Here is a 113,443-nt window from a genome sequence, read left to right as displayed (position 1 = left end):
AACTGAGCAAAGCCAGCGCGATGGCCACTGAGGTCGGCAATGGCCAGCTGGGCACGTTGCGCCTGAGTCATTCCAGCACCGTGTCGATCAGCGGGCATTTATTAAGTCGGATCAGCACTTATCTCGATCAGCAGCAGGGCGTGTCGCTGGACATCGGCAAGTCGTCCTCCGAGGCGCAGCTTGAGGAACTCGCGGAAGGACGCCTGGACATTGGCCTGTTGCGCCTGCCGGTGCTGCGTCAGCGTGAAGGTATTCAGGTGGTGCCATTGTTCACCGAGCGCCTGCTGTTGGCGGTGCCGAGCGATCATCGCCTGGCCGATTCAGCCGCTGTCGAATTGGCGCAACTGAAGGACGAGCTGTTTATCTCGATCCCGCATCCGCAGCGTGGCGGGCTCAGCTATTTGTGTGCCGACCTGTGTATGCGTCAGGGCTTTTTTCCCAAAGCGGCGCGGGTGATGTCGCGCAAAACTACACAGTTGCAGTTGATCCAGGCTGGATTCGGCATCGCCCTGCTGCCCGAATCAATGCAGGACATCGCCCCCGGCGGTGTACGATTTCTGCCGCTGAGCGATCCCGATTGCCAAAGCACCGTGGCCCTCGCCTATCGCCAGAACCCCACGTCACTGGTGCAACACTTCATCAATATGTTCACAAAACCCTGTGGGAGCGGGCTTGCTCGCGAAAGCGGCGTGTCAGTCGAAACTTGATTTGCCTGCCACACCGCTTTCGCGAGCAAGCCCGCTCCCACAATTGGTTTTGTGTTGGGTCATGGTGATCGACAGGCAAATGCCCTTAAACTGCGCCCCATGATTAAAGATCCCTTTGCAAGACTTGGCCTGGACCGTGAAGTCCTGACCGTCAGCCAGCTCAACGGCCGCGCGCGGGTGTTGCTCGAAGACGTGTTCAGCAACATCTGGGTCGAAGGCGAAATCTCCAACCTCGCGCGCCCGGCGTCCGGTCACGTGTATTTCACCCTCAAGGACAGAGGTGCGCAGGTGCGTTGCGCGCTGTTCCGCAATAATGCGGCGCGGGTGCGTCAGGCGCTGAAGGACGGTCTGGCCGTGAAGGTACGCGGCAAGGTCTCGCTGTTCGAAGGACGTGGCGACTACCAACTGATTCTCGACACCGTGGAGCCGGCCGGTGACGGCGCGCTACGCCTGGCCTTCGATGCACTGAAGGAAAAGCTCAGCGCCGAAGGTCTGTTCAGTGCCGAACGCAAAGTGCCGTTGCCGGCGCATCCGCAACGCATCGGCATCATCAGCTCGCCGACCGGCGCGGTGATTCGCGACATCATCAGCGTGTTCCGCCGGCGGGCGCCGCAGGTGCAACTGACGCTGATCCCGACTGCGGTGCAGGGCCGTGAAGCCACGGCGCAAATCGTCCGCGCGCTGAAAATGGCCGACGCCCGTGGTTTCGACGCGCTGATCCTCGCCCGTGGCGGTGGTTCGCTGGAAGACCTCTGGTGCTTCAACGAAGAAGCCGTGGCCCGCGCGGTCGATGCCTGCGTGACGCCGATTGTCAGCGCCGTCGGGCATGAAACCGACGTGTCGATCAGTGATTTCGTGGCTGACGTGCGCGCACCAACGCCCTCTGCTGCCGCTGAGCTGTTGGCCCCGGATTCGAGCCACCTGATCCGTCAGGTCGAAAGCCTGCACCGGCGTCTGGTGATGCGCATGCGCGACCGGCTGATGCGCGATCGTCTGCGCCTGGAAGGCATGGCCCGCCGTCTGCGCCACCCCGGCGAACGCCTGCGCCAGCAAGCGCAACGCCTGGATGACCTGGACATGCGCATGCGCCGGGCGTTCGAACGCCAACTGAATACCCGCCGCGAGCGCCTGATCCGCCTGGAAACCCGCCTCGCCGGGCAACATCCGGGACGCCAATTGGCGATGCTCCGTCAGCGCCTCGACAGCCTCGCCGAACGCCTGCCGCGAGCCATGCGCGAAGGTCTGAAAAGCCGTCGCCTGCAACTGCACAGCCAGATGCAGACGCTGCATGTGGTCAGTCCGCTGGCGACCCTCGGCAGGGGTTACAGCATTCTGCTCGATGAGCGCGGGCACGCCATTCGCAACGCCGCGCAGACCCACACCGGCCAACGCCTGAAAGCCAAGCTGGGCGAAGGCGAACTGCAAGTGCGCGTCGAGGACAACCACCTGACGCCTGTCACCCTTTCTTTACTGGACTGATCCATGCCGCGTTTTTTTGCTCCGTTATTGTTGCTGTGCCTGACCTCCTTCAACGCCCACGCCGACAGCTACATCACCCGTTTGCTGAACAAACCGGTGCCGGGCGGCGTCGCGGTGGTCGATCTGGGCAGCGCCGCGCAGGCACCAAAAGCCACCTATCAGGGCAAACCGGTGCTGGTGGTGAAAGAACAGAACAACTGGCTGGCGATTGTCGGTGTGCCGCTGACGGTCAAACCCGGCAGCCAGCAGATCAGCAGCGGTGAGCGCAATCTGCCGTTCACGGTTGGCAACAAGAAATACCCGGAACAGCACATCACCCTGAAGAACACTCAACAGGTCAACCCGAACCCGGCCAACCTCAAGCGCATCGAGGGTGAACTGGCCGAGCAGATCAAGGCCTACCGCAGCTTCAGTCCGAACACCCCGAGCAACCTGCTGCTGGACAAACCGGTCAACGGACCATTGTCGAGCAAGTTCGGTGTGCGCCGTTTCTTCAATGGCGAAGAGCGCAACCCCCATGCCGGCCTCGACTTTGCAGTGCCCGCCGGCACGCCGATCAAGACCCCGGCGGCGGGCAAAGTGATTCTGACCGGCAACTACTTCTTCAACGGCAACACGGTGTTTGTCGATCACGGACAGGGCTTTATCAGCATGTTCTGCCACATGTCGAAAATCGACGTGAAGGTCGGCGATCAACTGGCCCGTGGCGCGGTGGTGGGCAAGGTCGGCTCGACCGGCCGGGCGACCGGGCCGCACATGCACTGGAACATCAGCTTGAACGATGCGCGGGTGGATCCGGCGATTTTCATTGGTGCGTTCCAACCGTAATTCCTGATTGAGGCTACCGGCCCCTTCGGGAGCAAGCCCCCTCCCACACTGGATTTGTGTGGTGAACACGATCAACTGTGGGAGCGGGCTTGCTCGCGAAGGCGGCCCATCCCACAGCGTAAACCCTGCTGACACCCCACCAGTTTCAATTGCGCCCCAATCAAGCCCCGCGCAAACATCAACACGATCATTCGCCTGAAGCACAATAAAATCGCGCTAATCCCCGCTTTTCGAGTATTCCTCTCAATTTTTTTCGACTGCTTGCCATCCTCTCCCCTCGCGGTTAGGGTTGAAGGCATGAAAACCTCTCACACCCTTATTCAGCTTCGCCAGCACCGCAGTCTGTGCCTCGTCAGCGCACGACTGCCGGGCTGAATCGCTGCGCCTCGTCCCAAGCGTTTTCCCGAACATTCGTTCCACCGGCAGGCCGCCTCTTTTCGGCCCAGACAATAAGGAATTTCCCGATGAGCATGCTCAAAGACCCGTCTTCGAAATACCGCGCGTTCCCCGTCATCAATCTGCCGGATCGCACCTGGCCGTCGAAAACCATCGACGCCGCGCCGATCTGGTGCAGCTCCGACCTGCGGGACGGCAACCAGTCGCTGATCGAGCCGATGGACGCGGTGAAGAAGCTGCGCTTCTGGAAAACCCTCGTTCAGGTGGGTGTGAAGGAAATCGAAGCCTCGTTCCCGGCCGCTTCGCAAACCGACTTCGACTTCGTGCGTACCCTGATCGAAGAAGGCCACATCCCGGACGACACCACCATTCAGGTGCTGACCCAAGGCCGTGAAGACTTGATCGAGCGCACCTTCGAATCCCTGCGCGGGGCGAAGAAAGCCATCGTCCACCTGTACAACGCCACCTCGCCGTCTTTCCGTCGCATCGTCTTCAACCAGGACAAGGACGGCATCAAGGCCATCGCAGTGAACGCCGCCAAGCTGTTCGTCAAATACGCGGCGTTGCAGCCGGACACCGAGTGGACTTTCGAATACTCCCCGGAAACCTTCAGCGCCACCGAGCTGGAGTTTGCCAAGGAAGTCTGTGACGCGGTGATCGAGGTCTGGAATCCGACGCCTGAGCACAAGATGATCCTCAACCTGCCGGCCACCGTCGAATGCGCAACGCCGAACGTCTACGCCGACCAGATCGAATGGTTCGGCCGCAACATCAACCGTCGTGACAGCGTGATCATCAGCCTGCACACCCACAACGACCGTGGCACCGGCGTCGCCGCTACCGAGCTGGGCCTGATGGCCGGCGCGGATCGCGTCGAAGGCTGCCTGTTCGGCAACGGCGAGCGTACCGGTAACGTTGACCTCGTCACTGTGGCACTGAACATGTACACCCAGGGCGTCGACCCTGAGCTGGATTTCTCCGACATCGACGGCGTGCGCAAAGTCGTCGAAGAGTGCAACCAGATCCAGGTGCACCCGCGTCACCCGTACGTCGGCGACCTGGTCCACACCGCATTCTCCGGCTCGCACCAGGACGCAATCCGCAAGGGCTTCGCCCAGCAGAAACCGGACACCCTGTGGGAAGTCCCGTACTTGCCGATCGACCCGGCCGACATTGGCCGCAGCTACGAGGCGGTGATTCGTGTGAACAGCCAGTCGGGCAAGGGCGGTATCGCCTACTTGCTGGAGCAGGAATACGGCATCAGCCTGCCGCGTCGCATGCAGATCGAGTTCAGCCAGGTCGTGCAGCGGGAAACCGATCGCCTCGGCCTGGAAATGACCGCCAAGCAGATCCACTCGTTGTTGATCAGCGAATACCTGCAAGCCAACACCCCGTACGCGCTGGTCAGCCATCGCCTGCAGGAAGAAAACGGTAACAGCGCCGTCGAAGTGGAAGTGGCAAGCAAGGGTCAGGGCGAAACCAACCTGCACTGGCGCGGCAAGGGCAACGGTGCGCTGGAAGCCCTGGTGGCCGGCCTGCCGATTCCGGTGGAGATCATGGACTACAACGAACACGCGATCGGCGCGGGCACCAACGCCAAGGCAGCGGCCTACATCGAGCTGCGAGTGAACGGTGAGCGTGCGGTGCATGGCGTGGGTATCGATGAAAACATCACTACCGCCAGCTTCAAGGCGCTGTTCAGTGCGCTGAATCGTTCGTTGAGCCAGCCTGAGGCGAAAGCGGCTTAAGCCTTCGCTGACATGCAAAAGGCCCCGGAATGTAAGTTCCGGGGCCTTTTTTATGCCTGCTGGTTTTGTGTTGCCTGATCTGGCCTCTTCGCGAGCAAGCCCGCTCCCACAGGGTATTGCGCTCTACCTGTGGGAGCGGGCTTGCTCGCGAATATCAAGTGAGTTCGAAGGTATCCGCATCCAGATTGGCCGGAAAGCGCTCCCGATACGCCGCCAATGGCGCGGCCTCCAGCACAACCTTGAACACGCCGTCGGCCTCCCCCGCCGCCAGCAATGTCTCGCCCTGGAAATCCAGCACCTGACTGTCGCCGGTATAGGCAAAGCCCTTGCCGTCGGTGCCGATCCGGTTCACTGCCGCCACGTAGCACAGGTTTTCAATCGCCCGCGCCGGCAACAAGCGGTTCCAGTGCAGACGCCGCGCACCCGGCCAGTTGGCGGTGTACAGCAGCAGATCGGTGTCCTGCGCGTCGCGACTCCACACCGGGAAGCGCAAGTCGTAGCAAATCAGCGGCCGGATGCGCCAGCCCTTGAGTTCGAACTGCACTTGGCGCTCTCCGGGGGTGTAGTGGTTGTGCTCACCGGCCATGCGGAACAGGTGGCGCTTGTCGTAATGCCAGACTTCGCCGTCCGGGCGTGCCCACAGCAGGCGATTGCGATGGCTGCCGTCCACCGCCTGAATGATCACGCTGCCGGTGATCACCGCATTCAGTTTCGCGGCCTGCGCCTTCATCCACTTGCTGGTCGGGCCATGCTCGGCTTCGGCGAGGGTTTCCGACGCCATGGAGAAACCGGTGGTGAACATCTCCGGCAGGATGATCAGGTCGGCGCCTCTGGCCTGCTCCAGCAGCACCTCGAAGTGCTCGAGGTTGGCCTGACGGTCATGCCAGGCCAGACTGGTCTGGATCAGCGCCAGATGGAGATCGGGCAATGCACTCAGATCACGCATAGTTTTGCCGCTGCTTCGCGCAGCGTCTCCTCGCGTTTGGCGAAGCACAGGCGCACCAGGCGCTGGCCTTCGGGTGGATTCTGATAGAACACCGAAACTGGAATACTGGCGACGCCGTGTTCACGGGTCATCCAGATCGCCATGTCGACGTCGTTCAAGTCAGGGCGGATCCGCGAGTAGTCGACCAACTGGAAATACGTGCCGGTGACGCGGGTGAAGGTAAAGCGCGACGGCGCCAGCAAATCGCAGAACAGGTCGCGTTTGGCCTGATAGAAACCCGGCAGCTCTTCGACGTGTTCCGGGTGCTCGGCCATGTAATCGGCCAGGGCGTATTGCAGTGGCGTGACCCCGCAGAAACTGACGTACTGGTGCACTTTGCGCAGCTCGGCGGTCAGCGCCGGGGGCGCAACCACGTAACCGGTTTTCCAGCCGGTGACGTGGTAGGTCTTGCCGAACGAGCTGACCACGAAGGCGCGCTGATACAGCTCTTCGTGAGCCAACACGCTGACATGTGGCACACCGTCGAACACCAGGTGTTCGTACACCTCGTCGCTGATCAGATAGATGTCGCGACCACGGATCAACTCCGCCAGTTGATCCAGTTCGGCACGGCTGATCAGTGCACCGCTCGGGTTGTGCGGGGTGTTGATGACGATCATTTTCGTGCGCGGGCTGAGGGCCGCGGCGAGCTTGTCGAAATCGATGGAGAAATCGTGCGGGTTCAGCTGCACATGCACGCAGCGGCCGCCCGCCAACTGCGTCGCCGGGTCATAACTGTCGTAGCACGGGTCGAACACGATGACTTCGTCACCGCTGTGGATAACCGCCTGAATCGCACAGAAGATCGCCTGGGTCGCGCCCGGCGTCACGGTCACTTCGCTGTCGGCATCGACTTTCACGCCATAGCTGCGCGCGATCTTCGCCGCGATCTGCTCGCGCAGCGCCGGCAGGCCGGTCATCGGTGAATACTGGTTATGGCCGCTGGCGATATGCCGACCGACCGCGTCACGCAGGGACTGCGGGCCGTCGAAATCAGGAAAACCCTGGGACAGGTTGATCGCTGCGGTCTGCGCCGCGAGCTGAGACATCTGCGTGAAAATAGTGATGCCGACATTCGGCAGCTTACTGGTGATCATCGAGGGGTTCCCTGCTCTACACCCGGCTCTGACGGCGGCGCGGGAGAGCCCGAGAATAGCCCATCCGGCGCCCATAAAAAAAGGGCGCCCAACTGAGCACCCTTCTTTCATTTATACCGCAGCAACCTTGTGGCGAGGGGATTTATCCCCGATCGGCTGCGAAGCAGTCGCAAACCCTATGACAGGTATTTGGGGTCGCTTCGCAACCCGTCGGGGATAAATCCCCTCACCACAGGATCACTTCTTGTCGCGGCGCTTCTTGCTGGCTTTCTTGTTGTGCGACATCAAGCGACGCTTCTTGTTGACCTGGCGGTCGGTCAGCGTGTTCTTGTTGCCTTCGTACGGGTTCTCGCCACCTTTGAACTCGATGCGGATCGGCGTACCGACCAGCTTCAGCACACGGCGGTAAGTGTTCTCCAGATAGCGCACATACGACTTCGGCACTTTCTCGATCTGGTTACCGTGGATCACGATGATCGGCGGGTTCGCACCACCCAGGTGAGCGTAACGCAGCTTGATCCGGCGGCTGTTGACCATCGGCGGCTGGTGCTCGCTGACCGCGTCTTCGAGAATCTGCGTCAGGCGGCTGGTCGGCCAGCGGGTGACCGCGGACTTGAACGAGTTCTGCACCGAGGCGTAGAGGTTGCCCACGCCAGTACCGTGCAGCGCCGAGATGAAGTGAATGTCGGCGAAGTCGACGAAGAACAGCCGACGCTGCAGCTCGACCTTGACGAAGTCACGCTCGCTCGGGGTCATGCCGTCCCATTTGTTGATTGCGATCACCAGCGCACGGCCGGCTTCGAGGGCAAAGCCCAGCAGGTTGAGGTCGTGATCGACCACACCTTCGCGGGCGTCCATCACGAAGATCACCACGTTGGCGTCTTTGATCGCCTGCAGGGTTTTGACCACGGAGAATTTCTCGACTTCTTCGTGAATCTTGCCGCGCTTGCGCACACCGGCGGTGTCGATCAGCGTGTACTTCTCGTCGTTACGCTCGAACGGGATGTAGATACTGTCGCGGGTGGTGCCGGGCTGGTCGTAGACGATTACCCGGTCTTCACCGAGCATGCGGTTGACCAGGGTCGACTTGCCGACGTTCGGACGGCCGATGATGGCGATCTTGATCCCGTCTTTTTCGCTCGGGCCAGGAATGCGCTTGGCTTCCTCACCCTCGGCGACGATCTCTTCCTCTTCGCCTTCCTGCGGCTCGTCTTCGTCACGCGGGAAATCGCTCAGTGCCGCTTCCAGCAGTTGAGTGATACCACGGCCATGAGCACCGGCGATCGGGATCGCGTGGCCCATGCCCAGCGGGGCGAATTCAGCGCGGGCCATTTCCGGGTCGATGTTGTCGACCTTGTTGGCCACCACGTGGGAACGCTTGTTACGCTTGCGCAAGTGTTCGGCGATCATCTGGTCGGCGGCGGTGAAACCGGCCTTGGCATCTACCAGGAACAGCACAACATCCGCTTCTTCAATGGCCAGCAGCGACTGCTCGGCCATTTTTTCGTCCATACCGTGTTCGTCACCGGAGATACCGCCGGTGTCGATCAGAATGTAGGAACGCCCTTGCCACTTGGCCTCACCGTACTGGCGATCACGGGTCAGACCGGACAAGTCGCCGACGATGGCGTCGCGAGTCCTGGTCAGGCGGTTGAACAAGGTGGATTTGCCGACGTTCGGTCGGCCCACCAGGGCGATTACGGGAACCATGCGGCTCTCCACTTCGTTATTTCAGAAAATACAAAAGCCGCTGCGAGGCAGCGGCTGGTGCTCGGGGCAACACTGTGGGAGCGGGCTTGCTCGCGAAAAACCGTAGCAGCACCGCGTTTATTCAGGCTGTACGCGTCTTCGTTGACGCCCTTCGCGAGCAAGCCCGCTCCCACCAATGAAGCTGCCTGGGGGGTTAACCCCAAGCATAGTTGTTACTTGATGGTCAGGGCTTCCAGTTTGCCGCTGTTGCCATACACATAGATCGTGTTGCCCACCACCAGCGGACGGGCACGCAGGCCGTCACTGTCGATACGCTCACGACCCACAAAACGACCGTCCACCTGGCTCAACAGGTGCAGGTAACCTTCCATGTCACCAACGGCTACGTAGCTGGAGAACACTTCCGGCGCCGACAGCTGGCGACGAGCCAGCGAGTCGTTGCTCCACAGTGCAGTGGTCGAACGCTCGTCAACGCCTTCAACGGTGCCCGAAGACAGGCTCACGTATACGTTGCCGAAACCCTGGGCGACACCGGCATAGCTCGATGCATCGCGCTGCCACAATTGGCGACCGCTTTGCAGATCGAGTGCCGCAACGCGACCCTGGTAGCTGGCAACGTACAGCGTTTCGCCGGACAGCAGCAGACCGCCGTCGATGTCGACCACGCGCTCCAGTTCCGAACGACCGGTTGGAATCGCGACCCGTTGTTCCCAGACCGGCACGCCGTTGGAAATGTCCAGGGCGACCACTTTACCGGTCGACAGGCCAGCCACCGCGAGGCGGTTGGTCACGACGGGGGCGCTGGTGCCGCGCAGGGTCAGTACCGCAGGGGTGCTGTCGTAGGTCCAGCGACGGTCGCCGGTAGCAGCGTCCAGACCGATCAGACGATCGTCCTGAGTCTGTACCACTACGACGTCACCGTTGTTGGCCGGTGGCGCGAGGACTTCGCTGGAAACCCGGGCGCGCCACTTCTCTTCGCCGTTGATGGCGTCGAGGGCAACGATTTCACCCTTCAAGGTACCGATCGTGACCAGACCGTAACCTACGCCAACGGCACCGGAGACAGGCAGTTCAAGATCCTTTTTCCACTTCACGTCGCCATTGCTGCGATCCATGGCCATCAACACGCCGGTCACATCGGCCGCGTAGATGGTGTCACCATCGATCGCCGGCACCAGCATGTTGTAGGTTTCGCCCTGACCGTCACCGATCGAACGGCTCCACTGCTTTTGCAGAACCACTTCTTCTTTGAAGTCGGTCAGCTCGGCCGGTGGCAGTTCTTTTTTGCTGTTGCTGCTGCAACCCGCGGCCAGAATGGCCAGAGCCAGCAATGCTGCATGCTTCCAACGGATCACGTCACGCATCCCCTTTGGCCAGGTCGTCGAGCTTGATTTGAAGGCCACCGACTGCCGCTTCATCCGACAGTGCCGCCTTGGCTTTTTGATACGCGGTGTTCGCCTCGTCGGTACGACCCAACTGAACCAGCAGATCACCCTTGAGTTCTTCGCGAGTGGCCAGGAACGCCTTGTCGGCATCGCCGTCGAGCAGCTTCAGGGCTTCATCGGCTTTGTTCTGCGCACCCAGCACCTGCGCCAGACGCTGACGGGCGATTTCGCCCAGCGCCGGGTTGGCCGGTTTGGCAACGATGGCTTTGAGTTCAGTCGCAGCGTCGTCCAGCTTGCCGCTGTCGACCGCTACTTTGGCCACGAACAGGCTGCCGTACTGCGCGTACGCGGTGCCGCCGAATTCGCTGTTGAGCTTGCCGGCCAGATCCGCAACGCGGGCAGCGTCAGGCTTGCCGTCCGGGGTCAGCGTGGTTTCCAGCAGTTGCTGATAGAGCACCGAGGCGCCTTGCGACTGGTTGCTCTGATACTTGTGAAAAGCCTGCCAGCCGAACACGATGACCAGCGCCAACAGGCCGCCAGTGACCAGAGGTTTGCCGTTGCGTGTCCACAAGTCCTTCAAATCCGCCAACTGTTCGTCTTCGGTACTCGACACCCCAATACTCCTTAATCGCTAAATCGGCTGTTTAGACAGCTTCAACCCTGCACGACGCAGGTGGCCAGGTGAGCGGCAAGCGCATCCCAGGCAATGCTTTGTTGTTCGCCCTGGCCACGCAGGGGTTTGAAACCTACCACTTGCTGGGCCATTTCGTCGTCACCCAGAATCAGTGCGTACAGCGCACCGCTCTTGTCGGCTTTCTTGAACTGGCTTTTGAAGCTGCCGGCGCCGGCATTGACTTGCAGACGCAGGTTTGGAAGCTGGTCACGCACACGCTCGGCCAGGGCCAGACCGGCCAGTTCGGCCTCCTCGCCAAAGGCGCAGAGGTAAACGTCGACCTGACGGGAGATTTCTTCCGGGATCTGCTCCAGGGTTTCGAGCATCAACACCAGACGCTCGATGCCCATGGCGAAACCCACGCCTGTAGTCGGCTTGCCGCCCATCTGCTCGACCAGACCGTCGTAACGACCGCCCGCGCAGACAGTGCCCTGGGCGCCGAGCTTGTCGGTGACCCATTCGAATACGGTTTTGCTGTAGTAATCGAGGCCGCGCACCAGTTTCGGGTTGAGCACGTACGGGATGCCAACCGCGTCCAGACGCGCCTTCAGACCTTCGAAGTGCGCACGGGATTCGTCGTCCAGGTAGTCGGCCATCTTCGGCGCATCGACCAGTACGGCTTGAGTGTCGGCATTTTTGGTGTCGAGCACGCGCAGCGGGTTGGTTTTCAGGCGACGCTGGCTGTCTTCGTCGAGCTTGTCGTGGTGCGCCGAGAGGTACTCGACCAGCGCTTCACGATAGCGACCACGGGACTCGCTGGTGCCCAGGCTGTTGAGTTCGAGCTTGACCGCATCACGGATACCCAGCTCGCCCCACAGGCGCCAGGTCATGATGATCAGTTCGGCGTCGATGTCCGGACCGTCGAGGTTGAACACCTCCAGACCGATCTGGTGGAACTGGCGATAACGGCCTTTCTGCGGACGCTCGTGGCGGAACATCGGGCCGATGTACCAGAGTTTCTGCACCTGACCACCGCCGGTGATGCCGTGTTCGAGCACCGCACGCACACACGCCGCTGTGCCTTCCGGACGCAGGGTCAGAGAGTCGCCGTTGCGATCTTCGAAGGTGTACATCTCTTTTTCGACGATGTCGGTCACTTCACCGATCGAGCGTTTGAACAGCTCGGTGAATTCGACGATCGGCATGCGGATCTGCTTGTAACCGTAGTTATCCAGCAGACGCGCGACAGTGCCCTCGAAATAACGCCACAGCGGGGTCTGTTCGGGCAGGATGTCGTTCATGCCACGAATGGCTTGCAGAGACTTGCTCACTTTAAATCCTTAAATTCGTTCGGCTTTCAGTCAGGCTCAGCCGCGCGCGATGACCGCTGCGTCAGCTTCGACCTTCTCGGCCGCTTTCTCGCGGATCAGCTTTTCCAGCTCGTCCACCAGATTGTCATTCGTCAGTTTCTGCGACGGCTTGCCGTCGATGTAAATCAGGTTTGGCGTGCCGCCGGTCAAGCCGATATGGGCTTCCTTGGCTTCGCCGGGGCCGTTGACCACGCAACCGATCACCGCGACATCCAGCGGCACCAGCAGGTCTTCAAGGCGCCCTTCCAGCTCGTTCATGGTCTTGACCACATCGAAGTTCTGCCGCGAGCAGCTCGGGCAGGCGATGAAGTTGATGCCACGGGAACGCAGATGCAAAGACTTGAGAATGTCGTAACCGACCTTCACTTCCTCGACCGGATCGGCCGCCAGCGAGATGCGGATAGTATCGCCAATCCCCTCGGCGAGCAGCATACCTAGGCCCACGGCGGATTTCACTGTGCCCGAACGCAATCCACCGGCTTCGGTGATGCCCAGGTGCAGCGGCTGGACGATTTCTTTCGCCAGCAGACGGTAGGCTTCGACGGCCATGAACACGTCGGAGGCTTTCACGCTGACCTTGAAGTCCTGGAAATTCAGGCGTTCGAGGTGCTCGACGTGACGCAGCGCGGACTCGACCAGTGCAGCCGGGGTCGGTTCGCCGTATTTCTTCTGCAGGTCTTTTTCCAGCGAGCCGGCGTTGACGCCGATACGGATCGGAATCCCGCGGTCACGGGCGGCATCGACCACGGCACGCACCCGGTCTTCACGACCGATGTTGCCCGGGTTGATGCGCAGGCAGTCCACGCCCAGTTCGGCCACGCGCAAGGCGATCTTATAGTCGAAGTGGATGTCGGCAACCAGCGGCACCTTGACCAGTTGTTTGATCCTGCCGAACGCCTCGGCGGCGTCCATGTCCGGTACCGAAACGCGGACGATGTCGACGCCGGCGGCTTCCAGACGATTGATCTGGGCGACGGTGGCAGCCACATCATTGGTGTCGCTGTTGGTCATGCTCTGCACAGCGATGGGCGCATCACCGCCAACAGGTACGTTACCGACCCAGATCTTGCGCGAAACGCGACGTTTGATTGGAGATTCGCCGTGCATGACTTATTGACCCAACTTCAGGCGAGCAGTCTCGCCACTGGTGAACGGAGCGATATCGACCGGTTGGCCGTTGTAGCTGACCTGTGCGGCGCGAGCCACACCCAGACGCACCGCCAGTGGCGGCTTGCCGGAAACTGAAACGCTGTCGCCTTTATGTTTCAGACCGCTGAACAGCACTTTGCCGCGACCATCGGTGACCTGTGCCCAGCAATCGGCGGTGAACTGCAGTTGCACCTGGCCGTCGCCAGCCGCTGGGACAGCTGCTTCTGCGGTCGGCGCAGAGGTAGCCGCTACCACTGGTGCGGTGACCGTCGGCGCTGGTGTGGCCGGGGCATTCGGTGCCGGAGTCGCCGGAGCCGCCACAACCGGGGCCGGTATATGAACCGGTGCGGCTGGCGTGGTTGCAGCCGGGACGGCGGGTGCGGTGGCCGGAGCAACCGGCTCGGCACCGGTCGATTCAGCGGTGGTTTCCGATTGCGGCAGTGCCAGCGCGGTTGCGCCCTCGGCCTGACCTTCGGCAACGGCTTGGTCTTCCGGCTCGTCGATCGGGTGAATCTGTGTGGTGCCGTCGGCGCCTTCGACTTCAACGTGCTCCGGGGCCAGGCTGGTCACGTCCTTGCTGCGCTGCGAGGTCTGATCCTGCCACCAGACGAAACCGCCGCCGATGACCGCGACCAGCAACAGCAGGCTGACAATACGCAAAATAGTGTGTGAAACCCGCACCGGCTCTTCGATACGGCCCAGCGCATGCACATTGCTGCCTTGGGAGTCGGTACCGGTGGACTGGTCGAATTGCTGAACCAGAACGGTCTGGTCCATGCCAAGCAACTTGGCGTAAGCGCGAATGTAACCGCGAGCGAAGGTATGCCCTGGCAGCTTGTCGAAAGCGCCAGCTTCAAGATTGCTCAGGGAAGTCACGGTGAGGTTGAGCTTGAGGGCCACTTCGGCCAGCGACCAGCCATTGCTTTCGCGGGCCTGGCGCAAAGTCTCACCGGGATTAACGCGAGTCGCTGCTACAACTTCGGGATGCGCCGCTTTCATCATTGCTCCGACAGGTATTGCTGATATTCCGGCGTACCGGGATAGAGTCGTTTTAATTGCAGGCCATAACTGGCGGCCTTGTCGCGATCTTCAAACACTTTTGCCAGCCGAACGCCGAGCAATAGACTACGTGCATTTTGCTCGGTTAGCAGGCTGAAACGGTCGTAATAGTCACGCGCGGGCACATAATGCCTGTCTTCGAAGGACAACTCAGCCATTTCCAGCAAAGCGCGCGGTTGTTGACGGTTCAGCCGCAGGGCTTTTTCCAGTTGCTGCTGTGCCAGATCCCGCTGACCGAGTTTCGAGGCGGTCATGCCGAGGTTCTCGAAGACTCGCGAACGCTCAGGATACAGGGTATCGGCGGCTGCCTGCTCAAAACGCTCGTAGGCTTCCTTGTAACGCTGTTCTTCGTAGAGAAAACTGCCGTAGTTATTAAGGATTCGTGCATCGGTGGGACGCGAGGACAGGGCTTTGCGGAAATGTTCGTCGGCCAGCTTCGGCTCCATTTCGGCCTGGAACACCAGGCCGAGGGCAGCGTTGGCATCAGGATCGGAGCCGTCCAGTTCCAGCGCCTTCTTCAGCGGCACCTTGGCGCGCTCGGTCATCCCTTGCTGCAAGTATCCCAGCCCCAGCTGCACGTAGGCGGCACGCGCTTCGTCGCGGCCCTTGCTGGTCTTCATCGGGTTGTAGTCACCCGACAGGACACAACCAGCACACAGGCTGGCCATCAGCAACAGCAGCGCAAAGCGCAGGGACATAGAGATCCTCTCTTAGTTAGTGTTCGCGGCGTTCTGTGCCAGATCGCTGTCGGCGCTCAACTCGCGCACGGCGATGTAACGTTCACTGCGACGGGTGCGATCCAGCACCTGCCCTACCAATTGACCACATGCGGCGTCGATGTCTTCACCGCGGGTGGTGCGGACAGTGACGTTAAAGCCGGCCTGATGCAACTGATCCTGGAACCGACGAATGGCGTTGTTGCTCGGCCGCTCGTAACCGGAATGCGGGAACGGGTTGAACGGAATCAGGTTGATCTTGCACGGAATGTCTTTGAGCAGCTCGATCATTTCCACGGCGTGCTCAAGCTTGTCGTTGACGTCCTTGAGCAAGGTGTACTCGATGGTCAGCACGCGTTTCTCGCCCAGGGCGGACATGTAGCGCTGGCACGACTCGAGCAGCATCTTAAGCGGATATTTCTTGTTGATCGGCACCAATTGGTTACGCAATGCGTCATTCGGTGCGTGCAGGGACAACGCCAGGGAGACGTCGATGTGCTTGGCCAGCTCATCGATCATCGGCACCACGCCCGAAGTGGACAGGGTCACGCGGCGCTTGGAGATCCCGTAACCGAGGTCATCCATCATCAGATGCATGGCGGCCACGACGTTGTCGAAGTTCAGCAGCGGTTCGCCCATGCCCATCATCACCACGTTGGTGATGGCGCGGTCGATGGTGGCGGGAACACTGCCGAAGGATTTGTTGGCAATCCACACCTGACCGATGACTTCGGCGGCGGTGAGGTTGCTGTTGAAGCCTTGCTTGCCGGTGGAGCAGAAACTGCAGTCCAGGGCACAGCCTGCCTGGGACGAAACGCACAGCGTGCCGCGTTTGCCCTGAGGAATGTAGACGGTCTCGACACAGCTGCCGGACGCCACGCGCACCACCCACTTACGGGTGCCGTCGCTGGAAATGTCCTCGCTGACCACTTCGGGACCACGGACCTCAGCAATAGCCTTGAGCTTGTCGCGCAAGGCCTTGCTGACGTTCGTCATGGCGTCGAAATCATCGACGCCAAAGTGGTGAATCCATTTCATTACCTGACCGGCACGGAAACGCTTCTCCCCGATTGAGTCGAAGAATTTTTCCATTTCCGGCTGGGTCAGACCCAGCAGGTTTGTTTTAACAGTCGATGTAGTCATGGATTCACCTTCACTCTTAAAGCAATGCTTAGCGAGTGGTTACTTCAGTAACTGCGAAGAAGTACGAGATTTCGCGAGCAGCAGCGGCTTCGGAGTCCGAACCGTGAACGGCGTTGGCGTCGATCGACTCAGCGAAGTCAGCACGGATGGTGCCGGCAGCAGCTTCTTTAGGGTTGGTAGCGCCCATCAGCTCACGGTTGCGAGCGATAGCGTTTTCGCCTTCCAGAACCTGAACAACCACTGGACCGGAGATCATGAAAGCAACCAGTTCACCGAAGAAACCGCGCTCTTTGTGCTCAGCGTAGAAGCCTTCAGCTTCGGCTTTGGACAGCTGCTTCATTTTCGAAGCAACCACTTTCAGACCAGCCTTTTCGAAACGGGTAACGATTTCGCCGGCAGCGCCTTTTTTAACAGCGTCAGGCTTGATGATGGAGAAAGTACGTTGAACAGCCATGGTGTAACTCCAGAAACGGTAATTTGCGAAAAATTAAACCCGCGAATTATACGCGGGTTCTTGGGTATTGCCTAACCTGCGAGGACGATCAGTCCAATTCTTTGGCCCAGAGCGTCTGAACCGCTTCCAACACCTTCTCGCCAACCCGGCCAGAGGTATTGTCGAAATCAGGAAGCTCTTTGATCCATTGCTGCAAGTCGACGAAATTGACAGAGAACGGGTCTACACCCGGCTTGGCCTCGGCCAGCTCTTCTGCAATACGTTGAACATCATTCCAACCGTAGCTCATGACAGTCTTACCAGTCAGTGCGGCGCTTCGGCCGCATGGTTAAGCGAATATTTCGGAATCTCGACGGTGATGTCTTCTTCACCAACGATAGCCTGACAGGCCAGGCGCGATTGCGCTTCCAGACCCCAGGCGCGATCGAGGAAGTCTTCTTCCAGTTCGTCGGCCTCTTCCAGCGAGTCGAAACCCTCGCGGATGATGCAGTGGCAAGTGGTGCAGGCGCAGACGCCGCCACAGGCACTTTCCATCTCGATGTGGTGCTCGTGAGCCAGCTCGAGAATCGAAGTGCCAGGCTCAGCCTCGACGACCATCCCTTCAGGGCAGAACTTCTCGTGGGGCAGAAAAATGACCTGCGGCATCAGATATCCTCGATTTCATTCAGATTGCGCCCCGACAGAGCGGCTTTCACCGTCAGATCCATGCGGCGGGCAGCAAAAGCATCGGTCACTTGCGACAGACGCTTGGTCTGTTGCTCGATGGCGTAACCATCGGTGCCTTTCATCAGTTCGGCCAGTTCCTGCATCTGCAACTCGATGACCATGCGCTCTTCGGCGTCGAGCAAGCGCTCGCCATCAGCCTCCAGAGCGCCCTGCACCGCCTCGATCAGACGCTGGGCATCGACTTGCTGCTCGCGCAGGACGCGGGCGACCTTGTCGTCGTTGGCGTGCTGGAACGAATCCTTGAGCATCTTGGCGATTTCACCGTCGGTCAGACCGTAGGACGGCTTGACCTGAATGCTCGCCTCAACGCCCGAACCCAGTTCACGGGCAGACACGCTGAGCAGACCGTCGGCATCGACCTGGAAGGTCACGCGAATCTTCGCCGCACCGGCCACCATCGCCGGAATGCCGCGCAGTTCGAAGCGTGCCAGGGAGCGGCAGTCGCTGATCAGCTCGCGCTCACCCTGCAGCACATGGATCGCCATGGCCGACTGGCCGTCTTTATAAGTAGTGAAGTCCTGCGCACGGGCGACCGGGATGGTGGTGTTGCGCGGAATCACCTTCTCCATCAGCCCGCCCATGGTTTCCAGCCCAAGGGACAGTGGAATCACGTCGAGCAGCAGCAGTTCGCCGCCATCGCGCTTGTTGCCAGCCAGCGTATCCGCCTGGATCGCGGCCCCGATGGCCACCACTTGATCCGGGTCGATTTCGGTCAATGGCTGACGACCGAAGGCTTCGGCGACGGCTTCACGAACGCGCGGCACACGAGTCGAACCACCGACCATGACCACGGCATGCACGTCTTCCAGCTCAATACCGGAATCACGCACAGCGCGGCGGCAGGCTTTCAGGCTGCGAGCAACCATCGGCTCGATCAGCGCATCGAAGGCTTCGCGGGTCAGCTGCGCTTTCCGGTCACCGTAGGCGACTTCAACGCTGGCCGCATCGGTCAGGGCTTCTTTGGCCGCACAGGCGGTTTGCAGCAGATTGCGTTGTGCGCCCGGGTCGAGGTCGGCGGACAGGCCGGCGCTCTCAATGATCCAGCCGGCAATCGCATGATCGAAGTCATCGCCGCCCAGCGCGCTGTCGCCGCCAGTGGCCAGCACTTCGAAAACACCGCCAGTCAAACGCAGAATCGAAATATCGAACGTACCGCCGCCCAAGTCGTAGATTGCGACCAGGCCTTCGGCGTGTTGATCCAGACCATACGCCACGGCAGCAGCGGTCGGCTCGTTGAGCAGACGCAGCACATTCAGACCGGCGAGTTTCGCCGCATCCTTGGTGGCTTGGCGCTGCGCATCGTCGAAATACGCCGGAACGGTGATCACCGCACCGACCAGTTCGCCACCCAGGGTCGCTTCAGCACGCTGACGCAGGACCTTGAGGATATCGGCGGAGACTTCGACCGGGCTTTTCGGACCTTGTACGGTGTCGATGAACGGCATGTGCGATTCGCCGCCGACAAAGCGGTATGGCAGTTGCTCGCCCAATTGCTTGACGTCGGACAAACCACGCCCCATCAGGCGCTTGACCGACAGCACAGTATTCAAGGGATCGGAGGACGCGGCCAGTTTGGCCGATTCGCCAACCTCGACGCGGTCGGCGTGATAACGCACGGCGGACGGCAGGATGACCTGCCCGTCAGCGTCGGCCAGTGGCTCGGAAAGACCACTGCGCAACGCAGCGACCAGCGAATTGGTAGTGCCCAAGTCGATTCCCACAGCCAGACGACGCTGGTGCGGTTGAGGACTTTGGCCGGGTTCGGCGATCTGCAGTAGGGCCATCGTGATCAGGACTTATCTGTATATCAGGCGTGCGACCGGAGCGGCACTGGGTTAATCGTCGAGGCGCTCTTCTAACTGGCGCACTTCGTAGGTGAGCTTGTCGAGGAACTGCATGCGCCGCATCAGGCGTTCGGCCTGTTCGCGTTGCGCTGCATCATCCCAACAGGCTGCGAAGCTTTCGTTCAACTGTTCCTGAGCCACCTTCAGGCGCCGCTTGAATACCGCGACACCGTCGAGGTCGGCGCTGTCCTGAAGGTCTTCGAGTTCTTCGCGCCATTGCATCTGCTGCAGAAGAAACTCGGGATCATGGACCGTGACTTCCATCGGCACTTCATGCCCGCCGATGGTCAGCAGGTAGCGTGCACGCTGGGCAGGACTCTTGAGCGTCTGATACGCGTCGTTAAGCCGCGCAGACTGCTCGAGCGCTGAGCGCTGCTCGCGCTCGGAAGCGTCGGCAAAACGGTCAGGATGAACACCGCGCGCCAACTCACGGTAGCGCGTGGCCAACTGCTCGAGATCCAGGCGAAAGCTCGGTTGCAGCTCGAATAAAGCGAAATGACAAGGAATACCCACGACAAGCCTCAGATGTTGAAGCTTTCGCCGCAGCCACATTCACCGCGTACGTTGGGGTTGTTGAACTTGAAGCCTTCGTTCAACCCTTCCTTGACGAAATCGAGCTCGGTGCCGTCCAGGTAAGCCAGGCTTTTCGGGTCGATGATCACTTTCTCGCCGTGACTTTCGAACACCTGATCCTCGGCAACCACCTCGTCGACAAACTCCAGCACGTAGGCAAGGCCGGAACAGCCCGTGGTGCGAACACCCAGACGAATCCCTTCACCTTTGCCGCGCCCGTCGAGGGAGCGTCGCACGTGTCGAGCAGCCGCTTCTGTCATGCTGATAGCCATCGTTGACTCCTTACTCGTCGCGCAATGCTTAGATCAAGCCTTTCTTCTGCTTGTAGTCGCGAACAGCCGCTTTGATAGCGTCTTCAGCGAGTACCGAGCAGTGGATTTTCACTGGCGGCAGAGCCAGTTCTTCGGCCAGCTGAGTGTTCTTGATGGTCTCGGCTTCGTCCAGCGTCTTGCCCTTCATCCACTCGGTGGCCAGGGAGCTGGAAGCGATTGCCGAACCGCAGCCATAGGTCTTGAACTTGGCGTCTTCGATAACGCCTTGATCGTTGACCTTGATCTGCAGACGCATCACGTCGCCGCACGCCGGAGCGCCGACCATGCCGGTGCCGACATCCGGGTCTTCCGCGTTCATCTTGCCGACGTTGCGCGGGTTTTCGTAGTGGTCGATGACCTTTTCGCTGTAAGCCATGGTGCTTAATCCTCACTCATCAGAGAGTCGCTCTTTAAGCCCTGCAACCTGGGGTCGCAGGGCCGGTTCGCGGCGACTTGAAATCAGTGTGCCGCCCACTCGATTTTCGAAATGTCGACACCGTCTTTGTACATGTCCCACAGCGGCGACAGAGCGCGCAGCTTGGTAACGGCCTCGCAGACTTTCTGCGCGGCGTAGTCGATTTCTTCTTCGGTGGTGAAACGGCCGAAGGTGAAACGGATCGAGCTGTGTGCCAGTTCGTCGTTGCGGCCGAGGGCGCGCAGAACGTACGAAGGTTCCAGGGACGCCGAGGTGCAGGCCGAACCGGACGATACCGCCAGATCCTTGAGCGCCATGATCAGCGACTCGCCTTCAACGTAGTTGAAGCTCAGGTTCAGGTTGTGCGGAACGCGGGCGGTCAGGCTGCCGTTGACGTACAGCTCTTCCAGATGCTCGACCTGCTTGTAGAAGCGGTCGCTCAGGGCTTTGATGCGCACGTTTTCGGCAGCCATGTCTTCCTTGGCTACACGGAACGCTTCGCCCATGCCGACGATCTGGTGGGTCGCCAGCGTGCCGGAACGCATGCCACGTTCGTGACCGCCACCGTGCATGGTCGCTTCGATGCGCACACGCGGCTTGCGGCTGACGTACAGCGCGCCGATGCCTTTAGGGCCGTAGGTTTTGTGGGCGGAGAACGACATCATGTCGACTTTCAGCTTCTGCAGGTCAATGTCGACCTTGCCAGTGGACTGAGCCGCGTCAACATGCAGCAGAACGCCCTTGGAGCGGGTCAGTTCGCCGATGGCAGCGATGTCGTTGATGGTGCCGATTTCGTTGTTCACGTGCATCACCGACACCAGAATGGTGTCTTCGCGCAGTGCCGCTTCGATCATCGCCGGGGTGATCAGACCGTCTTCGGTCGGCTCTAGGTAGGTGACCTCGAAGCCTTCACGCTCCAGTTGGCGCATGGTGTCGAGAACGGCCTTGTGTTCGATCTTGCTGGTGATCAGGTGCTTGCCTTTGGAGCCATAGAAATGCGCCGCACCCTTGATCGCCAGGTTGTCGGATTCGGTGGCGCCGGACGTCCAGACGATTTCACGCGGGTCGGCGTTGACCAGGTCGGCCACCTGACGACGGGCGTTTTCGACGGACTCTTCAGCTTTCCAGCCGAACACGTGGGAACGGGACGCCGGGTTACCGAAGTTTCCGTCGACCAGCAGGCATTCACTCATCTTTTGCGCAACGCGCGGATCGACCGGGGTGGTCGCAGAGTAATCAAGGTAAATCGGCAATTTCATGGACTATCTCCTAAATCAGGCTGGCTGGCGTGCCGCTAGCTCTTTGGCTGTCATTCGACGGCGGACGCTTCAATCTTGTCCAGGCGCGGCGCCTTGCCATTGCAACGACGCTGATCCTGACGCTGGGCCACTTCCTGCACCTCACGGCGAGTTACGAGGTCGGCCAAGCTGATACCGCTGAGAAATTCGTGAATCTGCAGGCTCAGGTCGCACCACAGGTGATGAGTCAGGCAGGTGTCGCCGGAATGGCAGTCGCCCTGGCCCTGGCACTTTGTAGCATCGACCGATTCGTTGACCGCATCGATCACCTGAGCCACCTGGATGCCCTGCATGTCGCGCGACAGCTGGTAACCACCGCCTGGACCGCGAACACTGGAAACCAGGTTACTGCGGCGCAGCTTGGCGAAAAGCTGTTCGAGATAGGACAGGGAGATGCCTTGGCGCTCGGAGATATCGGCCAGGGACACCGGCCCGTGCTGCGCGTGCAACGCCAGGTCAAGCATGGCGGTCACGGCGTATCGGCCTTTTGTAGTCAGTCGCATGGACAATTACCACGGAGTTCGGAATGGGCGGGAGTATGCAATTCCCGAGCATTTAAGTCAACTATAAGACCTAGTGCTTTAGTCGGGTTTACCCGCAAAAGAGCGCGCGCATCATAGCAAAGGCTGGCGGCGTACAGCCAGCGCAACCGCGAGATCGTTCTTCGCGAGCAGGCTCGCTCCCACATTGGAAAGCATTCACCAGTGGGAGCGAGCCTGCTCGCGAAACGCAGCGCCGCGGTTTAGCTGGCCTGGCTCTGATCCTTGCCCTTCACGCAGGCAAAGTCTTCTTCGCGCAGCTCAGGCAGATCTTTCGCACAGTAACTACTGCCCAGATCCTTCAGCGCGCCGCACATCCCCTCCAGTCGTCCGTCCACCGCTTGCAGGTGATCGAGCAACTGACCGATGGCGCGAGCCACCGGGTCCGGCATGTCTTCGCTGACGCCATAGGCATCGAAACCGATCTTCTCGGCCATGGCCTTGCGCTTGGCGTCCTGCTCTTCATCGGTTTTGACGATGATCCGCCCCGGAATCCCCACCACTGTGGCACCCGGTGGCACCTCTTTGGTCACGACGGCGTTGGAACCGACTTTCGCGCCAGCCCCTACCGTGAATGGCCCGAGCACTTTGGCGCCGGCACCCACAACAACGCCGTCACCCAATGTCGGGTGGCGCTTGCCTTTGTTCCAGCTGGTGCCCCCCAGGGTCACGCCCTGATAAATGGTCACGTCATCGCCAATCTCGGCGGTTTCACCAATGACGATGCCCATGCCGTGGTCGATGAAGAAGCGCCGACCAACTTTGGCACCCGGATGAATTTCGATCCCGGTCAACCAACGACCGAAGTTCGACACCAGCCGCGCCAGCCATTTCAGCTCGTTGCGCCACAGCATCCCGGCCAGGCGATGAATCCAGATTGCATGCATGCCGGGGTAGCAGGTCAGGACTTCAAAAGCGTTACGCGCCGCCGGGTCTCGATGGAATACGCTCTGGATATCTTCACGCAAACGCTCAAACATCATTCAGTCCTTCCGCTTAAGAAGCTCACCACGGGCCGCTTTTTGGGTTTCCGTGAGGATGCCACGCAAAATATTCATTTCCGCCCGGCTGACCGAGCTGCGTCCGTACAATCGGCGCAGGCGCGCCATCAAGTGCCGCGGCTTTTCCGGATCGAGGAATTCGATGGCAACCAGCGTCTGCTCCAGATGCTCGTAAAAGCGCTCCAGCTCATCCATGGTCGCGAGCTCGGCGCTTTTCACCGAGGCCACTTCTTCTTTCTCGATCTTGGTCGGCTGCCCTTGAGCGGCCAGCCAGGCCATGCGCACTTCGTAGCTCAACACCTGCACCGCCGCCCCGAGGTTCAACGAGCTGAACTCAGGATCGGAGGGGATGTGCACGTGAAAGTGACATCGCTGCAGCTCCTCGTTGGTCAGGCCGGAGTCTTCACGACCGAACACCAACGCGATTTGTGCGCCCTGCCCCGCTTCCTCGACCACTTTGCTCCCGCATTCGCGGGGATCGAGCAGCGGCCAGGGAATGCGCCGGTCACGGGCGCTGGTGCCGAGCACCAGATTGCAGCCGACCAGGGCGTCTTCCAGAGTGGCGACGACTTGCGCGCTTTCAAGGATGTCACCGGCACCGGAAGCACGGGCATCGGCTTCATGATGCGGAAACAGGCGCGGTTCGACCAGCACCAGCCGCGACAGACCCATGTTTTTCATGGCGCGCGCGGCCCCGCCGATGTTGCCGGGGTGGCTGGTATTGACCAGGACGACACGAATGTTCTGCAGCAAGGGAGGCGCTCTCGGACACAGGAAAGGGGTGCAAATCTTACAGAACAGCCTACCGTTAAGCTATGAAAGCGAACAGCGACCTTCACCTGAAGAAAAGTTCTGATAGAATGCGCGGCTTTCTTTAACAACCTTAGGTGACACATCCATGCAGCCCATGCTGAATATCGCGCTGCGCGCCGCCCGCAGCGCCAGTGAACTGATCTTCCGCTCCATCGAGCGCCTGGATACCATCAAGGTCGACGAAAAAGACGCCAAGGATTATGTATCCGAGGTCGATCGCGCCGCCGAACAGAAAATCATCGATGCTCTGCGCAAGGCTTACCCGAATCACTCGATCCAGGGCGAAGAGACCGGCATGCACGTCGGTAACGGCATCGAAGGCGAAGAGTACCTGTGGATCATCGATCCACTGGACGGCACCACCAACTTCCTGCGTGGCATTCCTCACTTTGCTGTCAGCATTGCCTGCAAATACCGTGGTCGCCTGGAGCACGCAGTGGTTCTGGATCCGGTTCGCCAGGAAGAATTCACCGCCAGCCGTGGTCGCGGCGCTCAACTGAACGGTCGTCGTCTGCGCGTCAGCGGTCGCACCAGCCTCGACGGCGCTCTGCTGGGTACTGGCTTCCCGTTCCGTGACGACCAGATGGACAACCTCGACAACTACCTGGGCATGTTCCGCGCCCTGGTTGGCCAGACTGCCGGCATCCGCCGCGCCGGCTCCGCCAGCCTGGACCTGGCCTACGTGGCTGCCGGTCGTTTCGACGCGTTCTGGGAATCGGGTCTGTCCGAGTGGGACATGGCGGCTGGCGCCCTGCTGATCCAGGAAGCAGGCGGCTTGGTGAGCGACTTCACCGGCGGTCACGATTTCCTTGAAAAAGGCCACATCGTTGCCGGCAATACCAAATGCTTCAAGGCAGTACTGACGGCGATCCAGCCGCACCTGCCGGCTTCGCTGAAGCGCTAAGCTTCCTGCGAAAAGCAAAAAGCACCCTTTGGGGTGCTTTTTTTATGCCTGCGATTTCAGCCTCCACTCGAATCCACTGTGGGAGCGGGCTTGCTCGCGAAGGCGGCGCGTCAGCCAACATTAATTCTGGATGGTAGACCGCATTCGCGAGCAAGCCCGCTCCCACAGGGTCTTTGTGGTGAGGCTTGAATCGCAGGCACAAAAAAAGCACCCCGCAGGGTGCTTCTTTTTTAAACAGTCGGACTGTTATTGACCCGGCTGATTTTGCGACAGAATCAACTTGCCTTCCTTGTCGACCGGAATCTGGTTGCCCGGATCGCGATCCATCCGCACTTTGCCTTCCTTGCCATCGAGCGAGTAACGCACGTCGTAACCGACGACCTTGTCACTGATGTCATTCACGGTGTTACAGCGAGTCTGAGTAGTGGTGTAGGTGTCACGGTTCTGCATGCCTTCCTGCACCTTGTTACCGGCATAACCGCCACCGACCGCGCCAGCGACCGTGGCAATCTTCTTGCCGGTACCGCCGCCGATCTGGTTACCCAGCAAACCACCCGCTACCGCACCAATCGCGGTACCGAGGATCTGGTGTTGATCCTTGACCGGCGCCTGGCGGGTTACAGCAACATCCTTGCACACTTCACGTGGAGTCTTGATCTGTGTTTTGACCGGCTCAACGGCCAGCACTTGCGCATACTCAGGGCCGCTTTTAACCAGGCTGTAGGTGGCAACAGCACCCCCGGCAGTCACACCGACAGCACCCAATACCGCACCAACCAGCAACGACTTGTTCACATGAACCTCCTGACCATCACATGCGGGACGCGCCCGCGCTTCTCCCAGCCTTGGAGCATAAAAAAAGGCGCGAGTTCAACTCGCGCCTTTTTCGGGCTGACAGCCGGAGAAACGATGGCCGTTATGGACGGTCGTCGACTTCCTTCTCGGTGTTGGCCGGAGGAATCAGATCCTCAGTGCTCAGGTTCAGCCAGATCAGTACCACGTTCGCGATGTAGATCGACGAGTAGGTACCCGCCAGAACGCCGATGAACAGGGCAATGGAGAAGCCGAACAGGTTGTCGCCACCGAAGAACAGCAGCGCAGCGATCGCCAGCAAGGTGGAGATCGACGTTGCCATGGTCCGCAGCAGGGTCTGAGTGGTCGAGATGTTGATGTTCTCGATCAGCGAAGCCTTGCGTAGCACACGGAAGTTCTCACGAACCCGGTCGAACACGACGATGGTGTCGTTCAGCGAGTAACCGATGATCGCCAGTACTGCCGCCAGCACCGTCAGGTCGAAGGTGATCTGGAAGAACGACAGGATACCGACAGTCACGATCACGTCGTGAATCAGCGAAACGATGGCGCCGACCGCGAATTTCCACTGAAAGCGGAAAGCCAGGTAGATCAGGATGCCGCCGAGCGCCAGCAGCATGCCGAGGCCGCCCTGGTCGCGCAGTTCTTCACCGACCTGCGGGCCGACGAACTCGACACGCTTGACCGTCGCCGGGTTGTCGCCGCCGACTTTCTGCAGCGCGTCTGCTACCTGATGGCCCAGCTGCGGATCTTCACCCGGCATGCGCACCAGCAGGTCGGTGGTCGCACCGAAGTTCTGCACGATGGCTTCGTGGTAACCGGAAGTCGCCAGTTGCTCGCGCACTTTGGTGACGTCAGCCGGACGCTCGTAGGTCAGCTCGATGAGCGTACCGCCGGTGAAGTCCAGACCCCAGTTCATGCCCTTGTGGAAAACGCTGAACAAGGCCAGAACAGTGAGAAACACGGTGACGCCGAACGCAAAGTTGCGAACGCCCATGAAGTTGATTGTACGTAACATGGCAGCCCCTTAAATCCACAACTTCTTGAAGTCACGTCCGCCGAAGATCAGGTTGACCATTGCGCGGGTCACCATGATGGCCGTGAACATCGAGGTAAAGATCCCGAGGGACATGGTCACTGCGAAGCCCTTCACCGGGCCGGTGCCCATGGCGAAGAGGATGCCGCCGACCAGCAGAGTGGTCAGGTTGGCGTCGAGAATCGCGGTGAATGCCCGGCCGAAGCCTTCGTTGATTGCACGCTGCACGGTCATGCCGGCGGCGATCTCTTCACGGATCCGCGAGAAGATCAGCACGTTGGCGTCGACCGCCATACCCATGGTCAGGACGATACCGGCGATACCCGGCAGGGTCAGCGTTGCACCCAGCAGCGACATCAGCGCCAGCAGCAGCACCATGTTCACCGCCAGTGCGACCGTGGCGATCACGCCGAAGAAGCGGTAGATGGCGATAATGAACAGCGAGACGAACAGCATGCCCCACAGCGATGCATCGATACCTTTGGTGATGTTGTCAGCACCCAGGCTCGGACCGATTGTGCGCTCTTCAGCGAAGTACATCGGAGCGGCCAGACCACCGGCACGCAGCAGCAGTGCCAGCTCGGACGATTCGCCCTGGCCGTTCAGGCCGGTGATACGGAACTGCGCACCCAGCGGCGACTGAATGGTCGCCAGACTGATGATCTTCTTCTCTTCCTTGAAGGTCTGAACCGGCACGTCTTTCTCGACGCCGTCGACAACCTGCTTGGTGTAAGTGGTCACCGGACGTTGTTCGATGAAGATCACCGCCATGCTGCGACCGACGTTCGAACGGGTCGCGCGGCTCATCAGCTCGCCACCGTGACCGTCCAGACGGATGTTCACTTCTGGTGTGCCGTGCTCGCCGAAACCAGCCTTGGCGTCGGTTACCTGGTCACCGGTGATGATCAGGCCACGCTCGATCTGCGCAGGAGGACGCTTGCCTTCACGGAACTCGAAGGTTTCGGAAGTGGCTTTCGAAGCACCCGGCTCTGCAGCCAGACGGAACTCAAGGTTGGCCGTCTTGCCGAGAATACGCTTGGCTTCGGCAGTGTCCTGCACGCCCGGCAGCTCAACCACGATGCGGTTGGCGCCCTGACGCTGAACGATCGGTTCGGCAACACCCAGCTCGTTGACGCGGTTACGTACCGTGGTCAAGTTCTGCTTGATGGAGTATTCACGGATTTCCGCCAGCTTGGCCGGGGTCATCGCCAGACGCAGCACCGGTTGACCGTTGAGATCGGCCGGAACAATGTCGAAATCGTTGAAGTTCTTGCGGATCAGCGCACGGGCCTGTTCGCGGGAGTCAGCATCGCTGAAGCCCAACTGAATGGCGCCGCCCAGTTGTGGCAGGCTGCGATAGCGCAGCTTCTCTTTGCGCAGCAGGCTCTTGACGTCGCCTTCGTAGACTTTCAGGCGGGCGTCGAGGGCTTTGTCCATGTCCACTTCCAGCAGGAAGTGCACACCACCGGACAAGTCCAGACCCAGCTTCATCGGGTGCGCGCCCAGGTTGCGCAGCCATTGCGGGGTGGTTTGTGCCAGGTTCAGTGCGACGACGTAGTCATCACCCAATGCCTTGCGCACAACGTCTTTGGCCGGCAGCTGGTCTTCAGCCTTGGCCAGACGGATCAGACCGCCCTTGCCGTTGGCGGCCAGCGAAGCTGCCTTGACGTTGATCCCGGACTCACGCAGCGCGGTGCTGACGCGATCCAGATCGGCCTGATTGACCTGCAGTGCCGTGCTGGCGCCGCTGATCTGAATGGCCGGGTCATCGGGGTATAGATTGGGAGCGGAATAAATCAGACCGACCGCCAGCACCGCCAGGATCAGAATGTATTTCCACAGAGGATATTTGTTCAGCATCACGCCGCCCGTTATGAACGCGGGGCGCCTTGCGCGCCCCGTCGATTGAGTAGAAGTTGGAACCTTAGATCGCTTTCAGCGTGCCTTTTGGCAGCGTGGCGGCGATGGCGCCCTTCTGGAACTTCATTTCCACGGTGTCGGAAACTTCCAGAACCACGAAGTCATCGGCCACTTTGGTGATCTTGCCGGCGATGCCGCCGGTGGTGACCACTTCGTCACCCTTCGCAAGGCTGCTCAGCAGGTTCTTCTGCTCTTTGGCGCGCTTGGCCTGTGGACGCCAGATCATCAGGTAGAAGATGACCAGGAAACCGACCAGGAAAATCCACTCGAAGCCGCCGCCCATTGGGCCTGCAGCAGCCGGTGCAGCTGCGTCAGCCATGGCGTTAGAGATAAAAAAGCTCATTTAGCACTCCAGTTGCAAATGTTGAATCTTGGGGTCAGAAAACTCAGTCCAAAGGCGGAACGGGGAGCCCGCGTTTGGCGTAGAAGGCATCGACAAAGGCGGCCAATGTACCCTGTTGAATAGCCTCGCGCAAACCAGCCATCAGCACCTGATAATGGCGCAAGTTATGGATGGTATTGAGCATGCTGCCGAGCATTTCGCCGCACTTGTCCAGGTGATGCAGATAAGCGCGGGAGAAGTTCTGGCAGGTATAGCAATCGCAGGTCGGATCCAGCGGCGAATCATCATGGCGATGGAACGCGTTACGGATCTTCAGCACGCCTGTATCAATGAACAGATGCCCATTGCGGGCATTACGGGTTGGCATCACGCAATCGAACATGTCCACACCGCGGCGCACACCCTCAACCAGATCTTCCGGTTTGCCAACGCCCATAAGGTAACGAGGTTTGTCAGCCGGCATCATGCCCGGCAGATAATCCAGCACCTTGATCATCTCGTGCTTCGGCTCGCCCACCGACAGACCGCCAATGGCCAGGCCATCGAAGCCGATCTTGTCGAGGCCTTCCAGCGAGCGCATGCGCAGATCCTGGTGCATGCCGCCCTGAACGATACCGAACAGCGCCGCGGTGTTGTCGCCATGCGCGTTTTTCGAGCGCTGGGCCCAACGCAGCGACAGCTCCATGGATACGCGGGCGACGTCTTCGTCAGCCGGGTACGGCGTGCATTCGTCGAAGATCATCACGATGTCGGAACCCAGATCGCGTTGCACCTGCATCGATTCTTCCGGGCCCATGAACACTTTCGAGCCGTCGACCGGGGAGGCGAAGGTCACGCCCTCCTCCTTGATCTTGCGCATCGCGCCCAGGCTGAACACCTGGAAACCGCCGGAGTCGGTGAGGATCGGGCCTTTCCACTGCATGAAGTCGTGCAGGTCGCCGTGCTCCTTGATCACCTCGGTGCCCGGACGCAGCCACAGGTGGAAGGTGTTGCCCAGAATGATTTCCGCGCCAGTGGCGACGATGTCACGCGGCAACATGCCCTTGACCGTGCCATAGGTGCCCACCGGCATGAACGCCGGGGTCTCGACGGTGCCACGCGGGAAGGTCAGCCGACCACGACGAGCCTTGCCATCGGTGGCAAGCAGTTCAAAGGACATGCGACATTCGCGACTCATTCTGTTTCCTCTGGGCCTGTGTGTTCAGGGGCAGTCGGGGCTGGATTACGGGTGATGAACATCGCATCACCGTAGCTGAAAAAGCGGTAGCCGTTGTCGACGGCGGCCTTATAGGCGGCCATGGTTTCGGGATAACCGGCGAACGCCGAAACCAGCATCAACAGCGTGGATTCCGGCAAATGGAAGTTGGTGACCAGGGCGTCGACCACATGGAACGGCCGGCCCGGGTAGATAAAGATGTCGGTGTCGCCACTGAACGGCTTGAGCACGCCATCGCGCGCGGCACTTTCCAGCGAACGCACGCTGGTGGTACCCACGGCAATCACCCGCCCGCCACGCTCACGGCACGCGGCAACGGCGTCGACCACATCCTGGCCGACTTCCAGCCACTCGCTGTGCATGTGATGATCTTCGATCTTGTCGACGCGCACCGGCTGGAACGTCCCCGCACCGACGTGCAGCGTGACGAACGCGGTCTCGACGCCCTTGGCGGCAATCGCCTCCATCAGCGGCTGATCGAAATGCAGCCCCGCCGTCGGCGCCGCCACCGCCCCCAGGCGCTGGGCGTACACGGTCTGATAGCGCTCGCGATCCGAACCTTCGTCCGGGCGGTCTATATAAGGAGGCAACGGCATGTGCCCGACGCGATCGAGCAGCGGCAGCACCTCTTCAGCGAAGCCCAGCTCGAACAGCGCATCGTGACGCGCAAGCATCTCGGCTTCGCCTCCGCCGTCGATGAGGATCTTCGAACCCGGCTTCGGCGACTTGCTGGAGCGCACATGGGCCAGCACGCGGTGCGAATCGAGCACGCGTTCGATGAGAATTTCCAGCTTGCCGCCCGAAGCTTTCTGCCCAAACAGCCGCGCCGGAATCACCCGGGTATTGTTGAATACCATCAAATCGCCCGGGCGCAAATGCTCAAGCAAATCAGTGAATTGACGGTGTGCAAGGGCGCCGCTCGGCCCATCAAGGGTCAGCAGGCGACTACCGCGACGCTCGGCCAGAGGGTGGCGGGCGATCAGCGAATCAGGAAGCTCGAAGGTAAAGTCAGCAACGCGCATGATGGGGTTCGTCTAGCAGGGCCGGAAAGTCTAGCGGAATTATCAAAAATTGACCATGAAACGTGATTGACCAACGGTAATCACCTCTCTATACTTCGCCGCCATTGAGCCCTGATGGCGGAATTGGTAGACGCGGCGGATTCAAAATCCGTTTTCGAAAGGAGTGGGAGTTCGAGTCTCCCTCGGGGCACCAAAATCAAGAAAGGTCTTGCTTGGCAAGGCCTTTTTTTCGTCTGTCGGAAAGTGCCCCCTCTCCACTCAATGGCCACCTGCTCACCCGCGATGAGACCGGTTGCGCGATAAACTTGGCGAAGTATTTATCGCTAAAAGCGAAGAACTTCAGACGCTCGCCACAAGCTCAAAGCCTGCTGGCGATTTCTTGCCACATATGGTCGTAGTTGTATTTCAACCAACGAATCAGCAACTTGTCGAACAACCTGCGAAACCAATTACGCTGCCGCGCCGCAAGCCTTTCCTCTATCTCGCCCCTGAGCCAATCAGGGTCAAAACCTGTCCAGACAGTCGGCAAGACCGCTGCAATGTTCATAAAGCACACCGGCGCTACTTCTGAATAAAAAATCTCGTAGAGCACCGCTGGATCGACGCCTTTTAGCTGGCATGCGATGTAATCGTAATCAGTGGGAAAATGGTTGAACGGTTCGGACAGTGCGGCTCTAACGTTTGTCAGTTGTGGTTCATTCAGAAAATGCTCCAACGGGAAAACCCCTCCATTTGCGTTCCACTGGCGCGGCGCAGTTCAAACGACGAGCCGATACAGGAACTCAGATATCTGGATCAGGCGCACGCGGGGCTTGAACAACTCCCCCAAACAAACGCTCAGCTATCTGACGACCTCGTTCCTGGCCCTCCTCCGTCAACCAGATCGATTTGTTCCTGTTTACCGGATTACTGATGAGACCCTGCTCATGCAATCGGTTCATGACTTCAAAATCGAAGCCTTTCCATGCATTGCCGTCGTCGGAACTGAAAGCGGCCAACAGGGCAAGCACAGCCTCTTCAATCAACTTTTCGTCGTATTCCATGATCGTCGCTCCGCTCATGTGTCTGAACTAACGTTGAGTTTGTATGGCACCTCATACTCACTGACCATCCTGAGAAACTCGCTCTGTTGCTTAGATCATTGAATATCCCGGCGCTGTCCGTGCAACCTGTTTTGCCTCGGGACTGCACCTGATGCGTCCGCTCAGTATAATCACGCCCGCCCGGCTGGTCTGCCGCCCCGTTGCGGCTATCGTTGGTCGTACAGAATTTCAAGACTCATGCTTAAGGACCTCCAAGGCCAACCATGGAAACGTCACTGGAAACAGTCGCCCTTTTCTCCCTCAAGCTCGCTTACGAGGAGGAAGGCCTGAGCCCGATTCTGCGGGATGACATGGTCATGGGTGACTATCAGAAAGACGTGTTCGAACTGCTGGTGCGCCGGGGTGATGTCGAGACCATCCAGTTCAAGATGAACGAGTGTCTGGGCTTGGCGATGGATGCGTTGGGCGGTGTCGAGAAACCGTTGGGGCGGGAGCTGCACAAGCTGTCGGCCGATTTCCGTCAGGCGCAGTCGCTGGAGCAGCTTGATCAGCCGCTCCTCGCGCTCAAGGGTTATCTGAAAGACATCCTCTGATCCATCGCGCCGTCCGTACAGTCTTTCAGCGCCGTGCCTTCAACACCCGAATATCCGTCGCAAATCCATCCGCCCCCACAATCTTCTTCCAGCCCACATACTGAAACTCGCCCCGCTCATCGATGTAATCGCCCTTCTCCACCGACCGGCCGCCGACGATCGCCACGCGTTTTTCCTCGCCACAGCCGCCATCCGACGGGCGCACGGTATAGATCACATACGGCTTCACATACTGCGTGGCGCGGAAGTGTTGGCCGCAGATTTCGTCGACGGTGATCAGCATGGTTTTCAGGCGGGCTTCGCCGTCCATGTCTTCGTGGAGTTTGAGGAAGGAGATCTCGCCGACGTCGCTGTAGCCGAGTGACCGGGCGCGTTTGTATTCGGGGGAGTTCTGGTGGGCGATGCGGCCTTGCTCGGCGGCCTGGTTCATTCTGGCGGCGAACTCGGCATTGCCTTGCGCAATGGTTGCCTCGGCCTGGGCGGCGACGTTTTCGCATTGCGCGAATTCGCGGGAGCCGAGGTATTGGGGCGTCAGGTTCGAGCGGCGCTGGTTCATGCTCCGCAGGCTGTTGTCGAGGTCGCCGATCACCTCATAGGCGCTGGGTGCGCGACCGCTCTGGACGTCGGCGATTTTCTCCTGCATTCGCTGGCAGTTGGCGAGGTAATACTGCCAGCTGCTTTCCGGGGGTTCCTTCCACTCGGCGAATGCCGGGGTAATGACAGCGGCGCACGTGATTGCACAGAGCAAGCGCAGAACAGAAGCAGCTTTTGGCATGAGTAGTCCATTACAGGAATCAAGAAAGTGGCGCGACGCTACTATTTTGCTATCGTGCCGTCCACTGTCGGCAAGGTGCCGAGCGTTTGTACCGTGACGGGTTTCGAAGGATGGATACGATGGATGTTGTGTTTTTCTTTATCGCCTGGATAGGCATGTGGGTCTGTGTGGTCAGGCAGCGTGGTGCGTGGAATCTGCTACTCGCCAATGTGTTGGGTGCGGCCAGCGGCATGATTGTCGGCCTGGTGGTTTCGCAGCTTTGTGTCGGTCTGTTCGGCTCTAGCCGGCCACCGGTCCCAGGGGTCATGGGATCGCTTCTGGAAATACTGGCGACTGCCGCGGCGCTGACCGGCGTATGGATGCTGGTGGCCCGTCGCTCGCAGGTCGAACACCCTGTCGCGCGTCAGCTACTGGCCGGCCTTTGCGGCGTTGTGGCCGGCATAACGGCGATCATGTTTTTTGTTCAGATCAATCCGCCCAATCTCGGCATGTGAATGTCTTCGTGGCGTCAGACCTCTATTTTGATATCTTGCCGTCCATCTTCAGCACTCACCGCCAGTGGGTGCTGTTTTGCAGGCTATTGAAGGGTTAAGGAAAGGATCGAATGGAGTTTCTGAGTTTTCTGGCATTTATCGCCGCCTGGGGTTTGATGTGGCGCTGGGTGGTGAAAAACCGCGGCAGCTGGAATCTGTTTTACGGCAACATCGTTGGCGCGGCGGGCGGTTTTATCGTCGGCATGGTGGTGCTGTCGATCTTCCTGTCGTTGTTCCCGTCGGCGCATAAAGCCGAAAAGGCGCCAGTCGAAGACGTGATCGCACAGAACGATGTCACCACCAGTCTGTTGCCCGAAGCCGAGTCGGATTCGACGTCCGCGGTGCTGGAAAACGCGCCGGGCTTTGCCGCGATCGAGCCGGATAACCAACCTTCTCCGCCGGATTCCGCACTGCTGCCGAATTACGCCAGCCGGGCGCCGAAATCGATATCGGAAAAAACCGTCCTGGATCAGAGCGACGCGCAGGGCCGTAAAGCGCTCACCGCGCTGCGCGACAAGCTTGGGCAAAATGCCGACAGCGATAAATCGATGCTCGCGTATGTCATGTGCGGCACGGTGGTCACCAGCACACTGCGCTTCCCAGCGTCGGAGCGCTTCGCCGACAGTTCCGCCATTGTCACCAAGCGCTTCAAGGATCAGGTCTACACCCTCAGCAACAAGGTCACCGCGCGCAACATGAACGGTGATGACGTCACTTATCGCTTCGACTGTTCGGTGCAGGAACAACCCGCGTCCGCCGAATGGCGACTGCTGGCGCTGAAGCTGCAGAAGGCTGACTCTTAAGCCTCGTTTAAGGGTTCAAGGCGCCGGCTGCGCTATCATCGCCAGCCTGTGCGTCTTGAGCTTTGCCCCTGAATGTCCCCGATACCTGCTGACCTGAATCCGCTGCCTCCCGTCTTGGCCGGCCCACTGCTGCGCCGGCTGGAAACCACGCGCGTGGTGCTGTGGCTGGTCGGTACGCGTCAACTGTCGCTGACGTTGCGCCTGCAAGGCGTAGGAGACATCCCTCTCTATGCCGGGAAGTGCACGGTCATTCCTGTAGGCCGTCATGCGTTCGTTCATTTGATTGACGTTGTGCTCGACAGCGCCCTGCCCTGCGACACGCGCATCGACTATGACCTGCTGATCGATGGCCAGACGCCCATCGCCGAATGGGCGCCGCACCTGCTGTACGGCAATGCCCGCTGTCCAAACCTCGTCGTGCGCTCACGGATTGATCAGTTGCTGCATGGCTCCTGCCGCAAACCACATCATCCGGCGGCAGACGGTCTGCTGTGCGTCGATCAACTGCTGTCCGGCGAAACCGATCCGCAACAACGCCCAGCGCTGCTGATGATGAGCGGCGACCAGATCTACGCCGACGATGTTGCCGGCCCGATGCTGCGGGCGACTCATGCGTTGATCGAGCGCCTCGGCCTGTTCGACGAACACCTCGAAGGCGCGGTGGTCAGCGACAGCGCCAAACTCTACGAACACCCGGCCAGCTACTACCACCGTGCGGACTTGTTACCCGCGCTGGAGAGCAACGAGACCTTGCGCGAGCGATTTTTCGGCGGTGCGCGTAAGCCGATTTTCACCAGCAGCAGTGCTGACAATCATCTGGTGACCTTCGCCGAAGTGATGGCGATGTACTTGCTGGTGTGGTCACCAGTTGCCTGGGCGTTGATCAATCCTGCTGCTCCATCGCTGACGCCTGAACGCTTGAAGCGCTACACCCTGGAGCAGACCCGAATCGATGGTTTCAAGGCCGGGTTGGCCAACGTTGCCCGGGCGCTGGCGCACCTGTCGAGCCTGATGATTTTCGACGATCACGACATCACCGATGACTGGAATCTTTCCGCGCAATGGGAGGAAACCGCCTACGGTCATCCGTTCTCCAAACGCATCATCGGCAACGCCTTGATCGCGTACATGTTGTGTCAGGGCTGGGGCAACAATCCGGATGCGTTCAAGGATGTGCTGGAGAACACCCGACGCCTGAGCGCCAGTGGTGACGATCAATATCTCGACAGCCCGGTGCAGGACGCGATGATCGATGATTTGCTGCGCTTTCAGCATTGGCATTTCGTGCTGCCGAGCAGCCCGGCGCTGGTAGTGCTCGACACCCGCACCCGGCGCTGGCGCAGCGAGATGGCACTCAAGCAACCCTCCGGTTTACTGGACTGGGAGGCGCTGAGCGAACTGCAGCAGGAACTGCTCGATCATCCGTCAGCGATCATCGTTTCCCCCGCGCCGATCTTCGGCGTGAAGTTGATCGAAACCGTGCAGAAAGTTTTCAGTTGGTGCGGCTATCCCCTGTTGGTCGACGCCGAAAACTGGATGGCTCATCGCGGCGCCGCGCAGGTGATCCTGAACATTTTCCGACACACCCGCACACCCGGGAACTACGTGGTGCTGTCCGGCGACGTGCATTATTCCTTCGTCTACGAAGTGCTTATCCGACACCGCAAGGCCGGGCCACGGATCTGGCAGATCACCAGCAGCGGGATCAAGAACGAGTTCCCGAAAACCCTGCTGGAATGGTTTGACCGCCTCAACCGCTGGCTCTATTCACCGCGCTCGCCGTTGAACTGGTTCACCAAACGCCGACGCATGCGCATCGTGCCGTACACCCCGGAACATGCCGAAGCGGGTGAGCGTCTGTGGAATTCAGCCGGGATCGGGCAGGTGTTTTTCAATGCGCAGGGACAGCCGAGCGAGATCATTCAGCACAATTCGAACGGGGCGCTGAAGACGCGGATGCTGGCGCCGGAGTTGGGGGATTATCCTGATTGATATGGTTTCCTTTTGCCCATAGTGAGATTGCAATGACGATACCTTCGCGATTACTTATCACCCGCGACAGCGTACATGCCGGCGATGATTGCGAGGCTCCCGATGCGCGCTGGATCAACCTGCAAGTGAGTGAAACCCTGGAGGATGCCCTGCGCCTACTACTCCACAATGGTTATCTGCCAAGCATTGCTGGTGGATGTGCGACCTGGATCGTACGCGGCCCTCAGGCCCTAGCTGTAGTTGCCCAACAATGGCGGGAGCCGCGTTTTCTGGTCGACGCCCAGTCGACACTGGTCAATTTGGAAGAGTTGAGATTTGTATATTGGTGCCAGGTAGATCCAGAGATTGTTTTCGACTGCCTGCTAACAGGCGCCGAACTTCCTGACAGATACAGCGGATTTAAGACGTCAAAGTAGTCGGAAGGGGATTACAGTTTTTAAGGAAACATCTCTGGAATCGCTGGTTCATACTCTGCCTCCCTTACACAGGAAGCAGAGCCATGCGAAAAAGAAAGCCAGACCCTTTAGAAATCGATACAACGACTTACCTTTTAAGCTCCCCGGCCAATGCTAGAAGGCTGCTGAGATCTATCGCAGAAATGCACAATGGAATTCGTGCAAATACGGACGCCTCTTCGTTCAATTTCGTGCCTCTCAGTCAGTTGAGACCGCCAGCCCCACACCTCTGATAATCATCCCCACCTCCCGCTCATCAATCGTCAGCGGCGGCAACAGCCGTATCGTCTTGCCACGCGTCACGTTGATCAGCAATCCATGATCCCGCGCAGCAATCAGCGTCAGATCGCGGATCGGCTGCTTCAACTCGATACCAATCATCAAGCCCTGCCCGCGAATCGCCAGCACATTGGGGTTGTCTGCCAGTTCGGCGCGCAGTCGGGTCAACAGGCGTTCGCCCTGCACCCGGACATTTTCCAGCAAGCCCTGTTCTTCGATGATATCCAGCACCGTGCAGCCGACCCGGCAAGCCAGCGGGTTGCCGCCGAACGTACTGCCATGGCTGCCGGGCGTGAACAGGTCCGCAGCTCTGCCCCGCGCCAGACAGGCGCCGATCGGCACACCGTTGCCGAGGCCTTTGGCCAGGGTCATGACGTCCGGCACGATACCTTCATGCTGGAACGCAAACCACTGACCGGTGCGGCCGATGCCGGTCTGGATTTCGTCGAGCATCAGCAGCCAGGCGCGCCGATTGCACACTTCCCGCAGAGCTTTGAGGTAGCCGGGTGGCGCCAGTTGCACGCCGCTTTCGCCCTGGATCGGCTCGACCAGAATCGCCACGATGCGCGCGCCATGTTTTTGCTGCAGCTGATCCAGCGCCGCCAGATCACCGAAGGGCACTTTGACGAAATCACCCGGCAGATCATTGAAACCCAACCGCACCGCCGGGCCATCGCTGGCCGATAAAGTCCCCAACGTGCGGCCATGAAATGCGTTGGCCATGACCACCACCAGCGGCCGTTCGATACCTTTGCTCCAGCCGTACAAGCGCGCCAATTTCAGTGCAGTTTCATTGGCCTCGGCGCCGGAGTTGTTGAAGAACGCCCGGTCCATTCCCGACAGCTGCGTGAGTTTTTGCGCCAGCTGTTGCTGCCAGTCGATGCTGTACAGATTGGAGGTGTGCAGCAGCATTCCGGCCTGCTCACTGATGGCCGCGACGATCCGTGGGTGCGAGTGCCCGACATTGGTCACCGCAACCCCGGCGACAGCATCCAGGTATTCACGACCGGCCTGATCCCACAGGCGAGTGCCCAGACCTCTGGTGAAACTCAGAGCCAGCGATTGGTAGGTGTTCATCAGGGCGGCGGTCATGACTTCAAACTCCAGTGAAGGTCGGTGTGTTTGCAGTATGGTTAGCCACCAGAACTGGATAAACTCGGCAAAACTTCAATCATTTAAAAGCAGGGCTTGATAATGGACCTGTTGCAGGCAATGAGCGTCTACGTGAAGGTCGTGGAAGCCGGGAGCATGACGGCAGCTGCGTTGCAGTGCGAAATGTCCACGACCATGGTCGGAAATCACCTGCGCGCACTGGAGCAACGGCTCGGCGTACAGTTGCTGCAGCGCACCACCCGCCGGCAGCGACTGACCGAGTTCGGTAGCGTTTACTACCAGCGCTGTCTGGATGTTTTGGGCTTGGTGGCCGACTCCGAACGCCTCGCCGAACAGGCCCTTGATGAACCACGTGGTCTGCTACGCATCACCGCGCCGCTGACTTTTGGCGTCGAACGCCTGGCCCCGGCGCTCAGCGAATTCTCCCTGCAATACCCGCAGGTGAAGATGGACGTGGTGCTGACCAACCGCCGCCCGGATCTGCTGGAAAGCGGCCTCGACGTAGCGTTTCGGCTGGGGCACTTCGAGCAGTCGAACCTGATCGCCCGGCCGCTGATCGACTACACCCTGACCGTGTGCGCTTCGCCGGCTTACGTCGCCCGACGCGGCATGCCGATCACTCCGGAAGACCTGCAACAACACGACTGCCTGTCCTTCGCCTACCCCGCTGGCGACGACTGGCAATCAGTGGAAAAACGCTGGCGCCTCAGCGGCCCGGACGGCGAGATTCTGGTCGACGTCAGCGGCCCGATGCTGATGAACACCTCCGCCGGCCTGCATCAGGCAGCGCGCACCGGCATGGGCATCGTGATGTTGCCGGATGCGCTGGTGGAACAGGATCTGCGCGACGGCAAACTGGTGACGGTGATCCCCGATTACCAGCCACCGAGCCGCCCTTTGCATCTGTTGTATGCCCCGGATCGTTATCGTTTGCCGAAGCTGCGGCGCTTCGTCGAGTTCGCGATGAAAACCTGGGGCAGATCCTGACTTAGTTGCTATCGACTACGCTCCGGTGATTGCCGACAAGGATGCTGCCACGTGATGAAAAACGACCTTACCGTACGCGATCTGTTGCCCGAAGAAGTGGAGCCAGTGCGGCTGTTTCTCGGCCTACATGGCTGGGGACACCGGACAGGCTCCAGCGACTATTTCGCCCAACTCATCGAAAACTCGCAACGCACTGCCGTCGCGCTGAGCGGCGAGCAGATCATCGGTTTCGCCCGAGGCATCACCGATGGTTTGTCCAACGGTTATCTGTCGATGGTCGTGGTTGATGGCCAGCATCGGCGCGCCGGCGTCGGGCGCGCACTGGTCGAGCATGTCATGGGGGACAACCCCGAGATCACTTGGGTCCTGCGCGCCGGGCGCGAAGGTGCGGAGGCGTTTTTTGCCAGTTTGGGGTTTGAAACATCAGTGATTGCCATGGAGCGCCCAAGGCTCAAGTAACACGTGAGAATCAACTCCCGCTTTTCACCAACACCGGTTTCTCCTGATAACGCTGCGCAAACAACTGCTTCAACTGCTCGACCTTGGGCATGTCGTTGATCACGATGTACGGATAGCTCGGGTGTTCGGTGAGGAAATCCTGGTGATAGTCCTCCGCCGGGTAGAAGCCGTTGTAGGTTTCCAGTTGGGTGACGATCGGTTTGCTGTAGGCATGCGCCGCGTCGAGTTGGGCGATGTAGGCCTGGGCCACGCGTTGCTGGTCGGCGTTGACCGGGAACAGCGCCGAGCGGTATTGCGTGCCGCTGTCGGGGCCTTGGCGGTTGAGTTCGGTCGGGTTGTGGGCCACCGAGAAGTAGATCTGCAGCAGGCTGCCGTAACTGACTTGCGTCGGATCGAAGGTGACTTGCACGGACTCGGCATGACCGGTGTCGCCTTCGCTGACCCGCTCATATTGCGCCGTGTTCGCCGCGCCGCCGGCATAACCGGAGACGGCTTTCTGCACGCCTTTGACGTGCTGGAAAACCCCTTGCACACCCCAGAAACAACCACCGGCGAACACTGCGGTTTCACTGTGCGCCTGAGTGGTTTCGTCGAGGGCCGGTGGCGGGATGGCCACCGCGTCCTCTGCACCGAAAGAGAACGCCGAGCACTGACCGATCACACCAGCCATGGCGACGCCGAGCAGTGCACGGCGCCAGTTGTTTTGAGCTTTCATGTTGCGCACTCCCGATCAGCCGAAGGTGAAGGCGTAAGCCGATACGCCCGGGTCAAGAAATTCGATGGTGAAGGTGCGATCCTTCACCTCGTCGGTTTGCCGTACCAGTTGATACAGGCGCTGCTCGGTCACGCGGCCGCTGCCATCCGCGGCGACATCGACACCGTGGGCGTCACCCGGCGCCTGCCCGTCAATCGACACGTTGAAACGCACCGGTTTGCCATCCGCACCCGGGCCCAGCACCAGATGCAGATCGCGGGCGTGGAAGCGGTAGACGATGCGACTGGCCGGCGCGCTGGCGGTGGCCTGCTCGGCACCGACGGCCCACTGGCCGCCAAGGCTCCAGTCATTCAGGGTCAGGTTGGCGGGTGGGTTATAGGTCGCGACCTTGTCAGGCACCAGCCCGGTTTCCGGTACGAAATGTTCCGCACGCTGGTAGCCGACGTAGGTTTCCGGTGACAGCACCTGATTCATGTCCGGCGCCTGTTGCACGCCTTGGGCATCGGCGTTGATCAAGCCGTCGGCGACGGTTTTCGCCCCGGCCTCACGCAGCAACTGCTGTATGACCCGTTCCGATTCGGCGTAATCCCCTTCGCCAAAATGGTGGTAACGAATCCGTCCTTGAGCATCGGCAAAATAATGCGCCGGCCAGTATTCGTTGTTGAAAGCACGCCAGATTTTGTAGCCGTTATCGATGGCGACCGGATAGTTGATACCCAGCTCCTTCATGGCTTTAGTGACATTGCCGACATCGCGCTCGAAAGCGAATTCCGGGGCGTGCACGCCAATCACTACCAGGCCTTGATCGCGGTACTTTTCCGCCCAGGCTTTGACGTATGGCAAGGTGCGCAGGCAGTTGATGCAGGAGTAGGTCCAGAAATCCACCAGCACCACTTTGCCCTTCAATGCCTGGGCGTCCAGCGGTGGCGAATTGAGCCATTGCACGGCGCCATTGAGCGGCGGCAACTGGCCTTCAACCGGTAGTGTTCCCGGTGCCTTGTCGGCAACTTTCATCGCCCCACCGGCAGCAGGAATCTGCGCCATCATGGTTCCGTTGCCCGTCGGCGATTTGCTGGACAGCTTGCCGACCAGCGCCTGTTCAATCCCGCCCGTGGAAGCCGTCGACAGCCGCGCCAACAGCCCGGTGTCGAGGCCCAGCGCAATCGCTGCGACACCCGCCAGCATCGCCGCCCCCAACCCGCGCCGGATCCACTCCCCCGTACCGATCGAGCGCTTCATCAACGCAAAGACCTTACTGCCCAGCAGCAGCGCCGCCGCCAGTGAAGTCGCGGCGCCCGCCGCGTAGGCGAGCAACAACAGCGTGGTGGCGATGCTTGCCCCTTGCAACGCGGCTCCGGTCAGAATCAAACCGAGGATGGGCCCGGCGCACGGTGCCCAGAGCAGACCCGTGGCGACGCCAATCAGAAACGAGGCGCCGGGACGCGGACGATTGTCCTGGCCCGCGGCTTCGGACAGCCGACTGCCGGCCGAGACCAGCGGTCGCGTCAGGCGCTCGGCGAGGCGCGGCAGCAGCAGCGTCAGCCCGAACAGTGCAACGAACAGCAACGCGAGCCAGCGCCCGTACTGATTGACTTGCACCACCCAACCGCCGCCCACCGCCGCCAGCGTGGCGACGAGGGCGAAAGTCAGCGCCATCCCGGCCAAGAGCGGCAAGCCACTCTTGATAAACGGCTGCCCGGTGCGAGCGAAGACAAAAGGCAGAACAGGCAGGATGCACGGACTGACGATCGTCAGTACACCGCCCAGATAAGCGAGAACCAAGAGCCACATGGTGTCGTCCTGTAGAAAGTGAACATCGAAAAATGGCCATGGCTCATGCCGCCACGGGTTTGAACGTCATCACCAGGCCATTCATGCAATAGCGCAGGCCGGTGGGTTTCGGGCCGTCGTCGAACACATGTCCCAAGTGCCCGCCGCAGCGTCGGCAGTGCACTTCATTGCGTGACATGCCGAACGATCGGTCCTGACGCGTGGCCACCGCATGCTCCAACGGTGCCCAGAAACTCGGCCAGCCCGTGCGGCTGTCGAACTTGGTCGCCGATGAAAACAGCGCCAGATCACAACCCGCGCAGGCGAATGTGCCGTTGCGATGTTCGTTGTTGAGCGGGCTGGTATAGGCCCGTTCGGTGCCTTCATCGCGCAGGATGGCGTACTGCTCGTCCGAGAGCAGCAAGTGCCATTCACTGTCGCTGTGGCTCACCTCGAAAACCTCATCGGCATGGGCTTGCTCGATCAGTCCGGTGCTCGAGGAAAATTTTGGCAATACACCCGCCACCAGAGCTGCAACCCCCAGCCCGCCGCTCGCTACGAGAATCTGTCGCCGTGAAAACATGGCCGTCTCCAAAAATTCCAGGTGCCTGTCATGGAACACAGCCTAGGCTTGGGTTGATCGCCAAATCCTCTCGGGAAGTTAACGAATTCGTGATAACTCGCCCCGAGGAAAACCCGCACAATGCGCTCACTGCGCCGAAGGATTGAGCTTGATGGAATTAACCAGACGCATCCTCGTGGTCGAGGATGACCAGCACATCGCCGATTTGATTTGCCTGCATTTGCGCGATGAACATTACGACGTCGTGCACTGCGCCGATGGCGACGAAGGCATGCGCCTGTTGCAGCAAGGGCAATGGGATGCACTGATCCTCGACCTGATGCTACCGGGGGTCGACGGCCTGGAAATCTGCCGCCGCGCCCGGGCGATGGCGCGCTACACGCCGATCATCATCACCAGCGCCCGTTCCAGCGAATTGCACCGCATTCTGGGTCTGGAACTGGGGGCTGACGATTACCTCGCCAAACCGTTTTCAATGCTGGAACTGGTGGCTCGGGTCAAAGCCTTGCTGCGCCGGGTCGACGCCATGGCGCGCAACCTGAAGATGGACGCCGGCAGCCTCAGTCTCGATGGCCTGAGCATCGACCCGATCACCCGCGACGTCGCCCTCAACGGTGCGCGGCTGGACCTCACTCCGCGAGAGTTCGACTTGCTGTATTTCTTCGCCCGACAGCCGGGCAAGGTGTTCTCACGCATGGACCTGCTCAACGCGGTGTGGGGTTACAGCCACGAGGGTTATGAACACACGGTGAACACGCACATCAATCGCCTGCGGGCGAAAATCGAAAGCGATCCGGCGCAACCGACACGCATCCTCACTGTGTGGGGTCGCGGCTATAAATTCGGCACGGAACAACCATGAGACTGAACCTGTCGCAGCGCCTGTCGCTGGTGTTCGCCGTTTTGCTGCTGGTGTGCTGCGGCACCTCGGCATGGCTGCAGGTGCGCTCCAGCAAGATGCATGAACTGGAAGTGGTGCAAGGCCTGTCGCGGGATCTGGCGCAGCACATCGCCCATGACACGGTGCTGATGGACAGCCATGGCCTGATGCCCGGCGCCGTGCGCGAACTGTTCAGCAAGCTGATGCTGGTCAACCCGAGTGTCGAGGTGTACCTGCTCGACCCCGAGGGGCGGATTGTCGGCAATGCGGCACCGGAAGGACATCTGCGCCGGGAGACCATCGATCTGGCGCCGATCCGCCGGCTGCTCGATGACCAGCCGTTGCCGATCCTCGGCGATGACCCGCGAAGTGCCGACGGGCGCAAGGTCTTCAGTGCCGCGCCTTTACGGGTCAACGGCAAACCCGCCGGTTATCTGTACGTAGTGTTGCTCAGTGAAGAACACGATCGTTTCGCTGAACGGGGCGCGACCAGTGCCGCGCTCAACACTGCATTGCTGTCGATCGGACTGGTCGCATTGCTATGCCTGATCGCCGGTCTCACGGCGTTCAACCTGATCACCCGGCCACTGCGCCGATTGACCGAAACCGTCACCCGCTTCGACATTGATGGCACGCCGCAACCTCTGCCCGCTCCGTCAGCGACTGTGGATAAAAGCGCTGACCCGGATGAAATCGCCGTACTCGATGGCGCCTTCCGGCAGATGCAAAACCGACTGGGTGATCAGTGGCGCTCGTTGACCCGCCAGGATCAGGAGCGCCGCGAACTGGTGGCGAACATTTCTCACGACCTGCGCACACCGCTGGCCTCGTTGCACGGCTATCTGGAAACCCTGTCACTCAAGGACGCCACACTCACCGCCGAAGAACGCCGGCGTTATCTGGGCATTGCCCTCGATCAAAGCCGCAAGGTCGGCGGGTTGGCGCAATCGCTGCTGGAGCTGGTGCGTCTGGAGCACGGTTTCGTGCAACCGGTACTGGAGCGCTTCTCGCTGATCGATCTGCTGCAGGACATCTTCCAGAAATTCGAACTGGCCGCCGAAGCACGGCACGTTGAACTCAAGGCCAGCTTCGGGCCGAACCTGCCGGCGGTGTGTGCCGACCTTGGCTTGATCGAACGGGTGCTGACCAACCTGGTGGACAATGCCTTGCGCCACACGCCTGCGGGCGGTGAAATCGAGCTGGATTTGAAATCCCAGGGCGCACTGGTGGAAGTCACGGTCAGCGACACCGGCCCCGGCATCGCTCCCGAGTTGCGCGAAGGTCTGTTCCTGCGTCCGTTCAATATTGGTGGGGCGCGGCGTGACGGTGGACTGGGCCTGCGGATCGTCCACCGCATCCTGCAACTGCACGGGCGTGAGATTCAGTTGATCGATGTCGCCGGGCGCGGGGCGACTTTCCGCTTCACGCTGCCGACCGATCAGCAAACCGCTGAACAGTGGATGGTGCGCTCGATGAACCTGAACACGCCGGACAAATAATCCGCACCACCGGACTGTTGTTCCGTGACAACGCCGCCCCGCTCCCCTAAATTAACCGGCCTGAAAAAGACCTCGCGCTTTCTCGTTTCCACTCAAGTTAAAAAAGTAGTGAAATTTCAATGTCCGATTTCAACACCGCTGAATCCGTAGTCACCGAATCGTCCAAAGCGGAATACGAAAACTCCATCAATCTTTCACAACACCTTCCACAAGCCAAAATCATCAGCGAGATGGTGCTGGATGCTTTCCAGTCGACCCGCGAAAGCGACCAGATCCGCGAACTGCGCGCCGCGATCCGTCAGGCGCACGACAGCTTCGATGACGACAAGGCCTACGAGCTGATGGGCCAGCTCAAGGCGCTGAAAGACGCCGAGGCCGCCGACCTCGCCGCCCTCGAAGACCTGAGCAGCAAGTTTTCAATCGGCCGCATCCTGTCCTGCTTCAAGGACGATCCGGCGTTCCAGGAAATCGTTTACGGCCTGGCGCTCAAGGTGCTGAACCAGACCCACCAGGCGATCAGCAACCCGAGCGGCGGCAAGAGCAAGGCTGCCAAGAAGAAAGAACTGGAAATCTTCACCATCAGCAAGGACGGCAGCAGCGTGACCCTGCCGCTGCGCACGCCGCGTTCGCGTCTGAACGTTGACCGTGAAGCGCTGGAGTTCCTCGGTTTCACCTTCGTCGGTGAAGGCGAAGAAGCCGAGTTGGAGGGCGAGACCTTCATCGACAACGCCGGCACCGAACACGCGATCAACCGCAAGAACATCATCACCGCCCTGCAACAGCAAACCGCGTTCGATGGTTACAGCATCGCCGCGCAGTAATCCCGGCGCCGACAAAAAAGCCCCGCTCTGAGATTCAGGCGGGGCTTTTTGTTGGGCGGCGCGGCGATCAGACTTCCGACTGCACCGCCGCGATCATGTCGACTTCAATCGCGGCGTTCTTCGGCAACTGATAGACACCGACCGTGGTGCGGGTGTGCCGGCCGGCATCGCCGAGCACATGGCTGAACACGTCCGATGCGCCGTTTGCCACTTCGCTCAGGTCAACGAAGTCCGGGGTCGACTTCACATACACCGTGACCCGCAACAACGCCCGAATCTTGTCCAGCGAACCCACCGCATCGACAATCAGCGCCAGGCAGCGCATGGCACTGATGCTCGCGGCGGCCTGGGCGTCCTTAAGGGTCAACTCCAACCCCACGCGACCGGGATACAGAATCCTGCCATTGACCCGCGGCACCATGCCGCTGATGTACAACTCATCGCGATGACGGATCAGCGGCGCGTAATTGCCGCCGGCGGTGTTCTCGCCGTAGATGTCGTAGTTCAGCTCGTGTGCCAGGGCAATGAAGCGTTCGTCGCAGGTCATCCTCTCAGTCATTTCGCCCAGCCTTTTGATCAGTGCATGAAGAATCGCAGGTTAAGACCGATGATTGCCGGAGATTCGATTTGTGGCAGGTCATCGACATAGTTGGATCCAAATCTAGGTGTTTCACGAAGTGATAGCAACCGGCCGCTGAGGCATCCTTCGCCACATTTTCACGGTGTGCCGCCATCTCTGCGACGCCCTGCATTAACTCAGCAAACAGATCGCGCTTTTTCACCCAAACCTGCCCCATTAGAAAATAGCCTCTGGGATCCTAACTAATGAAAAGTTTTCTGAAGGTAGGAGATCTCTCTATAAGCAGGCAGTCGTTTCCCAAAGACACGCTCAACCTTAAATAGCACCCAACAAAAAACCCCGCACATCTCTCAATGTGCGGGGTTTTTCGTGAAGCCATCCAGCCTTACGGCGCGTACGTCAGCAGCAGCTCGGCGGGCACCTTGAAGTCCAGGGACATCATGACGCTCAGGGCGGTGATGGTGAAGATCGAGAACACGAACAGCTTGCGTGCCCAGACCGTGTCATCCACCGCCTTGTAGCCGGTCCAGGCCATGTACAACCAGTACATGCCCATGGCTGCGGCAACGGCGAGGTAGCTCATGCCAGCGTAACCGCTGAAGGTCAGCATCAAGGTCGCCACGAGGAACGCCAGGATGTAGAGCAGGATGTGCTTCTTGGCCACTTCGATTCCGCGCTTGACGGGCAGCACCGGAATCGATGCGGCCAGGTAGTCGTTGAAACGGAAGATCGCGATGGCGTAGGAATGCGGCATCTGCCACAGGCTGAACATCACCAGCAGGGTCAGTGCGGCCATGTCGAAGCTGTTGGTTACGGCAACGTAACCGATCACTGGCGGCATGGCGCCCGACAGACTGCCCACCAGCGTGCCGTGAACCGACTTGCGCTTGAGGTACAGGCTGTAGAAGCCGACGTAGATGATGAAGCCGATTACCGCGAACAGGGCGGCCAACGGGTTGGCCACCTTGTACAACAAGGCAATGCCGAGAACACCCAGGATGGTCGCGTAGACCAGGGCCAGTTTCAGGGAGATCAAGCCCTGCACCAGCACCCGGTTCTTGGTGCGTTCCATCTTCAGGTCGATGTCGCGGTCGATGCAGTTGTTGAACACGCAACCGGAGGCCACAACCAGGGATGTGCCGATCATGGCGGCCAGGAACACCGCCAGATCTACATGCCCTTTCGAGGCCAGGAAGAACCCGCCTGCCACAGAAAGCACGTTACCGAAAATGATCCCCGGTTTGGTGATTTGGATAAAGTGCTTGAGCGACATCGGGTCTACCTCACTTCGCCATCATGTACGTGTGGATGCTGAACATGATCCACAGCGACAGGCCAACCAGCAGCAGGATCACGATGGCCGTAAAGACAAACGCGATCACGTTGTTACGTTGTGCAATCGAACGGTCCAGGTGCAGGAAGTAGTACAGGTGAACGATCACCTGGATTACCGCGAACAGCAGAACGATTGCCAGCGTGGTCGACTTCGGCAAGGTCGGGAACATCACCAGGCCGAACGGGATGGCAGTCAGGATCACCGACAGGATGAAGCCGATGGCGTACGACTTTACGCTGCCGTGGCCAGCATCATGGCTGTCATGGGAGTGTGCATTAGCCATTACAGAGTCCCCATCAGGTAAACAACGGTGAATACGCAGATCCACACCACGTCCAGGAAGTGCCAGAACAGGCTCAGGCAGCTCAGACGGGTCTTGTTGGTCGCCGTCAGGCCGTGCTTGTTGACCTGGTACATCATGATGCCCATCCAGATCAGACCCGCAGATACGTGCAGACCGTGGGTACCGACCAGGGTGAAGAACGCCGACAGGAAGCCCGAACGGCTAGGACCGAAGCCCTCGGAGATCAGCAGGTGGAACTCGTTGATCTCCATGGCGATGAAGCCTGCGCCGAGCAGGAAGGTCATGAACAACCAGCCCAGAACCTGCTGCTTCTTGCCTTTGTACAACGCCAGCATGGCGAAGCCGTAGGTGATCGAACTGAACAACAGCAGAGCGGTTTCGCCCAGCACGTATGGCAGTTCGAAAATGTCGTGGCCCGACGGGCCACCGGCGACGTTGTTTACCAGTACTGCGTACACCGCGAAGATCGACGCAAACAGAATGCAGTCGGTCATCAGGTAGAGCCAGAAACCGTATACGGTCATCTCGCCCGAGTCGTGGTGATGGTCATCGTGCCCATGGTCACCATGGGCGTGTCCAACATTGGTCACTAAGTTCGACATGGTTTAAGCCTGTTCCAACGAGGTTACACGGGTGGCATTGGCCGGGATTTTCCCTGCCGCGACCAGACGCTTGTGCTGCTCGGCTTCGATGCGCTCGATCGTTTCAACCGGAACCATGTAGCCCTGGTCGTCACGTGCGGCGTGGATCACGAAGTAGATGACAGCGCCGGCCAGGCTGGCGATCGCCAACCACCAGATGTGCCAGATCATCGCGAAACCGAAGACGGTCAGCAGTGCGCCCATCACCACGCCAGTGGCGGTGTTGTTCGGCATGTGGATCGGCTCGTACTTGGCCGGAGCCTGGTACGCAGTACCGTTTTCCTTGGCTTCGGTGAACGGGTCGATGCAGTCAGCCTTAGGCAGCACAGCGAAGTTGTAGAACGGAGGTGGCGACGAGGTCGACCATTCCAGAGTGTGGGCATTCCACGGGTCACCGTGTTCGCACATGTTCTCTGGCTTGTTGCGGTCACGCACACTGACGTACAGCTGGATCAGTTGGCAGGCGATACCGACAGCGATCATCACCGCACCGAACATGGCAACGTACAGGTACGGTACCCACTCAGGGTTGGTGGTGGCGTTCAGACGACGGGTCATGCCCATGAAGCCCAGTGCATAGAGCGGCATGAACGCGACGAAGAAGCCCGAGATCCAGAACCAGAACGCTGCTTTACCCCAGCCTTCGTGCAGCTTGAAGCCGAACGCTTTCGGGAAGTAGAAGCCGAAACCTGCGATATAGCCGAATACCGCGCCGCCGATGATCACGTTGTGGAAGTGCGCGATCACGAACAGGCTGTTGTGCAGAACGAAGTCAGCACCCGGGATGGCCAGCAGTACGCCGGTCATGCCGCCGATGGCGAAGGTCACCATGAAGCCCAGGGTCCACAGAACCTGGCTGGTGAAGCGCAGACGGCCCTGGTAGATGGTGAACAGCCAGTTGAACAGTTTCACACCCGTCGGGATGGAAATCAGCATCGTCGCCAGACCGAAGAAGGCGTTGACACTGGCACCCGAACCCATGGTGAAGAAGTGGTGCAGCCAAACCATGAAGCCCAGTACCGAGATCGCGCCCGAAGCGTAGATCATCGAGTGGTGGCCGAACAGTTTCTTGCCGGTGAACGCCGAGATCACTTCCGAGAAGATGCCGAATGCCGGCAGGATCAGGATGTAAACCTCAGGGTGGCCCCAGGCCCAGAACAGGTTGACGTACATCATTGGATTGCCACCAAGTTCATTGGTGAAAATGTGGAAATCCATGTAACGGTCGAGGGTCAGCAGTGCCAGGGTAGCGGTCAGGATCGGGAACGAAGCCACGATCAGGACGTTGGCCCAGGTGCAGGTCCAGGTGAAGATCGGCATGTCCATCAGTTTCATGCCAGGGGTACGCATTTTCAGCACGGTGGCGAGGAAGTTGACCCCCGTCAGCGTCGTACCTAACCCGGATAGCTGTAGCGCCCAGATGTAGTAGTCCATCCCCACGCCAGGGCTGTATTGCAGACCCGACAGCGGCGGATAGGCAACCCAGCCGGTCTTGGCGAATTCGCCGACGCCCAGGGACAGGTTGATCAGCACCACGCCGGACACCAGCAGCCAGAAGCTCAGGGAGTTCAGGAACGGGAAGGCAACGTCACGCGCGCCGATCTGCAGCGGCACTGCAAGGTTCATCAGGCCGGTGAAGAATGGCATCGCCATGAAGATGATCATGATCACACCGTGAGCGGTGAAGATCTGGTCATAGTGTTCAGGCGGCAGGTAGCCAGGCGAACCCTCGGTGGCCATGGCCAGCTGGGTACGCATCATGATGGCGTCGGCAAAGCCACGCAGCAGCATGACCATGGCAACGATGATGTACATCACACCGATTTTCTTGTGGTCGACCGACGTCAGCCACTCGGTCCACAAGTAGGTCCACTTCTTGAAGTAGGTGATTGCAGCGAACAACGCCAGACCACCGAGCGCGATCATCGAGATGGTGACCATCACGATCGGCTCGTGGAAAGGGATCGCTTCCCAACTTAATTTACCAAACATCGTTTACTCCTCTGCCCCGGCAGCTGAATGCGAATTCGAGTCCATGTCCGTTGCCGCCACTTCTTTCTCTTTCTTCTCGTGCTTCAGCGGCTTGCCCGGTTTCATGCCTTCGTACTTGTCGACGATGGTCTGGAACAGGTTCGGCGTGACCGAGGAGTAGAGCTCGACTGGATTGTTCTGGCTTGGCTTGGCAAGGGCTGCGTATTCAGCTTGTTCAAGCTGTTTAGGTGCCTTTTTGACTTCACTTACCCAGGCGTCGAAATCTTCCTGAGAAGTTGCGATCGCTTTGAATTTCATACCGGTGAAACCAGCGCCGCTGTAGTTGGCGGAGATACCGTCCATTTCAGCGTTGCGGTCAGCGATCAGGTGCAGCTTGGTGGTCATGCCCGCCATCGCGTAGATCTGGCCGCCCAGGCCCGGGATGAAGAACGAGTTCATCACGGCGTCGGAGGTGATCCGGAAGTTGACCGGAGTGTGCGCCGGGAACACGATCTTGTTGACCGTGGCAATGCCTTGTTCCGGGTAGATGAACAGCCACTTCCAGTCCAGCGCAACGACTTCGATGGTCACCGGCTTGACGTCGGATTCAATCGGACGGTACGGGTCCAGTTTGTGGGTCGAAATGTAGGTGATGTAACCCAGGGCGATGATGATCAGAACCGGGATGGTCCAGACCGCCACTTCGATTTTGGTCGAGTGCGACCATTTCGGGGTGTAGACGGCATCCTTGTTGGACGCGCGGTACTTCCAGGCGAACAGGAAGGTCATGACGATAACCGGCACAACGACCAACAGCATCAGCAGCGTGGCGGTGATGATCAGGTTGCGCTGTTCCAGGCCGACCTGGCCCGTTGGATTGAGCAGGGTCATGTTGCAGCCTCCCAGCAACAACGTGCCGAGCAGCGGCACTAGGCCTAGTAATCTGGGGTACCTGTTTTTACTCATCTCACGACCTCTAAAGCAGCTTGCGCAATGCAGTTGGGTTTTGATCGCCAACACTTCACCCTGCCAAGGGTTGGCATTTTCTTTGGATTGAATAAGGGCCGCCCGTCGCGCGTCAGACGCTCGACAAAACCATGGACAGCGGTCAGTTCTTATTCGAATTCGTGGTCAAAGGCCTTGTTACAGACCAATTCCATTTGGTGCGGAAAGTTGGAAGGCACCGACACCTGGGTGTCGCAAAAGCCTTTCGGCCCGCTCGACACCCGACTTCCTGTCCAGTTCCTTAATAAAGGCTGAACAGTGCCGGGAATTCAGTGCGGGCGATTGTAGATAGGTAGCGCCCTATACACCATGTCTTATCCCGAAATAATTTTTATCGCTCAGAGCAACAATCCATCACCGTTTTTGCAAAAGTTCCGCATGTTATCGAAATCGATTCTCAACAAAAACACCAAAAAATGTAGGCCTATACACCTCAGTTCAGACAGCTCCGAAGGGATTTTCCCGGCAGCGAATCGGCGCAAAGCCCGATATTCAAAGGCCTCTGGCCATCTGCCAGAGCCTGTTAAAACTGCCTGATCTGGCACCTGCGTGCAAAACCAGAAAAATGCCGAAACAGACCAATCCTTTTTTGTAACATTACGCCAATCCGGGTCGCCGAAAGGCCCTGCGACAGGGCGCGTGTGACAACATGTCGCACACCTGCCGCACTCTCCATTGCCGTTCGTCACGGTGATTTCACAAACACTCTGAAATGCAAAACGCCCCGAGCGGCTGATCCGCTAATCGGGGCGTTTTCTGTATCGGCCAATCTGCCGAAGAGTTGATTCAGCGCAGTGCTTTTCGGTTACGCGAGGTCAGCAGCGGCACCAGAATCACCACCAGCACGAACGCCACCAGCGCCCATTGCGCCAGCGACAGACCGAGGATCGGCGGGTACGGCGTCGAGCAGAAACCATCGACCTGGAAGCCCAGCGGGAAGATCTTCGCCAGCGGCAGGTCGTCGACAATCGGCTGCAACACATCGATGCCGCAGCTCACCGCCGGATAGAACTGGGTGTACACGTGATGCCCGGCAACACCGGCGCCGGCGATCGCGCAGATCACCACCAGCACTTCGAACACCGTGATGCTGCGGCGGGTGCGCATGGCCGCGCCGATAAACGCGAACAGCGCAATCAGCAGCAATGCATAACGCTGCAGGATGCACAGCGGGCATGGTGCCTCGCCCAGCACGATCTGCATGTAAAGCGCGCCGCCGATCAGTGCCAGACAGATGATGCCCAGCAGCACCAGAAAGCGCCGCTCACGTCCCAGTCGAATCGTTTCCTCGCTCATCGCGTTTCCCTTGTATGTCCATGGTTCAGCTGGCTGGCGGCTGCGCTTGCAGTTGCGCCATCAGACTGATGTTGTCTTCGATATGCCAATTGGCCGCGATGCGACCGTTGTCGATCTGATAGATATCGGTTGCCCGGAAGTCTACACGCTGGCCCTGTCCTTTGAGAGCCTTGAACGCCCCACTGAAGTGTCCACGAAAGTGCAGGTGCACCACCACGCGGTCACCGGCAATGATCATTTGCTCGATCTCGCAGCTCAGGTCCGGCACCGCTGTACGAAAGAACTTCGATGCCAGCAACGGCCCGGTCGGCCCCTGCACCCGACCTTCGGGCGGGGTCTTGTCGACAAACTGCGGCGACAAGGCTGCCGTGGCCAGGGCCTCTTCCCCACTGTTCCAGAAACTGCCGTAACGCCGCGCCGCCAACTCCATTGCATCGCGCTGAGCCTTGGGCAGGCTCTGATCGACGACCAGGGTCTGTGGTGCGATCAACGCCGATTCGGCCGCAGCAAATGGACTGGCGAATAAAACAGCCGACAGGCCAAGTGTTGCCAGGCTCAAACGAGAAGAGAAGATGATGTGCGACATGGGGGCGATCCTGATCAGTTAAACGAACGAGCGCCTATCATCAGCATCGGGGAATAAACGATAAACCGGTTAAGAAACGATTAACCTTTAAACACTTTTTAAGAATCAAAATTGCGTAACGGCCATCGCGAGCAGGCTCACTCCTACAAGAGATCTGCTTCGTACACCATTTTCATGTACGCCACCGCCCCTGTAGGAGTGAGCCTGCTCGCGATGAAGGCGACTCAGTCCTAAGGATTATTCCAAAGCAGCAGCCGGCCCGAAGAACTCATAACGGCTCTGCTGCTCCGGCACACCCAGCGCCTTCAAATGCCGCTTGATCGCTCCCATGAAGCCCTTCGGCCCGAGGAAGTAAGCATCGACGTCACGTTGCGCCGGCAGCCATTCACCCAATTGCTCTTGGCTGAGGATCCCGACCTTGTCCGCCGCCGGGCTCACACCGTCGTCTTCGGCGTAGCAATAGAAGCGCTTGAGCTGCGGATGGCGCGCCGCCAGCCCATCGATCCAGTCGCGGAACGCATGCACGCTGCCGTTGCGCGCGCAGTGGATAAAGTGCACCGGGCGCTCGGTTTGCAGCGCTGCTTCGAGCATCGCCAGAGTCGGGGTAATGCCGACGCCACCACTGATCAGCACCAACGGCTTGTCACTGGCAGTCAGGGTGAACTCGCCCGATGGCGGGAACAGCTGAATGCTCGCGCCGATGTGCAATTGGTCATGCAAGTGGTTGGACGCACGACCGCCCGGTTCGCGCTTGACGCTGATGCGGTACTGACCTTTATTGGCCAGCGCCGACAGCGAGTAATTACGGCGGATTTCTTCGCCGTCGAGGATCAGCTTCATGCCAATGTACTGACCCGGCTCTGCGGCCAGGATCGGGCCTTTGTCCGCCGGCTCGAAGTAGAACGAAATGATTTCCTCGCTCTCCTCGACCTTGTTCACCACGATGAACTCCCGCGCGCCACGCCAGCCGCCGACTGCCTGTTCTTTCTGGTCGTAGATCGCGGCTTCAGCGCCGATCAGAATCTCGGCCAATTGCCCGTACGCCGCGCCCCACGCGCTCATCACTTCCGGCGTGGCGATCTCGTCGCCGAGCACTTCGGAGATGGCCCGCAGCAGGCAGGTGCCGACAATCGGGTAGTGCTCCGGGAGGATTTGCAGGGCGACGTGCTTGTTGATGATCTTCGCCACCAGATCGCCCAACTGGTCGAGCTGATCGATGTGCCGGGCGTACATCAACACACCATTGGCCAGCGCACGGGGCTGGTCGCCACTGGCCTGGTGCGCCTGGTTGAACAGCGGGCGCACCTCAGGGTATTCGGAGAGCATCATGCGGTAGAAGTGGGTGATCAGCGCTTCTCCGCCGCTTTCCAACAGAGGCACAGTGGATTTGACGATGGCACGATCCTGGACGCTAAGCATAAGAATGACTCCTGAGCTTTTTGAGAATTACCTTAGGCTTATCAGTTTTCGTGCCAGATAAATTATCGTTATAAATCAATGGCTTATTTTTTACGTAGTCATTTAGACTCAAAGCGTTTTATAGTCATCGCGACTACATCGAGTCTCTTTGACTACAAGACCATGACCGCCAAATCCCTGCTCACCGCTCTACTGCCACTGGTCTCCGACCTGTCCCGCGAACTGCCCGAGGGCGAGCGCTATCGGCGCCTGCTCGAAGCCATGCGCGCCCTGCTGCCGTGCGATGCCGCCGCGTTGCTGCGCCTGGACGGCGAATGGCTGGTGCCGCTGGCGGTGGATGGTTTAAGTACCGACACCCTCGGCCGGCGCTTCAAGGTCAGCGAACACCCACGTTTTGCCATCCTGCTGGAAGGCGCCGGGCCAACGCGGTTCGCCGCCGACAGCGACTTGCCCGATCCGTACGATGGCCTGGTCGATGGTCTGGGCGACCACCTTGAGGTACATGACTGTCTCGGCTGTCCGCTGTTCGTCGATGAAAAACTCTGGGGCCTGATCACCCTTGATGCGCTCGACCCGGAGCGTTTCGAGCCGATCGAACTCGACGCTTTGCAAGCCTTCGCCAGCCTCGCCTCGGCCACGGTCAACGCCGCCGAACGTATCGAACGCCTGGCGCTGCGTGCCGAAGACGAACACCAACGCGCCGAGGTCTACCGCCAGGCGAGCGGCCAGCAGCAACGCGAAATGATCGGCCAAAGCAAAGCGCACAAACGGCTGGTGGAGGAAATCAATCTGGTCGGCGGCAGCGACCTGACCGTGCTGATCACCGGCGAAACCGGGGTCGGCAAGGAGTTGGTGGCGCAAGCGATCCACGCCGCCTCGCCGCGCGCCGACAAACCGATCATCAGCCTCAACTGCGCCGCTCTACCCGATACGTTGGTCGAAAGCGAACTGTTCGGCCACGTGCGCGGCGCCTTTACCGGCGCCACCAGCGACCGCCGCGGCAAGTTCGAACTGGCCAATGGCGGCACGCTGTTTCTCGATGAAGTCGGCGAACTGTCGCTGACCGTACAGGCCAAATTGCTGCGCGTGCTGCAAAGCGGCCAGTTGCAGCGGCTCGGCTCGGACAAGGAACATCAGGTCGATGTGCGCCTGATCGCCGCGACCAACCGCGATCTGGCCGAAGAAGTGCGCAGCGGCCGCTACCGCGCCGACTTCTATCACCGCTTGAGCGTGTACCCGCTGCGCGTCCCGGCGCTGCGCGATCGCGGCCGCGATGTGTTGCTGCTCAGCGGCTTCTTTCTGGAACAGAACCGTTCGCGCATGGGCCTCAACAGCCTGCGTTTGAGTAGCGATGCCCAGGAGGCGTTGCTCGCCTACACTTGGCCGGGCAACGTGCGTGAACTGGAACACTTGATCGGCCGCAGCGCACTGAAGGCGCTGGGCAATTGCAAGGTAAGGCCGAAGATCCTCAGTTTGAGCGCGGCGGATCTGGATCTGCCGCGGGAGGTTGTGGATAACTCGCCCGCGCCGGTTGCCGAGGTGCCCGCGATGCCGGTGATCGGCGGCGATTTGCGCAGTGCCACCGAGCAATATCAGCGGCAGTTGATCAGTGCTGCGTTGGCGCGAAATCAGGATAACTGGGCAAGTGCGGCGCGAGAGTTGGGGCTGGACCGGGCGAATCTAGGGCGGATGGCTAAACGCCTTGGGATGAGATAGACCTCCATTGTGGCGAGGGAGCTTGCTCCCGCTCGGCTGCGCAGCAGTCGCAAAAGCAGCGGACATGACCCACCTGATACACCGCGATGGATGGTTATGGGAGCGCTTCGCACTCCAGCGGGAGCAAGCTCCCTCGCCACAGAGCATTCGCCGCCGTTCGGCCGAGATTGGGGATTGAGCCTAAAGCCTGCCCCCGACAAGTCGATAACCCGGCATCAATAGTTTCTGGCGATTTGCACCCTCGCCCATCACCTTTTTCCACAGAAGGTTTTTATGTCTTCCAACAAAGCCCGCGCAGATTCACTTTCGCTTCTGCTGTTTACCTTGCGCAGCGGCAAGCTGATGGCGATCAACCTGCTGAAAGTCAGTGAAATCATCCCCTGCCCGCCACTGACCAAAATGCCCGAGTCGCATCCGCACATCAAAGGCATCGCCACCCTGCGCGGCGCGTCGCTGTCGGTGATCGACCTCAGCCGTGCCATCGGCGAGCGACCACTGGAAGACCCGAACGGCGGCTGCCTGATCGTCACCGACGTCAGCCGTTCCAAGCAGGGTCTACATGTGCAGGCGGTGAGCAAAATCGTCCATTGCCTGACCACCGACATCAAGCCACCGCCGTTCGGCTCCGGCGGCTCGCGTGCCTACATCACCGGCGTGACCTCGGTGGACGGCACACTGGTACAAGTGCTCGACATCGAAAAAGTCATTCACAGTATCGCCCCGGCGCAGATCGAAATGGCCCCGACCGACCTGAGCATGGAAGACGCCGAAGTCCTTGGTAACGCACGGATTCTGGTGGTCGACGACAGCCAGGTGGCGTTGCAGCAATCGGTGCACACCCTGCGCAACCTAGGCCTGCAATGTCACACCGCGCGCAGTGCCAAGGAAGCCATCGACTGCCTGCTGGATCTGCAAGGCACCGCGCAGCAGATCAACCTGATCGTCTCCGACATCGAAATGTCCGAAATGGACGGCTATGCCTTCACCCGCACCCTGCGCGAGACGCCGGACTTCGCCCACCTCTACGTGCTGCTGCACACCTCGCTCGACAGCGCGATGAACAGCGAGAAAGCGCGTCTGGCCGGGGCCAACGCGGTGCTGACCAAGTTCTCCTCGCCGGAACTGACCCAGCGCCTGATCGAAGCGGCCAAACACGTCGCCGCCAACGGTCACTGAGTCTTGGGCCAGACATACTGCTTTCTGATGCGGCGCGACCTTCGCCAAGGCGTGCCGCCGATCCACTGGCCGGAAGGCATTGAGCTGAGCACTTATCGCCCGGAACTGGCGGCGGCGGTGCATCAGCTGATGCAACTCGGCTACCGTGAGGGCGGCGGTCGGGTGCCGGCACTGGAGGAATGGCAGAAGCGCTTCGAGAGCGATGCCGAATACGATCCTGAATTGTGCTTTATCGCCCGCGATAACGAAGGCGTGATCGGCGTGGCGCAATGCTGGACCAGTTCGTACATCAAGAATCTGGTGGTGCATCCGCGCGCTCAGGGCCGAGGTTTGGGTCGGGCGTTGCTGTTGAATGCATTCAAGGTGTTTCAGCAAAGGCGCGAAGGATTTGTCGATCTGAAAGTGCTGGAAGATAACCTGCGGGCGCAGCGTTTGTATGAAAGCGCCGGGATGATTGTGGTTCGCCGAGAACTTGTACCGGACTGATCGACCGTTTTCGCGAGCAAGCCCGCTCCCACAGGGGGAACGCATTCCTAATTGTGGGAGCGGGCTTGCTCGCGAAGAGGCCGGCCCAGGCAACTTCTCCCCCTCAGGCATACTCAAACCTTGGCCAAACCAAGGATGCCCAACCATGAAAACCCTCTCCCTGAGCCTGCTCTGCCTCACCGCCCTGGCCTCACAGGCCCACGCCTCCAGCCCCGACGCCTGGGCCGCTTACGATAAAACCGTGCTCGCCAGCTGCACCAAGGCCAGCGGCCTGAAAGACGCCAAACCCGTCGGCACACCCGCGCAATTCGATGACCGCGTCGGCTACACCGCCGTGCTGTTGCAAGGCCAATACCCGCAAAAACACATGAAAGGCCAGCAAGGCACTGAGCTGTGCCTGTACAGCAAAAAGTCGAAAACCGCGTTTGTCACCGAATGGGACTCGATCCGCCCGACCGCCAAGCCTTGAGGGCTGGCGCACAACTTGCTTCGATCAGCCTCAGCCTGGCGACTTTACGTCGCCGTTTCACACTCTGATTGAAGATTGATCGTGCAATGAATACGACGTTTTCCTGCGTCGGTTGCGGCAAATGCTGCACCGACCACCATGTGCCCCTGACCCTCGCCGAAGCCCGCATGTGGGCGGCGGATGGCGGTCAGGTGATCGTGCTGGTGGAGGCCTTTCTCGGCAACGGCCTGGGCCTGCCGGCGCAGCAGCGTGAACACGCCGAACGGCGTTCGCTGGTGGTACGCAGCGGCACGACCGAGGCCCACGTGGCAATCACCTTTGCCGCGTACAACGTCGGGCGCTGCCGGAATCTTGACGAAGAAAACCTGTGCCGTATCTACGAGCGCCGACCGTTGGTGTGCAGGATTTATCCGGCAGAAATCAATCCGCACATCCCGCTCAACCCGGCGGCCAAGGATTGCCCGCCAGAATCGTGGCAACAGGGGCCGCTGCTGATTGTCGGCGGGGAGCTGGTCGATGAGGAACTGCTGGCGTTGATCCAGCGTTCGCGTCAGGCCGATCGCGATGACATCCGGATCAAGGATGCAATCTGCGCGGCGCTGGGGATTCGCACCACGGCGCTCAAGGGCGATGGGTTTACCGCGTATTTGCCGCAGATGGACGCTTTTGCGGCGGTGATCGATCAGGTTTCAGCACAGCCGCTGAATACGGAATCCAGTGAATGGCTGTTTCATTTGTCCGGGGATGATGTGGCCGGGCAGTTGGTGGCGGCCGGGGCGCAGGTAGTGACTGAGCCGGCGCAGACGTATGCGTTTATTTCGCTGCGCGCGGCTTGATCCGGATTTTGTACTGCCTGCAATGGCCGCTTCGGGAGCAAGCCCCCTCCCACAGGGTTTTGAGTTGCACACAGAATAAATGATCAACTCACAAACCTGTGGGAGAGGGCTGCTCCCGAAGAGGCCGGCCCAGATAACCTCAATCCCGAACCTGTCGCCGTCCCCAGAACTCCCGCGCCAGCAACCGCAAATCCCCCGCCAGCCCCGCCACATCTTCAGAATTGCGCTGACTCTGCCGCCCCTCATCCACCGTCAATTCCGACGCCGTGCGAATGCTGACGATGTTGCGATTAATGTCCTCGCTCACCGCACTCTGCTGCTCCACCGCCGCGGCAATCTGCAGGCTCATCTCGGTGATCTGCTCGACCCGCTCACTGATCCCGTCCAGCGCCCGCGCCGCGCGCTGTGCCTGTTCGACGCTGTTATCCACATGCTCGCTGCTCTGCTGCATCACCAGCACTGCATCGCGCGCGCCATTTTGCAGGGTGCTGATCATCCGCTGAATCTCGTTGGTCGATTGCTGCGTGCGTTGCGCCAACCCGCGCACCTCATCGGCCACCACTGCAAAACCGCGCCCGGCATCACCAGCGCGCGCCGCTTCGATCGCCGCGTTAAGCGCCAGCAGATTGGTCTGCTCGGCAATGCTGCGGATCACCTCCAGTACTCCGGAAATCTCGCTGCTGTGGCCTTCGAGCTGATGAATCACCTCGGTCGCCCGCCGCAACTCCTCGGCCAGACGCAACACCGCACTGCGACTCTCGCCGACCAGCCAATGCCCTTCGCGGGTTTCCGTGCCGGCCATGTCCGCCGCCACCGAGGCCTGCTGCGCATGGCTGGCAACTTGCGCGACGCTGGCGGCCATCTGATGAATCGCCGCCACCTGATCGGTTTCCGCCTGTTGCGCCAGCGAACTGTTGTGACTGCTTTGCAGATGATCGACCAATTGCGCCGCATGCCCGGCCAACTGTTGCGACGCATCACCGATGCGCCCGACCACCGCGCCGACCTGGGCTTCGAGCATCTGCAGGGCGAATTCAATCTGGCCGATTTCATCGCGGCGCCCGGTGTAAATGCTCTGACTCAACGGATTGTCCGCGACCTGCCGCGCCCGTTCGCTCAGCCGCTCCAGCGGCCGCAAGATCCAGCGCACGCCGAACGTGCAGAGACTGCTGCCGACAACAAATGCCAGCCCATCGATCCATGCCGACTCCGGACGCAACCAGGCCTCGATCCCCAACACCAGCCCCAGCAACGCACTGGCCAACACCGTGATCCTGCCACGCAGACCTAAAGTGGGCAGCGGCCGCCGTCCCTTCAACTCTCCACGCAACTGCGCGTACACCCGCTCCGCCGCCGCCACCTGCCGTGTATCCGGCCGGGTGCGTACCGACTGATACTCCACCGCCACGCCGCTCTGCGTAACCGGCGTGACATACGCGCTGACCCAATAATGATCGCCATTCTTGCAACGATTCTTCACCAGCCCCATCCACGAGCGTCCGCCCTTCAGCGTCTGCCACATATGCGCAAACGCCTGCGCCGGCATGTCCGGATGGCGCAACAGGTTGTGTGGCGTGCCGAGCAATTCGTCGCGGCTGTAGCCGCTGATCCTGATGAAATCGTCGTTGGCGTAAGTGATCGCGCTGGTCAGATCAGTGGTCGAAAGAATGTTCGCGTCCGGCGCCACATCGACGTTACGGCCGGTTACCGGGAGATTGATCTTCATGGAAAGCGCGCTCGTTTTATGGGAAGAGTCGGCAGGGCTGCTGACTCTAAGCGCACCAATTGGTCAAATATTGATCTGGCTCAGGATCTGAGCACTTAGCCATCACTGCGACCGAAAATCGCAGTCGATGGCTGAAGGCGGGATGAAACTCAGCGCTTGCCCATCGAGCGACGGGTACCCGGCGGCGCCATGCCCGGGGTCTTGGTATGGCCGTTCTTGGCGCCGTTCTTGTACCACGGCTGATTCGAACCCTTGGCCGCCGCCAGTTCACCCGGTTTGAACGGGAACTTGAAAGCCGGAATCTCGGGTTTGGTTTCGCTGGCATCAGTCAGCTCGGCCGGGACATCGCTCACGGCGTCGTCAACCGGCGGTTGGGTCGGGGAAGTCATAAAAGCTCCGCAAAGCAAAAAGTCGGGCCCGAACAGTGAGCCGCGAAGGCGCGCAGTATACCTGCGCGCCTTGCGACAGCACCTGAAGATTTGCAGCGCACGCCGAACGGTTTAGAGGTAGGTGATGGTGCAATGTTTGCCAAATTGGGAATGATCGGTCCCTTTTTGGGACCGGCTGACACCAATAGCCGGCAGAGGTGCGTCGCCCGCACAGGCGTCTTCGCGAGCAGGCTCGCTCCCACAGGTGGACTGCGTTTCAACCTGTGGGAGCGAGCCTGCTCGCGATGAACGATGACGCGGTGCTCGGACGGATCAAGTGCGTGGATCAACCCTATCCAGCGCCCGGTTCACCGCCAGTTCGGCGAGCATGACGATCTGCTGGATCGCCAGCGCCGTGCTGCGTTGCGGGCCGCCGAGTTCATTGGCGAAATTGCTGGCCATGGCACTGGCAGAGGCCAACGATTCGTAAGCGTGGGCGAGCAGGGTTTCGGTGTCGATGCCTGGGTTGACCAGAAACATGGTGCTTGGCTGTCGCGGCTGGACGGGTTGCGGACTGAGGTAAAAGTCGAGCGCGCGTTTGATGGCTTCGCGGTTTTGGGCGAGGTCTTCTGCGCGGATGGCTTCGGCGAGCGGGGTTGTGGTTTCGGGGGGAGGGTCTGGGATCAGTTTATCCATGGTGTAGCTCCTACTTGTATTTGGGAGCCAGCCTTTGTCGTTTCCACACGACAAAAGGTGGCAACTGTGCGCGGGGTGGAAAACCGATAAGTAGGCAACCGGCCAGACCGAAGTCTGCCCACGCACAGCCGCCGCGACGCAGTTTGCAGACGAAAAAAGACGTCGGCAACGATTACGGTGCTGGTGCATTGTTTCTACTTGAATCGGGTTTCCACACCCGATCGCTGAATTTGCAGCGACAACCAAAGACTAGAGACCGCGCTTCCGACGGACAACCTGAAAACCTTGTGGGAAGGTTCTGGTTATTTGGCACAGAATTAAACAGCTCAACGTAATCGGCTGACTGGACAGACCTCTTCGCGAGCAAGCCCGCTCCCACCGTTGAACCGAGTACACCTACCGGAGATTGGTCGGCTACCAGGCCGCCATCGCTGGCAAGCCAGCTCCCACAAAAGAGCAAAAGCGAGATCAAAAGATCGCAGCCTGCGGCAGCTCCTACAGGGAAGATAAGTACAACCCGCACGCGGCGCATGCCGCCCCACTCCAGGATGAGCGCAAGCTCGGCTGCCGCTCTTGATCTTGATCTTGATCCACGGGCGACGTCGGAAGGCTGAGTGGAGGGATTGATCCGGGGTGGGAGCGCAGCGACCGTTTGGCGAAGCCAAACACAGCGAGAGGAGGTGCAGCGAAGCAAACCGTAGGCGCTGCCCCCGGATCAATCCCGGAGCGAAGGAACCCCGAGCCCCAGCGAGCGGGCCGAACGCAGGAGCAAGCCTTTTTGGTTACTTTTTCGGCGTCTGGAAAAAGTGACCCGCCGTAAGGGCGAAACCGTAATCAGCCACACCCGCAGAAACGGATATACACCCCGGCGAAACTGACAGCGCTGACAGCTAGCCGTCACCCTCCTGACCCCCAAACAAGTTTATAAATACCCAACCTGCCCAAACTCCAGCCCTTGGCGCCCCATTTCATGCGAATCAAGAAAAACCAAGCCCTGCTAGCCCTAGTGATCGCCCTGGCCGCCGCAGGCGCATGGTGGGCAATGAAACCCGCCCCGACCAAACTCGCCACCCCCACCGCCATCCCCGTGCGAGTGATAGCGGTCAGCGAAAAAGACGTCCCCCGCTACACCACCGGCATCGGCTCCGTACTCTCATTACACAGCGTCGTAGTACGCCCACAAATAGACGGCATCCTCACCAAAATCCTCGTCAAGGAAGGCCAACTCGTCAAAGCAGGCGACCTGCTCGCTACCATCGACGACCGCTCGATCCGCGCCAGCCTCGACCAGGCCCGCGCACAACTGGGCGAAAGCCAGGCGCAACTGCAAGTCGCCCTGGTCAACCTCAAACGCTACAAACTGCTCAGCGTCGACGACGGCGTCTCCAAGCAGACCTACGACCAGCAACAAGCACTGGTCAACCAACTCAAAGCCACCGCCCAAGGCAACCAGGCCTCGATCGACGCGGCGCAGGTACAACTTTCTTACACGCAGATCCGCTCCCCGGTAACCGGCCGCGTCGGTATTCGTACAGTCGATGAAGGCAACTTCCTGCGCATGACCGACACCGCCGGCCTGTTCACCGTGACCCAGATCGACCCGATCGCCGTGGAATTCTCGCTGCCGCAGCAAATGCTGCCGACCCTGCAGGGCCTGATCAACGATCCGCAGCACGCACAGGTCAAGGCTTACATCGGCGCCGACACCGACGGTGAAACCGGCAACCTGCTCGGCGAAGGTCACCTGACCCTGATCGACAACCAGATCAACGCCAACACCGGCACCATCCGCGCCAAGGCCGAATTCGACAATGCCAGCCAAAAGCTCTGGCCGGGCCTGCTGGTGACGGTAAAAATTCAGACGGCACTGGATAAGAATGCGCTGGTGGTGCCGCCCACTGTCGTACAGCGCGGTCTCGATCAACACTTCGTTTACCGGGTGAGTGGCGACAAAGTCGAAGCCGTACAAGTGCAGATGGTCTATCAGGGTAGTGGCCAGGACATCATCAAAGGCGTGAAGGCCGGTGACGTGCTGGTAACCGACGGCCAGTCGCGGCTCAAACCCGGCTCGACCGTGCAGGTCATGAGCGAGCCGCCACAGGTGGTGCAAGCGGAGCCGAAACCATGAAGGCGCACAAAGGCGTCTCCACCTGGTGCATCGATCACCCGGTCGCGACGATTCTGTTGACCATCGCATTGGTGCTGGTCGGCGTGATTGCCTTCCCGCGCCTGCTGATCGCCCCACTGCCGGAAGCGGAATTTCCGACAATTCAGGTCTCGGCGCAGTTGCCCGGCGCCAGCCCCGACACCATGGCTTCGTCCGTGGCCACGCCGTTGGAGGTGCAATTCAGCGCCATCCCCGGCATGACCCAGATGACCTCCAGCAGCGCGCTCGGCTCCAGCCTGCTGACCCTGCAATTCACCCTCGACAAGAGCATCGATACCGCCGCTCAGGAAGTCCAGGCCGCGATCAATACCGCCGCCGGCAAGCTGCCTAAGGACATGCCGACCCTGCCGACCTGGAAGAAGGTCAACCCGGCCGACAGCCCGGTGCTGATCTTAAGCGTCAGCTCGACGCAAATGCCCGGCACCGAACTCAGCGATCTGGTGGAAACCCTGCTCTCGCGTCAGATCAGTCAGATCGACGGCGTAGGACAAATCAACATCACCGGTCAGCAACGTCCGGCGATCCGCGTGCAAGCCTCGGCCGACAAACTGGCGGCGATCGGCCTGACCCTGGCCGACATTCGTCTGGCGATCCAGCAGACCAGCCTCAATCTCGCCAAAGGTGCGCTGTACGGCGAATCGAGCATCTCGACACTGTCGACCAACGACCAGTTGTTCAAACCCGAGGACTACAGCCAACTCATCGTTTCCTACAAGGACGGCGCCCCGGTTCACCTGCGGGATGTCGCCAAAGTCGTCAACGGTTCGGAAGATGCCTACGTGCAGGCCTGGGCCGGTGATCAACCCGGGGTGAACCTGGTGATCTCGCGCCAGCCCGGCGCCAACATCGTCGAAACCGTCGACCGCATTCAAGCCGCCCTGCCCGGCCTCGAAGCCATGCTCCCGGCCTCGGTGCAGGTGAAAACCCTGATCGACCGCACGCAGACCATCCGCGCCTCGCTGCATGAAGTCGAGATCACCCTGCTGATCGCGATTCTGCTGGTGGTGGCGGTGATGGCGCTGTTCCTGCGGCAGTTGTCGGCGACCATGATTGTGTCGGCGGTACTCGGCGTGTCGCTGACCGCCAGTTTCGCCCTGATGTACCTGCTGGGGTTCAGCCTGAACAACCTGACGCTGGTGGCGATCGTCGTGGCGGTCGGGTTTGTCGTGGACGATGCGATTGTGGTGGTGGAGAACATCCACCGGCATCTGGAGGCCGGCGACAGCATGCGCGAGGCGGCGGTCAAAGGTGCCGGCGAGATCGGCTTTACCGTGGTGTCGATCAGTTTCTCGCTGGTGGCAGCGTTTATTCCGCTGCTGTTCATGGGTGGCGTGGTCGGGCGGTTGTTCAAGGAATTCGCCCTGACCGCGACCTCGACCATTCTGATTTCGGTGGTGGTGTCGTTGACCCTCGCGCCGACGCTGGCAGCGCTGTTCATGCGCAAACCGGTGCACCACGCCCACGACAAACCGGGCTTCAGCGAGCGCTTGCTGGCCTGGTACGAAAAAGGTCTGCGTCGCGCCCTCGCCCACCAGAAGTTGATGATTGGCGTATTCGGCCTGTCGCTGGGACTGGCGATTGCCGGTTACATCTTTATCCCAAAGGGTTTCTTCCCGGTGCAGGACACCGGGTTTGTCCTCGGCACCACCGAAGCCGCTGCGGATATTTCCTACGGCGACATGGTGAAAAAACACTTGGCGATGGCCGAAATCGTCGCCGCCGATCCGGCCGTTCAGGCGTTCTCGCACTCGCTCGGTGTGTCCGGCAGCAACCAGACCATCGCCAACGGCCGCTTCTGGATCGCCCTGAAAAAACGCGGTGACCGCGACGTCTCGGCCAGCCAGTTTATCGACCGCATTCGTCCGCAACTGATGAAAGTCCCGGGCATCGTCCTGTACCTGCGCGCCGGCCAGGACATCAACCTCAGCTCCGGCCCGAGTCGCGCGCAGTACCAATACGTGCTCAAGAGCAACGACGGCGCGACCCTCGCCACCTGGCCCCAGCGCCTGACCGAAAAGCTGCGCAGCATCCCGGCGTTCCGCGACATTTCCAACGATCTGCAACTGGGCGGCAGCATCACCCACATCAGCATCGACCGCAGCGCCGCCGCGCGTTTCGGCCTGACCGCCAGCGATGTCGACGAAGCGCTGTACGACGCCTTCGGGCAGCGCCAGATCAACGAGTTCCAGACCCAGGTCAACCAGTACAACGTGATTCTCGAGCTGGACACCAAGCAACGCGGCAAAGCCGAAAGCCTCAACTATTTCTATCTGCGCTCGCCGCTGAGTGGCGAGATGGTGCCGCTGTCGGCGCTGGCCAAATTCGATGCGCCGACCATCGGCCCGCTGTCGATTGCCCATGACGGCATGTTCCCCGCCGCCAACCTGTCGTTCAACCTGGCGCCCGGCGTGGCGTTGGGCGACGCGGTGATCCTGCTCAATCAGGCCAAGGCCGAGATCGGCATGCCGACCGCGATCAGCGGCAATTTCCAGGGCGCGGCGCAGGCGTTACAGAGTTCGCTGGCCAGTCAGCCGTGGCTGATTCTCGCGGCGCTGGTGGCGGTGTACATCATTCTCGGCGTGCTCTATGAGAGCTTCGTGCATCCGCTGACAATCATCTCGACGCTGCCGGCGGCCGGTCTCGGGGCGGTGATCATGCTGTGGATCTGCGGTCAGGATTTTTCGATCATGGCGTTGATCGGGCTGGTGTTGCTGATCGGTATCGTCAAGAAGAACGGCATCCTGATGATCGACTTTGCCCTGGAAGCCCAGCGCAATAGCGGACTGGCGCCGCAGGATGCGATTTTCGAAGCGTGCCTGACGCGGTTCCGGCCGATCATCATGACCACCCTCGCCGCCCTGCTCGGCGCCCTGCCGCTGATGCTCGGTTACGGCACCGGCGCCGAACTGCGCCAGCCGCTGGGGATCGCGGTGGTGGGCGGCTTGCTGGTCAGCCAGATGCTGACGCTGTTTACCACGCCGGTCATATACTTGTGGCTTGAGCGGCTTTTCCACAGGCCCAAACCAATGCCCACGACGGCACTGGCGACCACAGACTGAGGCAGGGTCATGCGCGTTCTGATTATCGAAGACGAGGAAAAAACCGCGGATTATCTGCACCGCGGTCTGACGGAACAGGGTTACACCGTGGACCTGGCCCGCGACGGCGTCGAAGGCCTGCACCTGGCGCTGGAGAGCGACTATGCGGTGATCGTCCTCGACGTAATGCTGCCGGGCCTGGATGGTTTCGGCGTTTTGCGCGCATTGCGTGCACGCAAGCAGACCCCGGTGATCATGCTCACCGCCCGCGAGCGCGTCGAAGACCGGATCAAGGGCCTGCGTGACGGCGCCGACGATTACCTCGGCAAGCCGTTTTCCTTCCTTGAACTGGTAGCCCGCCTGCAAGCGCTGACCCGGCGTAGCGGTGGCCATGAACCAGTGCAAGTGAGCATCGCCGACCTGTGGATCGATCTGATCAGCCGCAAGGCTACCCGCGCCGGCACCCGCCTGGATCTGACGGCGAAAGAGTTCTCGCTGCTCAGTGTTCTGGCGCGCCGGCAAGGTGAAATCCTCTCGAAAACCGCGATTGCCGAGATGGTCTGGGACATCAATTTCGACAGCGACGCGAATGTCGTCGAAGTCGCGATCAAGCGTCTGCGCGCCAAGCTCGACGGGCCGTTCGACGAAAAACTGCTGCACACGATTCGTGGCATGGGTTATGTGCTGGAGAGCCGTGGTGTCCAGTAATTCGATTGCCCTGCGTTTGAGCGGGATGTTTACGCTGGTGGCGCTGCTGGTGTTTCTGTTGATTGGCGGCGCGCTGTATCAGCAGGTCGACAAAGGCCTGGGTCTGCTGCCGGAAGCCGAGCTGGATGCGCGTTACAGCGTATTGGAGTCGGCGCTCAATCGTTATGGTACGCCTGAGCATTGGGTGAAGATCAACGCCAAGCTCAAGCTGCTCGGCGAGGAAGACAAGCGCATTCGTTTCTGGGTGGTCAGCGGTGATCCCGGTTACGAGTACGGCGCGCCGGACGCGCAAATCCGCGCCTTCGCCAAAGGCCCAACCGGCATGCATGACCTGCAGTTGCCCGAGCATCCTTATCCGCTGAAAGTGCTGCTGACCGAGTTACCCGCCAAGGACCAGCGCCCGCCGCTGCGCTTCATGATCGGCATCGATACCGAGACTTTCCACGAGACTCAGCACAACCTGCTGATCGCCTTGGTCAGCCTGGCCATTGTCGGCGTGCTGCTGGCCTCGGCGCTGGGTTACTGGGTGGCGCGGATCGGCCTCAAGCCGTTGATCAAACTGTCCCACGAAGCCCAGCGCCTGGCGCCGCCACTACGGGCCGGACGCCTGCGCATGTCACCGTTGCCACCGGAGCTGGAGCAGTTTGTCGACTCGTTCAACTCAACCCTGGAGCGGGTCGAACAGGCCTATTCGCGCCTGGAATCGTTCAACGCCGACGTCGCCCATGAACTGCGCTCGCCACTGACCAACCTGATCGGCCAGACCCAGGTCGCGCTGACCCGCGGGCGCTCCGCCGAACACTATTTCGAAGTGCTGCAATCGAACCTCGAAGAGCTGGAACGCCTGCGTTCGATCATCAACGACATGCTGTTTCTGGCCAGCGCCGACCAGGGCAGCAAGGCCACCAAACTGACCGAGACTTCTTTGGCCGATGAAGTCGCGACCACGCTCGAGTACCTGGATTTCATCCTCGAAGACGCGCAAGTGCAGGTGCGCGTGAGTGGCGATGCGCAGGTGCGGATCGAGATCGCGCATCTGCGTCGGGCACTGATCAATCTGCTGAGCAACGCCGTGCAGCACACCGAGCCGGGCCAGGTGATCGAGGTGCGCATCGAAGTTGAAGACCATCAGGTCAGCATCGGCGTGGCCAACCCCGGATCGCCGATTGCCAGCGAGCACTTGCCGCGCTTGTTCGAGCGCTTCTACCGGGTCGATGCCTCGCGCAGCAACAGCGGCAACAACCATGGATTGGGGTTGGCGATCGTCAAGGCGATTGCGCTGATGCACGGTGGCGATGTGTTTGTGCGCAGTGATCGGGGGATGAATACCTTCGGCATCCACCTCCCTGTTTAACTGAAAAGCAAAATCCCTGTGGCGAGGGAGCTTGCTCCCGCTCGGCTGCGCAGCAGTCGTAAATCCTGCACACGCAGTTTGTCTGAATGAACGTGATTGCCGGGTTTAGGGCCGCTTCGCAGCCCAGCGGGAGCAAGCTCCCTCGCCACAAGGAATGGCGTTCACCCGCGGTTGATCTTTGCTTGTGCTGTAACAGTCATTTATGAAAATCACGCTGTTTCTCGGCGCCCGGCAACCTTATCTTTGCCCGCACCAAACAGCACTTGCCAAGCAAGAAGGTTTTCAAGATGTCCAACAGTATGGGTATTGCCAGCGCTTTCGTTTTGTCCTCATTGATCCTGTCGCCGATGGCGATGGCTGAAGAATCGCAAGCGTTCGTAGCGCAGAATGCCGCTCGCGCTCACGCCTTCGAACAGTATCAGGCAGAAGTGATGGCCAAGTCGCAGGACGCCTCGCAAGCCCCTCAAGCCGCCACTTCCCAGGCTCAAGCGGCCGAGAAAGACAGCTGAGTCGCGCACCGCGAAACATTTCCCTCGACGCGGTTGTTTGGCTCTTCCCGTTCAACCGTCGTCCTTCCAGGCCGCTGCCTTTCAGCGGCCTTTTTTCGTTGTGGTCTGAAAGCCGTTTGGTTCGTCTGTAAAAAACAAGAAACATCCCGCACCTCAAGACATTGAAGTGTCAGTTGACCCAAGGAGCTCCATCGCAAGTGCGTTACCCAGTCCGCTTCACCCCGCTGTTCATTGCAATTGCCGCAACGATTGCCCCCGCCGCTCATGCCGACGAAGCCGCCAAACAAGGCTTCATCGAAGGCTCGAGCCTCAACCTCAACGCCCGCAACTACTACATGAATCGCAACCGTCTGCAGCAGACGGACGACAACATCGAGTGGGGCCAAGGTTTTCTCGGGATCTTCCAGTCGGGTTACACCGAAGGCACGGTCGGCTTCGGCATCGACGCCCACGCCATGCTCGGGCTGAAGCTCGACGGCGGTGGCGGTACCGATGGTTCGAGCATCCTGCCGATCAGCGATGGCAACGGCAAAGCGCCGGGCTCGTTCTCGACTGCGGGCGGCACGTTGAAGATGCGCGCGTTCGATACCGAGCTGAAGGCCGGTGACCTGTTCCTCACCAACCCGGTGATTGCCGGCGGTGATTCGCGCATGCTGCCGCAGACCTTTCGTGGCGTGAGCCTGACCAACCACAGCTTCGACGGCTGGATGTTCGAAGGTGGCCAGGCCAGTTTTACCAAGCCGTACAATCAGAGCGGTCGCCAGCGCATCGGCACGTCCTACGGCAAACTCGCCGAGGGCGACGAAAGCCGTCACCTGAACTGGGCCGGCGTGTCCTGGAGCGGCGTCGAAGGCCTGACCAGCAACCTGTACGCCGCCGAGCTGAAGGACATCTGGAACCAGTACTACTACGACCTGGATTACACCTGGCAGTTGAACGATCTGGTCAGCCTCAACCCGGGCCTGCACTTCTATCACACGCAGGACACCGGCGACGCGCTGCTGGGTAACATCGACAACAACACCTACAGCCTGCATTTCACCGTTGGCATCGGCAACCACAGCGTCACCGCTGCGTACCAGCGCGTGAACGGCAACACGCCGTTCGACTACATCAGCCAGGGCGACAGCGTTTACCTCGACAACTCGCAACAGTACTCGGACTTCAACGGCCCGAACGAACGCTCGTGGAAGCTCAAGTACGCCTACGACTTCGCCGGTCTCGGTGTGCCGGGCCTGACTTCGGCGGTTTCCTATTCGCGCGGCACCGTGGACTTGACCAAGGTCGATCCGGGCAGCAAAGGCTATGCCTCGTGGTACAGCGCTGACGGTCGCAACGCCAAGCACTGGGAACGCGACCTCGATCTGAAATACGTGGTGCAGAGCGGTCAGGCGAAAGACCTCGCGGTACGCCTGCAATGGGCGACCAACCGGGGTGGCAACGGTTACGGCGCGATTGATACGGATACCGATGAATACCGGGTGATTGTCGACTACCCGATCAACGTCTTCTAAGATCCCCCCTGCACCACGGTCTTGAATTTAGAGATGTACCCTGTGGGAGCGGGCTTGCTCGCGAATGCGCTGCATCAGTCGACATCAATGTTGAATGACACGGCGTATTCGCGAGCAAGCCCGCTCCCACAATGGAATACCGTCACTGACTTGATGCAACTACGCTAATAAGATCCTCCCAACCGACAGCCCCCATCATGATCGCGAGCCGTACCCCACCTCTGGCGGGCAAGACCGGACGCCCCGAATTGCTGCTGATCTGCGGCAGTTCGCTGACCGTGATCGCGATTCTGTGCATCGTCACTTTTCTGCTGATTCGTGAGCACGCCAACGCTCAGGAGTCGGCCACCCGCAGTGCCACCACCATCGCCCAGTTGATCGACGCCGACGTCCTGCGCACGGTCGAGCTGTACGACCTGACCTTGCAAGGCCTGATCGCCGCCGCCCAGCGCGACGACTTGCGCGACGTCACCCCGCAGATCCGCCATCTGGCACTGTTCGACCGCTCGACCACCGCACGCTTCAAGGGCGACATCCTGCTGCTCGACAAGCACGGCGATGTGGTCGCCGACTCATCACGCATCGAACCCAAACCGGGCAACTTCGCCGACCGCGATTACTTTCTCGCCCATGCCTTCAACCGTGACACTGGCATGTTCATCAGCCGCCCATTCAAGACCCGCTGCGATTGCGACGAAGCCAATCAGTGGCGCATCAGCTTCAGTCGGCGGATTTCTTCGGACACTGGAGAATTCGCCGGCGTGGCGGTGGCGTCGATGAAACTCGACTACTTCGATCAACTGTTCAACAGCCTCGACATCGGCAAGGACAGCACGCTGAACATCATCAACAGCGACGGCGTGCTGCTGGCGCAGAAGCCTTATCTGCAAAGCGACTCCATCGGCAAGAGTTTCGGCAACCGGCCCAACGTGGTGCGGATTCTAGGCGACAAGGACGGCAGTGGCAGTTTCACCAGCACTTCGAGCATGGATCATCAGCAACGGCTCTACACCTACTCGCGGGTCGGCAATCTGCCGTTGACCGTTATGGTCGCGCTGTCCAGTGATGAGGTGTTCGGCACTTGGCGCCGCACCGCGCTGTTGATCAGCGGCGCCACCGGCGTGCTGTGTGCCGGGCTGCTGTGGCTGACCTGGCTACTTGCCCGCGAACTGCGTTTGCGCCAGCGCGCCGAACGTGAACTGGCGCAACTGGCCGCCACCGATGCGCTGACCGGCGTGGCCAACCGGCGGATGCTCGATCAGGCGCTGCGCCACGAATGGTTCCGCGCCCAGCGTTCGGGCAAGCCGCTGTCGGTGATGATGATCGACGCCGATCACTTCAAGGCGTTCAACGACCGGCATGGGCATCAGGCGGGTGATCAGGCGCTGCGCGAACTGGCCAGGGTAATCACCGCGAACGTGCGACGACCGGGTGATCTGGTCGCCCGTTACGGTGGCGAAGAGTTCTCGGTGATCCTCGCTGAAACCGACAGCAGCGGCGCGCGACAGATTGCCGAACATATCCGCCAGGCGGTCGAGCAGATGCCGAGGGTCGACGGGGCCGAACGGCCGATGACGGTGAGTATTGGCATCGCGACGTGGCCGGCGGCGAGCGAGATGACGCTGGAGCAGTTGTTGTTTGCAGCGGACAAGGCGCTGTATCAGGCCAAGGAAGGTGGGCGTAACCGGATAGTAGTGGCTGGCTGATTTTTGCGGCGATTGAACTGGCCTCTTCGCGAGCAAGCCCGCTCCCACAGGGGAATGCATTCCAAAATGTGGGAGCGGGCTTGCTCGCGAAGAGGCCTGAACAGGCAACATCAAATTCAAGGCATAAAAAAAGGCCATCCGAGGATGGCCTTCAAAAAACTAGAGAGGTTTTTTACTTACACTGCCGCAACCGGGCGCATGTAAGAGATCGGTGCAGTGCTGGCGTCTTCGAACGTCACGACTTCCCACGCATCTGTCTGCTCAATCAACTTGCGCAGCAGCTGGTTGTTCAGTGCATGACCGGACTTGAAGCCTTTGAACTCACCAATCAGGCTGTTACCCAGCAGGTACAGGTCGCCAATCGCATCGAGGATCTTGTGCTTCACGAATTCGTCTTCGTAGCGAAGGCCGTCTTCGTTCAGTACACCATCGGAATCAACCACGATCGCGTTTTCAACGCTGCCGCCGAGTGCGAGGTTGTGCTTGCGCAGGTACTCGATGTCACTCATGAAACCGAAAGTACGGGCGCGGCTGACTTCTTTTACGAACGAAGTGCTGGAAAAATCCACGCTTGCACTTTGGGTGCGGTCCCGGAAAACCGGGTGATCGAAATCGATCTCGAAGCTCACCTTGAACCCTTCGAAAGGGACGAAAGTGGCGCGCTTGTCGCCGTCTTCCACTGTCACTTCACGCAGGATGCGGATGAATTTCTTGGCGGCGTCCTGCTCTTCCAGGCCAGCCGATTGAATCAGGAATACGAACGGTCCAGCGCTGCCATCCATGATCGGGACTTCGGACGCGGAGAGCTCGACGTAGGCGTTATCGATGCCCAGGCCAGCCATGGCCGAGAGCAAGTGCTCTACCGTGTCCACTTTGACGTCGCCGTTGATCAGCGTCGTCGACATAGTGGTTTCACCGACGTTTTCCGCGCGGGCAGGGATCTGCACCACAGGGTCGAGGTCAGCGCGACAAAACACAATGCCAGTGTCGACAGGCGCAGGCTTGAGGGTCAGGTAGACCTTCTCCCCGGAATGCAGGCCTACACCTGTGGCACGGATAATATTTTTCAGTGTGCGTTGTTTAATCATGGCTTGGGCCGCTTCAGCGCAAATTGCGAACTGGTATCAACAAAGGCTGGCGATAATAGCAGACCGAGCCTTTGCTGAACACCAATCACCGTCATAGCCCTGATACATTCCATCAATCGGCCTGACGACGCAGGAATGCCGGGATGTCCAGGTAATCCAGATCGTCCTGCGGGTTCATCTTCGCGGCAGTCGCAGCACCGGCCTGAGCCTGGTTGCGCATGACGGTCGGACGGTCCAGGTCACGGTAGTTCACCGCCGGAGCTTCCTGACGCGCAGGAGCCGGTTGTTGAACCTGAGCGGCAGCCATGGAGGTGTGAACGGTATTGTCGATGACCTTCACAGGCTTCTCGATTTTCGCGCCCAGACCGGTCGCAACCACGGTGACGTGCAGTTCGTCGCGCATGTCCGGATCGATAACGGTACCGACCTTGACCATCGCGTGCTCCGAAGCGAAGGCTTCGATGATGCTACCCACGTCGGAGTACTCACCCAGGGACAGGTCAGGACCGGCGGTGATGTTCACCAGGATGCCGCGTGCGCCTTGCAGGTTCACGTCTTCCAGCAGCGGGTTGCGGATGGCCGCTTCGGTCGCTTCACGTGCACGGTTCGGACCGCTGGCGCAGCCAGTGCCCATCATCGCCATGCCCATTTCGCTCATCACGGTACGCACGTCGGCGAAGTCGACGTTGATCATGCCCGGACGTTTGATGATGTCGGAGATACCGCGAACGGCACCGGCCAGTACGTCGTCAGCCTTGGCGAAAGCCGACAAGAGGCTTGCGTCTTTACCGAGGATGGTCAGCAGCTTCTCGTTAGGGATGGTGATCAACGAGTCGACGCTTTCGGAGAGCATGCGGATGCCTTCGTCGGCGATCTGCATACGCTTGCGGCCTTCGAACGGGAACGGACGGGTCACGACCGCAACAGTCAGGATGCCCATTTCCTTGGCCACTTCGGCGATGATCGGCGCAGCACCGGTACCGGTACCGCCGCCCATGCCAGTGGTGATGAACACCATGTTGGTGCCCTGCAGGACTTCGGCAATGCGCTCACGGTCTTCGAGAGCGGCCTGACGACCTACTTCAGGGTTGGCGCCAGCGCCCAGACCTTTGGTCACGCCGGTGCCCAGTTGCAGGATGGTACGCGCGCCGATGTTTTTCAGCGCTTGAGCATCAGTGTTGGCGCAGATGAATTCGACGCCTTCGATGTTGCTCTTGACCATGTGGTTGACAGCGTTGCCGCCGCCACCGCCAACACCGATAACTTTGATTACCGGGCTTGCGGGGATGTTGTCTACGAGTTCGAACATTTTCCCTCTCCTTACATTCTCTAGTTTTTTCGCCTACTGCATTTTTGTAACGGTGTTGCGGTAAAGCTTTAGAAGTTGCCTTGAACCCACTTCTTCAATCGGTCCAGCAACGGCGCCTGTGGCTCATCGTTGCTGTAGCTGTCGCGGCTGCCGATGCCCGAGAACGAGATCCCGTCGGACTGCTTCTGCAGGCCGTACATCAACAAGCCCACGCCAGTGGAATAAATCGGATTGCGCACCACGTCATCCAGGCCCTTCACGCCATGCGGCACGCCCAGGCGCACCGGCATGTGGAAGATTTCTTCGGCCAGTTCGGTGGCACCTTCCATCTTCGACGTACCGCCGGTCAGGACGATGCCCGCCGGGATCAGGTCTTCGTAGCCGCTGCGACGCAGCTCGGCCTGGATCAGGGTGAACAGTTCGTCGTAACGCGGCTCGACCACTTCGGCCAGGGCCTGACGCGACAGTTCGCGCGGTGGACGGTCGCCAACGCTCGGCACCTTGATGGTTTCGCCGGCACCGGCCAGTTTGGCCAGGGCGCAGGCGTAGCGGATCTTGATCTCTTCGGCGTACTGGGTCGGGGTGCGCAACGCCATGGCGATGTCGTTGGTCACCTGATCACCGGCAATCGGGATCACCGCGGTGTGGCGGATCGCGCCTTCGGTGAAGATCGCGATGTCGGTGGTGCCGCCGCCGATGTCGACCAGGCACACGCCCAGTTCTTTTTCGTCGTCGGTCAGTACCGAGTAGGCCGAGGCCAGTTGCTCGAGAATGATGTCGTCGATTTCCAGACCGCAGCGACGCACGCATTTTTCAATGTTCTGGGCAGCATTGACGGCGCAGGTGACCACGTGAACCTTGGCTTCCAGACGGACGCCGGACATGCCCAGAGGCTCGCGGACGCCTTCCTGGTTATCGATCACGTAATCCTGCGGCAGGGTGTGCAGCACGCGCTGGTCAGCCGGGATCGCCACGGCCTGGGCGGCGTCGAGTACGCGCTCCAGGTCAGCCGAGCTCACTTCGCGATCACGAATCGCCACGATGCCGTGGGAGTTCAGGCTGCGGATGTGATTGCCGGCCACGCCGACGAACGCCGAGTGAATGCGGCAGCCCGCCATCAGTTGGGCTTCTTCGATCGCGCGCTGGATCGATTGCACGGTGGACTCGATGTTCACCACCACGCCCTTCTTCAGGCCGCGGGACGGGTGAGTACCGATACCGACGATTTCCAGCGTGCCGTCGTCCGCGACCTCGCCTACCAGCGCCACCACCTTGGAGGTGCCGATATCCAGACCGACGATCATTTTGCCGCTTTGCACGTTTGCCATGGGTCCTGCCTCTTCTTAATTCTTTGCGACAGCGGGTTGGGCTGTCGTCGGCGCTACTGGTTCCCGCCAGCCAACAGCGAGGCCGTTGGCGTAGCGCAGATCGATGCGCGCAATGTTCGTAATCTGGTCTTTAAGCGTCTTGTCATAGATGGCAATGAAGCGGCGCATCTTTTCCACCAGGTTGCCGCGTCCCAGCAGCAACTCGATGCCGGGGCCGGAGCTGCCGGCACCGGTGGTCAGGAACCAGCTGCCACGTTCACGCAGTTCCAGGCGCGCGATCGAGAAGCCCAGCGGCCGGAGCATCTGGCTCAGCACCTGATACTGCTGCATCACTTGCTGCTGGGCCCGTTGTGGGCCGAACAGCTGTGGCAGGTGTTCGTAGTTCGCCAACTCCTTTGGCGTGAAGGCCTGACCCTGGTTGTTGAGCAGCGACTCGTCGCCCCAACGGGCCACCGGCAGTTGCTCTTCGAGGCGGATCACCACCTGATCCGGCCACACCCGGCGTACTTCGGCGTGGGCGATCCAGGGCATCTGCTCGAGCTCGGTACGCATACTGGCCAGATCAATGGTGAAGAAGCTCGACGCCACGTACGGGGCGATTCGCTGCTGCACCGCTTGCTGACTGATGTAGCTCAGGTCGCCCTGCACGGCGATCTTGGTGATTGGCCGGTCGGCATACGGCAGCAAACGCTGCGCGCCTTCGTAGGTACCGAAACCGAGCGCCACCAGCAGCACCGGCCAGAACAGGCTTTTCAGAAAGCCGAAATTGGCTTTCGGCAGGCGCGCGGACATCGGCTCTTTGGCCACCATTCGGCTGGCACCCCGCGGCACCGGCTTGCGGCCGGGTGCGGGTGGCTGATGTCTGAGATGAGCGCCTTGCATGGTCTTAACCTCGCGCCTCTGTGTTACCGGAGCCTTCAACACTGGCGGCCAGAATGGCCAGAACCAGTTGCTGGAAGTCCAGACCGGCAGCACGGGCCGCCATCGGCACCAGACTGTGATCGGTCATGCCCGGTGCGGTGTTCACTTCCAGGAACCAGAACTGTCCGTCGGCGTCCTGCATCACGTCCGCCCTGCCCCAACCGGCAATACCCAGCGCCTCACAGGCCTTGGCCGTGAGATCCATGAGTTCCTGCTCCTTGGCGGCATCCAGCCCGCACGGAATGCGGTACTGGGTATCGTTGGCGATGTACTTGGCGTCGTAGTCGTAGAACGTGTGCGGTGTACCCAGGGCGATAGGAGGCAACACCTGGTCACGCAGGGTGGCGATGGTGAACTCCGGACCTTGAATCCATTGTTCAACCAAGACTTGCGAATCGTAGGTACTGGCCGCTTTCCATGCGTCGATCAACTCGGACGCAGAACTCACTTTGGCCATCCCGATACTTGAACCTTCATGCGCCGGTTTGACGATCAAAGGGAAGCCCAGTTCCGTCGCCGCGGAAATACAATCGGCTTCGCTGCACAGCACGGCGTGACGCGGCGTCGGAATCCCCAGGCTGTGCCAGACCTGCTTGGTGCGCAGTTTGTCCATCGCCAGTGCCGAAGCGAGGATGCCGCTGCCGGTGTAAGGAATACCGGCGCATTCGAGCAGGCCCTGCATCGAGCCGTCTTCACCGCCACGACCGTGGAGAATGATGAACGCGCGGTCGATCTTTTCATTCAGCAGACGCTGCAGAAAATCCTCGCCGACGTCGATCCCGAACGCGTCCACGCCCGCGCTTTGCAGCGCGTCGAGCACAGCGTTACCGGATTTCAGCGAAACCTCACGCTCGGCACTCATGCCACCGAACAGCACGGCGACACGGCCGAAATCTTTCGGCGCGATGGTGGAGAACAGGTTGGCGTAGGCAGCAGTCATTTCAACTTCCCCTCGACCGACGCAGCCACGGCGCCGGCGAACAATTCACTTTTCAACAGCTTCGGCGCGAGACCGCCGATATCCCCGGCGCCCTGGCACAGCAGGATGTCGCCGGCACGCAGCAGCGGCTTGACCAGCGGCGCGAGGTCGACACCGCGCTCGATGTAGATCGGGTCGAGCTGACCGCGCTGACGGATGCTGTTGCACAGCTTGCGGCTGTCCGCGCCCGGGATCGGCTCTTCGCCGGCCGGATAGACTTCCATCAGCAGCAGCACGTTGGCATCGGCCAGTACATTGACGAAATCGTCGTACAGGTCGCGGGTGCGGCTGTAACGGTGCGGCTGGTAGACCATCACCAGACGGCGCTCCGGCCAGCCACCGCGCACGGCTTTGATCACGGCGGCGACTTCGGTCGGGTGGTGACCGTAGTCGTCGACCAGCATCACGTTACCGCCGTCCACCGGCAATTCGCCGTAGACCTGGAAGCGTCGGCCAACGCCCTGGAACCCGGACAGGCCCTGAACGATGGCTTCGTCACTGACGCCTTCGTCGGTGGCGATGCAGATGGTCGCCAGCGAGTTGAGCACGTTGTGGTTGCCCGGCATGTTCACGGACACGTCCAGCGGCTCGCGATCCGGGCGCAGCACGGTGAAGAAGGTCTGCATGCCCTGCTGACGCACATTGATGGCACGCACGTCGGCGTCTTCGCTGAAGCCGTAGGTCACGGTCGGACGCTTGACCAGCGGCAGGATTTCACGCACCACCGGATCGTCCAGGCACATCACCGCCAAACCGTAGAACGGCAGGTTGTGCAGGAACTCGACGAAGGTTTTCTTCAGTTTGTTGAAGTCACCGTCGTAGGTCGCCATGTGGTCGGCGTCGATGTTGGTCACCACCGCTACCAGCGGTTGCAGGTGCAGGAAACTGGCGTCGCTTTCGTCGGCTTCGGCGATCAGGTAGCGGCTGGTGCCGAGTTGGGCATTGGTGCCCGCGGCATTCAGACGGCCACCGATGACGAAGGTCGGGTCCAAACCACCAGCGGCGAACACCGAAGCGATCAGGCTGGTGGTGGTGGTTTTGCCGTGAGTACCGGCGACGGCGATGCCGTGGCGATAGCGCATCAGCTCGGCGAGCATCTCGGCACGCGGTACCACCGGGATTCGACGCTCAAGGGCGGTCGCCACTTCCGGGTTGGAGGTGTTCACAGCGCTGGAAACCACCAGCACATCGGCGGTCGCAGCGTTCTCGGCACGGTGGCCGATATAGATGTGCGCACCGAACGATTCCAGACGCTCGGTCACCGGCGAAGCCTTCAGGTCGGAACCGGACACTTCATAGCCCAGGTTCAGCAACACTTCAGCGATGCCGCACATGCCCACGCCGCCGATACCGACGAAGTGGATGCGACGGATGCGGCGCATTTCCGGTTGTGGCATGGCTTTCTGATTTTCAACCATGGGCCACCTCCAGGCAGGTATCGACCACGCTACGGGTGGCATCGGGTTTGGCCAGACGGCGGGCCGCTTGGGCCATTTCTTCGAGTCGTTGCGGTTGCATCAAGACCTCTGTCAGGCGCGCGGCAAGGTCCGCGGCACCAGTCGTTCTTTGCGGCATCACGAAGGCAGCGCCTTCACGGGCCAAATAATCGGCGTTGCGGGTCTGGTGATCGTCGATCGCGTGGGGCAAAGGCACCAGCATCGAGGGCAGACCAACGGCAGCCAGCTCACTGATGGTCAGCGCGCCAGCGCGGCACACCACCAGGTCAGCCCAGCCATAGGCCTGGGCCATGTCTTTGATGAACGGCTGCACCTGCGCATCCACGCCGGCGGCGCGGTAGCGCTCTGCAGTCACTTCATCGTGGTTTTTGCCGGCCTGATGAAACACTTCCGGACGCAAATCGGCAGGGACTTGCGCCAAGGCTTCAGGCAGCAACTTGTTCAACGGTTCTGCGCCCAGGCTTCCGCCGAGGATCAGCAAACGCGCTTTGCGCCCGGCCAGAGCCGGTCGCGATGTTTCGAGGAACAGCTCGCTGCGCACCGGGTTTCCGGTGGTACGGCGGGTGTCCGACAGAGTAAAGGTGTCGGGGAACGCTTCACACACCCGGGCGGCGAACGGCACCAGCAACCGATTGGCGGTGCCGGCCACGGCGTTCTGCTCGTGAACGATCACCGGCACACCGGCCAGTTTCGCGGCAATCCCGCCAGGCCCGGTCACATAACCACCGAAGCCGACCACGCAGACTGGACGCAACTTGCGAATCACCGCCCGCGCCTGCCACACCGACTTGAGCAACATGAACGGTGCCTTGAGCAGCGACAGCTTGCCCTTGCCACGCAACCCGGTGGCATTGATGCGGTGCAGTTCCAGACCTGCAGCCGGCACCAGTTCGTTTTCGATTCCGCGTGGCGTGCCGAGCCAGTGCACGGTGTAGCCGCGCGCCTGGAATTCGCGGGCACAGGACAGCGCCGGGAACACATGGCCGCCGGTGCCGCCGGCCATGATCAATACGTTAGCGCCCATGGTTCGGCTCCTCGGCGAAGTCGCTCTCATGGAACTCCATCTCTTCACTGCCCAAGTGGGTCCGACTCTCCCACTCGATCCTCAGCAACAAGCCGAGGCAGGCGCAGCAGATCACCAGGGAACTGCCGCCATAACTGAGGAACGGCAGGGTCAGGCCCTTGGTCGGCAGCAGACCGACGTTCACCCCGATGTTGATCAGGAACTGACCGATCCACAGGAACGACAGACCGTAAGCCACATAAGCGGCGAAGAACTGCTTGGCTTTTTCGGCCCACAGACCGATGTACATGCCGCGAATACAGACGAAGACGAACAGCGCGACAGTGCACAGCGAACCGACGGCGCCCAGTTCTTCGGCAAGTACGGAGAACACGAAGTCGGTGTGCGCTTCAGGCAGGTAGAACTGTTTCTGCACGCTGTTGCCCAGGCCGACGCCCAGCCATTCACCGCGACCGAAGGCAATCAACGCCTGCGACAACTGATAACCGGCGCCGAACTGGTCGGCCCACGGGTCGGCGAAGTTAGTCAGACGCGCCATCCGGTAGGGCTGCATCTGAATCAGCAAGACCACGGCCCCGACTGCCAGCACCACCATCAGCGAGAAGCGGAACAGCCCGACTCCGCCGAGGAACAGCATCGCCGCCGCAGCCCCCATCATTACCACGGTGGCACCGAAGTCCGGCTCCATCAGCAACAGACCCGCCATCGGCAGCAGCACGATGAACGGCTTGAAGAAGCCCATCCAGCTCTCGCGCACTTCTTTCTGCCGACGCACCAGATAACCGGCGAGATAGATCACCACAAACACCTTGGCAATCTCGGACGGCTGCACGTTGAAGAAGCTGAAACCGATCCAGCGCATCGACCCGTTCACTTCACGGCCGATCCCCGGGACGATCACCATTACCAGCAGACCGAATGCGCCGATCAGCATCATCCAGCCCAGACGCTGCCAGGTGGCAATCGGAATCATCATGGTGATGATGCACGCGCCGAGGCCTAGCGCCACGTAGATCAGGTGGCGAATCATGTAATACAGCGCGCTGCCCGACTGCGCCGCCGCCACTTCGGTGGAGGCCGAGGCGATCATGATCAGGCCCAGGCCCAGCAGCGCCAGGCAACCGGCGAGCATCGGGAAGTCGAGGTCGATGCCACGGCCGGTGATGATCGGCGACGGGTACGGCTTGATGATATTGCGCAGGCTCATGCCAGATCCTCCACGGCGCGGACGAACTGGTGACCACGGTCTTCGTAATTCTTGAACATGTCGAAACTTGCGCAGGCGGGCGACAGCAGCACCACGTCACCCGGCTGGGCGACCGCGCGGCATTGCGCGACGGCGTCGACCAGCGAGGTCGCGCGAATCAGCGGCACGGCATCGCCGATAGCCTCGCCGATCTTGTCGGAGTCGCGGCCCATCAGGATCACGGCGCGGCAGTTGGCCGCCACCGGATCGCGCAGGTCGTTGAACTCGGCGCCTTTGCCGTCGCCACCGGCGATCAGCACGACCTTGCCGTCGATGTCCGCACCCAGGCCTTCGATGGCAGCCAGAGCGGCGCCGACGTTGGTGGCCTTGGAATCGTTGTAGTAACCGACGCCGTCGAGATCACGCAGCCACTGGCAGCGGTGTTCGAGGCCGGTGAAGTTACGCAGGGCATCAAGCATGGCGTCGAACGGCAAGCCGACCGCATGGCCGAGCGCCAGCGCCGCGAGGGCGTTGGCCTGGTTATGCGCGCCGCGCACTTTCAGTTCGCGCACCGGCATCAGGTTCTGGAATTCGAAGGCCAGGTATTTCTCGCCGTCTTCTTCGCGCAGGCCGAAGGCCTTGAAATCCGGTTTGTTCAGGCCGAAGGTCCAGCAAGGCTGGCCTTCGCCGATCAGCGGACGGCTGAGTGCATCCTGACGGTTGACCACGAACTGCTTCGCACCACGGAAGATCCGGTGCTTGGCCAGGTGATACGCCGGCAGGCCGCTGTAGCGGTCCATGTGGTCTTCGCTGATGTTGAGCACGGTGGCCACTTCAGCGTTGAGCTGGTCGGTGGTTTCCAGCTGGAAGCTCGACAGCTCCATCACGTACAGCTCGACGTCATCGCTGAGCAATTCCAGCGCTGGCGTACCGAGGTTGCCGCCGACCGCGACGCGTTTGCCGGCCGCAGCCGCCATCTCGCCGACCAGAGTGGTGACGGTGCTTTTCGCGTTGGAACCGGTGATGGCCACGATCGGCGCCCGCGCGTTACGCGCGAACAGCTCGATATCGCCGGCCATTTTCACGCCACGGGCGGCAGCGGCTTGCAGGGCCGGGGTCGCCAGCGCCAGGCCAGGGCTCACGTAGAGCTCGTCGGCACGGCAAAGGAATTCGACGTCCAGCTCGCCACAACGCACTTCCACGTGCGGATAGTCACGCTTGAGCGTGGCCAGTTCCGGTGGATTGTCCCGCGTATCGGCGACGGCAAACGACACGCCCCGGTTCGCCAGGAAGCGAACCAGGGACATGCCGCTCTTGCCGAGGCCGACAACGATGCGGAAGTGGTCAGAAGCGATCAGAGACACTCGTTCTACCTCAGCTTCAGGGTGGCAAGGCCGATCAACACGAGAATCACGGTGATGATCCAGAAACGGACGATCACGCGTGGCTCGGGCCAGCCCTTGAGTTCAAAGTGGTGGTGAATCGGTGCCATGCGGAACACACGGCGACCGGTCAGCTTGAAAGAGGCAACCTGGATAACCACCGACAGGGTTTCCATCACGAACACGCCGCCCATGATGAACAGGACGATTTCCTGACGGACGATCACTGCGATGGTGCCCAGTGCCGCGCCCAGTGCCAGAGCACCGACATCGCCCATGAACACTTGCGCCGGGTAAGTGTTGAACCAGAGGAATCCGAGGCCGGCACCGATCAGTGCGCCGCAGAACACGATCAGTTCGCCCGCACCCGGCACGTAAGGGATCAGCAGGTATTCAGCGAATTTCACGTTACCCGACAGGTAGCAGAAGATCCCCAGACCGCCGCCGACCATCACGGTTGGCATGATCGCCAGACCGTCGAGACCGTCAGTCAGGTTGACCGCGTTGCTTGAGCCGACGATCACGAAGTAGGTCAGCACGATGAACCCGGCGCCCAGCGGAATGCTGTAGTCCTTGAGCATCGGCAGGATCAGCGTGGTTTCCACCGGCGTGGTGGCGGTCATATAAAGGAAGATCGCCGCGCCCAGACCGAACACCGACTGCCAGAAATACTTCCAGCGGCTTGGCAAGCCACGGGAGTTCTTCTCGATCACTTTGCGGTAGTCGTCGACCCAGCCGATGGCACCGAACAGCAGCGTCACCAGCAGAACGACCCACACGTAGCGGTTGCTCAGGTCAGCCCATAGCAGGGTGCTGACACCGATGGAAGACAAAATCAGTGCGCCACCCATGGTTGGCGTACCCGACTTGGACAGGTGCGATTGCGGGCCGTCATTACGAACGGACTGGCCGATCTGACGGTTCTGCAGGGTGCGGATCATCCACGGGCCATAGCACAGCGACAAAACCAGCGCGGTCAGCACACCGAGGATCCCGCGCAGGGTCAGGTACTGGAAGACCGCGAAGCCTTTGTAGAACTGTTGCAGATACTCCGCTAGCAGCAGCAGCATTAATGTTTCTCCAGACTGGACCCGCACAGAGCCGCAACGATGTTTTCCATCGCTGCACTGCGCGAACCCTTGATCAAAATGGTGGTGTTTGTGTCCTGCTCGGCGTCGAGGGCCTGGATCAGTTCGGCTTGCGTGCCGAAGTGATGCGCCTCTTTGCCGAATGCGTTCACGGCGTGGACCATGTTCGGCCCGACCGCGTAAAGCGCGGAAACCTTGCCCCGGGCATATTCGCCCACGTCGCGGTGCCCCTGCTCCGCCCAGTCGCCCAACTCGCCGATATCTCCGAGCACCAGGACGGTGCGGCCGGAAAAGCCGGCGAGTATATCAACGGCAGCGCACATGGAGGTGGGGTTTGCGTTGTAAGTGTCATCGATCACGCGCATACCGTTCTTCGCCAGTTGCGCGACGGTGCGACCCTTGACCGGTTGTACCGCGCCAAGCCCGGTGGCAATGCCGAACAGCGACACGCCCAAGGCGTGAGCGGCAGCGGCGGCAGCCATGGCGTTGGCCACGTTATGGGTGCCGAGCAGGTTCAGTTGAACGTGCTCCACACCTTCAGGTGTATGCAGGTTGAAGGCGGGGCAGCCCCGGGCATCAGTGCTCAGGTCGCTGGCGTAGAAATCTGCCTGAGGATTGTTCAGGGAGAAGGTCAGCACCTTGCGTGCGCCGGCGCGGAGCTTCCAGATGCCAAAGGCCTTGTCATCGAGGTTGAGCACGGCGACGCCATCCGCTGCCAGCCCGTCGATGATCTCGCCTTTGGCTTCGACGATTTTTTCCGGCCCGCCGAACTCGCCAACGTGAGCGGTACCGGCGTTGTTGAGGATCGCCACGTGTGGCTTGGTCAGCCCGACGGTGTAGGCGATTTCGCCCAGACGCGAAGCGCCCAGTTCGATTACGGCGGCGGTGTGTTCCGGGGCCAGTTCGAGCAGGGTCAGCGGTGCGCCGAGATCATTGTTCAGATTGCCGCGCGTCGCCAGCACCGGACCGCGGGTACGCAGGATGCTCGCGAGCATTTCCTTGACCGTGGTCTTGCCGCTGGAGCCAGTGATGGCCGCGACTGGCTGGGTGAATGCGGCACGGTTCAGCGCACCCAATTGGCCGAGGGCCTGGCGGGTGTCCTTGACCAGCAGTTGCGGCAAGGTGCTGTCGACGACTTCGCGCTCGACCAGTGCCGCCACCGCGCCTTTGCCGGCGACGTCATTCAGATAGTCGTGACCATCGAAGCGCGGGCCAGTCAGGGCAATAAACAGTTGGCCAGCGGTGATCGCACGGCTGTCGATGCTGACGCCATCGAAACTGGCATCGCTGCTGATCAGACGGGCGTCGAGCACGTTGGTCAGTTCGCTCAATGTCAGGGCCTTAAGCATGGGCCACCTCCCACGCGGTGAGGGCATGATCGGCCTCGACCAGATCGGAGAAAGCGTGCCGCTCGCCGTTGATTTCCTGATAGTCCTCGTGACCTTTACCGGCCAGCACGATCACGTCATCCGCCGAAGCACCGGCGATCAGCTGGGTGATCGCCTGACCACGGCCGGCGACGAAAGTAACTTTATCCACAGCGCTGAAACCGGCGCGGATGTCGTCGAAAATCTGCGCCGGGTCTTCCGTACGCGGGTTGTCATCGGTGACCAGTACACGATCAGCCAGACGCTCGACCACTTCGGCCATCAGCGGACGCTTGCCGCGATCACGATCACCGCCACAGCCGAACAGGCACAGCAACTGGCCTTTGACGTGTGGGCGCAATGCAGTCAGAACTTTTTCCAGCGCATCCGGGGTGTGGGCGTAATCGACCACCACCAGCGGCTGAGTGCCGCCACCCAGACGCTGCATGCGTCCGGCCGGGCCTTCGAGTTTCGGCAGCACCTTGAGAATTTCGTCGAGCGCGTAATCCAGACCGAGCAAGGCGCCGACTGCCGCCAGTACGTTGCTCAGGTTGAAACGACCGAGCAGCGTGCTGCGCAGATGATGTTCGCCCTGCGGCGTGACCAGCGTGGCGCGTACGCCGTGGTCATCGAACTGCGCTTCACGGCAGAACAGGTAGGCGCTGCTGTCGAGCAGGCTGTAAGTGATCAGGCGCGAATCGCGTTTTTCGGCGGCCAGTTGCCGACCGAAATCGTCGTCGAGGTTGACCACGCGGCACTTCAGGTCATTCCAGGCGAACAGCTTGGCCTTGGCCTCGGCATACGCCTCCATGGTGCCGTGATAATCCAGGTGATCGCGGGACAGGTTGGTCATCACCGCGACGTCGAACGCCAATGCGGTAACGCGGCCCTGGTCCAGACCGTGTGACGAGACTTCCATGGCCACGGCTTTGGCCCCGGCCTTTTTCAGGTCGCCAAGAGTTGCTTGCACGGCAATCGGATTCGGCGTGGTGTGCAGACCACTTTCCAGCGCGCCATAGAAGCCGGAGCCCAGCGTACCGACGATGCCGCAGTGCTGACCGAGCAGATCCAGTGCCTGCGCGACCAGTTGGGTCACGCTGGTCTTGCCGTTGGTGCCAGTGACCCCGACCAGGTTCAGGTGATGGCTCGGTTCGCCATAAAAGCGCCCGGCGATGTCGGACAGCTGCGCCGCCAGGCCTTTGACCGGAATCAACGGCACTTCGGTGATCGGCAGCACGGTGGCGCCTTCCACTTCATAGGCAACCGCCGCCGCGCCGCGCTGCAAGGCATCGGCGATGTGCGCACGGCCATCGAACTTGCCGCCCGGCACGGCGAGGAACAGGTCACCCGCGCGTACGTTGCGGCTGTCCAGCGCCAATTCACGGATCAACAGATCGTGGCCGGCGTGGGGGAATATCTTGTTCAGACTCAGAGACATCAGCCGCGCCCTCCATTGGCTTTCAGCGGAACGACCGGGGTAGCGTTGGCCTGTTGGGTGGTCGGCAGGTTGTCCGGGGTCACGTTCATCAGACGCAGGGTGCCGGACATCACACGGCTGAACACCGGCGCCGACACCAGACCACCGAAGTAACCGGCCTTGGACGGTTCATCGATCACCACCACGATGGCGTAACGCGGATCGCTCATCGGGCCGAAACCGGCAAACAGCGAACGGTACGAGTTTTCGGCGTAGCCCTTGGTGCCCACCGACGTTTTACGTGCAGTACCCGACTTGCCGGCCACGTGATACGCCGGCACCTGCGCACGGAACACGCCGCGCGGTGCTTCAATCACTTGCTGCAGCATGCCTTGCATGGTTTTCGCGACCGCTTCCGGCAGTACCTGGGTGGTCTGCGGCGGCTTGTCGGTTTTGATCAGGGTCAGCGGTGCGAGACGACCGTTGTTGGCTAGCGCCGAGAACGCGTGCACCAACTGGATCGCGGTCACGGAAATACCGTAGCCGTAAGACAGCGTCGCGGTTTCAGCCTTGCGCCATTCACGGTAATTCGGCAGGTTGCCGACGCGCTCGCCCGGGAAGCCGAGGCCGGTGTCCTGGCCGAGGCCGACTTTCTGCGCGAGGCGGAAAATGGTTTCACCACCAATATCGAACGCGACCTTACTCATGCCGACGTTACTGGAGTTGATCAGGATGCCGGTCAAATCGAGTACCGGACCTTCGGTCTTCGACACGTCCTTGATGGTGTACTTGCCGATCTGCAGGGAGCCCGGGTACACCTCGACGGTGTCGCTCGGTTTCCAGCGGCCGGTTTCGATCGCGGCACTCATCGAGATCGCTTTCATGGTCGAACCCGGTTCGAACACGTCGATCATCGCGCGGTTACGCATCATCGCCGGCTGCAGGTTGCGACGGTTGTTCGGGTTGTAGGTCGGCTGGTTGACCATGGCGAGAATCTCGCCGGTCTTCACGTCCATGATCACCAGGCTACCCGCCTTGGCGCCGTTCTCGATAATCGCGTTCCGCAGCTCGCGGTTGGCCAGGTATTGCAGACGCAGGTCAATCGACAACGCCAAGGGCTTGCCGGCCTTGGCGTTCTTGGTGACCTGGACATCCTTGATCAGCCGACCGCGCCGATCCTTGATGACCTGCCGCTTGCCCGGGACACCGGCCAGCCACTCGTCGTAGGCCAGCTCGACGCCTTCACGCCCGTGATCGTCAATGTCGGTAAAGCCGACCATGTGCGCGGTAACTTCACCGGCCGGATAGAAGCGGCGGAATTCTTCGATGCCGTAAACGCCCGGCACTTTCAGATCGAGAACAGCCTGGCCCTGCTCGGGGGTCAGCCCGCGCACCAGATAAATGAATTCTTTGTTGGCCTGAGCTTCGAGACGTTCGGCCAGGGCTTTCGGATCCTGCCCCAGCGCAGCGGCCAGCGCCGGCCACTTCTCTTTGGCCGTCTGCATTTCCTTGGCGTTGGCCCACAGCGTAGTTACCGGGGTACTCACGGCCAGAGGTTCGCCATTGCGGTCGGTGATCAGACCACGGTGAGCAGGAATAGGAATATGACGCAGGCTGCGCGCATCGCCCTGACCTTTGAGGAAGTCACGGTCAACCACTTGCAGGTCGATGATGCGCCAGCAGATCGCCGCAACCATCACGCCGAGCAGTGCCACCATCAAGCGGAAGCGCCACGGGAAGAGTGCCCCTTCGAGTTTCATCATGGCGCCACCATCTTCACGTCAGCCGCGCCAGGGATGTGCATTTTCAGTTGTTCGGTGGCCAGCACTTCGATGCGGCTGTGCGCAGTCCAGGTGCTTTGCTCGAGAATCAGGCGCCCCCACTCGGCCTGCGCCTTGTCGCGCACGCTGAGTTCGTTATAAAGATTGTTGAGCAACTGCCGGTTCCAGTGCGCGCTGTAAGACACGCCGATGGCCGACACGAGCACGCCGATAAACAGCAGCAGCATGATAAAGCTGCCGCCCGGCAGGGGCTTGGCGAAAAGCTTGCTCACCGCAACTTCTCCGCGACACGCATGACAGCGCTACGGGAACGTGGGTTGGCTTTGAGTTCGGCGTCGGAGGCCGTCTGCGCTTTGCCGTGGATTTTGATTTTCGGTTCGAACGCCACGTGGCGCACGGGCAGGTTGCGTGGCAGGTTGTCAGCTTCGCCTTTCACCAGCTTGCGCATGAACAGTTTGACGATGCGGTCTTCCAGCGAGTGGAAGCTGATGACCACCAGACGGCCACCGATCTCCAGAGCATCCAGTGCTGCTTCGAGGCCGGCTTCCAGATCGCCCAGTTCGTTGTTGACGTGAATGCGCAAACCCTGGAATGCACGGGTCGCCGGGTTCTTGCCCTTCTCCCACGCCGGGTTGGCGACTTTCAAGACTTCGGCCAGATCAGCGGTGCGCTCGAACGGCTTGATGTCGCGGCGCTCGGCCACGGCACGGGCCATGCGCCCGGAGAAACGTTCTTCGCCGTATTCCTTGAACACCCGGGCGATTTCTTCCACCGGCGCGGTGTTGACGAACTCGGCGGCGCTGATGCCACGGGACGGATCCATGCGCATGTCCAGCGGGCCGTCGTTAAGGAAACTGAAGCCGCGCTCGGCGTCATCCAGCTGCGGCGAAGACACGCCGAGATCGAGCAGGATACCGCTGACCTTGCCGCTCAGACCTCGCTCGGCAACTACCGAACCCAGCTCGGCAAAGCTGCGCTGCACAACGACAAAGCGGCCGTCTTCGGCCGCTAGCGTTTGCCCGGTGGCAATCGCTTGTGGATCTTTGTCGAACCCGATGAGTCGACCGTCCGTCCCGAGCTGGCTGAGGATCAGCCGACTGTGCCCGCCGCGCCCGAACGTACCGTCCAGATAGCAGCCATCAGGACGTACGGCGAGAGCCTCGACGGCTTCGTCAAGCAGTACGGTGATGTGGTTAAAGCCGCTATCAATAGTCACAGGATCAAATCACGCAGTTCATCAGGCATGGCGCCCGGTTGTTGAATAGCAGCAAGGTCAGCGGCAGACACCGCGTTCCATGCATCCTCGTCCCACAATTGGAACTTGTTCAGTTGGCCCACCAGCATCGCTTTCTTATCAAGCTTGGCGTATTCGCGCAGACGCGGTGGAACCAGAAAACGACCACTGCCGTCGAGTTCGAGGTCGACGGCATTACCAATCAATAAACGCTGCAGGCGACGGTTCTCTTCGCGAAGCGAAGGGAGTGCGCGCAACTTGGTTTCAATGATTTCCCACTCGTCGAGCGGGTAGACACACAGGCACGGATCAACGGCATCAATGGTCACGATCAATTGGCCGGAACTACGCGAAACGAGCTCGTCACGGTACCGGCTCGGCATGGCGAGACGGCCCTTTGCATCGAGACTGATAGCGTTAGCTCCGCGAAACACGTCAGCGTTTCTCCAATTTTTATCGTTTTGAGCTCAAAAAACCCACTTCATGCCACTTTCCGCCACTTGCGCACACTATAGGAATGCGCCCACCACACCGTCAAGGCGCGGATCAAAGGAAAACCCTTACAGAACGGAGATTTAGGAGCTTAAAAGGAGGGGTAACGACAAATTGGCGGACACTTTTGACCAATAACTTGATGCAGCACTGAAAGCTGCGCTCGGAAGTTAAAGTAATTTGTTAAGAGTAAGATTTTTTCGGTATTACAAAAGCGCTTCTGCTGTTGATTGAAGCAAGGTGGGAAATGGCTATTACTGCATTTGCCGCTGCCGGACTTTAGCGCAGGCCTGCCGATAATAACCAGCCCTGATGCCATTGATTCAAGCAGGGAAAGAAAAAGGTGGAGAGTCGATCTGTAAGCCGGGTTCTGTCTTGAACAGTCATTCGTCTACGATGGCCATCACTGGACATCTTTAGCAACCTACCCGGTCCCAGCGCGGGCCACGCCTTGGGACCCTATTTGGTCTTGCTCCAAGTGGGGTTTACCTAGCCACGAACTGTTGCCAGACGTGCGGTGCGCTCTTACCGCACCTTTTCACCCTTACCGGCGCCGAAGCGCTTAGGCGGTTATTTTCTGTGGCACTTTCCGTAGGCTCACGCCTCCCAGGCATTACCTGGCACTTCGCCCTATGGAGCCCGGACTTTCCTCCCCCCCCTAATTTTCATAGAGGGCAGCGACTGTCCGATCGACTCTCCGCCGCGCAGGTTAACGGCAGAGCGCCCGAAGAACAAGCGCTAATAGCCGTGAAACCCGTCTGCGCGACGGGTTACTCGCCCTTCTGCTGTTCCAGTGCGACCTGATACAGCACGTTTTTGCGCTCGCCGGTGATTTGCGCGGCCAGAGCGGCGGCACGCTTGAGCGGCATCTCTTCGAGCAACAGATTGAGCACGCGCATCGCTTCGCTGCTGACCGCATCTTCAGACTCCGGTGCAGACCAGCCTGCGACCAGCACTACAAACTCGCCGCGCTGCTGGTTGCTGTCGGACTCGACAAATGCACGCAGCTCAGCCAGCGGCAAGCCTTTGAGCGTCTCGAAGGTTTTGGTGATTTCCCGGGCCAGCAACGCCTGACGCTCGCCACCGAACACCGCTTCCATGTCCTGCAGGCATTCGAGAATGCGATGCGGGGCCTCGTAGAAAATCAGCGTGCGCGGCTCTTCCTTGACCGCTTCCAGGCGCGCCTTGCGCCCTGCCGACTTGGCCGGCAGGAAGCCTTCGAAGATGAATCGGTCGGAGGGCAGGCCCGCCGCCGACAGCGCCGCGATCAACGCACAGGCGCCCGGCACCGGCACCACATTGATCCCCGCCGCCCGTGCCTGACGCACCAGGTGATAACCCGGATCGGAAATCAGCGGCGTCCCGGCATCGGAAATCAGCGCGACGTTATCGCCCGCCAGCAAACGGGTAATAAAGCGGCTACCTTCATCACGTTCGTTGTGTTCGTGGCAGGCGGCCAACGGCGTGGCAATGCCGAAGTGCTGCATCAACCGCGCCGAGTGCCGCGTGTCTTCGGCGGCGATCAGTGCAACCTCGCGAAGGATTTTCAGAGCCCGGGCGCTGATGTCGTCCAGGTTGCCGATGGGCGTCGCCACCACATAAAGCGAGCCAGCAGCGGAATTCAAAGGACCTGGAGCAGTCAAAGCGCACACCTCGTGTTCGGTAAAAGCCGGCATTGTAACGCGTCACGAGGCTTGCGAACCGTATGAGCCGAGCACGGTTTTGCAAGCCGTTGTGCGCCGCTGCAACATTTACTCCAGCTAAATTGATTGATTCACGCCAGTAACATCGCGCCCCGGCCAGTGCTTGGGTACAATTCCACGCTAATTTGATCGAGTATCAGGAACACTTACATGATCGCTTGCCTGCGGCTGTTCACTGCCCTCTGCCTCGCTGCCTTGCTGGCGGCCTGCGCCAGCTCCCCTTCCTCCAGCCTTGGCGAACTTCCACGGACTCCGGATGCCAGCATCGAGCAACTGCTCGAACAGGCGACCCAGGCCAAGACGCCGGAAAAAGCCGCGCTGTTGCGCTTGAGCGCGGCAGACTTGGCATATCGCCAGCGCAACGCCGGCCAGTCCGCGCAGATCCTGCAACAAGTGCCGATGGAGCAGTTGAAGCCAGGCCAGCAGATCTTCGCCAGCACCCTGTCCGCTGAGCTGGCGATGACTCGCAATCAGCCGAAAGCCGCGCTGACGGCCTTGAGCCATCCGAGCCTGCAGCATCTGAGCGAAATGCCGGAAGACCAGCAAGTGCGCACCGGCACCGTGCATGCCCGCGCACTGGAAGCCGATGGCCAGACCCTGGCGGCCGCTCGCGAGCGCATCTTCATCGCGCCAATGCTCAAAGGCGAAGCCGCGAGCAAGAACCACGAAGCGATCTGGACCCTGATCGCCTCGCTGCCGACCGATCAGCTGCAACCCAACACCGCCGACGATCTTGGCGGCTGGATGGGTCTGGCCCTGGCCGTGAAAACCGCCGGCACTCTGGAACAGCAGCAAGCGGCGATCGATGCCTGGCGCGCACAAAACCCGAAACACCCGGCGGCAATCAACCTGCCGCTGCCACTGACCAAACTCAAGGAACTGGCCAGCCAGCCCCTGAGCAAGATTGCCCTGCTGCTGCCGCAAGACGGCCCGCTGGCCTCGGTCGGCAAGGCCCTGCGTGAAGGTTTCATGGCGGCGCACTATCAAGCGCAACAGGCCGGCCAAAAGCCGCCCGCCATCGAGTTCTACGACAGCTCCAAGCTGACCTCGATGGACGAGTTCTACCGCAAGGCCCAGGCTGATGGCGTGCAATTGGTGGTCGGCCCGCTGGAAAAACCGCTGGTCAAACAACTGAGCACCCGTCCGCAACTGCCAATCACCACCCTCGCGCTGAACTACAGCGAAGGCGATCAAGGTCCGGCGCAACTGTTCCAGTTCGGTCTGGCGGCTGAAGACGAAGCCCGCGAAGTTTCGCGTCGTGCCCGCGCCGACGGCCTGCATCGCGCGGCGATCATGGTGCCGAAAGGCGAATGGGGCGACCGCGTACTGCGTGCGTTCAGCCAGGACTGGCAGGCCAATGGCGGCAGCATCGTCGCCACCGAGCGTGTCGATCAGCCGGTGCAACTGGCCCAGCAGATCGCCGACATGTTCCAGCTGCGTCAGAGCGAAGCCCGCGCCAAGAGCCTGCAGAACGCCGCTGGCACCAACGTAGCCGCGCAGCCGTCGCGTCGTCAGGACATCGAGTTCATCTTCCTCGCAGCCACCCCGCAACAGGCGCAGCAGATCAAGCCGACCCTGAACTTCCAGTACGCGGGCGATGTTCCGGTGTACGCGACCTCCCACGTCTACAGCGCCAGCGGCGATGTGAACCAGTACAACGACATGAACGGTGTGCGCTTCTGCGAAACCCCGTGGTTGCTGGAAGCCAACGACCCGCTGCGCCAGCAAGTCACCGCGCAATGGCCACAAGCGGCCGGTAGCCTTGGCCGCCTGTACGCCATGGGCGTCGATGCCTACCGCTTGGCACCGCGCCTGGGTCAGTTGAAGGCGCTGCCGGACAGCCGCATCGAAGGTCAGTCGGGCAGCCTGGGCATGACCCAGACCCAACGCGTGGTGCGTCAGTTGCCATGGGCGCAGTTCGTCAACGGTCAGGTTCAACGCCTGCCGGACACCCCGCGCTGATGCCCGACGGCTCGCACCTGCAGAGCGGCAAGGATGCCGAGCGCCAGGCGCTCGAGCATCTGCAACACCAGGGTCTGCGCCTGCTGGCGCAGAACTGGTCATGCAAACGGGGCGAGCTTGATCTGGTCATGCTTGATGGCGATACAGTAGTATTCGTCGAAGTCCGCTACAGAAAAAACACTCAATGGGGTGGCGCGCTCGCTAGCATCGATGAGCGCAAACGGCAGAAACTGATTTTCGCCGCGCAGTATTTTCTTCAGCGTGAGTCACGCTGGGCTGATTCCCCTTGCCGCTTCGACGTGGTGGCCATCGACAGGCACCCGGATCAATTGAACTGGTTGCAGAATGCGTTCGATGGTTGATTCTCTGCACACCACCCCGGACACTTTCACCGACAATTTTTGCTCTTTGCTTTGCGGGCTGCACATTCACGTGCCGAACAGCCGCGCTACTTAAGGTCACACAGATGGACATGCAATCCCGAATTCGCCAGCTTTTCCAGGCCAGTATCGACACCAAGCAACAGGCGATGGACGTACTTGCACCGCACATCGAGCAAGCCAGCCAGATCATGGTCAACGCCCTGCTCAACGAAGGCAAAATGCTTTCGTGCGGCAACGGCGGCTCTGCCGGCGACGCCCAGCACTTCTCCTCGGAGCTGCTCAACCGCTTCGAGCGCGAACGCCCGAGCCTGCCGGCCATCGCCCTGACCACCGACAGCTCGACGATCACCTCGATCGCCAACGACTACAGCTACAACGAAGTGTTCTCCAAGCAGATCCGCGCACTGGGTCAACCAGGCGACGTATTGCTGGCGATTTCGACCAGCGGTAACTCGGCAAACATTATTCAGGCGATCCAGGCCGCACATGATCGCGAAATGATTGTCGTAGCATTGACTGGCCGCGATGGCGGCGGCATGGCTTCGCTGCTGCTGCCTGAAGATGTCGAGATTCGCGTACCGGCCCATGTCACTGCACGTATTCAGGAAGTCCATCTGCTGGCGATCCATTGCCTCTGCGATCTGATCGACAGCCAACTGTTCGGGAGTGAAGAATGACCCCTAATCGCCTTGGCCTTCTGGCCTTGACCCTGTGCCTCGGCATCAGCGGCTGCACCTCGGTGGTGAATGCCAGCCGTGAAGCGCCGATTGAAGACGACCGCGGCACCCGAACCTTCGGCAGCAAAATCGACGACTCGCTGATCGAGACCAAAGTCGGCGTCAACGTGGCCAAGGCCGACCCCGGCCTGGACAAGGACTCGCATATTGTCGTCACCAGCTTTAACGGCGTGGTGCTGCTCGCCGGCCAGACGCCGCGCGAAGACCTCAAGGCCAAGGCCGAACAGGCCGCCGCCAACGTCCAGCGCGTGAAGAAGGTGCACAACGAGCTGCAAGTGATTGCGCCGTCCAGCTTCCTCGCCCGCCAGAACGACGCCTGGCTGACCACCAAGATCAAGACCCAGATGCTGACCGATGCCAGCATTCCCGGCTCGCGCATCAAGGTCGTGACCGAGAACGGCATCGTCTATCTGCTGGGCCTGCTGACCAAGCAGGAAGCCCAACAGGCGACCAACCTGGTGCAGAGCGTTTCCGGTGTGCAGAAAATCGTGAAGCTGTTCGAATACATCGACTGATACGCGACGAGCAGATACAAAAAAGGCGATCCATCCGGATCGCCTTTTTTATTACTTCACCACTTTCAAGCTTGGCCGGCCGCTTGGTCGCGGCGGCTCGCTGCCCGGTGGCGGCAAGTCGTCATCCGGCTCGATATCGTCTTCGTCATCCATCGGCGACTCGAGATCGAACACCATGCCCTGCCCGTTCTCCCGGGCGTAGATGCCCAGAATCGCGCTGATTGGCACATACAGACTGTGCGGAACGCCACCGAAGCGACCCTCGAAGGTCACCACGTCGTTGTCCATGTGCAAGTGCCGCACGGCGCTGGGCGAAATGTTCAGGACAATTTGCCCGTCACTGGCAAAGCCCTGCGGCACCTGCACTGCCGGGTATTCGGAATTGACCAGCATGTGCGGGGTGCAATCGTTATCCACAATCCACTCGTAGAGCGCGCGGACCAGATAAGGTCGACTGGAGTTCATAGCGGCTCCTTAAGCCTTAGCGCATATCGCGTTCGACGCCAGACAGACTCGCCTGGAAAGCCTCACGCGCAAACTGGCGCTCCATATAATCAAGCAGCGGCTTGGCCGGCCGCGGCAGTTCAATACCCAGAATCGGCAAACGCCAGAGTATTGGCAATAGGCAGCAATCCACCAGACTTTGTTCCTCACTGAGGAAAAACGGCTTGTCGGCAAACAGCGGCGACACGCCCGTCAGGCTTTCACGCAATTCCTTACGCGCCACGACACGCGCGGCCTCCTTGGACTTGGGATCAAGAATCAGATCCACCAGACCACACCAGTCGCGCTGAATACGGTGAATCAGCAGACGACTGTTGGCACGCGCCACCGGATAAACCGGCATCAGTGGCGGATGCGGGTAACGCTCATCCAGATATTCCATCACCACGGTCGACTCCCACAACGCCAGGTCGCGATCAACCAGCGTCGGGAGACTGCCGTAAGGGTTCACCTCAATCAGTTTAGGCGGCTGGCGACCAGCTTCCACGTAAATGATTTCGGCGCTGACACCCTTCTCTGCAAGCACGATGCGCACTCGGTGGGAATAGTGGTCGGCGGGGTCGGAGTAACAGGCCAACCGATTGGTCACGCCCATGGCGATCCTCCTCGCTTGTTGAAATTATCGGAACCGGAAAAACGCGCGCGCCCAGAGGGCGCCTCCCGCAACGCCTGGCGAACCAGGTGTCGCGTTATCGGAGGCGCCCTTGGGCGCGCGCGATTAACAGCAATGCTTGAAGCGTATCAGTGCACGTCTTTCCAGTATTCACGCTTGAGCAGGTAGGCGAACACAAAGAAGAACGCCAGGTACAGCAAGACGTAAGTACCGATGCGCTGATGTTGCAGCTTAACCGGGTTAGCCGAGTAAGCCAGGAAGGTTACCAGATTCTTGACCTTCTCATCGAACTGCTCTTCGTTCAGAGCACCGGATTTCGGCACGATGGTCAACTGATCGCACGCTTCATGGGTCAGCGGCGTACCGGTCAGCGGATCGTATTGCTTCTTGCCGTCCTCGACGATCTGCACTTGCTTGCAGCCAACCACCTGGCGACCTTGCAGGCCGACCAGCACGTTAGGCATGCCGACGTTCGGGAAGACCTTGTTGTTCACGCCCCAAGGACGTGCCGGATCTTCGTAGAACGAGCGCAGGTAACCGTAGAGCCAGTCAGTGCCACGCACACGCGCCACCAAAGTCAGGTCCGGCGGAGCAGCACCGAACCAGGTCTTGGCGTCCGCCGGCTGCATGCCGATGTTCATGTGGTCGCCGATCTTGGCGCCAGTGAACACCAGCTTCTCGAGCATCATTTCGTGGGGAATGCCGAGGTCATCGGCCACCCGCTCGTAACGCTGAAACTTGGCACTGTGGCAGCCCATGCAATAGTTGGCGAAGGTTCGCGCGCCATCTTGCAGGGCAGCCTTATCGGATACATCGATGTCGACTTTTTCCAGCTCCGGACCACCGTGTTCGGCGGCGAAAGACAGCACGGGCAGAGCAGCAAAAATCAGAGCAAAAAATAACTTTTTCATCAGCCAGTCACCCTTTCCGGAACCGGTTTGGTCTTCTCGAGCCTGGTGTAGAACGGCATCAGAATGAAGTAGGCGAAGTACAGGAAGGTGCAGATCTGCGACACCAGCGTGCGCTCCGGCGTCGGGGCGAGTACACCCAGAATGCCGAGGATCACGAAGGAAATGCAGAACACCACCAGCCATGCTTTGCTCATCCAGCCCTTGTAACGCATCGATTTGACCGGGCTGCGATCCAGCCACGGCAGCACAAACAGCATGGCAATCGAGGCGCCCATGGCGATCACGCCCATGAGTTTGTCCGGGATCGCACGCAAGATCGCGTAGAACGGCGTGAAGTACCAGACCGGGGCAATGTGCTCAGGCGTCTTGAACGGGTTGGCTTGCTCGAAGTTTGGTTTTTCGAGGAAGTAGCCGCCCATTTCCGGGAAGAAGAACACGATAAAGCAGAAGATGAACAGGAACACCACTACGCCGACGATGTCTTTCACGGTGTAGTACGGATGGAAGGCAATGCCATCCAGCGGGACACCGTTTTCGTCTTTGTGCTTCTTGATGTCGACGCCATCCGGGTTGTTCGAGCCGACTTCGTGCAGTGCCAGGATGTGCAGCACCACCAGACCGAGGATCACGATCGGCAGCGCGACGACGTGCAGGGCGAAGAAGCGGTTCAGGGTGATTCCGGAAATCAGGTAGTCACCACGAATCCACTGGGTCAGGTCGTTACCGATCACCGGAATCGCACCGAACAGCGAGATGATCACCTGGGCACCCCAGTAGGACATCTGACCCCACGGCAGCAGATAACCCATGAAGGCCTCAGCCATCAGCGCCAGGTAGATCAGCATGCCGAATACCCAGACCAGTTCACGTGGTTTCTGGTACGAACCGTAGAGCAGGCCACGGAACATGTGCAGGTAGACCACGATGAAGAACGCCGAAGCGCCGGTGGAGTGCAGCAGACGCAGGATCGAGCCGTACTCGACATCGCGCATGATGTATTCGACGGAAGCGAAGGCCTCTTCTGCCGACGGCGTGTAGCTCATCGTCAGCCAGACACCGGTGACAATCTGATTGACCAGCACCAGCAGCGCCAGCGAGCCGAAGAAATAGAAGAAGTTGAAGTTTTTTGGTGCGTAATACTTGCTGAGATGGTCTTCCCACATTTTTGTCGCAGGGAAGCGCGCATCAACCCAATCCATGAACTTGCTCATCACGCTTTCTCCGTATCGACGCCAATGACAATCAGGTCATCGGTCTCATAGGAATGCGGGGGAACTGGCAGGTTCAAAGGCGCGGGTTGCGACTTGTAGACGCGGCCAGCCAGATCGTAGTGGGAACCGTGGCAAGGGCAGAAATAGCCACCGACCCAGTCTTTACCCAGATCTGCAGGCGCCACTTCGGGACGGAAGGTTGGTGAGCAACCCAAGTGCGTGCAGATCCCGATCAGCAGGAGAATTTCCGGCTTGATCGAACGCACTTCAGGATCGACATAGGTAGGTTGCGTGGAGTTTTTGGAAGTCGGATCGGAGAGCTGGCCCTCGATCTTCTTGAGATTCCCCAGGATTTCCGCAGTACGGCGGACAATGAACACCGGCTGGCCGCGCCACTCAGCAATCATCTGCTGTCCTGGCTCGATCTTGCTGACATTCACTTTCACCGGTGCACCGGCGGCTTTCGCCTTGGCACTGGGAAACCATGACCCCACGAACGGGACCGCAGCCCCCACCGCTCCTGCAGCACCCACCACGGATGTGGCTGCTACCAAGAAGCGACGCCGGCCTGCATTCACGCCGTCATTGCTCATTCAGTCCTCTCCCATCAGCTTTGTGGCCTGTTAAATCAGGCATCTACTAAATAAATCAATGTTACTTATAAAAATTTTGCCGAGATGGTAATGAAAAGCCCCAATTCTGACAAGGGAATTACCCGGAGCTCATACCCTCAAGCCTTGCAGTATAGGGGGTCTACGAATGTGGCAAGTTGTCACAGCGCAATTCTTTTGATAAATCGCAGGCATAAAAAAACGCCCGGTTCCGTGAGGAATCGGGCGTTCTTTTTTGAACGTGGAAACGAATTAACGCTTCGAGTACTGCGGACGCTTACGCGCTTTACGCAGACCAACTTTCTTACGTTCAACTTCACGGGCGTCGCGAGTAACGAAGCCAGCTTTGCGCAGAGCGCTACGCAGGGTTTCGTCGTAGTCCATCAGAGCGCGAGTGATGCCGTGGCGGATTGCGCCAGCCTGACCACTTACACCACCACCGATGACAGTGACGTAGATGTCGAACTTCTCGACAGTCTCGGTCAGTTCCAGCGGCTGACGAACTACCATGCGGGCAGTTTCGCGGCCGAAGAACGAGTCCAGGGAGCGGTTGTTGATGGAGATGTTACCAGTACCCGGACGCAGGAAAACGCGTGCGGTTGCGGTCTTGCGACGGCCAGTGCCGTAATTTTGAGTCGCCGACATAATGAACTATTCCGTTAAATCTTCAGTTCTTGGGGCTGCTGAGCAGTATGAGGGTGTGCAGCGCCCGCATAGACTTTCAGCTTACGGTACATGTCACGACCCAGCGGGTTCTTAGGCAGCATGCCTTTAACCGCGGTCTCGATCACGCGCTCAGGGGCCTTGGCGATCAGCTTTTCAAAGTTGATCGACTTGATGCCGCCCGGGAAACCGGAGTGGGAGTAGTACATTTTGTCAGTGGTTTTAGCGCCGGTTACACGGATCTGCTCGGCGTTGATTACGACGATGTAGTCGCCGGTGTCAACGTGAGGAGTGTACTCAGGCTTGTGCTTGCCACGCAGACGGCTCGCGATTTCGGTGGCCAGACGACCCAGGGTCTGACCAGCAGCGTCGACGACAAACCAGTCGCGCTTTACTGTTTCCGGTTTAGCAGTAAAAGTTTTCATTCTTTATAGCCTCAGGGGCCGCCTGTAAATAAGACGGCGGATCTTACTGAATAGTGCGTACTTTGACAAGTCAAAGGCAGCCGGATACAGACGCTTTCGGGGGCTCGGGTCGGCGCGTCCGTTCAACGGCAAGATTCTTCGGCGGCGGCGCATCACTTCCACTGCAGAAAGAGGTCGGCAATTATGCAGATTGCGAAAAAATTTTCAACCTGCTTTTATGATTGTTTTGCCCAAGGAGCACCCGATGGACTATCGCCAGCTAGGCCGTACCGACCTGAACGTGAGTGCAATCTGCCTCGGCACCATGACCTGGGGCGAGCAAAACACTGAAGCTGAAGCCTTCGCCCAGATCGAACGGGCCAAGGAAGCCGGGATCAATTTCATCGACACCGCCGAGATGTACCCGGTGCCGCCGAAAGCCGACACCTACGCCACCACCGAGCGCTACATCGGCAATTACTTCAAGCGTCGCGGCGACCGCGCCGACTGGATCCTAGCCAGCAAGATCGCCGGCCCCGGCAACACCATCGACTACATCCGCGACAAGAACCTGCGCCACAATCGCCAGCACATCACCGCCGCAGTGGATGCCAGCCTCGAGCGCCTGCAGACCGATTACATCGACCTTTATCAATTGCACTGGCCAGAGCGCAGCACCAACTTTTTCGGACAGCTGGGCTACAAGCACAAGATCGAGGCCAACCTGACGCCGCTCGAAGACACGCTCGAAGCGCTCGACGAACAGGTCAAGGCCGGCAAGATCCGCCACATCGGGCTGTCCAACGAGACGCCGTGGGGCACCATGCGTTTCCTTGCCCTGGCCGAAGCCCGTGGCTGGCCGCGCGCGGTGTCGATCCAGAACCCGTACAACCTGCTCAACCGCAGCTTCGAAATCGGTCTGGCCGAAATCGCCATCCGCGAACAATGCGGCCTGCTCGCCTACTCGCCGCTGGCGTTCGGCTTCCTGTCAGGCAAGTACGAAGGTGGCGCGCGCCCACCGAAAGGCCGCCTGAGCCTCTACAGCCGCTTCAGCCGCTATTTCAACGCGCAATCGGAAGCTGCCTGCAGCCGCTATGTGGCATTGGCCCGTGAACACGGTCTGGATCCGGCGCAAATGGCGCTGGCGTTCGTCACCCAGCAACCGTTCGTCACCAGCAACATCATTGGCGCGACGACGCTTGCGCAACTGGACAGCAACATTGCCAGTTTTGATCTGAAACTTTCCGATGAAGTGCTGGCGGGAATCGAGGCGATTCACAAGGATCACCCGAATCCGGCGCCTTGATCGACCGCTAAAAGCTTCACGAGCAGGCTCGCTCCCACAGGTACGGTGATCCCTGTGGGAGCGAGCCTGCTCGCAAAGAGGCCCGTCAATGCAGCGAAGATCAAAGCGAGCGCGCAATGATCTCCTTCATGATTTCATTGGTGCCGGCATAGATGCGCTGCACGCGCGCATCCGCCCACGCCCGGGCCACCGGGTATTCCCACATGAAGCCGTAGCCGCCATGCAACTGCACGCACTCGTCGAGCACCTTGCATTGCAGGTCGGTGCCCCAGTATTTGGCCATCGCCGCTGTTGGAACATCGAGCTTGCCTTGCAGGTGCAGTTCCAGGCACTTGTCGACAAATACTCGGCCGATCTGAATCTCGGTAGCCATCTCCGCCAGTTTGAAGCGGGTGTTCTGGAAGTCGGCGATCGCCTTGCCGAACGCCTTGCGATCACGGGTGTAATCCAGCGTCCATTGCAGTGCCGCTTCGGCTGAGGCCAGACCACCAATCGCCACGGTCAGACGCTCCTGCGGCAATTCCTGCATCAAATAGGCAAACCCCGCCCCGGCCTGACCCAACAGGTTTTCCTTGGGAACACGCACGTCCTGGAAGAACAATTCCGACGTGTCCTGAGCCTTCATTCCGACCTTCTCCAGGCGTTTGCCCTTCTCGAAGCCCGGCGTATTCGCTTCCACCACAAACAGGCTGGTGCCCTTGGCGCCGGCCTTCGGATCAGTCTTGGCGACGACGATCACCAAATCAGCGAGGAAGCCGTTGGTGATGAAAGTCTTGGAGCCGTTGATCACGTACTCGTCGCCATCCAGCACCGCCGTGGTCTTGACCCCTTGCAGGTCGGAACCGGCACCCGGTTCGGTCATGGCAATCGCACTGACCATCTCGCCAGAGACCAGTTTCGGCAGGTATTTGTGCTTAAGCGCTTCGCTGCCGTAATGCAGGATGTACGGTGCGACGATGTCCGAATGCAGCGAAAAGCCGATACCGGTCAGACCCAAGCGACCGACCTCTTCGATCACCACCGCGCTGTACAGAAAGTCCGCGCCCAGGCCGCCGTATTCTTCCGGCAGGTGTGAGCAGAGCATCCCCGCCTCCCCGGCCTTGTTCCACAGCTTGCGGTCGATGTGGCCTTGTTTCTCCCATTGCGCATGGAACGGCACAGCCTCTTTTTCGAGGAAGGTTCGTACGCTGTCGCGGAACAATTCGTGCTCGGAGCTGAACAAGGTTCTGGGGATCATGCGGCACCTTTCATTCTTGTTGGAGGAATATGACCTTCAGAGACTAAGCCTCACCTCCGACACAGGACACTGGACACATCCGACAAAAAATAAGACGATCCAGCCGTCTGGTGACCACTTTCCCTTATAAAAACAAAACAAAAGTTGAATTATGTCCAAGCAAGTCTCCACGCCCTTGCGGCGCGTCAGCATCCTGGCAATCGACCGGGTTTTCGCATCCACTCTCATGCAGGCCAAGGATTTCTTCCATCTGGCCAGCCTGCGTTACGGCAAACAACTGGGCCACGGCCTGACACCGGCGTTTGAAACCCGCCTGGTCAGCCCCGACGGCAAACCGGTGAACAGCTTCAGTGACGTGATGATGCCGGTGGACGGCGGCCTGGAAAACGCCGACGTCATCATCCTCCCGGCGTTCTGGGACGACTTTGAAACCCTGTGCGGCCGTTATCCACAGATCCTGCCATGGCTGCGCGAGCAGCATGCCCGCGGCGCCGTGCTCTGCGGCGAAGCCACCGGGGTGTTCTGGCTGGCCGAGGCCGGGTTGCTCAACGGCAAGGAAGCGACCACCTACTGGCGTTTCTTCAATGCCTTCGCCGAGCGCTTCCCCAAGGTGTACCTCAATCAGGACAAGCACCTGACCGACGCTGACAACCTGTATTGCGCCGGCGGCACCACTTCGGCCTGCGACCTCTATATCTACCTGATCGAACGCTTCTGCGGCGCCAACGTGGCGCAAGCCGTGGCCCGCGACATTCTGTATGAAGTGCAGCGCAGCTATTCGCCGGGACGTATCGGTTTCGGCGGGCAGAAGCTGCACCAGGACGTGATCATCCTGCAGATCCAGCACTGGCTCGAAGAGCATTTCGCCGACAAGTTCCGCTTCGAAGACGTGGCCCGCGAGCATGGCATGAGCATCCGTAACTTCATGCGCCGCTTCCAGACCGCCACCGGCGACAAGCCGCTGCACTACCTGCAACGGTTGCGTATAGAGACCGCCAAGGGCTTGCTGTCCGGCAGCCGCAAGAGCATCAAGACCATCAGTTATGAGGTCGGCTACGACGATGCGAGCTTCTTTGCGCGGCTGTTCCGCCAGCACACCGAGCTGTCGCCGAACCAGTATCGGCAGCAGTTTCAGCAGGCTGCGTAACTCGCTGCCCACGCACAAAACCACTGTGGGAGCGGGCTTGCTCGCGAAAGCGTACTTTCAGTTGGCATCTATTTAGCTGACACACCGCATTCGCGAGCAAGCCCGCTCCCACAGGGGTACTGCGTCGCATAAAAAAGGGCCTGCAAATGCAGGCCCTTTTTTTGTATGCCGAATCTGCTTAAGGCTTGTGCGCCCGCGACAGGAATTCGTGCGATTGCATCTCCAGCAGACGGCTGAGCGTACGCTGGAATTCAAACGTCAGGCGTCCGCCGGTGTACAGGTCTTTCAACTCGACTTCGGCAGAAATGATCAGCTTGACGTTACGGTCGTAGAACTCGTCGACCATGTTGATGAAACGCCGGGCGATGTCGTCGGTGGTGACGCTCATCTGCTCGACGCCGCTGAGCAGCACCGCGTGGAAGATCTTGCCCAGCTCGATGTAGTCGTTCTGGCTGCGCGGACCGTCGCACAGTTCGCGGAAGTCGAACCAGGCCACGTCGTCGCAGGTGCGCAGGGCACGGATTTCGCGGTTCTCGATGATCAGCACATCGTTTTCCACCGCTGCCGTGCATTCCGGCGTCAGGGCCTTGAAGCTCTTGCGCAGGCTTTCATGGGCGGCTTCGTCCAGCGGATAGTGGAACAGCTCCGCTTGTTCGAGGTGGCGCAGACGGTAGTCGACACCGCTGTCGACGTTGACGATCTCGGTGTTCTGCTTGATCAGCGCAATAGCCGGCAGGAAGCGCGCACGTTGCAGGCCATCCTTGTACAGACCGTCCGGAACGATGTTCGAAGTCGCGACCAGGGTCACGCCGTTCTTGAACAGCTCTTCCATCAGCGTGCCAAGGATCATCGCGTCGGTGATGTCCGAGACGAAAAATTCATCGAAGCAGATCACTCGCGACTCGGTCGCGAAGCGCTTGGCGATGATGGTCAGCGGGTTTTTCTCGCCGCCGAGGGTTTTCATCTCTTCGTGCACACGCTTCATGAAGCGGTGGAAGTGGGTGCGGGTCTTTTCCTTGAACGGCAGCGCTTCGAAGAAGGTGTCGACCAGGTAAGTCTTGCCGCGACCCACGCCGCCCCAGAAGTACAGGCCCTTGACCGGCGTCTGATCCTTCTTGCCAAACAGCTTGCCCAGCAAACCCGGCTTGTTCTGCTCGGCCGCGATCAGATCGTCGTACAGGCGCTGCAGATGACGCACGGCAGTTTCCTGCGCGGCGTCATGGAAGAAGTCCGGGCGTTTCAGATCAGCTTGATATCGTTCTAGGGGCGTCATAATTCGTTAGCAAGGCAACAAAAACGGGCCGTCACTGTAGCGACGGCCCGTAGGAATGGCAATCAGCCCTTGGTCGGGCCGCGCCGCGGATTAGTCCTGAACCGGGGTCAGCGCAACGCGCAGAGCCTCGATGGCCGCGTCTCGCGCAGCAGTATCGGCGAACGCCGGGCTGTCGCCAACGCACTCGCCTTCCAGCCACACGCTGAAGCTCAGGTCTTGATTGCGAATGTCCAGCGCCTGACCGGCTTGCAGTTGTTTGGTCACTTGGCCTGCAGTTTTGCCGTCGGCGAAGTTGCGCGACAGCAGCAGTTGCTCGCCATCTGCCGCCAGCAGACGGAAACGGAAGCTGCCGTCGTCTTCACGGAAGCTGACGAAACGTGCAGCTTTCACGGCTTTCTTCTTGGTGGTCGCCGCGACTTGCACCTGATTGACGAACGAACGCAGGCCGACCGCTTCACGCAGTTCGTTGAGGAACGGCGTCGCCACCGCACGAGCCTTTTTCGCGCCGTGTTGCAGGATGTCTTCCAGATCCGCCGGGCGCTCGATCAACTGGTGATAGCGCTCGCGGGACTCGCCCAGTTCATTGTCGAGCAACTGGAACAGACGATTCTTCGCCTCGCCCCAACCCAGACCGCCGAGCAGTTCGCTGCGGAATTCGTCCGCCTGCGCCGGTGTGGCGAACGCCTGAAACAGAGTGAACAGGTGCGAGTTGTCCGGATCTTTGGCTTCGCCCGGCGCTTTGGAGTCGGTGACGATCCGCGAGATCGCGTCCTTCATCTCTTTGGCGCTGGAGAACAGCGGGATGGTGTTGTCGTAGCTCTTCGACATCTTGCGCCCGTCGAGGCCGGGCAAGGTCGCCACGCTCTCCTCAATCAGCGCTTCAGGCATGGTGAAGAACTCTTTGCCTTGGCCGAACAGGTGGTTGAAGCGCTGGCCGATGTCACGGGCCATTTCCACGTGCTGGATCTGGTCGCGACCGACCGGCACCTTGTGCGCGTTGAACATCAGAATGTCCGCCGCCATCAGCACCGGGTAGCTGTAGAGGCCCATGGTGATCCCAGAATCCGGGTCCTCGCCGGTTTCGACGTTCTTGTCCACCGAGGCCTTGTAGGCGTGCGCCCGGTTGAGCAAGCCTTTGGCGGCGACGCAGGTCAGCAGCCAGGTCAGCTCGGGGATTTCCGGGATGTCGGACTGGCGATAGAAGGTCACACGGTCGACATCCAGGCCACCGGCCAGCCAGGTCGCGGCGATTTCCAGACGCGAGCGCTGGATGCGCAGCGGGTCATCGCATTTGATCAGGGCGTGGTAGTCGGCCAGGAAGTAGAACGAATCGGCATTGCTGTCGCGGCTGGCGAGGATCGCCGGGCGGATGGCGCCGGCGTAGTTGCCCAGGTGCGGCGTGCCGGTGGTGGTGATGCCGGTGAGGATACGGGTACGGTTCGTCATGGGTAATCGCTTGTCAGACTGCAATCAATTCGAGAGACGCGGCAGGATCAGATCCTTGAGATCGGTCAGCTTGCCATGAAAAAAGTGTCCGCATTCTGCCACTTTCAGCAGCTCATGGGGGCGCTGGAGTTTTTCCGACCAGTCGTAGACCAACTGCGGATCGATCACTTCGTCGGTTTCCGGCTGGATCACGGTCAGCTCGCCGTGCTGTGGCAGTTGATCCTGATCGCCCAGACGCATCACTGCCGGCGCGACCATGAACAGCTGCTTTGACTGCACGCCTTGGGCTTCGAGACGACCGCCGAGACTTGCTGCAACAAATCCGCCGAAGGAGAAACCGAACAGGGTCAGCGGCAGCTCCGGATGCTTTTCCAGTAGCCATGCTGCGGCAGCCTGAGCGTCGTCGACTTCACCGCTGCCCATGTCGTGGGAGCCTTCGCTGGCACCGACGCCGCGATAGTTGAAGCGCAAGGTAATCAGGCCGGCGTCGCGCGCGGTGCGCTGCAGGGTCGAGACGACCTTGTTGAGCATGGTGCCGCCCTGCACCGGGTTTGGATGGCAGATCAGCGCGATGCCGACTGGCTGCTCGTTATCGAGGTACAGCGCTTCGATTTGGCCGACTGGGCCGGCAATCACTACAGGGGTTTCACGCATCAGCAAGGAAGGAACTCCGTGACCTCGAATCGGGTCGACTCGTCTAGCAAATTGTCTGTGCCAATCTATTGCGAGTGAATCGCGGTATACAGCGCAGGTTCGAGCCGTTAACGTAAAGCAAAGCCGTTTATAGAGGAAGGACTCGTGGAACACTCGCTCTTAGTTTGGTTGTTACCGACTCTTGCCCTGGTTGTGGGTGTCGCCATTGGATTCCTGATCGCTCGCGTCGCACCGAATGCCGCGCCGAGCCGCACGCAGCGTCAACTGGATGATATCCAGGAGCGTTTCGACAGCTATCAAAACGAGGTGGTCACCCACTTCAACAGCACCGCGATGCTGGTCAAGAAGCTGACCCAGAGCTATCAGGAAGTGCAGGATCATCTCGCCGAGGGCGCCAACCGCCTGGCCCTGGACGAGCAGACCCGTCAACGCCTGATCGCCGCTTTGCACGCCGATGCCGCGCAGGCACCGCGCGAACGCCTGACGCCGCCGCGCGATCAGGAGCCGCCACGCGACTACGCACCGAAAGCCCCGAACTCGCCTGGCATGCTCGATGAGCATTATGGCCTGAAGAAGTAATCAGTCTTCGCTGCAAGCAAAAAGCCCCCGGACAATTCGGTTGTCCGGGGGCTTTTTTGTATCTGATGATTTGAGGGTATTGACCCGGCCCCTTCGCGAGCAAGCCCGCTCCCACAGGGTCATGTGGTGAACGCAGATTCTGTGAACAACACCCATCCCTGTGGGAGCGGGCTTGCTCGCGAAAGGGCCAGCACGGGCAACCCAAAAAAATGCCCGGTCACAAGACCGGGCATTTCTTCACTCAAGCATTCACTTACGGATACTGCTGAACCGTCCCCGGCTGTTGCTGCTGACCACCATACTGCTGACCTGGAATCGCTTTCAGGTTGACCTCGACGCGGCGGTTCTGCGCGCGGCCATTGACGTCACCGTTGCTGGCAATCGGGTTATCCGGGCCGGCGCCACGGGCCGAGAGGTTGGCACCGCTGACACCTTGCGAGGTCAGGTAGGTGGCCACGCTCTGCGCACGACGCTGAGACAGGTCCATGTTGTGCTGGCGGCTGCCGGTGCTGTCGGTGTAGCCGACGATTTCGATCTGGTTCTGGTTGAACTCTTTCAGCGAGTTCGCCAGATTGTTCAGCGGCTGATAGAAGCTTGGCGCGATGTTCGCCGAGTCGGTGGCGAAGGTAATGTTGCCTGGCATGATCAGTTTGATCTGGTCGCCCTGGCGCTGCACTTCAACCCCGGTGTTGGCCATGCTGGCGCGCAGCTTTTTCTCTTGCTGGTCGGCGTAGTAACCGTAACCGGCCGCCGAAGCACCTACCACCGCCGCGCCGATCAAGGCGCCCTTGCCACGGTTGTTGTGGTCGATGGCGGCACCCGCCAGGGCGCCGGCCAGCGCACCGAGACCGCCGTACTTGGCGGTTTTGCTCATGCCTTGCGAGCCACCGTCGGCCTGCCCCTGATTGTCATACGGGTTGGGCGAGGCGCAGCCGGCCAACATGGCCACAGCGGTAGCAACAATAATCAAACGAGGCGTGGTGAACATGAAGAGCTCCTGGTTTTTTTCGCATTCTGTGTGGCAGCGGCCCTAGGCAATAGACCTGTGCGGGCGTTGGATCATGACAATGCCAAAAAATTCCGCCGCACACTCATGACAAAATGTTTAGGCGCGCACGAACGGATTTTCCCGCATTTCATCCCCGAGACGCGTGTCCGGACCATGCCCGGCAACCACGATTGCGTCTTCGTCGAGGGTGTACAGCCGCTGCTTGATCGATCGCACGATGGTCGCCTGATCGCCGCCCCACAAATCCGTGCGCCCTACTCCGCGACGAAACAGCGTGTCGCCGGCAATCAACAGCTTAGCCTCCGAAAACCAAAAGCTCATGGAACCGGGCGTATGTCCCGGCGTATGCAGCGCCACGCCGCAGCCGCAGGCCAGTTCTTCATCGTCGCTCAACCAGCGATCCGGCGACGGCACCGGCGTGTAGGGCACACCGAACATCTGGCATTGCATTTCAAGGTTGTCCCACAGGAATTGGTCTTCCTTGTGCAGGTGCAGGGTCGCGCCAGTCTTTTCTTTCATCTGCCCGGAGGCGAGGAAATGATCGAGATGCGCGTGGGTGTGGATGATACTGACCACTTTCAGACCATGGGCATCGAGGCGCGCCATGATCAGGTCAGGATTGCCACCCGGATCGACGACGATGGCTTTTTTCGTGATGGGGTCGCCGATGATCGTGCAATTGCACTGCAACGGGCCGACCGGGAAGGTTTCGCGAATAAGCGCGGGACTTGGAACAGACATGAAATGGATCCTGGACTGACAAGGTTGACGTTCGCCTCAGGATTCTACTGCACTCGCCGATACAGATTGCCGGGTCAGTTAATTGGCGCCACTAATCAGAAAGTAGTGGCCAGATGATGTCAAGCAACCTTGTTCTCGTGCAAAATCCAACCTTGTAGCGGCCGCATTTCGGGAAGGGCCGCAGCCCACCTCAGGAATCACGCATGCCACGCCCTACTGGTTACACATACACCACATTCGCCAATCTGACTGGGGTCGCCCCTGTCGACAGCCTCATTTCCGGCTATAAATGGGAAAGCACCCAATGGTACAACCCGGGTGCGGTGACCAGTCTGACGTACAGCTTCATTGTCCCTGGCGTATCGGTGTTTGCCGCGAATTACAGCGCAGATAACGAGCCCAAAGCGGCCTATGCGCTGACGAACACACAAAAACTGGCGGCCATGGGAGCGTTCGACGCCTGGTCTGCAGTGGCCAATATCACATTCCAGTTGACCGGCGAATCCTCGACAAGCGTAGGCGACCTGCGTTTGGGGGGGTATACACTGCTAGACAGCGATGCAGCTGCCTGGGCTTACACCCCGTCCGAGAAACCCAATGGCGGCGATATCTGGATCGGGCCGAACACGAGTTTACCGTCTCCGGATAAAGGCACGTATGACTTCATGACACTCGTTCATGAGATCGGTCATGCAATAGGCCTCAAACATTCCTTTTCCCCGTCAGCCTACAACAACATTGTACTCAGCCCGGCGCTTGATGACGTGGCGTTCACCGTCATGAGCTACAACAACAATTATTCTTACCTGCCGACCACCCCGATGGTGCTCGACATCTTGGCAATCCAGAGCCTGTATGGCGTGAACAGCCAGTGGATGACTGGTAACAACAACTATTCCTGGGCACCGACACAATCTGTTTTCGAAACGATCTGGGACGCCGGCGGTGTAGACACCATTGACGCCAGTAACCAGTTGGCGGCTGTCAGCATCAACCTCAATGAGGGTCAGTACAGCAAGATCGGCCAAGCCTTTACCGATCAGGCTGGAAATGCCTTTAATCAGGGACTGGCGATTGCTTACGGCGCGAAAATCGAAAACGCTTTTGGCTCGGCGTTCGATGACACGTTGACGGGCAACTCACTGGACAATTTCCTGAATGGAATGGTAGGTGCCGACACCATGATCGGTGGCGCCGGCAATGACATTTACATCGTCGACAACGTCGGTGATGTAGTAATCGAGACCGGCACCTCTCTTTC

111 protein-coding genes, 1 tRNA gene, 1 other RNA gene and 1 pseudogene (1 of these 114 cut by a window edge) are annotated in these 113,443 nt (G+C 60.1%); 36 read left to right on the top strand and 78 right to left on the bottom strand.

Going from position 1 to position 113,443, the window contains the following annotated elements; translation table 11 throughout:
* From V3W27_RS22840 to leuA, 4 genes are all read left to right on the top strand, one after another.
* A protein-coding gene (locus V3W27_RS22840) for a LysR family transcriptional regulator (RefSeq protein ID WP_330207617.1) crosses the window boundary here: on the top strand, positions 1–707 show its 3' portion. Its footprint begins 223 nt before the window's first position; the window shows 707 of its 930 coding nt (coding positions 224–930); the start codon falls outside the window, past its left edge; its stop codon occupies positions 705–707.
* Between the two features lie 99 nt (positions 708–806).
* On the top strand, positions 807–2,186 hold the full coding sequence (gene xseA, locus V3W27_RS22835; protein WP_330207616.1) for an exodeoxyribonuclease VII large subunit: 1,380 nt from the start codon (positions 807–809) through the stop codon (positions 2,184–2,186).
* A 3-nt stretch (positions 2,187–2,189) separates the two neighbouring features.
* The gene (locus V3W27_RS22830) at positions 2,190–3,014 is read left to right on the top strand and encodes a peptidoglycan DD-metalloendopeptidase family protein (RefSeq protein WP_247268054.1); all 825 of its coding nucleotides are present in this window, start codon (positions 2,190–2,192) and stop codon (positions 3,012–3,014) included.
* 464 nt (positions 3,015–3,478) lie between these two features.
* Positions 3,479–5,158 carry a 2-isopropylmalate synthase gene (gene leuA / locus V3W27_RS22825; protein ID WP_330207615.1) on the top strand — a complete coding sequence of 560 codons (1,680 nt, stop codon included), beginning with the start codon at positions 3,479–3,481 and terminating at the stop codon, positions 5,156–5,158.
* Between the two features lie 154 nt (positions 5,159–5,312).
* On the opposite strand, the gene V3W27_RS22820 is transcribed toward leuA, so the two are convergent.
* The 21 genes from V3W27_RS22820 to trmJ all read right to left on the bottom strand — a co-directional run bounded on the left by V3W27_RS22820 (position 5,313) and on the right by trmJ (position 24,299).
* Entirely contained in the window at positions 5,313–6,104 is a 792-nt protein-coding gene (locus V3W27_RS22820) for an amidohydrolase (RefSeq protein WP_330207614.1), read from the bottom strand.
* Entirely contained in the window at positions 6,092–7,240 is a 1,149-nt protein-coding gene (locus V3W27_RS22815) for a pyridoxal phosphate-dependent aminotransferase (protein WP_330207613.1), read from the bottom strand. The genes V3W27_RS22820 and V3W27_RS22815 overlap by 13 nt, the downstream gene beginning before the upstream one ends.
* Positions 7,241–7,477: 237 nt before the next feature.
* The gene (gene der, locus V3W27_RS22810) at positions 7,478–8,950 is read right to left on the bottom strand and encodes a ribosome biogenesis GTPase Der (protein ID WP_041071834.1); all 1,473 of its coding nucleotides are present in this window, start codon (positions 8,948–8,950) and stop codon (positions 7,478–7,480) included.
* 212 nt (positions 8,951–9,162) lie between these two features.
* Complete coding sequence (gene bamB, locus V3W27_RS22805) at positions 9,163–10,314, bottom strand: outer membrane protein assembly factor BamB (protein WP_095136893.1); 1,152 nt, start codon at positions 10,312–10,314, stop codon at positions 9,163–9,165.
* Positions 10,307–10,948 (bottom strand): YfgM family protein, encoded by a 642-nt coding sequence (locus V3W27_RS22800; protein ID WP_330207612.1) that lies wholly within the window; start codon positions 10,946–10,948, stop codon positions 10,307–10,309. Before V3W27_RS22800 ends, bamB begins: the two co-directional genes overlap by 8 nt.
* 41 nt (positions 10,949–10,989) lie before the next feature.
* Positions 10,990–12,279, bottom strand: coding sequence for a histidine--tRNA ligase (hisS, locus tag V3W27_RS22795; RefSeq protein WP_027612134.1), 1,290 nt, complete (start codon positions 12,277–12,279; stop codon positions 10,990–10,992).
* A 36-nt stretch (positions 12,280–12,315) separates the two neighbouring features.
* Positions 12,316–13,425: a flavodoxin-dependent (E)-4-hydroxy-3-methylbut-2-enyl-diphosphate synthase gene (gene ispG / locus V3W27_RS22790; RefSeq protein WP_007964434.1), complete on the bottom strand. Its 1,110-nt coding sequence runs from the start codon at positions 13,423–13,425 to the stop codon at positions 12,316–12,318.
* A gap of 3 nt (positions 13,426–13,428) precedes the next feature.
* Positions 13,429–14,466 carry a RodZ family helix-turn-helix domain-containing protein gene (locus V3W27_RS22785; protein WP_330207611.1) on the bottom strand — a complete coding sequence of 346 codons (1,038 nt, stop codon included), beginning with the start codon at positions 14,464–14,466 and terminating at the stop codon, positions 13,429–13,431.
* Positions 14,466–15,224, bottom strand: coding sequence for a type IV pilus biogenesis/stability protein PilW (gene pilW / locus V3W27_RS22780; protein WP_007964430.1), 759 nt, complete (start codon positions 15,222–15,224; stop codon positions 14,466–14,468). The genes V3W27_RS22785 and pilW overlap by 1 nt, the downstream gene beginning before the upstream one ends.
* Before the next feature lie 12 nt (positions 15,225–15,236).
* Positions 15,237–16,385 carry a 23S rRNA (adenine(2503)-C(2))-methyltransferase RlmN gene (rlmN, locus tag V3W27_RS22775; RefSeq protein ID WP_003227893.1) on the bottom strand — a complete coding sequence of 383 codons (1,149 nt, stop codon included), beginning with the start codon at positions 16,383–16,385 and terminating at the stop codon, positions 15,237–15,239.
* A gap of 28 nt (positions 16,386–16,413) precedes the next feature.
* Positions 16,414–16,839, bottom strand: coding sequence for a nucleoside-diphosphate kinase (gene ndk, locus V3W27_RS22770; RefSeq protein WP_330207610.1), 426 nt, complete (start codon positions 16,837–16,839; stop codon positions 16,414–16,416).
* Between the two features lie 88 nt (positions 16,840–16,927).
* A complete protein-coding gene (gene iscX / locus V3W27_RS22765; protein WP_047599296.1) occupies positions 16,928–17,128 on the bottom strand; it encodes a Fe-S cluster assembly protein IscX in 201 nt (66 codons plus the stop codon).
* A 14-nt stretch (positions 17,129–17,142) separates the two neighbouring features.
* On the bottom strand, positions 17,143–17,484 hold the full coding sequence (gene fdx / locus V3W27_RS22760) for an ISC system 2Fe-2S type ferredoxin (RefSeq protein WP_007964424.1): 342 nt from the start codon (positions 17,482–17,484) through the stop codon (positions 17,143–17,145).
* Positions 17,484–19,349, bottom strand: a complete 1,866-nt coding sequence (hscA, locus tag V3W27_RS22755; protein ID WP_330207609.1) for a Fe-S protein assembly chaperone HscA — start codon at positions 19,347–19,349, stop codon at positions 17,484–17,486. The genes fdx and hscA overlap by 1 nt, the downstream gene beginning before the upstream one ends.
* A gap of 51 nt (positions 19,350–19,400) precedes the next feature.
* Positions 19,401–19,922 (bottom strand): co-chaperone HscB, encoded by a 522-nt coding sequence (hscB, locus tag V3W27_RS22750; RefSeq protein WP_330207608.1) that lies wholly within the window; start codon positions 19,920–19,922, stop codon positions 19,401–19,403.
* Between the two features lie 8 nt (positions 19,923–19,930).
* Positions 19,931–20,254, bottom strand: a complete 324-nt coding sequence (gene iscA / locus V3W27_RS22745) for an iron-sulfur cluster assembly protein IscA (RefSeq protein ID WP_003227904.1) — start codon at positions 20,252–20,254, stop codon at positions 19,931–19,933.
* 28 nt (positions 20,255–20,282) lie between these two features.
* Positions 20,283–20,669: a Fe-S cluster assembly scaffold IscU gene (gene iscU, locus V3W27_RS22740; RefSeq protein ID WP_003227907.1), complete on the bottom strand. Its 387-nt coding sequence runs from the start codon at positions 20,667–20,669 to the stop codon at positions 20,283–20,285.
* Positions 20,670–20,752: 83 nt separating this feature from the next.
* Positions 20,753–21,967, bottom strand: coding sequence for an IscS subfamily cysteine desulfurase (locus tag V3W27_RS22735; protein ID WP_007964423.1), 1,215 nt, complete (start codon positions 21,965–21,967; stop codon positions 20,753–20,755).
* A 50-nt stretch (positions 21,968–22,017) separates the two neighbouring features.
* Complete coding sequence (gene iscR / locus V3W27_RS22730; protein WP_007956690.1) at positions 22,018–22,509, bottom strand: Fe-S cluster assembly transcriptional regulator IscR; 492 nt, start codon at positions 22,507–22,509, stop codon at positions 22,018–22,020.
* Between the two features lie 239 nt (positions 22,510–22,748).
* The gene (gene cysE / locus V3W27_RS22725) at positions 22,749–23,525 is read right to left on the bottom strand and encodes a serine O-acetyltransferase (RefSeq protein ID WP_330207607.1); all 777 of its coding nucleotides are present in this window, start codon (positions 23,523–23,525) and stop codon (positions 22,749–22,751) included.
* A 3-nt stretch (positions 23,526–23,528) separates the two neighbouring features.
* A complete protein-coding gene (gene trmJ, locus V3W27_RS22720) occupies positions 23,529–24,299 on the bottom strand; it encodes a tRNA (cytosine(32)/uridine(32)-2'-O)-methyltransferase TrmJ (protein ID WP_330207606.1) in 771 nt (256 codons plus the stop codon).
* A gap of 145 nt (positions 24,300–24,444) precedes the next feature.
* Here trmJ and suhB point away from each other — a divergent pair, with 145 nt between their 5' ends.
* Positions 24,445–25,263, top strand: a complete 819-nt coding sequence (gene suhB / locus V3W27_RS22715) for a type III secretion system regulator SuhB (RefSeq protein WP_003227916.1) — start codon at positions 24,445–24,447, stop codon at positions 25,261–25,263.
* 246 nt (positions 25,264–25,509) lie between these two features.
* Here the strand turns inward: suhB and V3W27_RS22710 are convergent, their stop codons facing one another.
* The 6 genes from V3W27_RS22710 to queA form a co-directional block, all read right to left on the bottom strand.
* Complete coding sequence (locus tag V3W27_RS22710; RefSeq protein WP_041071808.1) at positions 25,510–26,058, bottom strand: glycine zipper 2TM domain-containing protein; 549 nt, start codon at positions 26,056–26,058, stop codon at positions 25,510–25,512.
* A gap of 121 nt (positions 26,059–26,179) precedes the next feature.
* The gene (gene secF, locus V3W27_RS22705; protein WP_096795519.1) at positions 26,180–27,094 is read right to left on the bottom strand and encodes a protein translocase subunit SecF; all 915 of its coding nucleotides are present in this window, start codon (positions 27,092–27,094) and stop codon (positions 26,180–26,182) included.
* A 9-nt stretch (positions 27,095–27,103) separates the two neighbouring features.
* Positions 27,104–28,972, bottom strand: coding sequence for a protein translocase subunit SecD (gene secD / locus V3W27_RS22700; RefSeq protein WP_103367340.1), 1,869 nt, complete (start codon positions 28,970–28,972; stop codon positions 27,104–27,106).
* Between the two features lie 64 nt (positions 28,973–29,036).
* Entirely contained in the window at positions 29,037–29,375 is a 339-nt protein-coding gene (yajC, locus tag V3W27_RS22695) for a preprotein translocase subunit YajC (protein WP_003227923.1), read from the bottom strand.
* Between the two features lie 43 nt (positions 29,376–29,418).
* On the bottom strand, positions 29,419–30,534 hold the full coding sequence (gene tgt / locus V3W27_RS22690; RefSeq protein ID WP_161794909.1) for a tRNA guanosine(34) transglycosylase Tgt: 1,116 nt from the start codon (positions 30,532–30,534) through the stop codon (positions 29,419–29,421).
* Positions 30,535–30,548: 14 nt separating this feature from the next.
* Entirely contained in the window at positions 30,549–31,613 is a 1,065-nt protein-coding gene (queA, locus tag V3W27_RS22685; protein WP_007964414.1) for a tRNA preQ1(34) S-adenosylmethionine ribosyltransferase-isomerase QueA, read from the bottom strand.
* Positions 31,614–31,721: 108 nt separating this feature from the next.
* On the opposite strand from queA, the gene V3W27_RS22680 reads away from it, so the two are divergent.
* Positions 31,722–31,806: transfer RNA gene (locus V3W27_RS22680), tRNA-Leu, on the top strand.
* Between the two features lie 165 nt (positions 31,807–31,971).
* On the opposite strand, the gene V3W27_RS22675 is transcribed toward V3W27_RS22680, so the two are convergent.
* Together V3W27_RS22675 and V3W27_RS22670 are read right to left on the bottom strand one after the other, a co-directional pair.
* On the bottom strand, positions 31,972–32,328 hold the full coding sequence (locus V3W27_RS22675) for a DUF7079 family protein (RefSeq protein ID WP_247842114.1): 357 nt from the start codon (positions 32,326–32,328) through the stop codon (positions 31,972–31,974).
* Between the two features lie 67 nt (positions 32,329–32,395).
* A complete protein-coding gene (locus tag V3W27_RS22670) occupies positions 32,396–32,656 on the bottom strand; it encodes a DUF6429 family protein (protein ID WP_027612145.1) in 261 nt (86 codons plus the stop codon).
* 263 nt (positions 32,657–32,919) lie between these two features.
* Here V3W27_RS22670 and V3W27_RS22665 point away from each other — a divergent pair, with 263 nt between their 5' ends.
* Entirely contained in the window at positions 32,920–33,249 is a 330-nt protein-coding gene (locus tag V3W27_RS22665; protein WP_103369541.1) for a hypothetical protein, read from the top strand.
* A gap of 25 nt (positions 33,250–33,274) precedes the next feature.
* Here the strand turns inward: V3W27_RS22665 and V3W27_RS22660 are convergent, their stop codons facing one another.
* Positions 33,275–34,024 (bottom strand): hypothetical protein, encoded by a 750-nt coding sequence (locus V3W27_RS22660; protein WP_330207605.1) that lies wholly within the window; start codon positions 34,022–34,024, stop codon positions 33,275–33,277.
* Positions 34,025–34,143: 119 nt separating this feature from the next.
* On the opposite strand from V3W27_RS22660, the gene V3W27_RS22655 reads away from it, so the two are divergent.
* The 4 genes from V3W27_RS22655 to V3W27_RS22640 all read left to right on the top strand — a co-directional run bounded on the left by V3W27_RS22655 (position 34,144) and on the right by V3W27_RS22640 (position 37,768).
* Positions 34,144–34,518, top strand: coding sequence for a hypothetical protein (locus V3W27_RS22655; protein WP_330207604.1), 375 nt, complete (start codon positions 34,144–34,146; stop codon positions 34,516–34,518).
* 110 nt (positions 34,519–34,628) lie between these two features.
* Positions 34,629–35,360 (top strand): hypothetical protein, encoded by a 732-nt coding sequence (locus V3W27_RS22650; RefSeq protein ID WP_223008005.1) that lies wholly within the window; start codon positions 34,629–34,631, stop codon positions 35,358–35,360.
* A gap of 72 nt (positions 35,361–35,432) precedes the next feature.
* Positions 35,433–37,352, top strand: coding sequence for an alkaline phosphatase D family protein (locus tag V3W27_RS22645; protein ID WP_330207603.1), 1,920 nt, complete (start codon positions 35,433–35,435; stop codon positions 37,350–37,352).
* Positions 37,353–37,384: 32 nt separating this feature from the next.
* Positions 37,385–37,768, top strand: coding sequence for a hypothetical protein (locus V3W27_RS22640; protein WP_330207602.1), 384 nt, complete (start codon positions 37,385–37,387; stop codon positions 37,766–37,768).
* Positions 37,769–38,005: 237 nt separating this feature from the next.
* On the opposite strand, the gene V3W27_RS22635 is transcribed toward V3W27_RS22640, so the two are convergent.
* Entirely contained in the window at positions 38,006–39,178 is a 1,173-nt protein-coding gene (locus tag V3W27_RS22635; RefSeq protein WP_330207601.1) for an aspartate aminotransferase family protein, read from the bottom strand.
* Positions 39,179–39,280: 102 nt separating this feature from the next.
* Here V3W27_RS22635 and V3W27_RS22630 point away from each other — a divergent pair, with 102 nt between their 5' ends.
* Together V3W27_RS22630 and V3W27_RS22625 are read left to right on the top strand one after the other, a co-directional pair.
* Positions 39,281–40,186: a LysR family transcriptional regulator gene (locus V3W27_RS22630; RefSeq protein ID WP_097086174.1), complete on the top strand. Its 906-nt coding sequence runs from the start codon at positions 39,281–39,283 to the stop codon at positions 40,184–40,186.
* Between the two features lie 54 nt (positions 40,187–40,240).
* Complete coding sequence (locus V3W27_RS22625) at positions 40,241–40,645, top strand: GNAT family N-acetyltransferase (protein WP_183783918.1); 405 nt, start codon at positions 40,241–40,243, stop codon at positions 40,643–40,645.
* A gap of 10 nt (positions 40,646–40,655) precedes the next feature.
* On the opposite strand, the gene msrA is transcribed toward V3W27_RS22625, so the two are convergent.
* Genes msrA through msrB form a run of 3 tightly spaced genes read right to left on the bottom strand, consistent with a single transcriptional unit; the run spans position 40,656 to position 43,713 of the window.
* On the bottom strand, positions 40,656–41,360 hold the full coding sequence (gene msrA / locus V3W27_RS22620; protein ID WP_330207600.1) for a peptide-methionine (S)-S-oxide reductase MsrA: 705 nt from the start codon (positions 41,358–41,360) through the stop codon (positions 40,656–40,658).
* A gap of 15 nt (positions 41,361–41,375) precedes the next feature.
* On the bottom strand, positions 41,376–43,151 hold the full coding sequence (locus V3W27_RS22615; RefSeq protein ID WP_330207599.1) for a cytochrome c biogenesis protein DipZ: 1,776 nt from the start codon (positions 43,149–43,151) through the stop codon (positions 41,376–41,378).
* Positions 43,152–43,194: 43 nt separating this feature from the next.
* Positions 43,195–43,713 (bottom strand): peptide-methionine (R)-S-oxide reductase MsrB, encoded by a 519-nt coding sequence (gene msrB / locus V3W27_RS22610; protein WP_330207598.1) that lies wholly within the window; start codon positions 43,711–43,713, stop codon positions 43,195–43,197.
* A gap of 151 nt (positions 43,714–43,864) precedes the next feature.
* Between msrB and V3W27_RS22605 the strand changes: the two genes are divergently transcribed.
* From V3W27_RS22605 to V3W27_RS22595, 3 genes are all read left to right on the top strand, one after another.
* On the top strand, positions 43,865–44,575 hold the full coding sequence (locus tag V3W27_RS22605) for a response regulator transcription factor (protein ID WP_027612158.1): 711 nt from the start codon (positions 43,865–43,867) through the stop codon (positions 44,573–44,575).
* The gene (locus tag V3W27_RS22600) at positions 44,572–46,092 is read left to right on the top strand and encodes a sensor histidine kinase (protein WP_330207597.1); all 1,521 of its coding nucleotides are present in this window, start codon (positions 44,572–44,574) and stop codon (positions 46,090–46,092) included. Before V3W27_RS22605 ends, V3W27_RS22600 begins: the two co-directional genes overlap by 4 nt.
* Before the next feature lie 119 nt (positions 46,093–46,211).
* Positions 46,212–46,913: a hypothetical protein gene (locus V3W27_RS22595; protein WP_202369000.1), complete on the top strand. Its 702-nt coding sequence runs from the start codon at positions 46,212–46,214 to the stop codon at positions 46,911–46,913.
* 67 nt (positions 46,914–46,980) lie between these two features.
* Here the strand turns inward: V3W27_RS22595 and V3W27_RS22590 are convergent, their stop codons facing one another.
* The 9 genes from V3W27_RS22590 to hmpA form a co-directional block, all read right to left on the bottom strand.
* Positions 46,981–47,472: a RidA family protein gene (locus V3W27_RS22590; RefSeq protein ID WP_135296519.1), complete on the bottom strand. Its 492-nt coding sequence runs from the start codon at positions 47,470–47,472 to the stop codon at positions 46,981–46,983.
* A gap of 406 nt (positions 47,473–47,878) precedes the next feature.
* Positions 47,879–48,766 (bottom strand): heme o synthase, encoded by an 888-nt coding sequence (gene cyoE, locus V3W27_RS22585; RefSeq protein ID WP_330207596.1) that lies wholly within the window; start codon positions 48,764–48,766, stop codon positions 47,879–47,881.
* A gap of 10 nt (positions 48,767–48,776) precedes the next feature.
* Positions 48,777–49,112, bottom strand: coding sequence for a cytochrome o ubiquinol oxidase subunit IV (gene cyoD / locus V3W27_RS22580; RefSeq protein WP_003227981.1), 336 nt, complete (start codon positions 49,110–49,112; stop codon positions 48,777–48,779).
* A complete protein-coding gene (gene cyoC, locus V3W27_RS22575) occupies positions 49,112–49,735 on the bottom strand; it encodes a cytochrome o ubiquinol oxidase subunit III (RefSeq protein WP_003227982.1) in 624 nt (207 codons plus the stop codon). The genes cyoD and cyoC overlap by 1 nt, the downstream gene beginning before the upstream one ends.
* Before the next feature lie 3 nt (positions 49,736–49,738).
* On the bottom strand, positions 49,739–51,766 hold the full coding sequence (cyoB, locus tag V3W27_RS22570; protein WP_330207595.1) for a cytochrome o ubiquinol oxidase subunit I: 2,028 nt from the start codon (positions 51,764–51,766) through the stop codon (positions 49,739–49,741).
* Between the two features lie 3 nt (positions 51,767–51,769).
* Positions 51,770–52,711, bottom strand: coding sequence for a ubiquinol oxidase subunit II (gene cyoA, locus V3W27_RS22565; protein WP_027612162.1), 942 nt, complete (start codon positions 52,709–52,711; stop codon positions 51,770–51,772).
* A gap of 825 nt (positions 52,712–53,536) precedes the next feature.
* The gene (locus V3W27_RS22560; RefSeq protein ID WP_025109264.1) at positions 53,537–54,046 is read right to left on the bottom strand and encodes a disulfide bond formation protein B; all 510 of its coding nucleotides are present in this window, start codon (positions 54,044–54,046) and stop codon (positions 53,537–53,539) included.
* Positions 54,047–54,071: 25 nt separating this feature from the next.
* Positions 54,072–54,632: an ester cyclase gene (locus tag V3W27_RS22555; protein WP_330207594.1), complete on the bottom strand. Its 561-nt coding sequence runs from the start codon at positions 54,630–54,632 to the stop codon at positions 54,072–54,074.
* A 237-nt stretch (positions 54,633–54,869) separates the two neighbouring features.
* On the bottom strand, positions 54,870–56,051 hold the full coding sequence (gene hmpA, locus V3W27_RS22550) for an NO-inducible flavohemoprotein (protein WP_330207593.1): 1,182 nt from the start codon (positions 56,049–56,051) through the stop codon (positions 54,870–54,872).
* Between the two features lie 162 nt (positions 56,052–56,213).
* Here hmpA and norR point away from each other — a divergent pair, with 162 nt between their 5' ends.
* The 5 genes from norR to V3W27_RS22525 all read left to right on the top strand — a co-directional run bounded on the left by norR (position 56,214) and on the right by V3W27_RS22525 (position 60,734).
* Positions 56,214–57,767, top strand: coding sequence for a nitric oxide reductase transcriptional regulator NorR (norR, locus tag V3W27_RS22545; RefSeq protein WP_330207592.1), 1,554 nt, complete (start codon positions 56,214–56,216; stop codon positions 57,765–57,767).
* A 273-nt stretch (positions 57,768–58,040) separates the two neighbouring features.
* Entirely contained in the window at positions 58,041–58,943 is a 903-nt protein-coding gene (locus V3W27_RS22540) for a chemotaxis protein CheV (RefSeq protein ID WP_027612166.1), read from the top strand.
* Between the two features lie 27 nt (positions 58,944–58,970).
* Positions 58,971–59,429 carry a GNAT family N-acetyltransferase gene (locus V3W27_RS22535; RefSeq protein WP_330207591.1) on the top strand — a complete coding sequence of 153 codons (459 nt, stop codon included), beginning with the start codon at positions 58,971–58,973 and terminating at the stop codon, positions 59,427–59,429.
* Between the two features lie 145 nt (positions 59,430–59,574).
* Complete coding sequence (locus V3W27_RS22530) at positions 59,575–59,898, top strand: hypothetical protein (protein ID WP_007968394.1); 324 nt, start codon at positions 59,575–59,577, stop codon at positions 59,896–59,898.
* A gap of 86 nt (positions 59,899–59,984) precedes the next feature.
* Positions 59,985–60,734, top strand: a complete 750-nt coding sequence (locus V3W27_RS22525) for a YkgJ family cysteine cluster protein (RefSeq protein ID WP_330207590.1) — start codon at positions 59,985–59,987, stop codon at positions 60,732–60,734.
* A gap of 139 nt (positions 60,735–60,873) precedes the next feature.
* Here V3W27_RS22525 and V3W27_RS22520 read toward each other — a convergent pair whose 3' ends face one another.
* From V3W27_RS22520 to V3W27_RS22510, 4 genes and pseudogenes are all read right to left on the bottom strand, one after another.
* The gene (locus V3W27_RS22520; RefSeq protein WP_442962673.1) at positions 60,874–61,977 is read right to left on the bottom strand and encodes a methyl-accepting chemotaxis protein; all 1,104 of its coding nucleotides are present in this window, start codon (positions 61,975–61,977) and stop codon (positions 60,874–60,876) included.
* Between the two features lie 201 nt (positions 61,978–62,178).
* A pseudogene (locus V3W27_RS28265) lies at positions 62,179–62,460 on the bottom strand (PAS domain-containing protein); the annotation flags it as partial.
* 149 nt (positions 62,461–62,609) lie between these two features.
* Entirely contained in the window at positions 62,610–62,849 is a 240-nt protein-coding gene (locus V3W27_RS22515; protein WP_041071739.1) for a hypothetical protein, read from the bottom strand.
* Between the two features lie 312 nt (positions 62,850–63,161).
* Positions 63,162–63,524, bottom strand: coding sequence for a DUF6124 family protein (locus V3W27_RS22510; protein ID WP_103369286.1), 363 nt, complete (start codon positions 63,522–63,524; stop codon positions 63,162–63,164).
* A 970-nt stretch (positions 63,525–64,494) separates the two neighbouring features.
* On the opposite strand from V3W27_RS22510, the gene V3W27_RS22505 reads away from it, so the two are divergent.
* The 7 genes from V3W27_RS22505 to V3W27_RS22475 all read left to right on the top strand — a co-directional run bounded on the left by V3W27_RS22505 (position 64,495) and on the right by V3W27_RS22475 (position 74,520).
* Positions 64,495–65,652, top strand: coding sequence for an efflux RND transporter periplasmic adaptor subunit (locus tag V3W27_RS22505; protein ID WP_330207588.1), 1,158 nt, complete (start codon positions 64,495–64,497; stop codon positions 65,650–65,652).
* Positions 65,649–68,750 (top strand): multidrug efflux RND transporter permease subunit, encoded by a 3,102-nt coding sequence (locus V3W27_RS22500; RefSeq protein ID WP_330207587.1) that lies wholly within the window; start codon positions 65,649–65,651, stop codon positions 68,748–68,750. The genes V3W27_RS22505 and V3W27_RS22500 overlap by 4 nt, the downstream gene beginning before the upstream one ends.
* 9 nt (positions 68,751–68,759) lie before the next feature.
* On the top strand, positions 68,760–69,437 hold the full coding sequence (locus V3W27_RS22495) for a heavy metal response regulator transcription factor (protein ID WP_007916978.1): 678 nt from the start codon (positions 68,760–68,762) through the stop codon (positions 69,435–69,437).
* Positions 69,427–70,791 carry a heavy metal sensor histidine kinase gene (locus V3W27_RS22490; RefSeq protein ID WP_330207586.1) on the top strand — a complete coding sequence of 455 codons (1,365 nt, stop codon included), beginning with the start codon at positions 69,427–69,429 and terminating at the stop codon, positions 70,789–70,791. Before V3W27_RS22495 ends, V3W27_RS22490 begins: the two co-directional genes overlap by 11 nt.
* A gap of 287 nt (positions 70,792–71,078) precedes the next feature.
* On the top strand, positions 71,079–71,300 hold the full coding sequence (locus V3W27_RS22485; protein ID WP_096795481.1) for a hypothetical protein: 222 nt from the start codon (positions 71,079–71,081) through the stop codon (positions 71,298–71,300).
* 197 nt (positions 71,301–71,497) lie between these two features.
* Entirely contained in the window at positions 71,498–72,814 is a 1,317-nt protein-coding gene (locus tag V3W27_RS22480; RefSeq protein ID WP_150368491.1) for an OprD family porin, read from the top strand.
* 197 nt (positions 72,815–73,011) lie between these two features.
* Positions 73,012–74,520 (top strand): sensor domain-containing diguanylate cyclase, encoded by a 1,509-nt coding sequence (locus V3W27_RS22475; RefSeq protein ID WP_330207585.1) that lies wholly within the window; start codon positions 73,012–73,014, stop codon positions 74,518–74,520.
* 176 nt (positions 74,521–74,696) lie between these two features.
* Here the strand turns inward: V3W27_RS22475 and lpxC are convergent, their stop codons facing one another.
* The 18 genes from lpxC to rsmI form a co-directional block, all read right to left on the bottom strand.
* Positions 74,697–75,608, bottom strand: a complete 912-nt coding sequence (lpxC, locus tag V3W27_RS22470) for a UDP-3-O-acyl-N-acetylglucosamine deacetylase (protein ID WP_007961638.1) — start codon at positions 75,606–75,608, stop codon at positions 74,697–74,699.
* 112 nt (positions 75,609–75,720) lie between these two features.
* Positions 75,721–76,917, bottom strand: coding sequence for a cell division protein FtsZ (gene ftsZ / locus V3W27_RS22465; protein ID WP_007961637.1), 1,197 nt, complete (start codon positions 76,915–76,917; stop codon positions 75,721–75,723).
* Positions 76,918–76,985: 68 nt separating this feature from the next.
* Positions 76,986–78,245 carry a cell division protein FtsA gene (gene ftsA, locus V3W27_RS22460; RefSeq protein WP_003228014.1) on the bottom strand — a complete coding sequence of 420 codons (1,260 nt, stop codon included), beginning with the start codon at positions 78,243–78,245 and terminating at the stop codon, positions 76,986–76,988.
* 15 nt (positions 78,246–78,260) lie between these two features.
* Complete coding sequence (locus tag V3W27_RS22455) at positions 78,261–79,127, bottom strand: cell division protein FtsQ/DivIB (RefSeq protein WP_007961636.1); 867 nt, start codon at positions 79,125–79,127, stop codon at positions 78,261–78,263.
* Positions 79,128–79,131: 4 nt separating this feature from the next.
* Positions 79,132–80,106 carry a D-alanine--D-alanine ligase gene (locus V3W27_RS22450; RefSeq protein WP_027612179.1) on the bottom strand — a complete coding sequence of 325 codons (975 nt, stop codon included), beginning with the start codon at positions 80,104–80,106 and terminating at the stop codon, positions 79,132–79,134.
* Positions 80,103–81,563 (bottom strand): UDP-N-acetylmuramate--L-alanine ligase, encoded by a 1,461-nt coding sequence (gene murC / locus V3W27_RS22445; RefSeq protein ID WP_007961634.1) that lies wholly within the window; start codon positions 81,561–81,563, stop codon positions 80,103–80,105. The genes V3W27_RS22450 and murC overlap by 4 nt, the downstream gene beginning before the upstream one ends.
* Positions 81,556–82,626, bottom strand: coding sequence for an undecaprenyldiphospho-muramoylpentapeptide beta-N-acetylglucosaminyltransferase (gene murG, locus V3W27_RS22440; RefSeq protein WP_027612180.1), 1,071 nt, complete (start codon positions 82,624–82,626; stop codon positions 81,556–81,558). The genes murC and murG overlap by 8 nt, the downstream gene beginning before the upstream one ends.
* Complete coding sequence (gene ftsW, locus V3W27_RS22435; RefSeq protein ID WP_003228018.1) at positions 82,616–83,833, bottom strand: putative lipid II flippase FtsW; 1,218 nt, start codon at positions 83,831–83,833, stop codon at positions 82,616–82,618. Before ftsW ends, murG begins: the two co-directional genes overlap by 11 nt.
* Positions 83,830–85,176, bottom strand: coding sequence for a UDP-N-acetylmuramoyl-L-alanine--D-glutamate ligase (gene murD / locus V3W27_RS22430; protein WP_007961632.1), 1,347 nt, complete (start codon positions 85,174–85,176; stop codon positions 83,830–83,832). The genes ftsW and murD overlap by 4 nt, the downstream gene beginning before the upstream one ends.
* A gap of 5 nt (positions 85,177–85,181) precedes the next feature.
* On the bottom strand, positions 85,182–86,264 hold the full coding sequence (gene mraY, locus V3W27_RS22425; RefSeq protein ID WP_025109289.1) for a phospho-N-acetylmuramoyl-pentapeptide-transferase: 1,083 nt from the start codon (positions 86,262–86,264) through the stop codon (positions 85,182–85,184).
* The gene (locus V3W27_RS22420; protein WP_135296532.1) at positions 86,264–87,631 is read right to left on the bottom strand and encodes a UDP-N-acetylmuramoyl-tripeptide--D-alanyl-D-alanine ligase; all 1,368 of its coding nucleotides are present in this window, start codon (positions 87,629–87,631) and stop codon (positions 86,264–86,266) included. The genes mraY and V3W27_RS22420 overlap by 1 nt, the downstream gene beginning before the upstream one ends.
* Positions 87,624–89,087, bottom strand: coding sequence for a UDP-N-acetylmuramoyl-L-alanyl-D-glutamate--2,6-diaminopimelate ligase (locus V3W27_RS22415; protein ID WP_330207584.1), 1,464 nt, complete (start codon positions 89,085–89,087; stop codon positions 87,624–87,626). Before V3W27_RS22415 ends, V3W27_RS22420 begins: the two co-directional genes overlap by 8 nt.
* A complete protein-coding gene (locus tag V3W27_RS22410) occupies positions 89,087–90,826 on the bottom strand; it encodes a peptidoglycan D,D-transpeptidase FtsI family protein (protein WP_171061849.1) in 1,740 nt (579 codons plus the stop codon). Before V3W27_RS22410 ends, V3W27_RS22415 begins: the two co-directional genes overlap by 1 nt.
* A complete protein-coding gene (gene ftsL / locus V3W27_RS22405; RefSeq protein ID WP_007961627.1) occupies positions 90,826–91,119 on the bottom strand; it encodes a cell division protein FtsL in 294 nt (97 codons plus the stop codon). Before ftsL ends, V3W27_RS22410 begins: the two co-directional genes overlap by 1 nt.
* Complete coding sequence (rsmH, locus tag V3W27_RS22400) at positions 91,116–92,063, bottom strand: 16S rRNA (cytosine(1402)-N(4))-methyltransferase RsmH (RefSeq protein ID WP_027612185.1); 948 nt, start codon at positions 92,061–92,063, stop codon at positions 91,116–91,118. Before rsmH ends, ftsL begins: the two co-directional genes overlap by 4 nt.
* Complete coding sequence (gene mraZ / locus V3W27_RS22395) at positions 92,060–92,515, bottom strand: division/cell wall cluster transcriptional repressor MraZ (protein WP_003228026.1); 456 nt, start codon at positions 92,513–92,515, stop codon at positions 92,060–92,062. Before mraZ ends, rsmH begins: the two co-directional genes overlap by 4 nt.
* Positions 92,516–92,916: 401 nt before the next feature.
* Positions 92,917–93,270, bottom strand: an RNA gene (gene rnpB, locus V3W27_RS22390) — RNase P RNA component class A.
* A gap of 73 nt (positions 93,271–93,343) precedes the next feature.
* A complete protein-coding gene (gene rsmI / locus V3W27_RS22385; RefSeq protein ID WP_330207583.1) occupies positions 93,344–94,249 on the bottom strand; it encodes a 16S rRNA (cytidine(1402)-2'-O)-methyltransferase in 906 nt (301 codons plus the stop codon).
* A 177-nt stretch (positions 94,250–94,426) separates the two neighbouring features.
* On the opposite strand from rsmI, the gene V3W27_RS22380 reads away from it, so the two are divergent.
* From V3W27_RS22380 to V3W27_RS22365, 4 genes are all read left to right on the top strand, one after another.
* Entirely contained in the window at positions 94,427–96,238 is a 1,812-nt protein-coding gene (locus V3W27_RS22380) for a penicillin-binding protein activator (RefSeq protein WP_330207582.1), read from the top strand.
* Positions 96,238–96,600, top strand: a complete 363-nt coding sequence (locus V3W27_RS22375; RefSeq protein WP_007961623.1) for a YraN family protein — start codon at positions 96,238–96,240, stop codon at positions 96,598–96,600. The genes V3W27_RS22380 and V3W27_RS22375 overlap by 1 nt, the downstream gene beginning before the upstream one ends.
* A 104-nt stretch (positions 96,601–96,704) precedes the next feature.
* Complete coding sequence (locus V3W27_RS22370) at positions 96,705–97,298, top strand: phosphoheptose isomerase (protein ID WP_007961622.1); 594 nt, start codon at positions 96,705–96,707, stop codon at positions 97,296–97,298.
* Positions 97,295–97,873: a BON domain-containing protein gene (locus V3W27_RS22365; RefSeq protein WP_007961621.1), complete on the top strand. Its 579-nt coding sequence runs from the start codon at positions 97,295–97,297 to the stop codon at positions 97,871–97,873. The genes V3W27_RS22370 and V3W27_RS22365 overlap by 4 nt, the downstream gene beginning before the upstream one ends.
* A gap of 51 nt (positions 97,874–97,924) precedes the next feature.
* On the opposite strand, the gene V3W27_RS22360 is transcribed toward V3W27_RS22365, so the two are convergent.
* From V3W27_RS22360 to rplM, 7 genes are all read right to left on the bottom strand, one after another.
* A complete protein-coding gene (locus V3W27_RS22360; RefSeq protein WP_027612189.1) occupies positions 97,925–98,338 on the bottom strand; it encodes a ClpXP protease specificity-enhancing factor in 414 nt (137 codons plus the stop codon).
* A gap of 16 nt (positions 98,339–98,354) precedes the next feature.
* The gene (locus V3W27_RS22355; RefSeq protein WP_007961620.1) at positions 98,355–98,972 is read right to left on the bottom strand and encodes a glutathione S-transferase N-terminal domain-containing protein; all 618 of its coding nucleotides are present in this window, start codon (positions 98,970–98,972) and stop codon (positions 98,355–98,357) included.
* 146 nt (positions 98,973–99,118) lie between these two features.
* The gene (locus V3W27_RS22350; protein WP_007917027.1) at positions 99,119–99,901 is read right to left on the bottom strand and encodes a cytochrome c1; all 783 of its coding nucleotides are present in this window, start codon (positions 99,899–99,901) and stop codon (positions 99,119–99,121) included.
* On the bottom strand, positions 99,901–101,112 hold the full coding sequence (locus tag V3W27_RS22345; protein ID WP_027612190.1) for a cytochrome b: 1,212 nt from the start codon (positions 101,110–101,112) through the stop codon (positions 99,901–99,903). The genes V3W27_RS22350 and V3W27_RS22345 overlap by 1 nt, the downstream gene beginning before the upstream one ends.
* Positions 101,112–101,705: a ubiquinol-cytochrome c reductase iron-sulfur subunit gene (gene petA / locus V3W27_RS22340; protein WP_003228055.1), complete on the bottom strand. Its 594-nt coding sequence runs from the start codon at positions 101,703–101,705 to the stop codon at positions 101,112–101,114. The genes V3W27_RS22345 and petA overlap by 1 nt, the downstream gene beginning before the upstream one ends.
* A 270-nt stretch (positions 101,706–101,975) precedes the next feature.
* Positions 101,976–102,368, bottom strand: coding sequence for a 30S ribosomal protein S9 (gene rpsI, locus V3W27_RS22335; RefSeq protein WP_007961615.1), 393 nt, complete (start codon positions 102,366–102,368; stop codon positions 101,976–101,978).
* Between the two features lie 14 nt (positions 102,369–102,382).
* Positions 102,383–102,811 (bottom strand): 50S ribosomal protein L13, encoded by a 429-nt coding sequence (gene rplM, locus V3W27_RS22330; RefSeq protein ID WP_003228062.1) that lies wholly within the window; start codon positions 102,809–102,811, stop codon positions 102,383–102,385.
* A gap of 244 nt (positions 102,812–103,055) precedes the next feature.
* On the opposite strand from rplM, the gene V3W27_RS22325 reads away from it, so the two are divergent.
* Complete coding sequence (locus tag V3W27_RS22325) at positions 103,056–104,096, top strand: NADP(H)-dependent aldo-keto reductase (RefSeq protein WP_247268089.1); 1,041 nt, start codon at positions 103,056–103,058, stop codon at positions 104,094–104,096.
* Between the two features lie 100 nt (positions 104,097–104,196).
* On the opposite strand, the gene V3W27_RS22320 is transcribed toward V3W27_RS22325, so the two are convergent.
* Complete coding sequence (locus tag V3W27_RS22320; RefSeq protein ID WP_115988927.1) at positions 104,197–105,333, bottom strand: acyl-CoA dehydrogenase family protein; 1,137 nt, start codon at positions 105,331–105,333, stop codon at positions 104,197–104,199.
* 250 nt (positions 105,334–105,583) lie between these two features.
* Between V3W27_RS22320 and V3W27_RS22315 the strand changes: the two genes are divergently transcribed.
* On the top strand, positions 105,584–106,480 hold the full coding sequence (locus V3W27_RS22315) for a GlxA family transcriptional regulator (RefSeq protein WP_171061848.1): 897 nt from the start codon (positions 105,584–105,586) through the stop codon (positions 106,478–106,480).
* Positions 106,481–106,658: 178 nt separating this feature from the next.
* Here the strand turns inward: V3W27_RS22315 and zapE are convergent, their stop codons facing one another.
* The 3 genes from zapE to V3W27_RS22300 all read right to left on the bottom strand — a co-directional run bounded on the left by zapE (position 106,659) and on the right by V3W27_RS22300 (position 109,853).
* Positions 106,659–107,753, bottom strand: a complete 1,095-nt coding sequence (gene zapE / locus V3W27_RS22310; protein ID WP_041074841.1) for a cell division protein ZapE — start codon at positions 107,751–107,753, stop codon at positions 106,659–106,661.
* A gap of 90 nt (positions 107,754–107,843) precedes the next feature.
* Complete coding sequence (locus tag V3W27_RS22305; protein WP_027612193.1) at positions 107,844–109,199, bottom strand: tryptophan--tRNA ligase; 1,356 nt, start codon at positions 109,197–109,199, stop codon at positions 107,844–107,846.
* 24 nt (positions 109,200–109,223) lie between these two features.
* On the bottom strand, positions 109,224–109,853 hold the full coding sequence (locus V3W27_RS22300) for an alpha/beta hydrolase (RefSeq protein WP_247268091.1): 630 nt from the start codon (positions 109,851–109,853) through the stop codon (positions 109,224–109,226).
* Positions 109,854–109,997: 144 nt separating this feature from the next.
* Between V3W27_RS22300 and V3W27_RS22295 the strand changes: the two genes are divergently transcribed.
* Positions 109,998–110,432, top strand: a complete 435-nt coding sequence (locus tag V3W27_RS22295; RefSeq protein WP_007961596.1) for a YhcB family protein — start codon at positions 109,998–110,000, stop codon at positions 110,430–110,432.
* 253 nt (positions 110,433–110,685) lie between these two features.
* Here V3W27_RS22295 and V3W27_RS22290 read toward each other — a convergent pair whose 3' ends face one another.
* Together V3W27_RS22290 and V3W27_RS22285 are read right to left on the bottom strand one after the other, a co-directional pair.
* Positions 110,686–111,420, bottom strand: a complete 735-nt coding sequence (locus tag V3W27_RS22290) for an OmpA family protein (RefSeq protein ID WP_007961595.1) — start codon at positions 111,418–111,420, stop codon at positions 110,686–110,688.
* Positions 111,421–111,537: 117 nt separating this feature from the next.
* Positions 111,538–112,182, bottom strand: coding sequence for an MBL fold metallo-hydrolase (locus V3W27_RS22285; RefSeq protein ID WP_330207581.1), 645 nt, complete (start codon positions 112,180–112,182; stop codon positions 111,538–111,540).
* Between the two features lie 203 nt (positions 112,183–112,385).
* On the opposite strand from V3W27_RS22285, the gene V3W27_RS22280 reads away from it, so the two are divergent.
* A partial coding sequence (locus tag V3W27_RS22280) for a M10 family metallopeptidase (RefSeq protein ID WP_330207580.1) occupies positions 112,386–113,443 on the top strand: 1,058 nt, incomplete at its 3' end.

This window comes from Pseudomonas sp. AM14(2022), from assembly GCF_036346455.1.
GTDB classification, from domain to species: Bacteria; Pseudomonadota; Gammaproteobacteria; order Pseudomonadales; family Pseudomonadaceae; genus Aquipseudomonas; species Aquipseudomonas putida_A.
Note: the sequence above shows the minus strand (reverse complement) of the source record. Positions and strands in the feature narration are given on the sequence as shown.

Bases quoted from the DNA above. Each gene is read 5' to 3' on its own strand.
- xseA (WP_330207616.1), top strand. From the start codon at position 807: ATGATTAAAGATCCCTTTGCAAGACTTGGCCTGGACCGTGAAGTCCTG.
- V3W27_RS22830 (WP_247268054.1), top strand. From the start codon at position 2,190: ATGCCGCGTTTTTTTGCTCCGTTATTGTTGCTGTGCCTGACCTCCTTC.
- leuA (WP_330207615.1), top strand. From the start codon at position 3,479: ATGAGCATGCTCAAAGACCCGTCTTCGAAATACCGCGCGTTCCCCGTC.
- V3W27_RS22820 (WP_330207614.1), bottom strand. From the start codon at position 6,104: ATGCGTGATCTGAGTGCATTGCCCGATCTCCATCTGGCGCTGATCCAG.
- V3W27_RS22815 (WP_330207613.1), bottom strand. From the start codon at position 7,240: ATGATCACCAGTAAGCTGCCGAATGTCGGCATCACTATTTTCACGCAG.
- der (WP_041071834.1), bottom strand. From the start codon at position 8,950: ATGGTTCCCGTAATCGCCCTGGTGGGCCGACCGAACGTCGGCAAATCC.
- bamB (WP_095136893.1), bottom strand. From the start codon at position 10,314: ATGCGTGACGTGATCCGTTGGAAGCATGCAGCATTGCTGGCTCTGGCC.
- ispG (WP_007964434.1), bottom strand. From the start codon at position 13,425: ATGCACGGCGAATCTCCAATCAAACGTCGCGTTTCGCGCAAGATCTGG.
- V3W27_RS22785 (WP_330207611.1), bottom strand. From the start codon at position 14,466: ATGAAAGCGGCGCATCCCGAAGTTGTAGCAGCGACTCGCGTTAATCCC.
- pilW (WP_007964430.1), bottom strand. From the start codon at position 15,224: ATGTCCCTGCGCTTTGCGCTGCTGTTGCTGATGGCCAGCCTGTGTGCT.
- rlmN (WP_003227893.1), bottom strand. From the start codon at position 16,385: ATGACTACATCGACTGTTAAAACAAACCTGCTGGGTCTGACCCAGCCG.
- ndk (WP_330207610.1), bottom strand. From the start codon at position 16,839: ATGGCTGTTCAACGTACTTTCTCCATCATCAAGCCTGACGCTGTTAAA.
- iscX (WP_047599296.1), bottom strand. From the start codon at position 17,128: ATGAGCTACGGTTGGAATGATGTTCAACGTATTGCAGAAGAGCTGGCC.
- fdx (WP_007964424.1), bottom strand. From the start codon at position 17,484: ATGCCGCAGGTCATTTTTCTGCCCCACGAGAAGTTCTGCCCTGAAGGG.
- hscA (WP_330207609.1), bottom strand. From the start codon at position 19,349: ATGGCCCTACTGCAGATCGCCGAACCCGGCCAAAGTCCTCAACCGCAC.
- iscA (WP_003227904.1), bottom strand. From the start codon at position 20,254: ATGGCTATCAGCATGACAGAAGCGGCTGCTCGACACGTGCGACGCTCC.
- iscU (WP_003227907.1), bottom strand. From the start codon at position 20,669: ATGGCTTACAGCGAAAAGGTCATCGACCACTACGAAAACCCGCGCAAC.
- V3W27_RS22735 (WP_007964423.1), bottom strand. From the start codon at position 21,967: ATGAAATTGCCGATTTACCTTGATTACTCTGCGACCACCCCGGTCGAT.
- iscR (WP_007956690.1), bottom strand. From the start codon at position 22,509: ATGCGACTGACTACAAAAGGCCGATACGCCGTGACCGCCATGCTTGAC.
- cysE (WP_330207607.1), bottom strand. From the start codon at position 23,525: ATGTTTGAGCGTTTGCGTGAAGATATCCAGAGCGTATTCCATCGAGAC.
- suhB (WP_003227916.1), top strand. From the start codon at position 24,445: ATGCAGCCCATGCTGAATATCGCGCTGCGCGCCGCCCGCAGCGCCAGT.
- secF (WP_096795519.1), bottom strand. From the start codon at position 27,094: ATGTTACGTACAATCAACTTCATGGGCGTTCGCAACTTTGCGTTCGGC.
- secD (WP_103367340.1), bottom strand. From the start codon at position 28,972: ATGCTGAACAAATATCCTCTGTGGAAATACATTCTGATCCTGGCGGTG.
- yajC (WP_003227923.1), bottom strand. From the start codon at position 29,375: ATGAGCTTTTTTATCTCTAACGCCATGGCTGACGCAGCTGCACCGGCT.
- tgt (WP_161794909.1), bottom strand. From the start codon at position 30,534: ATGTCCTTTGAACTGCTTGCCACCGATGGCAAGGCTCGTCGTGGTCGG.
- queA (WP_007964414.1), bottom strand. From the start codon at position 31,613: ATGCGCGTTGCTGACTTTACCTTCGAGCTTCCTGATTCGCTGATCGCC.
- V3W27_RS22670 (WP_027612145.1), bottom strand. From the start codon at position 32,656: ATGGAATACGACGAAAAGTTGATTGAAGAGGCTGTGCTTGCCCTGTTG.
- V3W27_RS22665 (WP_103369541.1), top strand. From the start codon at position 32,920: ATGGAAACGTCACTGGAAACAGTCGCCCTTTTCTCCCTCAAGCTCGCT.
- V3W27_RS22660 (WP_330207605.1), bottom strand. From the start codon at position 34,024: ATGCCAAAAGCTGCTTCTGTTCTGCGCTTGCTCTGTGCAATCACGTGC.
- V3W27_RS22655 (WP_330207604.1), top strand. From the start codon at position 34,144: ATGGATGTTGTGTTTTTCTTTATCGCCTGGATAGGCATGTGGGTCTGT.
- V3W27_RS22650 (WP_223008005.1), top strand. From the start codon at position 34,629: ATGGAGTTTCTGAGTTTTCTGGCATTTATCGCCGCCTGGGGTTTGATG.
- V3W27_RS22645 (WP_330207603.1), top strand. From the start codon at position 35,433: ATGTCCCCGATACCTGCTGACCTGAATCCGCTGCCTCCCGTCTTGGCC.
- V3W27_RS22640 (WP_330207602.1), top strand. From the start codon at position 37,385: ATGACGATACCTTCGCGATTACTTATCACCCGCGACAGCGTACATGCC.
- V3W27_RS22635 (WP_330207601.1), bottom strand. From the start codon at position 39,178: ATGACCGCCGCCCTGATGAACACCTACCAATCGCTGGCTCTGAGTTTC.
- V3W27_RS22630 (WP_097086174.1), top strand. From the start codon at position 39,281: ATGGACCTGTTGCAGGCAATGAGCGTCTACGTGAAGGTCGTGGAAGCC.
- V3W27_RS22625 (WP_183783918.1), top strand. From the start codon at position 40,241: ATGAAAAACGACCTTACCGTACGCGATCTGTTGCCCGAAGAAGTGGAG.
- msrA (WP_330207600.1), bottom strand. From the start codon at position 41,360: ATGAAAGCTCAAAACAACTGGCGCCGTGCACTGCTCGGCGTCGCCATG.
- V3W27_RS22615 (WP_330207599.1), bottom strand. From the start codon at position 43,151: ATGTGGCTCTTGGTTCTCGCTTATCTGGGCGGTGTACTGACGATCGTC.
- msrB (WP_330207598.1), bottom strand. From the start codon at position 43,713: ATGTTTTCACGGCGACAGATTCTCGTAGCGAGCGGCGGGCTGGGGGTT.
- V3W27_RS22605 (WP_027612158.1), top strand. From the start codon at position 43,865: ATGGAATTAACCAGACGCATCCTCGTGGTCGAGGATGACCAGCACATC.
- V3W27_RS22600 (WP_330207597.1), top strand. From the start codon at position 44,572: ATGAGACTGAACCTGTCGCAGCGCCTGTCGCTGGTGTTCGCCGTTTTG.
- V3W27_RS22595 (WP_202369000.1), top strand. From the start codon at position 46,212: ATGTCCGATTTCAACACCGCTGAATCCGTAGTCACCGAATCGTCCAAA.
- V3W27_RS22590 (WP_135296519.1), bottom strand. From the start codon at position 47,472: ATGACTGAGAGGATGACCTGCGACGAACGCTTCATTGCCCTGGCACAC.
- cyoE (WP_330207596.1), bottom strand. From the start codon at position 48,766: ATGTCGCTCAAGCACTTTATCCAAATCACCAAACCGGGGATCATTTTC.
- cyoD (WP_003227981.1), bottom strand. From the start codon at position 49,112: ATGGCTAATGCACACTCCCATGACAGCCATGATGCTGGCCACGGCAGC.
- cyoC (WP_003227982.1), bottom strand. From the start codon at position 49,735: ATGTCGAACTTAGTGACCAATGTTGGACACGCCCATGGTGACCATGGG.
- cyoB (WP_330207595.1), bottom strand. From the start codon at position 51,766: ATGTTTGGTAAATTAAGTTGGGAAGCGATCCCTTTCCACGAGCCGATC.
- cyoA (WP_027612162.1), bottom strand. From the start codon at position 52,711: ATGAGTAAAAACAGGTACCCCAGATTACTAGGCCTAGTGCCGCTGCTC.
- V3W27_RS22560 (WP_025109264.1), bottom strand. From the start codon at position 54,046: ATGAGCGAGGAAACGATTCGACTGGGACGTGAGCGGCGCTTTCTGGTG.
- V3W27_RS22555 (WP_330207594.1), bottom strand. From the start codon at position 54,632: ATGTCGCACATCATCTTCTCTTCTCGTTTGAGCCTGGCAACACTTGGC.
- hmpA (WP_330207593.1), bottom strand. From the start codon at position 56,051: ATGCTTAGCGTCCAGGATCGTGCCATCGTCAAATCCACTGTGCCTCTG.
- norR (WP_330207592.1), top strand. From the start codon at position 56,214: ATGACCGCCAAATCCCTGCTCACCGCTCTACTGCCACTGGTCTCCGAC.
- V3W27_RS22540 (WP_027612166.1), top strand. From the start codon at position 58,041: ATGTCTTCCAACAAAGCCCGCGCAGATTCACTTTCGCTTCTGCTGTTT.
- V3W27_RS22535 (WP_330207591.1), top strand. From the start codon at position 58,971: ATGCGGCGCGACCTTCGCCAAGGCGTGCCGCCGATCCACTGGCCGGAA.
- V3W27_RS22530 (WP_007968394.1), top strand. From the start codon at position 59,575: ATGAAAACCCTCTCCCTGAGCCTGCTCTGCCTCACCGCCCTGGCCTCA.
- V3W27_RS22525 (WP_330207590.1), top strand. From the start codon at position 59,985: ATGAATACGACGTTTTCCTGCGTCGGTTGCGGCAAATGCTGCACCGAC.
- V3W27_RS22515 (WP_041071739.1), bottom strand. From the start codon at position 62,849: ATGACTTCCCCGACCCAACCGCCGGTTGACGACGCCGTGAGCGATGTC.
- V3W27_RS22510 (WP_103369286.1), bottom strand. From the start codon at position 63,524: ATGGATAAACTGATCCCAGACCCTCCCCCCGAAACCACAACCCCGCTC.
- V3W27_RS22505 (WP_330207588.1), top strand. From the start codon at position 64,495: ATGCGAATCAAGAAAAACCAAGCCCTGCTAGCCCTAGTGATCGCCCTG.
- V3W27_RS22500 (WP_330207587.1), top strand. From the start codon at position 65,649: ATGAAGGCGCACAAAGGCGTCTCCACCTGGTGCATCGATCACCCGGTC.
- V3W27_RS22495 (WP_007916978.1), top strand. From the start codon at position 68,760: ATGCGCGTTCTGATTATCGAAGACGAGGAAAAAACCGCGGATTATCTG.
- V3W27_RS22485 (WP_096795481.1), top strand. From the start codon at position 71,079: ATGTCCAACAGTATGGGTATTGCCAGCGCTTTCGTTTTGTCCTCATTG.
- V3W27_RS22475 (WP_330207585.1), top strand. From the start codon at position 73,012: ATGATCGCGAGCCGTACCCCACCTCTGGCGGGCAAGACCGGACGCCCC.
- lpxC (WP_007961638.1), bottom strand. From the start codon at position 75,608: ATGATTAAACAACGCACACTGAAAAATATTATCCGTGCCACAGGTGTA.
- ftsZ (WP_007961637.1), bottom strand. From the start codon at position 76,917: ATGTTCGAACTCGTAGACAACATCCCCGCAAGCCCGGTAATCAAAGTT.
- ftsA (WP_003228014.1), bottom strand. From the start codon at position 78,245: ATGGCAAACGTGCAAAGCGGCAAAATGATCGTCGGTCTGGATATCGGC.
- V3W27_RS22455 (WP_007961636.1), bottom strand. From the start codon at position 79,127: ATGCAAGGCGCTCATCTCAGACATCAGCCACCCGCACCCGGCCGCAAG.
- V3W27_RS22450 (WP_027612179.1), bottom strand. From the start codon at position 80,106: ATGACTGCTGCCTACGCCAACCTGTTCTCCACCATCGCGCCGAAAGAT.
- murC (WP_007961634.1), bottom strand. From the start codon at position 81,563: ATGGTTGAAAATCAGAAAGCCATGCCACAACCGGAAATGCGCCGCATC.
- murG (WP_027612180.1), bottom strand. From the start codon at position 82,626: ATGGGCGCTAACGTATTGATCATGGCCGGCGGCACCGGCGGCCATGTG.
- ftsW (WP_003228018.1), bottom strand. From the start codon at position 83,833: ATGAGCCTGCGCAATATCATCAAGCCGTACCCGTCGCCGATCATCACC.
- mraY (WP_025109289.1), bottom strand. From the start codon at position 86,264: ATGCTGCTGCTGCTAGCGGAGTATCTGCAACAGTTCTACAAAGGCTTC.
- V3W27_RS22420 (WP_135296532.1), bottom strand. From the start codon at position 87,631: ATGCTTAAGGCCCTGACATTGAGCGAACTGACCAACGTGCTCGACGCC.
- V3W27_RS22415 (WP_330207584.1), bottom strand. From the start codon at position 89,087: ATGTCTCTGAGTCTGAACAAGATATTCCCCCACGCCGGCCACGATCTG.
- V3W27_RS22410 (WP_171061849.1), bottom strand. From the start codon at position 90,826: ATGAAACTCGAAGGGGCACTCTTCCCGTGGCGCTTCCGCTTGATGGTG.
- rsmI (WP_330207583.1), bottom strand. From the start codon at position 94,249: ATGCCGGCTTTTACCGAACACGAGGTGTGCGCTTTGACTGCTCCAGGT.
- V3W27_RS22380 (WP_330207582.1), top strand. From the start codon at position 94,427: ATGATCGCTTGCCTGCGGCTGTTCACTGCCCTCTGCCTCGCTGCCTTG.
- V3W27_RS22375 (WP_007961623.1), top strand. From the start codon at position 96,238: ATGCCCGACGGCTCGCACCTGCAGAGCGGCAAGGATGCCGAGCGCCAG.
- V3W27_RS22370 (WP_007961622.1), top strand. From the start codon at position 96,705: ATGGACATGCAATCCCGAATTCGCCAGCTTTTCCAGGCCAGTATCGAC.
- V3W27_RS22365 (WP_007961621.1), top strand. From the start codon at position 97,295: ATGACCCCTAATCGCCTTGGCCTTCTGGCCTTGACCCTGTGCCTCGGC.
- V3W27_RS22360 (WP_027612189.1), bottom strand. From the start codon at position 98,338: ATGAACTCCAGTCGACCTTATCTGGTCCGCGCGCTCTACGAGTGGATT.
- V3W27_RS22355 (WP_007961620.1), bottom strand. From the start codon at position 98,972: ATGGGCGTGACCAATCGGTTGGCCTGTTACTCCGACCCCGCCGACCAC.
- V3W27_RS22350 (WP_007917027.1), bottom strand. From the start codon at position 99,901: ATGAAAAAGTTATTTTTTGCTCTGATTTTTGCTGCTCTGCCCGTGCTG.
- V3W27_RS22345 (WP_027612190.1), bottom strand. From the start codon at position 101,112: ATGAGCAAGTTCATGGATTGGGTTGATGCGCGCTTCCCTGCGACAAAA.
- petA (WP_003228055.1), bottom strand. From the start codon at position 101,705: ATGAGCAATGACGGCGTGAATGCAGGCCGGCGTCGCTTCTTGGTAGCA.
- rpsI (WP_007961615.1), bottom strand. From the start codon at position 102,368: ATGTCGGCGACTCAAAATTACGGCACTGGCCGTCGCAAGACCGCAACC.
- rplM (WP_003228062.1), bottom strand. From the start codon at position 102,811: ATGAAAACTTTTACTGCTAAACCGGAAACAGTAAAGCGCGACTGGTTT.
- V3W27_RS22325 (WP_247268089.1), top strand. From the start codon at position 103,056: ATGGACTATCGCCAGCTAGGCCGTACCGACCTGAACGTGAGTGCAATC.
- V3W27_RS22320 (WP_115988927.1), bottom strand. From the start codon at position 105,333: ATGATCCCCAGAACCTTGTTCAGCTCCGAGCACGAATTGTTCCGCGAC.
- zapE (WP_041074841.1), bottom strand. From the start codon at position 107,753: ATGACGCCCCTAGAACGATATCAAGCTGATCTGAAACGCCCGGACTTC.
- V3W27_RS22305 (WP_027612193.1), bottom strand. From the start codon at position 109,199: ATGACGAACCGTACCCGTATCCTCACCGGCATCACCACCACCGGCACG.
- V3W27_RS22300 (WP_247268091.1), bottom strand. From the start codon at position 109,853: ATGCGTGAAACCCCTGTAGTGATTGCCGGCCCAGTCGGCCAAATCGAA.
- V3W27_RS22290 (WP_007961595.1), bottom strand. From the start codon at position 111,420: ATGTTCACCACGCCTCGTTTGATTATTGTTGCTACCGCTGTGGCCATG.
- V3W27_RS22285 (WP_330207581.1), bottom strand. From the start codon at position 112,182: ATGTCTGTTCCAAGTCCCGCGCTTATTCGCGAAACCTTCCCGGTCGGC.